Below are 112,861 nucleotides of genomic sequence, written 5' to 3' on the forward strand. Positions count from 1 at the left end.
TCATTGACCATCTTGCTCAGGCGGCGCCGGCTTACAAGGGAAATGCCGTGGCGGGTGTTCCAGGATGTCGGTACCAGTGTGGCTCCATCCTCGTTGCTTTTAATGTAAAAGCTGCGCCGCGCATTGACCGGGCGCGGTTCTGGCCCATACAGGGCGATCAGTTCAATCGTCAGGCAGGTGAACTCGATATCCGCGTCAGGCAGACTGCCATGCATCGGAATGCCCGCCTCGTAGGCCAGACGCAGCACCAGGTCTCTGAAGGTCCCGATATGCATGTACTCGCCTGACAGCAAGGGGCCCTGGCGGGTATTCTCGTGCAGCTCCTGATGGGGGATAGATACCTGCTTGCGACTGTTCTCGTGCTCCTCGGGTACCTCTTGCTCAAATTCCGTGACGTCCATGACAACGGTGCCGCGCGACGTTTCCAGCTTGGCCAGAACGTATTCCACATAGATGGCTTCCTGGCTCATGTTGCTGATAATGCACAGGGCATCCAGATCCTTTTTTCTGCCCCGGTTGATGAGCATTCTGGGTGTACGTTGTCGTCTAAATCCCAAGTACAGCAACTGCGCGTAGATGATCCATATCAGCAAGGTGGCGATGCTGACGCCTACGCTGACTACCGCTTGATTATCCTTGATCCATTCAATCATGAGTCTGACGGATCTCCTTTTTACAGGTGAAACCGATAACGCCGTTGCGCTGTGGACAACAGGTTCGACTATTTGATTCACACAAAGCGCCGCCGCTAGGCTGGCGGCGGTATTGCCCTGCACGCGATGATGTATTGACCGTCGAACGTTATTGGCTGCAGAGGGGCAGCGCCGGCGCGTGGGTCACGGCTCGGTGAGGTTGTTCAGCCCCCACGGCAACTCGGCGACTCTGGCCGGTTTTCCGCTGAGGTCGATCAGATCGCCGTTGGCCGGGATCAGCCCGCTCAGGCCCAGTTCACGGCCCAGCGCCATGTGTGCCTGCTGGTGATAAGGTTCGCCGTGTACCGGTAGCAGATGACGTGCCTTGAGCCAGCCGTAAAGCTGGCGCAGGTCATCCTGTGGCGGGTGACCCGAGGCGTGAACAGCGGGTTGCATATCATCGTCGATCAGCTCGACGCCCTGCTCTTTCAGGCCCTGCTTGATGCGCGCCAGAGCCTCCTCGTTGCCGGGAATCAGGCGCGAGGAGAACACCACGGTATCGCCGGGCTCCAGGCTCAGGTGTGGGTGGTTGCCGCTGGCTAGGCGGCCCAGGGCGGCGGCTGGTTCGCCCTGGCTGCCGGTGCAGATCCACAGCTGCTGCTCACGCGGCAGGTGGCCCAGCTCCCAGGGGCCGATAAAACCGGGTCGGCTGTTCAGGTAGCCTTGCGCCCGGCCAAAGCCATGCATGCTGACCAGGCTGCGCCCCAGCAGCGCGGCGTAGCGGCCGCAATCAAAGGCGATCTCGGCCAGGCTGTGCAGCCGTGCCAGATTGCTGGCAAAGCAGGTGACGATCACCCGCTGACGGCAGGGCCGAATGGCGTCCTGCAGCCCATTCTGCACCGCGGCCTCGGAGCGGCTGGCGCCGGCCACCGGCGCGTTAGTCGAGTCGCCGATGATCACATCCACGCCCTGGCGCCCGAGCGCCTGCAATCGCGCCTGCGCGGTCAGGCCGCCGACCAGCGGCTGCGGGTCGAGCTTCCAGTCGCCACTGTGATACAGGCGTTTGCCGGCCACCTCCAGCACAATAGCGTGCGACTCGGGAATCGAGTGGGTGACCGGAATCCACTCGGCCTGAAAGGCGCCGATGCCGACCGGCTCCAGCGGACGAATTTCCTGCAGGCGTGGCCAGCTCAGGCCCGGATCGAGCTTGGCGCGAATCAGTTGGGCGGCAAAGGGGCTGGCGTAAATCGGGCAGTCGAGCGCGCGCCATAGATGCGGGATGGCACCGATGTGGTCTTCGTGGCCGTGGGTAATCAGCAGAGCCGACAGCTTGATGTCGTGTCGCTCCAGAGCCGCCAGGCTAGGCACTGACACGCTGTTTCGCCCACTGGGCGTGGGGGTCAGCGCGAAGCCACAGTCCACCGCAATCCACTCGCCGCCCGAGCCGTAAAGGTAGAAATTGGCCCCGAACATGCCCGCGCCGCCGAGGGCCACAAACCAGGGGCCGGGCTGGCGGTGGAGTTGGTCGAAACGTGGGGCGGGCATGCGGATCTCTCTGCGGGTCAGGTCAGCGGGAACTCACAGCTTCAAGCCTCAAGCCGTAAGCTGCAAGTAAAACCCGTGTGGCGTTGAATCGTGCGGGTTTTACTTGCAGCAACAGGAGGCAGTAAAAGTGAGCAGAAAACAGTTGCTGTTTCTGCGACCGAGCGCACCCTGATTAAGCTTGCAGCTTGCAGCTTGCAGCTTGCAGCTTGCAGCTTGCAGCTTGCAGCTTGCAGCTTGCAGGGGGCGGCCATCCGCCTTGCAGCTTGCAGCCATCCGCCTTGCAGCTGTCAGCCAAAAAACCAGTAGCAGACGCCGATGGCCGTAAGCATGCCGGCCAGGTCGGCCAGCAGCGCGCAACCCAGCGCGTGGCGTACGCGGCTGATACCGATGGCACCGAAGTAGACGGCGAGCACGTAGAAGGTCGTCTCGGTACTGGCCTGGAAGGTCGCGGCCAGCTGGGCGGGGAAGCTGTCGACGCCGAAGGTGTTCATGGTTTCGATCATCATGGCGCGTGAGCCGCTGCCCGATAGCGGTTTGATGAAGGCGGTCGGTAGCGCATCGATAAAGCGGGTGTCCCAGCCGAGCCCGTCGGCGATCCAACGGATGCCATCGAGCAGGGCGTCGAGCACGCCGCTGGCGCGCAGCACGCCGACGGCGACCAGCATGGCAACCAGAAACGGCAGCAGCGAGATGGTGACTTCAAAACCCTGCTTGGCGCCTTCAATAAAGCTGTCGTAGACGTTGACCTTGCGCAGGGCTGCGATCAGCAAGAAGGCGATGACGATACCGAACAGGGTGAGGTTGCCGACCAGTGTGGAAGTGGCCGCCAGCGCCTCGGCCGACAGGCCGGCGAGGGTGGTCAGCAGCAGTCCGAGCGCGGCGGCGCCACCCGCCAGGTAGGCCAGCACAACCGGGTCCCAGAGCTTCAGGCGCTGCATCAGCGCAACGCTCAGCAGACCAACCAGACTGGAGGCGCTGGTGGCCAGCAGGATCGGCAGGAACACCTCGGTCGGGTCGCTGGCACCTTGCTGGGCGCGGTACATGAACACAGTGATCGGTAGCAACGTTAGCGACGAGGTGTTGAGCACCATAAACAGGATCTGCGCGTTGCTGGCGGTGTCCTTGCTCGGATTCAGGCTTTGCAGCGAATGCATCGCCTTGATGCCGATGGGCGTGGCGGCGTTGTCCAGACCGAGCACGTTGGCAGCAAAGTTCATGGTGATGTGGCCCAGCGCCGGGTGCCCTGCCGGCACCTCCGGCATCAGCCGGCGAAACAGCGGGGTGAGCAGGCGCGCCAGCTGACTGATCAGCCCGGCACGCTCGGCAATATTGAGAAACCCCAGCCACAGGGTCATGGTGCCGACCAGTACCAGAATGATATCCACGCTCAGCCGCGCCATATCGAACAGCGCTGTCACCAGGCGGCTGAACACCTCGGCGTCGCCCAACCCCAGCCACTGCCAGAGCGCGGCAGCAAAGGCACTGATGAAAAAGCCGAGCCAGATCCAGTTCAGCATGCCTGATCAGTCCGCCGCGGTGCAGGGTGGCAGCCGTGGACTGAGCTGAGGCTGATCGGGCTGATACCACTGGGGGGCGGGGTCATTGAGCAGCTCGCTGCCCTGCTGCGGCACCAGTGCAGCGAGCAACGCGGCGGTCTCGCTGTCGGGCAAGCCGTCAAAGCGCGCCGGGCGAAAGCGCATCTGGAAGGCGGCAATCACGTTGCGCGTGGCCTCATCCAGGCTGCCATGGGCCGGGACGGCGTAGCCCCAACGCTGCAGGCCCTGCTGGAACCAGGTCACCGAGGGAACGCGCCCCATCAGCCAGTGGCGCATGACCTCGGCGCGCTGCAGGTCAACGCGGGTGGCCAGGCCAGCCGCTTCGAGCTGCGCCCAGGGGAACAGCGGGCCAGGGTCGACCTTGCGCTGCGGCGCGACATCGCTGTGGCCGAGGATGGCTTCTGGCGGCAGCTGGTGGCGTTGCTGGATGCCCTTGAGCAGGCTGATCAATGCATCGATCTGCGGTTGCGCCCAGGGGTGCCACTGACGGCAGGTCGCGGTGTCGGTGTAGCCGGGTTGTACCATTTCGATGCCGATGGTGCTGGCGTTCAGCCAGGTGCGGCCTTGCCAGCTGCTGTCGCCGGCATGCCAAGCGCGGCGGTTTTCATCCACCAGTTGATAGATCACCGGTTCACCATCACTGATCAGGTAATGACTGCTGACGTCGCCCTGGGTCAGGCTGAACAGCGAGCGCGCGAAACCCGACGAGGTGTAGTGCAGCACCACGTACTGCACCCGGCTGTCCTGACTGCGGGCCTGGTAACGGGTGTCGATGGCGGGGCCGGTGGTGCAGCCTGTCAGCAGGGCTGCGGACAGAGCCAGCAGGGTGCGTAAACGAGGGAATAGCAGACTCATGACGTTGCGGCGTGCACCACTCGGTTGCGGCCCAATTCCTTGGCCTGGTACATCGCCTTGTCGGCGCGATCAAAGGCGCTGTCCAGCGAGTCGTCCCGGGTGAACTCGGTGAAGCCCAGGGAGATGGTGACCGGCACCGGCTCGCTCTTGAAGTGGAAGGGCGTGCCTTCGATACCGCTACGCAGCTCTTCCAGGGCGACGATGCCCTGTTCCGGGCTGACGCCGGGCATCAGGATGACAAATTCCTCGCCACCAAAGCGCCCGATAAAGTCGGTCTTGCGCAGGCGCCGAGACACTTGCTGGGCGATCAGGCGCAGCACCTTGTCGCCGGCCAGATGGCCAAAGCGATCGTTGATCGATTTGAAGTGGTCTACGTCCAGCACGACCAGCAGCAGGCGGCCGCCGTAGCGTTGCCAGCGTTCAAACTCTTCGTCCATACGTTGCTGCAGGCCGCTGCGGTTGGCCAGGCCGGTCAGGCTGTCGATCAGCGCCTGCTGGCGTTGCTCCTCAAGGTGGTGGCGGAAGGTCTGCGCCTCTACCTCCATGGCCTGAATACGCTCGACCATGGTGCTCAGGCGTTCGGCGACTTCGCTGTCGCGCGCCTCGCGCAGCTCACGGGCCTTGTCGATATTCTCCAGCAGCGAGTTCAGCCGGGCTTCAACGTTGGCCTTGAGTGAACTCAAATCGTCGGCATCGCGCACGCTGTCATTGAGCACCTGCACCTGGCCGCGAATGGTCCCGCTGAGTTCGCGCTCGGCGTCCAGCGAGCCGCTGTAGCTGTTCTGGGCTTCTTCCAGGTTGCCCTGGAACTGGCTCAGGCGCTCATTGAGTTGCAGCAGGTAGCGCTCAAAGTCGGCCTGGCGGCTCTGCTGGGCGCCCAGCACCAAGTCGCACAGGGCGTCGAGGGCGGCGGTCAGTTCATACCAGTTGAGGCCCTTGCTGACCTGCTCGCGCAGCCGGTCGCGGGCCGCTTGCTGGGTTTCCAGTACCTGCAGTTCGCTTAGCAGACGCAGCAGAATCGATTCGATATGGGCCGCCAGTTGGGAAAAGTGCTGCTCCTCGCCGCTGATATTGCTGGCGCTGTCGGCGGGCTGCTCTTGCTCTTGCTCTTGCTCTGGTGGCGGTGAGGCGACGGTGTTGTCCTGGGCCGCCTGCTCGGCGGCGGGGGCTGCTACCTCATCGTCGCTGAGCGGGCCTGCCTGGAGCTCTGCGCGCTGCTTGCGACGCAACAGGCGGGACCAGAGACCGCTGCTGCTTTGCTCTTCGCTGTGCTGCAGGGCTTGCTGTTGCAGTTGCTGCAACTCACCCAGCAGCGAGGGCAGTTTGCGTGGGAGTTCGGCAAGCTCACCGAGCTGACGCTCGAGCGCGCGCAGTGCGCGGGCCACCTCGCGCGGGGGCTCACACTCCTGCAGCTGTTCGATCAGTTTGTGCACTGCCTTGCTGGTGTCGCTGGAGGCTTGCTGACGGTTCTGGTCGGCAGCCAGCACGGCTCGCTCAAGGTCGGGCAGCAGCTCGCCCAGCAGGTGCGCAGGCGCGTCCGAGCGCAGGGCGCGACGTAGCTCATTCAGCCGTTTGTCCAGCAGCGGGTCGATGCCCGCAGCCGCGATACTGACGCGCACCAGGCCACGTTTCAGCAGCTCGGTCTGTTCCTCAGACTCGAAATAGCGGGAAGAGCCGTTGGTGTTAGGCTGGGTGTCCGACATGATGGCTCCGGGGTTGATTCCCAGAGATTATAGGGTATGTGGGGTGGCTGGCTAGCTTTGACAGAGGCTGGTTGGCAGTTTGATATGCATGGCGACGGGCAGATGGTCGGAGATGGCTTGCGGCAGCACGTCGACCCGATCGATCTCCAGGCTGGGGCTGATGAGGATATGATCCAGCACGCGTGCCGGCCGCCAGCTCGGGTAGGTGCCCGGCAGGTCTGGTGCCTGCAGGTTGGCGCCCTTGAGCGGCGAGTGTTCCAGCAAGTCCTCGGCGTGGGTATTCATATCGCCCATCAGCACCACATGACGGTGATCGGCGATGCGCTCGCGCACGTAGGCCAGCTGGTTGGCGCGCCCTTTGGTACTTAGTGCCAGGTGCATCATGACCACCAGCAGCGATTCCTCGCCCTGGCCGAATTGCGTCAGGATGGCGCCACGGCCCGGCAGGATGCCCGGCAGCTTATGGTCTTCCAGCAGGTCAGGCGCGTAGCGGCTGAGCAAGCCGTTGGAGTGCTGGGCAAAGCGCCCAAGGTTGCGGTTGAGCTGCTGATACCAGTAGGGGAAGGCCCCTTCGCGGGCCAGGTGCTCCACCTGATTGACGAAGCCGGAACGCAGACTGCCGCCATCGACTTCCTGCAGGGCGACCAGATCAAACTCGTTGAGCAACTGCGCTACGCGCCCCAGCTGCTGCTGGCGTCCGGCGTGGGGCAGCAGATGCTGCCAGCTGCGGGTCAGGTAGTGGTGATAGCGCTGGGTATTGATGCCGACCTGGATATTGAAGCTCAGCAGGCGCAGGACATCGGGCAGCGGCTGCCGGTCGTTGGTGCAGTGTTCATTGGTGCGCAGCTCTCCCGGGGCCATGTGACCCCGGGTGGTGCGGCGACCATTGATGTTGCCGACCGAAAGCATGGATCAGCCCTGGGTGGCCTGACGTTCCTGCTCGATCAGGTATTCGGCAATTTTCATCATGTTTTCGTAGCTGCCGGCCATCTGGCCTTCGATACGGTATTTGCCGTTGATGATCAGGCAGGGTACACCGGTTGCGCGGTACGAGCGGGCCAGGCGGGTGGCCTGATCGATGCGGCTCTTCACGCCGAAGGAGCTCCATGCCTTGCGGAACTCGTCTTCAGTGATGCCGTAGGCTTCAAGGAAGTCGATCATGGCGTCTTCATCTTCCAGGCGGTTGTTCTGCTTGTGAATCGCGTTGAAGACGGCGTCGTGGGTCTCTTCCAGCTTGCCCAGGCTGTCCAGGGTGTAGAACAGCTGGCCGTGGGTGTTCCAGGCGCCACCGAACATGGCCGGTACCGGGCGGAAGACCACGTCGTCGGGGAGGGTCTTGCTCCACTCGGTCACCATCGGGTTCAGCGTGTAGCAATGCGGACAGCCGTACCAGAACAGCTCTGCCACCTCGATCTTCTCCGGGTCGGCGGTCGCGGCTGGGGTCGGCAGGACGACGTAATGCACGCCAGCCTGGTAGGGGGCTTCCTGGGCTTGGGCCAGAGCAAAGCTGCCAAGCAGCCAGATCAGGGCAACGCTGAACAACGCACGCATGTAGAACTCCAAAACGGGGTGATGACGGATGTGAGACCCGACAGTAGAACAAAGATTCCGTGATTACCAGATACAAACCTTGCGGGCACAAAAAAGGGCAGCCGCTGGCTGCCCTTTATTTGTTACAAGCGCTTACGCTTAACGCAGGCCCTGGATATAGGCGGAAACTGCTTCGATATCCTTGTTGCTCAGGCGGCTGGCAACGGTGCGCATGATGGCGGCGTCACCGTCGTTGGTGCGGTTGCCTTCACGGAAGTCGGTCAGCTGCTTGGCAGTGTAGGTGGCGTGCTGGCCAGCCAGGCGCGGGTAGGACGCCGGCGGGTTACCCTTGCCAGTCGGAGAGTGGCAGCCAGTGCAGGACGGCAGACCGGTGTCCAGATTGCCGCCACGGAAGATGGCTTCGCCGCGCTCGGCCAGGGCCGGATCAGCAACGCCCAGCGTCATGCTCTGGGAAGCAAAGTAGGCAGCGATGTCTGCCAGGTCCTGCTCGTTCAGTCCGTCCAGCATGCCGGTCATTTCGACGACGACGCGACGACCTTCCTTGATATCAGTGATCTGCTTGAGCAGATACTGTTCACCCTGGCCAGCCAGCTTGGGGAAGTTGGGGGCTGGGCTGTTGCCGTCTGCACCGTGACAGGCGCCACAGACGGCGACCTTGCCCTGACCGGCTTCTGCGTTGCCCTCAAGAGCGTGCGCGCTCGTGGCGACACCCAGGGTCAACACCAGACTAACGAGTAATTTATTCATCGGCTAATCCAATAACGGCTAAAAGAAAACGTGTTGGCTTTGCCTGCTGTCCGGCCTTGATGACCGCGTTATCCAGCGCAGGCTACCTTGATTTTGTGCTCATGCTAGCGGCGCACTGGCCCCGGTGCAATGGCTGAAATGCCGCACCCTGGACCACAGCCTGACCGGCAGGCCTCTTTTGAGCCTGACACGAGCCGAGGCAATTGGTCAGTGCTTCCCAGAACCGCCGCATTATATACTAAGCGGGCCGCAAACGTGAACGTCATCAGTGTCCGGCCTGTTGCGCCGGCTTCAATGGGAATCCCATGTCCTCCAGCACCCCTCTCGTCTCCCTCTGTCAGCAGGCTACCTTCATCAAAAGCGCCAGCCTGGTGTCCCAGTGCCCGCCCGATCTGGGGCTGGAAGTGGCCTTTGCCGGCCGCTCCAATGCGGGTAAGTCCAGCGCCCTCAATACCCTGACCCACGCGCGTCTGGCACGCACGTCCAAGACGCCGGGGCGTACGCAGCTGATCAACTTTTTCCGGCTGGATGACGAACGTCGCCTGGTGGATCTGCCCGGTTACGGCTACGCCAAGGTACCGCTGGAGCTGAAGGCGCACTGGCAGCAGCATCTGGATGCCTATTTGACTGGACGTCAGAGTCTGGTCGGACTGGTGCTGGTGATGGATCTGCGTCATCCGCTGTCGGATTTTGACTGCATGATGCTCGAGTGGGCGCGCAAGAGCGACATCCCGGCGCATGTGCTGCTCAGCAAGGCCGACAAGATGGCCTTTGGCGCGGCCAAGAATGCGCTACTCAAGGTGCAGACACGGATGCGCAAGGAACTGGGTTCCAATGCCAGCGTACAGCTGTTTTCCTCGCCCAAGCGCATGGGCATTGATGAGGCCCACGGGCGGCTGGCGCAGTGGTTGTTCCCGGTTGAGCAGGAAGGTGGCGAGGGATAACCGAGCAGGCGGGTGAGCGAAACCGCAGCAGACCTGAATTGCAGGCAAAAAAAACCCCGAGCTTCTATGGGGAGGGAGGCTCGGGGTTAACTAACCGGGCTGTGCTAGGAAAGGGAGTGCCCGGTTTTTCTGCCAACACTAAATCACATCTAAGGAGCATGAATGGCTCTCAAGCCGTTCATAAGCTCTGACCGGGTGGGTTCGGCATAAGTTCAAAAAAAGTTTTAGATGGGTTGGTTATGAAAACGGCAGCGCTTAGGCGCTGCCGTTTTCAGCGGCACGCTTCAAGCTGCAAGCCGCAAGCTAAACCCGTGCAAGGTCGAATGTTGCGGGTTTTTCTTGCGGCTTGAAGCTTGCAGCTCGGCCCAAAGGGCCGCCGCTAGTGCGCCTCGTCCCAGTTGTCACCCACCCCTACCTCAACCACCAGCGGCACGTCGAGTTCGGCGGCCTGGGCCATGTGCTCCTTGAGGCCCTGGGTGACGGCGTCGATCTGGTCTTCACGTACTTCCAGAACCAGTTCGTCGTGTACCTGCATGATGACGCGGGCATCCAGGCTGCTGTCGTTCAGCCAGGCTTCTACCTTGATCATCGCGCGCTTGATGATGTCGGCGGCGGTGCCCTGCATCGGCGCGTTGATGGCGGTGCGTTCGGCGGCCTTGCGCATGGCCTGGTTCTTGGCGTGGATTTCCGGCAGGTACAGGCGGCGGCCGAACAGGGTTTCGACGTAACCCTGCTCGCTGGCTTGCTCGCGGGTCCGTTCCATATAGCTGAGTACGCCCGGATAACGCGTGAAGTAGCGGTCGATGTAGGCCTGGGCCTGTTTGCGGTCGACGCCGATCTGCTTGGCCAGGCCGAAGGCGCTCATGCCGTAGATCAGGCCGAAGTTGATCGCCTTGGCGCTGCGGCGCTGGTCGCCGGTGACCTCGTCCAGCTCGACGCCGAACACTTCGGCAGCGGTGGCGCGGTGGACGTCCAGATCGTGCTTGAAGGCATCCAGCAAGCCAGCGTCCTGAGCCAGGTGCGCCATGATGCGCAGTTCGATCTGCGAGTAGTCGGCCGCCAGCAGCTTGTAGCCCTTGGGGGCGACAAAGGCCTGGCGGATGCGCCGGCCTTCGGTGGTGCGGATCGGGATGTTCTGCAGGTTCGGGTCTGAGGACGACAGTCGGCCGGTGGCAGCTACCGCCTGATGATAGGAGGTGTGAATGCGTCCGGTGCGCGGGTTGATCTGCTCCGGCAAGCGGTCGGTGTAGGTGCTCTTGAGCTTGCTGACGCTGCGATACTGCATGATCACCTGCGGCAGCTCGAAGCCCTGTTCGGCCAGTTCGGCGAGCACCGCTTCGGCAGTCGAGGGCTGGCCCTTGGCGGTTTTCGACAGCACCGGCAGGCCCTGCTTTTCATACAGAATGGCACCCAGCTGCTTGGGTGAGCCGAGGTTGAACTCCTCGCCCGCCAGCTCGAACGCCTGGCGCTCCAGCGCCACCATCTTCTCGCCCAGCTCGATGCTCTGCTGGCCCAGCAGCTTGGCGTCGACCAGTGCGCCGTTGCGCTCAATACGCGCCAGCACCGGCATCAGCGGCATCTCGATCTCTTGCAGGACGCGCGCCAGCGAGGTCTGTGGCTGCAGCTTGGCCCACAGGGTCTGGTGCAGGCGCAGGGTCACATCGGCATCTTCTGCGGCGTAGGGGCCGGCCTGCTCCAGGGCGATCTGGTCAAAGGTCAGCTGCTTGCTGCCCTTGCCGGCGATCTCTTCGAACTTGATGGTGCCCTGGCCCAGGTACTTGAGCGACAGGCTGTCCATATCGTGACGGGTAGCGGTGGCGTCCAGCACGTAGGACTCGAGCATGGTATCGAAGGCCACGCCCTGCACGCGGATGTCGTAGTGGGCCAGTACGTTGATGTCGTACTTGGCGTGCTGGGCGACCTTGGCCTTGGCCGGGTCTTCCAGATAGGGCTTGAGCGCGGCGAGTACCTGATCGCGGTCGAGCTGCTCGGGTACGCCCATATAACTGTGGGCAACCGGGATATAGGCCGCCTCGTGAGGCTGGACCGCTAGCGACACGCCAACCAGCTCGGCGCGCTGGGCGTCGATGCTGGTGGTTTCGGTATCGAAGGCGAAAAGCTCGGCAGCCGCCAGCTTGCCGAGCCAGCGCTCGAAGTCGGCCTGCTCGGTAATGATTTCGTAGTGGTTCTGTTGCGTTTCGGCGGGTTCGTCGGCACTGCCGGCCTGACCCTCGGCCTTGGCTTCGCGCAGCAGGTCGTCGAGCCAGCTCTTGAACTCCATTTCCCGATACAGCTCGATCAGCGCTTCACGGTTGGCGGCGCTGGGCTGCAGCGCGTCGACCTGTACTTCCAGTGGCACGTCCAGCTTGATGGTGGCCAGCTGGTAGGAGAGGTAGGCCATCTCCTTGTGCTCTTCGAGCTTCTCGGGCAGCTTCTTGGCGCCGCGAATGGCCAGTTCCGGGACCTTGTCCAGGTTGTTGTAGATCACGTCCAGACCGCCGCCGACGCCGGTTAGCAGGCCCAGCGCGGTTTTCTCGCCCACGCCGGGAACACCGGGAATGTTGTCGACTTTGTCGCCCATCAGCGCCAGGTAGTCGATGATCAGTTCCGGGCCGATGCCGAACTTGTCGTGTACGCCCTGAATGTCCATCACCGTGTTGGTCATGGTGTTGACCAGGGTGATGTGGTCATCGACCAGCTGGGCCATGTCCTTGTCACCGGTGGAGATCACCACGGCGCGGCCGGCGTCGGCGCTCTGGCGCGCCAGGGTGCCAATCACGTCATCCGCTTCCACGCCATCGACGCACAGCAGTGGCAGACCCAGCGCGCGCACGGCGGCATGCAGCGGTTCAATCTGCGAGCGCAGATCATCCGGCATCGGCGGGCGGTGCGACTTGTACTGCTCGAACATCTCGTCGCGGAAGGTCGGCCCTTTGGCGTCGAACACGACCGCGATCGGGCTGTCGGGATACTGCTTGAGCAGGCTTTTCAGCATGTTCAGCACGCCTTTCACCGCGCCGGTCGGCTGCCCCTTGCTGGTGGTCAGTGGTGGCAGCGCGTGGAAGGCGCGATAAAGGTAGGACGAACCGTCCACCAGGACGAGGGGTGTGGAGTCTGTCATGCGTCAGGTCAACAATTCCGGAGCCAATGGGGCTAGAATGAGGGCATCATTCAGGCAAAGGACAAGACTACCATGATTCGTAGAACGGGCTTTGGATTGGCCGCCGCGCTGTTGTTGGGCAGTGCTTCGGTCATGGCGCAGGACGCGGTACCGGGCGACCCTGAGGTGACCATCCGTCAGGAAGGCGACCGCACTGTGGAAGAATACCGCGTCAACGGTTTTCTCTATGCCATCAAGGTTATCCCCACCAGCGGCGCGCCCTATTACCTGGTGGCGGTAGATGACGACGGCAACTACGTGCGCTCAGACCAGCCCGAGGGGCTGCGTATTCCCTCCTGGAAAATCTTCGAGTGGTGACCTGAGCCGTGTCTGTGTTTACCCCGCTGGCGCGGGCTGAGCTGGAAGACTTTATTGCCGGTTTCAGTTTGGGCCGGCTGGTTGACTACCAGGGCATCGACGGCGGCAGCGAGAACAGCAATTTCTTTGTCAGCTGCGAGGGCGGTGAGTTTGTGCTTACCCTGGTAGAGCGCGGCGATCCGGCGGCATTGCCGTTTCTGGTCGAGCTGCTGTCCTGTCTGCAGCAGGCCGGGCTGGCGGTGCCCTATGCAGTGGCTGATCGCAGCGGTCAGTGTCTGCATCAGCTCAAGGGGCGTCCGGCCCTGCTGCAGCCCCGGCTGGCCGGTGGGCATGTCGGTCAGCCGGACGCCAGCCACTGCGAAGCGGTTGGCGCCTGGCTGGCGCAACTGCACCAGGCGACTCGCGATACTGCGCTGGCGCGGCCGGACGAGCGCGGTGTGGACTGGATGCAGGATCAGGCGCGGCAGCAGTTGCCGCAGCAGGCTGGCCCGCTGGCCGAAGCGCTGGAAGAGCTGTTGCAGCAGCTGGTGCACTGGCGACGACAGGACCCCGGTCTGCCGCGGGCGGTACTGCACGCGGACCTGTTCCGTGACAACGTGCTGTTTGACGGCCACCATCTGAGTGGTGTGATCGATTTTTACAATGCAGCCAGTGGCTGGATGCTGTACGACGTGGCCATTGCCGTCAACGACTGGTGTCTGGGTGACGATGGTGCCCTGGTGCCCCGCCGGGTTCGCGCCCTGCTCGCCGGGTACGCGGCGCGACGTCCGTTCACCGCTGCTGAAGCCGATTGCTGGCCGGCCATGTTGCGTCTGGCGGCACTGCGCTTCTGGCTGTCGCGGCAGATTGCAGCCGAGGAGTTTGCCGGGCAGGACGGCGTGCTGGTGAAAGACCCGCAGCACTTTGCCCGCCTGCTGCTGCAGCATCGGGTAGTTGCTGTTGGGCTGCCGCTGGCGCTCTAGGTGATAGCAGCTAATCTGGTTAGGCATTAACCCAGCGGCGTCGTCAGGCAGTGCCGTTGCCTAACGGAGCTGCCACCATGATTCCCGTCGACGGAGCCTTTATCCTCGCTGTTTCTCCCCGTTTTTCCGGCGCCCGCGCGGACGCTCAGCGCCGCATCGTTGGCGACATATCCGCCGCGTTTGCCCCTACCCTTGCCCTTTACCGGATCGACAGCCGCCTGCGGATTGCGCACTTCATGGCGCAGGTGACCCATGAATGTGCCGGGTTTCGTACCACTGAGGAGTTTGCCAGCGGCGCGGCCTACGAGGGCCGGCGTGACCTGGGCAACACCGAGCGTGGCGATGGCCGGCGCTACAAGGGTCGCGGACTTATCCAGCTGACCGGGCGGGCCAACTACCGGCAGATGGGCGAGCGCCTGCGACTGCCGCTGGAGGCCGAGCCGGCGCTGGCCGCCGAGCCGCTGACCTCGCTGAAGATTGCCTGCGAGTACTGGCAGACCCGGCAGATCAACAACGCGGCTGATCGCGACGACCTGATCCGTGCCACCCGCCTGGTGAATGGTGGCCTCAACGGTCTGGACGACCGGCGTCAGTACCTGCAGAAGGCCAAGACCGCGCTGGCGGCTATGGAGGGATTGCGGGTGTCGCAGCTACAGGGCGGCACCTCGGTGGCCCTGCGCCGAGGCTCTTTTGGTGATGCCGTGCAGGTGCTGCAGGAGTTGCTGGTCGGCCGGGGTTATCGGTTGTCGATTGACCGCGACTTTGGCCCGGCGACCGAGCTGGCGGTCATGCAGTTCCAGCAGGCGGCTGACCTGCTGGTGGATGGCATCGTCGGCGAGAAAACCTGGGCGGCGCTGCGCAGCCGCTAGACGTCACAGTCCGGACGCATTGCTGGCCTATATTTCGCATTGGATTTTCTTTCCCAGCCCTGCACAGGACGCGTTCATGAGTACCATTCACTTCGTCGGTGGCGAGAAAGGCGGGGTCGGCAAGTCGGTCGTTTCGCGCTTGCTGTCCCAGTACTTCCTCGACAACGGTCTGCTGTATGCCGGCTTCGATGCTGACCAGTCCCACGCCACCCTCACCCATTACTATCCCGAGTTCACCCAGCCGATTGTGCTGGACGACTTCGAGAGCATTGATCAGTTGATCGAGATGGCCAGCGAGGACGATGAAAAGCAGCTGCTGGTGGACCTGCCCGCGCAGAGTCAGCGCTTTCTGGATCGTTGGCTGGAGGACAGCGGAGTACTGGATATGTGCGATGAGCTGGGGGTCAATACGCTGTTCTGGTACGTGGTCGATGGCGGACGGGACTCGGTCATGCTGTTGCGCACCTTCGCCCAGAAGTACGGCGCGCTCATGCCCTGTGTGGTGGTCAGAAACCATGGCTGCGGCAGTGACTTCAGCGACATTGATCAGGTGGTGGCGGAGGCGGCGGCGCCCCGGTTGCTGGCGGTGGTCGATATTCCCGAGCTGCACGTCGGCACCCTGCACCGCATCGACAAGCTGGCCCTGAGCTTCTGGTCGGCGATCAATCAGAAGAGCAGTACTGGTGCGCAGTTGAGCATGATGGAGCGTCAACGCACCAAGGTGTGGCTGCGCAAGGCCAGCCAGTCCATCGAGATGGCCCTGCAGCGTTTGTAGCCAGGCGCCGGGAGAACCCCGGCGCGGGTTCGGTCTAGCTCTGGCGCGGGGACGCCTGCAGCACGGGCGCATTGCGCATCAGCAGGTAATGCAGCACGGCGCCCATCAGCGCGCCCAGCAGCCAGGCGTAGCCGTGCAGCTGGCTGACCGCCGGCACCCAGACCGAGGCCACCGAAAATACCGAGGCCACGGCAAAGGCAATCAGCGCCTTGCGGTTCCAGCCGCCGTCAAAGTAGTAGGCGCCCTGCTCGCGCGCGCTGAACAGATCCTGCAGATCCAGCTGCTGTTTGCGGACCAGGTAGTAGTCGGCCACGATGATGCCATACAACGGTGCCAGGATGGCGCCCAGGGTGTCGACAAAGGCGGCGATGCCGACCTCACTGATGAAGGCAACCCAGAGCGCACCGATGAAGAACGCGATGGCCGCGGTGATGAAGCCGCCGGTGCGGGCGCTGATGCGTGACGGGGCCAGGTTGGCAATGTCGTAGGCGGGCGGAATGAAGTTGGCCACCAGGTTGATGCCCACGGTCGCGGCAAAGAAGGTCAGTGCGGCGATGATGGTCAGCGTCAGGCTGTCGACGCGGGCGACGATATCGGTCGGGTTGGTCAGGGTTTCGCCAAACACCACCACGGTGCCGGCGGTGATCACCAGCGCAATCAAGGAGAAGATCGCCAGGCTAACGGGCAGGCCCAGCAGGTTGCCCTTGGTCATCTGCTGCTCGTTTTTTACGAAGCGCGCGAAGTCACCGTAGTTGATCACCACGGCGGCGAAGTAGGCCACCATGGTGCCAACCACCGCAAAGAAGGCGGCGACCGGGCCTGCGGCGTACTCGCCACTGCCCGCAAAGATGCTGCCCAGCTCGTTCAGCAGACTGGGTCCTGCCTGATACCAGATGATCAGCATCAGCGCGATCATCACCACATACACCAGCGGGCCGGCCCAGTTGAGGAAGCGGGTAATCCACTCCATCCCGCGTACGAACAGCAGTACCTGAAAGGCGCAGACCAGGCAGTAGGAGACCCAGCCGATAGCGGTCATGCCAAGAAAGGTGCCGGCATCTGCCGGTGAGTCCAGTAGGGCGTTGAGCAGCAGCGCTACCGCGGTAGAGGCGAAGTAGGTCTGCACGCCATACCAGAAGATCGCCACGATGCCGCGCACCACCGCGGGGAAGTTGGCACCGCGAACCCCCATGCTGGAGCGCGCCATGACCGGAAACGGGATGCCGTACTTGACGCTCGGCTTGCCGGTCAGCTGCACCAGGCCCATGACGATAAAGCCCGCCAGTACGATACCGGCGAGCACCGCCCAGCCACTCAGACCATAGGAGATGAACAGGGTCGCAGCCAGGGTATAGCCGAACAGACTCTGAATATCGTTGGACCAGACGTTGAAAATCTCGAACCAGCCCCAGCTGCGCTTGCCCGGCGGCAGCGGTGCCAGGTCTTCGTTGTGGAGCGACGGATCGATGTCGCGGATCTGAAAGTCGTCGTTAGCCATGGGCCTTTCCTTGCGTCTTGTTGTGGGTACCGGGCAAGGCTGCTGAACCTGACAGCCCTCGCCGTTGCGCTTGCACGTTTTGTTCCGCCTTCGCAGCGCAGCCGACACCGGGCCGCCACGACCATCTGCGCTGAACGGTCGCATATTGTGTACAAAAACGTCGTCATTTTGTATTCAAAAATGTAGTGCATGGAAAAAAACGCTACAAATGCGGCTTTCAGAGCGGCAGGCATCTGGCTGCTGCCCAGCTTCGCCCGGGCAACTCAGGCTTGTTGCTATTGCTCCCCAAAGGCTAAGCTGCTGCCCCGAGGAAGTGGCAAGTCGCCGCGTGGTTCAAGGACGGAAAGGTAATCCTATGCAGTGTCCCAAGTGTCGAAATATCCGCCTGCAGGCGAGCAAGGTCGAAGAGGGTTTGCCCGCGATGGGCTGCCCCGCGTGCGCAGGGTCGTTGCTGTCGTTGCTCTATTACCGTGATTGGGTGGAGCGCAACGAGCCGCCGCTGGCGGATGGGGAGGTCGCCACCGAGGTGGTGGAGGAGGCAGACGCCAAGGCCGCGCTGACCTGCCCCAAGTGCAGCGGCCTGATGACCAAGTTCTCGGTCTCGGGGGCGCTGACCAGCCGGATTGATCTGTGTGGTCGCTGTGACGAAGCCTGGCTGGATGGCGGCGAATGGCAGTTGCTGAAGTCGCTGGAGCTGGCGCACAAGCTGCCGGCGGTATTTACCGAGCAATGGCAGCGGCGGGTGCGCAGCGAAAAAATGGCCCAGCTCAAGCGCGAGCGCCTGGAGCAGCAGGTCGGTGCCGCTGATGCGGCCCGGGTGGCGGAGATCAAGAGCTGGCTCGCTGGGCATGCGCAGCGCGCTACCTTGATGCAGTTTCTCGCCTCGGACTGAGAGCGTTCAGAACCGGCCGGCAGCTTCGTGGTCAGAGTGCTGTCCGGGCCCTCATACGGCCTGCCCTTTCACTGCCGAACAGGCGCTGGTCCATGCTGATTGCCCATCTGCCGTCTGGTTACATCCTTTCAAGCTATATGTTGTCGCCGCTGCGCCGTACGCCGGTGCGTCCCGTCTGGTTGCTGATTGCCGGTACCCTGGGCGGCATCTTCCCCGACTTTGACATGCTGTACTTCTTCTTCGTTGACCACAGCATGGTCCACCACCACCGCTATGCGACCCATTGGCCGCTGCTCTGGTTGTGTCTGCTGTCGGGCGCAATGGGCTGGTTGGCGCTGTGTCGACGCCTGGCTGCGCCCTGGTTGCTGCTGATGTTCAGTCTGGGCGGCCTGCTGCATGTGGTGCTGGACAGCCTGGCGGGAGACGTCTGGTGGTTCGCGCCATTTGTCGATCAGCGCTATTCGCTGGTCACGGTCACCGCGCGCTATCAGCCCTGGTGGCTCAATTTCATCGTCCACTGGGTGTTTTTGCTCGAGCTGGCAATCTGGGGGTGGGCGCTCTGGCGGTGGCGGCTACGCGGACGCTGGCTGCGTTGAGGTATCGGGCAGCTGGCCGACGTCCGCAGCGGGACGTCGGCCATGCAGGGTCAGAGGCTTTCCAGGCAGCCGCCGAGATTGTCGGTCAAGGTGCTGAGCATATGCACGTAGCCGTCGGCGCTGGCTGGCGTGTCCGCACCCAAGGGGTCCAGCTGAGCGCTTTCGACTGGCAGTCCGGCGGTCAGGCTATTGACCAGGCGCGGGGTGAACTGGGGCTCGCTGAAGACACAAGCGCGACCGGCGTCACGCAGCTTGGCGCGCAGTTCGTTGACGTGGCGTGCACCAGGCTGTACCTCGTGTGACAGGCTGAATACATCGCGATGCTTGATTCCCAGATACTCTTCCAGGTACGCATAGGCGTCGTGAAAAACGAAATAGGGCTTGTCCTTGAGTGGCAGAAAGCGCGCTTGCAAGGCCTGCTCCAGCTCGCCCACCTGCTGCTCGAAGTGCGCCAGGTTTGCGTCCAGCTGCGCTTGCTGTTCGGGGTACAGCGGCGCGAGGTCCTGCTTCATCCAGCGTGCCAGGACCAACGCGTTGTCCAGCGACAGCCAGATGTGGGGGTCCAGGCTGCCTTCGTCGTGGTGGTGGTCGTGATGGTCATGACCATGCTCGGCATGTTCTTCCGCATACTCGCGCAACGTCAGGCCGTGCACGTCCATCAGCTCGCGGGCATTGGCGGCGTCGTGCAGGACGTCCTCAAGGAAGCGCTCCAGATTGGGCCCGACCCAGTAAATACGCTCGGCATCCGCCAGTGCGCGGCGGTCTGACGGCCGTAAGGCGAAGGAGTGAGGTGAGGCGCCCGGCGGCAGCAGAACGGCTGGTTCATCGATGCCGTTGAGCAGCGCGGCACTGATCAGTTGTACCGGTTTGATGGTAGTGAGTACCCGACTGTCGGCGAAAGCCGAGCAGGACAGCAGCAAACCTGCGGCCAAAGCCGACAGCAAGCGTAGTAACATGGGGAATTCCTCGAAACGCAAAAGCGTTATATGATAACAGGTCATTGACCTCTGAACAGTCCCTGTCGCCAATTGGTGCCGGGGCGCAGCCAGCGAGGCAGCCCGATGAGCCACCCCCCCCACCTTTCCGACCCTCAAGCACCGCACAACCACGATCACTGCGTCAGCCATGCCCTGCAGGCTGCAGAACAGGTGTGTACCCGTGAGGGTGTGCGTTTTACCGCGTTGCGCAAGCGGGTGCTGGAGTTGGTCTGGCAAAGCCACAAACCGCTTGGCGCCTATGACATTCTGGACACCCTGTCCCGTGATGACGGCCGCCGCGCGGCACCGCCGACGGTCTATCGCGCGCTGGACTTTCTGCAGGAGCAGGGGCTTGTGCACCGTATTGCGTCGCTTAACGCCTTTATCGGTTGCCCCAGCCCGGAGCACCGCCATCAGGGGTATTTTCTGATCTGTCTGGGGTGCCACGTGGCCATCGAGCTGGAGGAGTCGGGCATCAGTGAGGCGATCGCCAGTGCGGCTGCGGCGCATGATTTTGTCGCCAGCAGTGAAACTGTTGAAGTGAGCGGGTTGTGCGCGCGTTGCCGGGCGGCGGCATGAGCGACGCGTTGTTGTCGCTGCGGCACGTCAGCCTGCGGTTGAACGAGACTGACGTGCTGGAAAACGTCAACCTGAGCGTTCAGCCCGGCGAAATTGTCACCCTGATCGGCCCCAACGGCGCAGGCAAGACCAGTCTGGTGCGGGTGGTGCTTGGCCTGCTCAAGGCAACCAGCGGCGAGGTGCGTCGGCGGCCGCGTCTGCGCATCGGCTACATGCCGCAGAAACTGCAGGTTGATCCGTCGCTGCCGTTGACGGTACTGCGCTTTTTGCTGCTGGTACCGGGTGTGCGGCGGCCGGCGGTGGAGGCGGCGCTGGTCGACGTGGGCGCCGAGCATTTGCTGGAACGGCCGCTGCAGCAAGTATCCGGTGGTGAGCTGCAACGTATCCTGCTGGCGCGTGCGCTGTTGCGCGAGCCCGACCTGCTGGTGCTGGACGAGCCGGTGCAGGGCGTCGATGTCAATGGCCAGATCGAGCTGTATCAACTGATTACCCGGCTGCGCGACCGCTATGGCTGTGGCGTGCTGATGGTTTCTCATGACCTGCATCTGGTGATGGCCACGACCAACACCGTGGTTTGCATCAACCGACACGTCTGCTGCTCCGGGCATCCGGAGCAGGTCAGCACCGACCCGGCCTTTGTCGCCATGTTTGGCGAGCAGGCCAGCGCCCTGGCTGTCTACAGCCATCACCACGACCACGGCCACGATCTGCATGGCGAAGTGGTGCCCCACGAACACGGACCTGGTTGCAAGCATGCCTGATTTTCTGCTGTACGCCCTGTTGGCCGGGCTGTCGCTGGCGCTGGTGGCCGGCCCGCTTGGCTCCTTCGTGGTCTGGCGGCGCATGGCCTATTTTGGCGACACCCTTTCGCATTCGGCACTACTCGGCGTGGCGCTGGGCATGTTGCTGGATATCAATCTGACGGTGGCGGTGACGGTGGGCTGCGTGCTGATCGCGGTGCTGCTGGTCGCCCTGCAGCACAAGGAGTGGCTGGCCAGCGACACCTTGCTGGGTATTCTTGCCCACAGCACCCTGTCGCTGGGGCTGGTGGTCCTGGCCCTGGCAGAAAACATGCGGGTTGACCTGATGGCCTACCTGTTCGGCGACTTGCTGGCCATCACCTCAAGCGAGCTGGCGTGGATGATCGGCGGCTTGCTGATTGTACTGGTGCTGATGGGGTGGCTCTGGCGCAGCCTGATGTCGATCACGGTGCATGAAGAGCTGGCGCGGGTTGAGGGGCTGCCGGTCACGGCTATCCGCCTGGCATTGATGTTGCTGATTGCGATTGTCATCGCGGTGGCGATGAAGGTGGTTGGCGTACTGCTGATCACCTCGCTGCTGATCATTCCGCCGGCGGCAGCGCAGCGCCACGCCCGTACGCCGGAGCAGATGGCGTTGGGGGCCAGCGTGCTGGGCATGCTGGCGGTACTCGGCGGGCTGGCATTGTCCTGGGAGCTGGATACGCCGGCGGGCCCCTCGGTGGTTGTCTGCGCGGCCGCCTTGTTCATGCTGGCGCTGGCGATTCCACGCCGCGCCTAGTCGAACAGGGGCTCTCGGCAGGCCGGTGAGCGGAGCGGCAACAGACCCTACTGCTCCGCCATGATGCGGGGCAGCCACTGGGCCAGCTGGTCGATGTTCAATGGCGGACGGATGAAGCCGGCATAGCGCCCCTGAGGGTCGACGATCACCACCTGACCACTGTGGTCGACCAGATAGTTTTCGTTGCTGGTGTCTGGCTCGATATAGGCGATCGACAGCGCCTTGGCCAGGGTGGCGAGCTGATCGCTGTCACCGGTGGCGCCAGCAAAGCCGGCGTTAAAGAAACTCAGATAGCTTGCCAGCTGCTCCGGTGTGTCGCGGTTGGGGTCCACGCTGACCAAGGTGACCTGCAGCTGGGTCTGGGTTTGTTCAGGCAGTTTTTGCATCAGCTGGCGCAGCTCGGCCAAGGTGGTCGGGCAAATGTCCGGGCAAAAGGTGTAGCCGAAGAACAGCAGATCCCACTGGCCGTTCAGGTCATCCAGCCCCCAGGGCTGATCGGCAGCAGAGCGCAGGCTGACCTCGGGCAGGGCGCGCGGGCTGTCGAACAGATAGACCCCGGCTTGCTGCAGGGCGTTGCGGTCCAGCGGCGCTGGACGGGTTACCTTGTTGACCACGGCGCCAACCACCAGCGCAATGCTTGCCACACATACCAGAACGGTTTTCTGTACCCCGGTCAAAGCCATCCAGCCACCTCGATATAGTGGTCCAGCAGCAGCGCCACAAATAGCCACAGCAGGTACCACAACGAATATTTGAAGGTCTTGATGGCCGCATGCGGGCGGCTGTTGCGCAACAGGGCAATCGCCCAGTCGATAAAGCGCAGGCCCAGCACCACCGCGGCCACCAGATAGAGCGGGCCGCTCATGTGGATCACAAAGGGCAGCAGGCTCACGGCCAAGAGCATAAAGGTATACAGCAGAATATGCAGCTTGGTGTAGTGCTCGCCGTGGGTGACGGGCAGCATCGGAATGTTGACCTTGGCGTACTCGGCCTTGCGGTGAATCGCCAGCGCCCAGAAGTGCGGCGGGGTCCAGGCGAAGATAATCAGCACCAGCAGCAGGCCGCCAGCGTCGATCTGGCCGCTCACGGCCGTCCAGCCGAGCAAGGGCGGCGCGGCACCGGCCAGCCCGCCGATGACAATATTCTGCGGCGTGGCACGTTTAAGAAAGGCGGTATAGACCAAAGCGTAGCCCAGCAGCGAGCCCAGGGTCAGCACCGCAGTCAGGGTATTGGTCCAGGACAGCAGCACGGCCAGCCCTGCGCTGCCCAGTAACATGGCAAAGAGCACGGCATTCAGTGGCTCGACGCGGCCCTGGGCCAGGGGGCGGCGCTGGGTGCGGGCCATCTGTACGTCGATACGCCGATCTACCACATGGTTGATGGCTGCCGCCGAGCCTGCGCACAGGGCAATCCCCAAGTTACCGAGCAGCAAGGTGCTCCAGGGTACCGCGCTGTCGCTGGCCAGCAGCATGCCGATGGCCGAGGTAATGATCATCAGCGCAACGACCTTGGGTTTGGTCAGTTCCAGATAATCACGCCAGCCGGCCTGTGCCGTTACTGCATGGGTGATGCTAGCCATGGTCCGTCCCCCCTGTCGGTGCGTTTAGCGCACCTGTGTTGTTGTTCTCGCAGTATGGTTGCCAAGTAGTGGGCTTGCCAGTTTGTGCGGTGGTTTGGCGACCAGCCGAACCCGCGCCGGCGTCGGTGCGCGCAGTCGGTACGCGACGGACACGGTACACAGCAGCAGCAACGCCGCCATGCCGTTGTGTGCGACGGCAATCGCCAGTGGCAGGGCCGCCAGCACGTTGGTGATGCCCAGGCTGACCTGTGCGATCAGGGCCAGACTCAGCAGCGCAGCGAGGCCGCGCAGGCGCGCCCGCCAGAGCTGCCAGCCCAGCAGCAGTACCACCAAGGTGGTGACCAGTGCGCCTAGGCGATGGGTGAAGTGGATCGCGGTGCGGCCGGGCCCTTCGAGCATGCCGCCGAGGTAGTTCGGGCCTATCTCCTGGTGCAGCAGATTAAAGCCGGTGTGAAAGTCCATCTCCGGCCACCATTCACCGTGGCAGGTGGGCAGGTCGATGCAGGCCACCGCTGCGTAATTGGTGCTGGTCCAGCCACCGAGCATGATCTGCACCATCACCACTGCCAGTGTGACCTTGGCCAGCGTGCGCAGGCGCGTCAGCGCGCGGCTGGGTGTCAGGGCGGGCAGGCGACCGGACAATCGCAACACCAACAGCAACAGCAGGCTCAGGGTCGCGAAGCCACCCAGCAGGTGCGCGGTTACCACCTGTGGCCAGAGTTTGAGTGTCACCGTCCACATGCCGAACAGAGCCTGACAGACCACCAGCGCCAGCAGGCCAAGGCCGAGGCCTGTGGGGTAGTCGGGGTTACGGCGCTGGCTGATGCCGATCACTGCCAAGGTCAGGATGACCAGGCCAAGCGTGCCGGCAGCATAGCGGTGAATCATCTCGGCCCAGGCTTTGAAGGCTTCCACCGGCTCATCCGGGAAGCGCAACTGCGCTGCCTGCAAGGCATGCTCGCTTTGTGGGACGCTGAGAAAGCCATAGCAACCTGGCCAGTCCGGGCAGCCCAGCCCGGCGTGTACCAGGCGGGTGTAGGCGCCGAGAATGACCACTACAAAGCAGAGCAGCAGCGCTGCCAGAGCGAGTGCGTAGCCGGGTTTGCGCATGGCTTAGCCCACCTTGGAGAGTTTCAGCAGACGCTTGAGGTCATCCAGCAGGTTCTTGCCGGGTTGGCTGGCACTGTGATGCAGCACCACGCGGCCCAGCGGGTCGACCAGCCACAGCTGTGGGCCGATCAGCCAGCTGTCGGGCTGGGTCTGCAGGCTGTGCAGGTAGGCGTTGCTGTCAAAGGTGGTGCGCTCCAGACGCGGAAACTGTGCCTCCAGCGCGGCAACCTCGTCGGCGCGTAGCGCCACCGGAGACGCCAGTACATGGGTCACGCGTTCGGCCTCGCGACCGACCGCCACGTTGATCTGCCTTGCTTCGTGGACCAGCGCCATGCACTGGCGCTCGCAGGCGCCGGTGTGGGTCACCAGCAGGCGCCATGGCGCGCCATAGCCGACCGGCTCCACCGCGAGCTGCCAGTCGCTGGTCTGAATCGCGGGTTCCACCAATGCGGACTTGTTGGCGTGGCCTTTAGGCATGCCAATATCCAGTTGCGCCATCAGCGCTGCCAGCGCAATAGGCCCTACCACGACGCCGATGATGGCCAGCAACTTGAGCTGGCCCCTTGGGCGTGACGGGCGTTGTTCGGATTCGGTCAGGCTCATCATTGTTATTCCCCCGAGATCAACGTGCTATTGAGGCCGAAAACCGGCCCAGAGAAATAGGGCGAGCAGTGCCGCTGCCAGGCTGAACCATTGCACCGCGTAGCCGGTGTGGCGGCTGGCGCTCATGGGTAGCGCCGGCCAGTCCAGCGTCAGTGCGGCGCTGCCGGCATTGCTCAGTCGGGCGCTCCAGCCCAGCAGCGGTAGCGCTGACTGCGCGCGCAGGGCATCCAGATCCAGCTGAGCGATCACGCAACTGCGCTGATCCGCGTCACAGGCGCGTCTGCCCGGCCGCCAGCCGGCGCTGCTGGCGGGCAGTTTTTCTGCCTGCAGCTGCAGCCTGCCCGGTGGTGTGCTGATGTGTGGCGGCTGGCGCCGGTCCGGCCAGGGTAGCCAGCCGCGATTGATCAGCAGCCAGTCCCCGCTATCTGCCTGAAAGGCCTGCAGTACCTCGACGCCGGCCTGTCCGTTGCGGGTGCGGTTGTCCAGCAACCAGATGTGCTGTGGGTCGAGCCGACCCTGCAGGCTGAGCGGCTGCCAGTCGGCAGGCGCTTGCCCGCCGAGCTGTGTCAGGGTTTTGGCCGGTGCGTGCTGCAGGGCATCGATGCTGGCCTGCAGTTGTTGTTTCTGATCGGCCCGTTGCAGCTGCCAGACGCCCAGCCCCAGCAGCACCGGCAGCAGACTCAGGGTGAACACCCAGAGTGGCCAGCCCGGCGCGAAACGTCGGTTGGTCACTGCGGCCTCAGACAGCACCATGAGCTGCTCCGGCTATACTCAGGCCGACCATAACAACAATCAGGGGAAGACCATGTGGCTCAAGCTGGTCATCGTGATCTTGCTGGCGCTGATACTGATCAGCCTGTTCAGCGGTTTGTTCTTTTTGATGAAAGACACTGATGGGCGCGGCCGGCTGGTAACGGCATTGAGCGTGCGTATCGGCCTGACAGTGCTGTTGATGGCGCTGATTGCCTGGGGCTTCTGGGCGGGCCGACTGACCTGGCACACGCCCTGGTTGCATTGACTTGGCAGGCATCATGGGTACCGCTCAGAAGATGTAGACGAAGATAAACAGCCCAACCCAGACCACGTCCACGAAGTGCCAGTACCAGCTGGCGGCTTCAAAACCGAAGTGCTGCTGTGGGGTGAAATGGCCCTTGGCGATGCGGATCAGCATGATGGCCAGAATCAGCGTGCCCATGGTGACGTGGGCGCCGTGGAAGCCGGTCAGCATGAAGAAGGTGGCGCCATAGATGCCCGAGTTCAATGTCAGCCCCAGGTCGTGATAGGCGTGCTGGTATTCCAGTGCCTGCAGCACCAGAAAGACCGTGCCCAGCGCGACGGTCAGGCCCAACCAGGCCTTGGTAGCGCCGCGATTGTCTTTGCGCAGGGCGTGATGGGCAAAGGTGACGGTCACGCTGGAGGAGATCAGCAGCAGGGTGTTGATCAGCGGCAGTTGCCAGGCGCTGATCACCTCGCTGGGACCGGGAAAGGTTTTGGGGTCCGGGTTGATCATCAGCGGCCATTGATAAGTGAAATCCGGCCAGAGCATGTTGGCCAGGCCCTTGTCGCCCTCACCACCGAGCCACGGGCCGGCAAAGGTACGCACGTAGAACAGGGCGCCGAAGAAGGCGGCAAAGAACATCACTTCCGAGAAGATGAACCAGCCCATGCCCATGCGGAAGGAGCGGTCCATCTGCGGGCTGTAGAGGCCCTCGCGGCTTTCCTTCACCACATTGCTGAACCAGCCGAACATCATCCAGGCGGTCAAGAGTGCACCGGCAAAGAACAGCCAGCGGCCCAGGCTGCTGCCGGCTCCGGCGCTGTCGCCGTTCATCATGCTGCCGCCGCCAAATACCAGCAGCAGCAGCGCTATCGAGGCAATGATCGGCCACTTGCTTTGGGCCGGCACATAGTAGGTCTGATGATTGGCCATCTGTTGTTCTCCTTGTACGGCAATCGTGCTCAGTGGGCCTGCGCCTGGGCGGCGGCCAGCTTGTCAGGCATTCGCTCCGATACATCAAACAGGGTGTAGGCCAGGGTCAGGTGCTTGACCTGTGCCGGCACCGCCGGATCAACAATAAAACGCACCGGCATCTCGACGCTTTCCCCCGGTTGCAGCACCTGCTGGGTAAAGCAGAAACACTCGGTCTTGTGGAAGTAGGCTGCGGCAATCGATGGTGAAACGCTGGGAATGGCCTGTGCCACCATCGGCCGGTCAGTCGGGTTATGCGCCAGAAACAGCATCTCGCGCGTTTCGCCCGGATGCAGGCTGAGCTGTTCGGCCTCGGGGCCAAAGTCCCAGCTCATGCCTTCGGCCCGGGTGGCGACAAACTGCACCCGCAGGGTGCGGCTGCTGTCGATCTGCTCGACTTCCTGCTGGTAGGCGGTGCCGCTGGTCTTGCCGTTGATGCCCAGCGCATCGCACATCACGTCATACAGCGGTACCATCAGGAATCCGAAGCCGAACATGCCGAATACCGTCAGTACCAGTTTGCCGACCAGGCGGCGATTGGACTGTGTCTCGCTCATTGCCGCGACCTCCGGTCACTTCACCTCGGGGGGCGTCGAGAAGGTGTGGTATGGCGCGGGTGAGGGTACGGTCCACTCCAGCCCCTCTGCACCTTCCCAGGGGTTGGCGGCCGCCTTCTTGCCGCCTTTGATGCACTTGATGACGATAAACAGGAACAGCAGCTGGGTAACCCCAAACATGAAGGCGCCGACCGAGGAGATCATGTTGAAGTTGGCGAACATCACGTTGTAGTCGGGAATGCGCCGCGGCATGCCAGCCAGCCCGACAAAGTGCATCGGGAAGAACGCCAGGTTCATGCCGATGAAGCTCATCCAGAAATGCGTCTTGGCCAGGGTTTCGTCGTACATGTGGCCGGTCCACTTGGGCAGCCAGTAGTAGGCCGAGGCGAAGATGCCGAAGATGGCGCCGGGCACCAGCACATAGTGGAAGTGCGCGACCACAAAATAGGTGTCGTGATACTGGAAGTCGGCCGGTGCAATCGCCAGCATCAGACCGGAAAAGCCGCCGATGGTGAACAGAATCACAAAGGCCACGGCGAACAGCATCGGCGCCTCGAAGGTCAGCGCACCGCGGAACATGGTGCTGACCCAGTTGAACACCTTCACCCCGGTCGGTACGGCGATCAGCATGGTGGCGTACATAAAGAACAGCTCACCGGTAATCGGAATGCCGACGGTAAACATGTGGTGCGCCCAGACGATGAACGACAGAAAGGCGATGGCGGCGGTGGCGTAGACCATCGAGGTGTAGCCGAACAGCGGCTTGCGGCTGAAGGCCGGAATGATCTGGCTGACCGCACCGAACGCCGGCAGGATCATGATGTAGACCTCGGGGTGACCGAAGAACCAGAAAATGTGCTGGAACATCACCGGGTCACCGCCGCCGGCCGCATTGAAGAAGCTGGTGCCGAAGTGGATGTCCATCAGCATCATGGTCACCACGCCAGCCAGCACCGGCATCACCGCGATCAGCAGGAAAGCGGTAATCAGCCAGGTCCAGACGAACAGCGGCATCTTCATCAGCGTCATGCCGGGGGCGCGCAAGTTGAGAATGGTGGCGATGATGTTGATCGCGCCCATGATCGAACTGATGCCCGCCAGGTGAATGGCGAAGATGAAGAAGGTGACGCTGGGCGGCGCGTAGGTGGTTGACAGCGGTGCGTAGAAGGTCCAGCCGAAGTTCGGGCCGCCTCCCTCCATGAACAGTGTCGAGACCAGCAGCCCGAAGGCCATCGGCAGCAGCCAGAAGCTGAAGTTGTTCATCCGTGGCAGCGCCATGTCCGGTGCGCCGATCATCAGCGGAATCATCCAGTTGGCCAGGCCGACAAAGGCCGGCATAACCGCCCCGAACACCATGATCAGGCCGTGGGTGGTGGTCATCTGGTTGAAAAATTCCGGTTGCACCAGTTGCAGGCCCGGCTGAAACAGCTCGGCACGGATGACCATGGCCATCGAGCCGCCGAGCAGGAACATGGCAAAGCTGAACCACAGGTACATCGAGCCGATGTCCTTGTGGTTGGTGGTGAGCACCCAGCGCATCAGGCCCTTGGCCGGACCGTGGGCATGGTCGTGGTGATGGGTATCGATCACAGCGCTCATGACAGGTCTCCTATTGGCCTTCTTTGGCGTTCAGCACGTCGACGGGCGCCAGCATTTCGCCGGTGTCGTTGCCCCATGCGTTACGCTCGAAGGTGATCACGGCCGCCACATCGACTTCCGACAGTTGCTTGCCGAACGCCGCCATCGCGGTACCCGGTACGCCGTTGAGGACGATATCCAGGTGCTGGGCCATATCTTCGGTGACAATGGCGCTGCCCTTGAGCGCCGGGAACATCGGCGGCAGGCCCTCGCCGGTGGGCTGGTGACAGGAGGCGCAGGCGGAGGCATAGACCTTTTCCCCACGCTCGACCAGCTCTTCCAGGGTCCAGTCCTTCTCGCGCAGCTCTGCTTCCTTGGCGGCGGCCTCTTTTTGCTCGGCCATCCAGGCGTCGTATTCATCCTGGGGCAGCACTTCGACCACCACGGGCATGAAGCCGTGGTCCTTGCCGCACAGTTCGGTACATTGGCCGCGGTAGATGCCGGGCTTTTCTACGCGGGTCCAGGCTTCGTTGATAAAGCCGGGGATGGCGTCTTTCTTGACCGCAAAGTCGGGTACCCACCAGGAGTGGATGACGTCGGCGGCGGTGACCAGGAAGCGGACCTTCTTGCCGACCGGAATGACCAGCGGGTTGTCCACTTCGAGCAGGTAATTGGGGTTCTTGTCGCTGACGTTGCCGATCTCGTCGCGTGGCGTCGACATGCTGCTGAAGAAGCTCACGCCTTCGCCGACGTACTGGTACTGCCAGCGCCATTGATAGCCGGTTACCAGAATGTCGATGTCCGCCTCGTCGGCGTCGTAGATATCGATCAGTGTTTTGGTGGCCGGAATGGCCATCACGATGAGAATCGCCAGCGGGATCACCGTCCAGAGAATCTCCACACCCAGGTGTTCGTGGAAGGTCGCCGGTTTGCTGTCCTCGGATTTGCGATGCATCAGCATCGACCAGAACATCACACCAAATACCACGATGCCGATGACCACGCAGATCCAGAAGATGGTCATGTGCAGATCGAACACGGATTGACTGACTTCGGTGACGCCCCGGCGCATGTTGACGCCCCACTCGGCACTCGCTTGGGCGCCGAGCACAGACAGGGACAGTCCAACCGGCCAGGTGATTGCTGCTCGCAACATTCCCGGTCCCCCTTTATTGTTTTTATCGCTACCGGTGCACGGAACGAAGGGGTATCACACTGCGCAGACACCCAGGCAGACTGCTGCAAATGTGGCGCTACTAGGACGCCAGATTCCTCAGCAACCCGCTTGCCGCAGGACATACAGCGCGTTGTTCGCGGCGTTTCATCCCCCGGCCAGCACTTCCCCCACAGGCCACCAGTCATCTGGAGTATAGACGGGGGTCATCGGCGCGCAATGTTGCGGCGGATAATTGTTGGCGGGACCGTCGGGTGGGCTTATTACAATTTGATCTCATGCCTCGTGGTGAGGCACTTTGACGCACTAGCACTCCTCTGCTAGGTTTTTCGCTTTACAATAATGTCAAAGTGATGCTGCTCGCTGGCAGCCTCCGTTTGCCGTTGTGGAGCTAGAGTATGAACATCGCTGGGCTGAAACACCGTATTGCCGAAGCAACGGCACAGAGTGATTCGCGTGAGGGAATGCAGGCCTGGTTGCAGACCCGGATCGCGGATCTACACCCCTCCATTCGCCTGCAGGAGGACCCGGTCGGGGCACTGCAGCGCTTTGCCACCGCTTACATCGAACAGGTGCCGGAGGTGCTGGAAGCCGCCGCAGCGGTGGCCGAGTCAGCTCAATTGAAGCCGCGCATGCTGCCGGTCCTCAAGGTGGCCGAGGCGTTCTTTTTGCAGCCGCCAGACTTGCCGGCCGAACATCGCGGGCTGGTAACGCTGCTGGATGAGGCCTACCTGGCCCATCGTTTGGTGGAAGACGTGAACGATCGCTACGTCGCCCACGGCGGCGAGTCGCTGATTCCGATGGACACCACCCGTGCCAACCTGATCGTGCATCATCTGCTGGGCGAGTCCTTTGCCAATCGGTTGGATGCGGCGGTCGAGGAGGCGGTCTCGGGGCTGTTGCCCGAGGACCTGTTTCAGTCAGCTGAATTTCAGGCCTACCGGGCGCAGCTGGATCCGGCCGAGGTACAGCGTCTGTGGGCGCAGTGGCCGTGTATGTCACAGCAACTGGGCGTGGATATCGAACTACGCAGCGTTGCCTGATCAGGCAACGCTGCGTAGCGCTTCAATCTTTCTTTTTCAGACGCGGATTGGGGAAGAACTGTACCGTCTGGCTGGTGGGTTTGCTTGGTGCCTTGCGCACTTCGTTGACCCGGGTACCCAGCTCCTTGGGTACCGAGTTGCCGCGGGCATCCAGCGTATCGGTGTAACCGCACTGCACGCATTCGCGGTGCGGCACGCCGTCTTCTTCGTACATCTTGATGGTGTCCATCGCGCTGCACGCCGGGCAGACCGCACCGGCGATAAAGCGCTTCACCGGGCCGTTGGTCATGCCGCTTCCCCGCTCAGGCCGCTGTGACGCAGCAGTGGATCAATCGATGGCTCGCGACCACGGAAGGCGACGAACAGCGCCATCGGTGCCTCGCTGCCGCCACGGGCAAGAATGTTGTCGCGGAAGGCGCGACCGGTCTCGGCGTTCAGTACACCCTCTTCCTCGAAGCGCGAGAAGGCATCAGCCGACAGCACTTCTGCCCACTTGTAGCTGTAGTAACCCGCCGCATAGCCGCCAGCGAAGATGTGGCTGAAGCCGTTTTGGAAACGGTTGAACGACGGCACCTTGATGACCGCGATTTCCTTGCGCACTTGATCCAGCACCTGTTGAGCGCTCAGCTCGGGGTGCTTGCGCACGTGCAGTTCAAAGTCGAACAGCGAGAATTCGATCTGGCGCAGCATGCCCAGGCCGGACTGGAAGTTCTTGGCCGCCAGCATCTTGTCCAGCAGGTCCTGCGGCAACGGCTCGCCGGTTTCATAGTGGCTGGAGATCAGCGCCAGGCCTTCCGGCTCCCAGCACCAGTTTTCCATGAACTGGCTGGGCAGCTCGACCGCGTCCCAGGCCACGCCGTTGATGCCGCTGGCAGAGGCGTAGTTCACCCGGGTCAGCAGGTGGTGCAGGCCGTGGCCGAACTCGTGGAACAGGGTGGTGACCTCGTCGTGGGTCAGCAATGCCGGCTTGCCGCCAACCGCCGGAGTGAAGTTGCAGACCAGATAGGCAATCGGGCGCTGCAGGGCGCCGTCGGGCAGCAGCCGGCGGTCGCGGCAGCCATCCATCCAGGCGCCGCCGCGCTTGTTGGCGCGGGCGTACAGATCGAGGAAGAAGCGGCCGATGACTTCGCCTTGCTCAATCACCTCGAACAGGCGTGCGTCCTTGTGCCAGCGCTCGAACTCGGCGACTTCGCGCAACTGGATGCCGTAGAGTTTCTGGACGATACCGAACATGCCGTTGATCACGGTATCGATCGGGAAGTAGGGGCGCAGCATTTCCTGCGAGATGGCGTAACGCTGCTGGCGCAGTTGCTCGCTGTAGAAGCCAACGTCCCAGGGCTGCAGGTCGTCGCAGCCCTGTTCTGCGGCAAAAGCCTTCAGAGCGGCCAGATCCTGTTTCGCGAACGGCTTGCTGCGCTCGCCCAGGTCACGCAAAAAGCCGAGCACCTGATCGGTGCTTTCGGCCATCTTGGTCGCCAGCGACAGTTCGGCGTAGTTGGCAAAGCCCAGCAGCTCGGCCAGCTCCTGACGCAGCAGCAGAATCTCGTCGATGATCGGGCCGTTGTCGAACTGACCGGCGTTCGGGCCTTGATCGGAGGCGCGGGTGCAGAAGGCGGTATAGACCTCCTGACGCAGGGCGCGGTCGGTGGCGTAGGTCATGACCGGGAAGTAGCTGGGGAATTCCAGTGTGATCAGCCAGCCGTCCAGCTCGCGGGCCTCGGCGGCCTGTTTGGCCTGCGCCAGCGCGGACTCGGGCAGCCCGTCCAGCTGGGCCGCGTCGGTGATGTGTTTGGTCCATGCCTGGGTGGCGTCGAGCACCTGGTTGGAGAAGCTGCTCTGCAGCTCGGACAGACGCATTTGCAGCTCGCCGTAGCGCTTCTGCTGCTCCGGCGGCAGGGCAATGCCGGACAGTTTGAAGTCGCGCAGGGCATGCTCAAGGATGGTTTGCTGGGCTTGGTCCAGTGTGGCGAACTCGTCGCTGGCGGCGAGCTGCTGGTAGGCCTCAAACAGCGCCTGATTCTGGCCCATCTCGGTGTAGTACTGGCTCAACAGCGGCAGGCAGCTTTCGTAGGCTTCGCGCAGCTCGGGGCTGTTCATCACCGCATTCAGGTGGCTGACTGGCGACCAGGCACGGCCAAGACGTTCGCCCATGTCATCCTGCGGCTCGATCAGGTTGGCCCAGGTCCATTGCGCTGGCGGGTTGGCCAGCAGGGCATCGAGCTGCGCGCGGTTGTCGGCCAGAATCTGCTCGACGGCCGGTTTGACATGTTCGGCACGGATCTCGGCAAAGGGTGGCAGATCGTAGGGTTGCAGCAGCGGATTGGGCATGGCGGGTATCCTGATTCGATCGATGACTTACAATGCGTCCATGGTAATCAACTCGGGCGCGCTTGGCATCGTGACTTCGTTAGAAGTTCTCAATGACGGCGATAGCCGCAAAATTCAAGGGTAAGACAATGAACGTACGTGGATTCAGGGACTGGCAGCCGGTGCTGGGTGACCGGGTGTTTGTTGACCCCTCGGCCGTGGTACTGGGCGATGTAGAGCTGGGTGACGACTGCTCGGTGTGGCCCGGCGCGATCATTCGCGGCGACATGCACCGCATCCGCATCGGCGACCGCACCAGCGTGCAGGATGGCAGCGTGCTGCATATTACCCACGCGGGCCCGTTCAACCCGGACGGTTATCCGCTGACCATCGGCGATGACGTGACCATTGGTCACAAGGTGCTGCTGCATGGCTGCAGCATCGGCAGCCGGGTGCTGGTCGGTATGGGCAGCATTGTCATGGATGGCGCGGTGGTCGAGGACGAGGTGATCATCGGTGCCGGCTCGTTGGTGCCGGCCAGCCGCACGCTGGAAAGCGGCTATCTGTATATGGGTAGCCCGGCCAAACAGGTGCGTGCGCTGACCGACAAGGAGCGTGAGTTCTTTACCTACTCGGCGGCCAACTATGTGCGCCTGAAGGACCAGCATCTGCTGGAGAACTACGCGGACTAGCTGACGGCGACTATACTCCGCCGTCAGCGGGTGCGAGCAAGGAGAGGCAAACGACGTGAACGGGAAGTTCCCAATGGACGAGGCGGCGGGTAACGGTCTGGGCGAACAGGCGCGCAGGTCGTTGTTGCAGCTGATCTTCGTGTCCACCGGCGTCCTGCTCTGGGGCTTCGCCTGGCTGCAGTTCGACAACAACAATGCCCTGCTGGCGAGCCTGGAAATCGCCGTGGGGGCGCTGCTGGTCTGGGCCGCCTGGCATATGCGTCAGGTACGTTGGTTGACGCCCTGGATTTACGCTTACCTGCTGCCCACCTTCTGCTTCCAGATCTACATCATGCTGATGCCGGCCGCCTCCATGACGGCCTTTGTCTGGATCTACATGGTGCCGATGCTGGCGTACCTGTTGCTGGGGCGCAAAGCCGGCCTGCTGCTGTCGTTACCCTTCATGTTGCTGGCGGTAGTGCTGTACGTGATCCGCTATGCCGATCTGCAGACAGCGCACGGGCTGATCGATCTGGGCAACGCGGTGATCTGCGGCTTGATGATCCTGTTGTTTGTGCACTTTTACGAAGTGCGCCGAGCCAACGCCCAGCAGACGCTGGAGCGGCTGGCGGAAACCGATGCGCTCACCGGGGTCTACAATCGAGGACGCTTCCAGCAATTATTCGAACAGTGCATTGAGCAGGGGCAGCGCAGTGGCGACGGTTTTGCCCTGGTGTTGCTGGATGTCGATCACTTCAAGCAGGTCAACGATGGCTGGGGGCATGAAGTCGGCGATCGTGCCCTGCGCCACTTGTGCAAAGTGCTGAAGCGCCGCCTGCGCAAGACCGATGTGATCGGACGGCTGGGCGGTGAGGAGTTTGGTCTGTTGTTGCGCAGCACCGATGCGCAGGCTGCCGAACAGCTGGTGCAGACTCTCTGCAGTCAGTTGCAGCAGACGCCGCTGACCTGGGGCGACAAACAGGAGCTGCGCATTACCGCGACCTTTGGCGTGGCGCACTGGCCGAGCGATGCGCTGGACGCCGAGAGCCTGTATCGTCGTGCCGACCAGCGTCTGTACCGGGGCAAGGCCTATGGCCGCAACCGGGTGATCAGCCAGGGTGGCCCATTGCAGATCAGCGAGCTTGGCTGAGCGCGTTTCGGCCTGCGGATTGGCGTCCGATCAAGTGCGTGAATAGTAGGTCGGTTCGCGCGGGTCCCTGGCGATGTTCGTTTATGATCCGGGAGTTCGCGGAGTTTTCCGCTCATTCATCCATTCAAACGAGAGGCATCCGATGTCTGCTTATAGCAACCGTAAAGTCGTGCTCAACAAGCGCCCGCAGGGTGAAATCCAGGATGGCGATCTGGTTCTCAAAGAAGAGACGGTACGTGATCTGAAAGACGGTGAAGTCCTGATCAAGACCCTGTGGCTGTCGCTGGACCCCTACATGCGTCCGCGTATGAACGACAGCAAGGGCTACATGGATCCGATCGAAATCGGTGCGCCGATTGTCGGCGAGAGCGTTGGTCGCGTTGTTGAGTCCAAGTCCGACAACTACCAGGTCGGTGATGTGGTTACCGTGTACTCCGGCTGGCAGGAGTACTGCATCATCCCAGGCAACGCCGAGATGGTCTACAAGATCAAGGACCAGGGCGTGCCGCTGCAGACCTATCTGGGTGTGGCCGGCATGCCGGGCCGCACCGGCTATTGCGGCCTGATGTACGTGGGCAAGCCCAAGTCGGGCGAGACCGTCGTTGTGGCTGCCGCGTCCGGCCCGGTCGGCACCGTGGTTGGCCAGACTGCCAAGCAGGAAGGTTGCCGCGTGGTCGGTATCGCCGGTGGCCCGGAAAAGTGCCGTTATGTGGTCGAGGAGCTGGGTTTTGATGCCTGCATCGATTACAAAGCCGGCAACCTGGACGCAGACCTGGCGGCAGCCTGCCCGAACGGCATTGACGTGTACTTCGAGAACGTCGGTGGCGAGGTGGCCAAGGCTGTGGCCAAGCTGATCAACCCGGGTGCCCGCGTGCCGATCTGTGGCTACGTATCGGCCTACAACGCGGAAGATCAGAGCAAGGTTGAAACCCCGTTCCACATCTTCGGCGCGCTGGATCCCAAGCCGGAGCATCGCTTCTTCCTGGTCACCGAGTGGCAGGACAAGCACCAGGAGATCACCGCGCTGCTGGCTGAGCAGGTAGCTTCCGGCAAGCTGAAGTACAGCGAGACCGTAGCCGAAGGCCTGGAGAACGCCGTTGAGGCATTCAAAGGCATGCTCAAGGGCAAGAACTTCGGCAAGCAACTGGTGCATATCGCCGACTGACCGTGAACTGCCTACCTGTTTCGGGCGCCCTGACGCGCCCGAAACAGGGCCTCGGCTGCTGTTCAGCGGTCGATCGTGACGCCCCCGCCTTTCGCCTTTCTGGCGACACATTCTGACCAGTTCGACGACTTTTGGTACAGAAACTGCATTGTTCTGCACTGTCCTGAGCCGGGCTGCCTATACCTGCTCAGTGGCTGCACTACTCTGGTGCGCAGGCTGTTTGGTCGCGCTATCAAAGTGCCAGTTTCCAAATGGAACAGGTATCACCTATGCCCATCTCGATGATCGATGTTCTGTGGTTGGTCTTGTGTGCTGGTCTGGTGTTCAACATGCAGATTGGCTTTCTCTGTCTTGAGTCGGGGCTGACCCGCAGCAAGAACGCGATCAATGTGGCCGTGAAGAACATGGCCGACCTCAGTCTTGCAGTGTTCTGCTACTGGTTGTTCGGTTTTGGGCTGATGTTCGGTGGCAGCGCGGGTGGCTGGTACGGCGAAGGGTTTGCCATGTTGCCGTTCACCGATACCTGGCATTCGGCCTTCTTTCTCTTTCAGGCGATGTTCTGCACCACGGCAGCGACCATCGTGTCCGGCGCCGCCGCCGAACGCATGCGCTTTGCTTCCTACCTGCTGGTGGCGTTGCTGATCGCCGGGCTGATCTACCCGCTGTTCGGCCATTGGGCCTGGGGTGGCGTATTCACTGATGGCCTGGGCTGGTTGGCGGCGCGCGGTTTCGTCGATTTTGCCGGCTCCACCGTGGTCCACGGTGTTGGCGGTTGGGTGGCGCTGGCGGTGATTCTGATTCTGGGCCCGCGTCAGGGCCGCTTTGATCAGGACCGCGACGGCCGCAGCATGCCCGGCTCCAACCTGCCGCTGGCCATGCTCGGCGCGCTGATGCTGATGTTTGGCTGGTTCGGCTTCAACGGGGGCAGCACCCTGAGCTTCGATGGTCGGGTGCCGGGTATCATCGCCAATACGGTGCTGGCGGCCATCGCCGGCACCCTGGGCGGGATGGTCATGTCCTGGTGGCGCTGGCGTCTGGTGGACCCGGTCTACCCGCTCAATGGCATGATTGCCGGGATGGTGGCCATTACCGCAGGCGCCCATGTGATGGATGCGCCGGCGGCGTTTTTCGTCGGCCTGGTTGGCGCTGTGGTGATGTATCTGGCCGACCGCCTGTTGAATCATCTGCGCATCGACGATGCCGTGGGCGCGGTCCCGGTGCACCTGGCCAGTGGCATCTGGGGCACCCTGGCGGTCGCGCTGTTTGCCAATCTGCAGACGCTGGGCACGGGGCTGAGCCGCACCCAGCAACTGGTGGCGCAACTCGAGGGTGTGGTGGTGGCCGGGCTCTGGGCTTTTGGTGTCACCTGGCTGCTGCTACGCCTGATCAATCGCTTCTGGCCGATGCGGGTCACGCCCGAGGACGAGCTGGCCGGCCTGAACGTATCCGAGCACGGCGCGCGCACCGAGTTGATCGAGTTGCTGGAGGCGATGGCCGCGCACCAGCGCGATGGCCGCTTTGAGCGTGATGTGCCGGTCGAACCCTTTACCGAGGTCGGCCAGATTGCTGCCCAGTACAATAAGGTAATCCATGCTCTGCGGCGGGCGGTGGGGGTCACCCAGAGCATCATCCGCGACATTCGCGACGGCGTGGTGACCTGCAACCGCGAGGGCGTGCTGGCCACCTGCAACCCGGGTGCCGAGCGTTTGTTTGGGCTACCGGCCGGGCTGCTGATTGGTCAGCCGCTGGGCCGGCTGGTGGCCGAGCGCAACTGGAGTGGCTTGCCTTTGCCGGAGGCGGGCAGCGAGACCAAACAGGAGGTGCTGTTCAGCCGTAACGAGCACGATCAGTTTGTGGCCGAGCTGACGGTCAGCCAGGGCGCGCTGGAGGATGAGCACTACACCTGTCTGATTCGCGATATCACCGAGCGGCGGCGCATCGAGCAGCAGCTGTTTCAGGAAAAGATGCTGGCGCAGGTGACCCTGGCCTCGATTGGCGATGGCGTGATTACCACCGGGCCGGACGCACGGGTGCGCTACCTTAATCCGGTCGCTGAACAGTTGACCGGCTGGACCGAGGAAGAGGCCAGCGATCGACCGCTGGATGAGATCTACTGCCTGTTTGACGAGGTTACCGGGGACAGTCTGCTGAACCCGGTCAGCGCCATGTTGCGGCGCTACCGGCAGGCGCTTAGCCGCCAGCCCGGCAGCATGTCGCAGTTGCGCCGGCGTGACGGCAGCGAAGTGTCGGTACAGGACGCGGTGGCGCCGATTCGTGATGCCGAGGGGCACATCATTGGTGCCGTGCTGACCTTTCGCGATGTGACCGCCAATCGCCGCTTGGCACGTGAGCTGTCCCATCAGGCGGCCCACGACACCCTGACCGGACTGGTCAACCGCAAGGAGTTCGAGCGCCGGGTTGCCCAGGCACTGCAGCGCCATGAGAACAGCGCCGGGGAGCAGGTGCTCTGCTACATGGATCTGGACCAGTTCAAGATCGTCAACGACACCTGCGGCCATGCCGCCGGCGACGAACTGCTGCGGCAGCTGGCTAAACTGTTTCAGTCGCACATTCGCAGCTCCGACGTGCTGGCGCGTCTGGGCGGCGATGAATTTGGCCTGCTACTCAGCGGCTGTACGCTGGAGGAGGCGGTGCCGATAGTCGAGGGTATTCGTACCCTGGTGGAGGAGTATCGCTTCAGCTGGGAGGGCAAGACCTTTGCCGTCGGGGTGAGCATCGGCCTGGTGCCGGTCGAATCGCAGCTGGCCAGTCTGGATGTGCTGCTCGGCGCCGCCGACAGCGCCTGTTACGCCGCCAAGGACGCGGGGCGCAACCGTATCCACCTGTACCAGGCCGATGATGCGCAGATGCAGGAGCGGCGGGGCGAGATGCAATGGGTCAACCGCCTACGCCAGGCGCTGGACGCCGACCTGCTGCGTTTGTACGTGCAACCCATCTACCCGATCAGCGAGCGCGACAGCCAGCCCGGTTATGAGGTGCTGGTACGGCTGCTGGGTAACGACGGTCAGGTGATTCCGCCTGGCGCCTTTATGCCGGCGGCCGAACGTTATGACCTGGCGTCGGCGATTGATCGCTGGGTGGTGGGCAACTTCCTGGCCTGGTTGGGCGATTACAACCGCCGCCGCAGCGGGCCGCTGGGCAATTACTCGATCAACTTATCGGCAGCGTCGCTGGGCGAGGAAGGCTTTCTCGACTTCGTACTGGAGGCGCTGGAGCGTCATCAAGTGCCCACCAGCCATGTCTGCTTTGAAATCACCGAAACCAGCGCAGTGTCCAACCTGGGCAAGGCGGTTGAGTTCATGCGCGGTTTGCGGGACATCGGCTGCCAGTTTGCGCTGGATGACTTTGGCTCCGGGTTGTCGTCCTTTGCCTACCTGAAATCGCTGCCGGTCGATTATCTGAAGATCGACGGAGTGTTCGTCAAGGACATCGCCAGCGACCCGATCGCCCGCGCCATGGTCGCCTCGATCAACACCATTGGCCACGAGATGGGACTGCAGACGGTGGCGGAGTTTGTCGAGAGCGAGGCCATTCTCGAACAGCTGCGCGAGCTGGGCGTGGATTACGCGCAGGGCTTCCATCTGGGGCGCCCGCAACCACTCAGCGAGCTGGACGGCGTGCGCATGATGCCGCGTTAGGTTTTTTTTACCTTGTCAGGGTTATAAATACCTATAATGATATGGGTAATAATAACCGTTAAGAGAAAATAGTTTTTATTTTTCAAAGGCTTATTTGTTGGCATGATGGCTGCTCTGTTTTGGTCTACTAGGCCAAAAGGAGTGCGTCATGCCCTCAGTTACAACCCACTTGCGTTCTGCGTCGGACGAGGTGGTTTTCTATCAGGCCGCTGGCAACGAAGTCGAGCTGTTTGAGCGTGCGGATCACTTTGGTCTGCCGCTCTTGATCAAAGGCCCGACCGGCTGCGGTAAGACCCGTTTTGTCCAGCACATGGCTGAGCGTCTGGGACGCAAGCTCTACACTGTGGCTTGCCATGACGACCTGACCAGCGCGGACCTGGTCGGTCGCCACTTGATCGGTGCCCAAGGCACCTACTGGCAGGATGGCCCCCTGACCCGGGCTGTGCGCGAGGGCGCCATCTGCTACCTCGATGAAATCATTGAGGCGCGTAAAGATATTACCGTCGTGGTGCATCCGCTGGCCGATGACCGGCGTCTGCTGCCGCTTGATGCGACCGGGGAGCTATTGCAGGCCGCTCCCGGCTTCATGTTGGTGGTGTCCTATAACCCTGGCTATCGCAACCTGCTCAAAGGGCTCAAGCCCAGTACGCGTCAGCGTTTCGTGGCGCTGTCCTTCGATTATCCGCACACCGAGCTGGAAACGCACATTGTCTGTCGCGAGTCCGGCCTTGCCCCGCCGCAGGCAGAGCAACTGGTGCGCCTGGCACAGGCGCTGCGCCAGCTCGGCGAGCACGATCTGGAAGAAGCCCCCTCGACCCGCCTGCTGATCCATGCCGCTCGCCTGATACAGGCTGGGCTAGCCCCCTTGGACGCCTGTCGGGTGGGTATATGCGAGGCGCTGACCGATGACGCCGTGGCACTGCAGGCGCTGCACGATATTGCTGCGCTGCACCTGGCAGTCACCCCCTGAAAACAACGCGCCTGCGCCGTTACCGGACGCCGGCCAGCCCACACCACCTGAGGAGATCACGATGTCGAAGCGCTTTACCAAGGGCATGGCCCGCAATATCTACTACGGAGGCGGCATGTTTTTCATGTTGCTGTTTGTTGGTCTCACCTTCGACACCGTGACGGCGGTGCCGGAGCGTGAGAACCGTGACCAGTTAACTCCGGCAGTGGCGCATGGGAAGGCACTGTGGGAGGAAAACAATTGTATCGGCTGCCATTCGCTGTTGGGGGAAGGGGCCTATTTTGCCCCGGAACTGGGAAACGTCTTTGAGCGCCGCGGCATGGAAAACGAAGAGGTATTCAAGCTGTACTTCAACGCCTGGATGAAAGCCATGCCGACCGGCGCCCCCGGACGCCGGCAGATGCCGCAATTCAACCTGTCCGACGAAGAGCTCAACGATCTGGCCCAGTTTCTCATCTGGACCTCCCGCATCGACACCAACGACTGGCCACCGAACAAGGAAGGCTAACGCCGACGTTGTTCTCCACCCACTCAAGGAGTTTGCATATGAAATACGCGTCACAGGCGGTGGCCAAGCCCTACTTTGTCTTTGCCATGCTGCTGTTTCTCGGCCAGATCGCGTTTGGTCTGGTGCTGGGCACCCAATACATCATTGGTGATTTTCTGTTTCCGGAAATTCCCTTCAACGTTGCCCGTATGGTGCACACCAACCTGCTGATTGTCTGGCTGCTGTTCGGATTCATGGGCGCCACCTATTACCTGGTTCCGGAGGAATGCCAGACCGAGCTGTTCAGTCCAAAACTGGCCTGGGTGTTGTTCTGGGTGTTCGCTGTAGCCGGAGTGTTGACGATTCTCGGCTATCTGCTGGTGCCCTACGCTCGGCTAGCCGAGCTGACCGGTAATGAGCTGCTGCCAACCATGGGGCGCGAGTTTCTGGAGCAGCCGACTATCACCAAGATCGGTATCGTGATTGTTTGTCTGGGCTTTATCTTCAACGTGGGTATGACCATCCTGCGTGGCCGCAAAACGGTGATCAACATGGTCTTGATTACCGGTCTGCTCGGTCTGGCGTTGTTCTTCCTGTTTGCGTTCTACAACCCGGTTTCGCTGGTGCTGGACAAGTACTTCTGGTGGTGGGTCGTGCATCTGTGGGTCGAGGGCGTGTGGGAACTGATCCTGGGCTCGATCCTGGCCTTCATCTTCATCAAGACCACAGGCGTAGACCGTGAGGTAGTGGAAAAATGGTTATATCTGATCATCGCCATGGCCCTGATCAGCGGGATTCTCGGCACAGGGCACCACTACTTCTTTATTGGTGCGCCGTCCTACTGGTTGTGGATTGGCTCGATATTCTCGGCCGTAGAGCCTTTGCCTTTCTTCATGATGGTGGTATTTGCCCTGAGTATGTTGCGTCAGCGTCGCCGTGTGCATCCGAACAAGGCTGCTATCACTTGGGCTACCGGTTGCACCATCATGGCGTTTTTGGGGGCTGGTGTATGGGGCTTTCTTCATACTTTGGCGCCGGTCAACTATTACACCCACGGATCGCAGCTGACCGCCGCGCATGGTCATCTGGCGTTCTTTGGCGCTTACGTGATGATTGTGCTGGCAATCATTTCCTATGCTTGGCCGCTGCTGCATGGCAAGGAGTGTAATAGCCCGGTTGCCCAGCGCTTGGAAATCGCGTCTTGCTGGACGATGTGCATCAGCATGTTGATGATTACCTTGCTGTTGACAGCTGCGGGTGTCGTGCAGGTCAAGCTGCAACGTTTGCCGGAGGCCGCTCAAGCGCTGCCCTTCATGGAAACCCAGGCAGCCATCGAGGGGATTTACTGGGGGCGCTTGGCGTTCGGAGTGCTGTTTGGTCTGGGACTGCTGATGTATCTGGCCAGCTTCTGGCTGGCGCGCCGCACGCGCGAGCAGGCGCCCGCCCGCGACGGCCAGGCCTGACGCTATGGAAGAGGCCGTTGGCATCCGCTGGCATCGACTGGTCACGCGTCTGGCCAGCCGGGGCTATCCCGCCGCCCGCGTCACGCTGGAGACCGAAGGGCCGCGTCTGGCGCTGATCTTGCGCGCACTGGGCAGTGATGCCGCTCTGAGCATCAAGGCTAGCAGCGAGCGCAGTCTGAGGGTGCGCCGACCGCTGCTGCAGCGGCTGGCTGGGACTGGGCGGCGGCATGCCTTGGCCTGGCGCGAGCCTGACAGCCTGCATCTGCCAGCGCAACTGCAAGTGTTTGCCGAGGCCCGGCTAAATCGCGAACTGTATTTGTGGCTGACTGTGCTGGCCAGCGAACCGCTGCCAACGGCCGACGACGCCTGGCGCGCGAGTCAGGCTCGGATACTGGCGACTCTGGCCCGCTTTCCTGGGCTCAGGGGGCTGTATCACCGTTTGGCGCAAGCGTTGATCGACGAGCGTGGCGACCCGGCGAGTCTGCCGCGGAATCAACGCGAGCGGGAAGTCTGCATCCAGACGGAATTGCTGCAGCCGGGTAGTCAATCGCAGTTGCCGCCAGCTCCTGGCGAACCATTGCCGGTGCCGCTGTGGTTGTACACCGCGGATGGCAACGTTGACGCCGTGCCGCCTGCTACGCAGGCGCAGGTTGAGTCGCCGCCAGCTGGAGGGCAAATACGGCAAGGCAAGGGGCGCAAGCAGGCGCGTTATGTAGATGATCCTGGTCGTGAAAATGGCCTGATGATCTTCCGTCTGGAAAGCCTGTTCAGCTGGTCTGAATTTGTGCCGGTTGATCGCTGTCAGGATGACCGCGAAGACTTGGACGCCGAATCCACCGCGGCGGATCTGGACTTTCTCAGCCTGGCCCGTAGTCGCAGCACCTCGGCCTCGCGCATCAAACTGGATCTGGACCTGCCGAGTGCCGCGGAGGACGATCTGCCCTTGGGTGAGGGCTGCCGCTACCCCGAGTGGGACTGGCGCAAGCGCCAGCTGCTGCCTGATCACTGCTCTGTGGTACCGCTGTTGCCGCGGGGCGCAGAAGCGGCGCCGTTGCCGCCGCGTTTGGCCAGTCTGGCCAGCAGCTTGCGCCGCCGATTTGAGGGGCTGCGCCCGCAGCGCGCCTGGCTGGGCCGGCAGGCATCGGGCAGCCAGCTCGACCTGCAGGCTTGCCTGGCCTATACCTGCCAGCGCCAGCGCGGAAACGCGGACAGCCAGCCGCTGTTGTGGCGCAGTCAGGTTGGGCGTCAGCGAGATCTTGCTTGTCTAATGCTGGCTGACTTGTCGCTGTCGACCGAGGCCTGGGCCGATGACCGCTATCAGGTGATTGATGTGATCCGTGACAGTCTTCATCTGTTTGGCGAAGCCTTGCACGCAGGGCAGGATAGTTTTGCCATGTACGGCTTCTCCTCGCGTCGGCGTAATCATGTGCGTTTCAGTTTGATCAAGAATTTTGATGAGGCTTGGGGCGATGCTATTCACGGCCGTATCCAGGCGCTCAAACCGGGGTACTACACGCGAATGGGGGCGGCCATCCGGCAGGCTACCGATATTTTGCGGGAGCGCCCGGCTGAGCAGCGGCTGCTGCTGCTGACCGACGGCAAACCGAATGATCTGGACATCTACGAAGGACGCTATGGCATGGAGGATACCCGCCATGCCTTGCGGGAGGCGCGTCAGGCGGGCGTACAGCCCTTCTGCGTCACCATCGACCAGCAGGCCTCCGACTATCTGCCGTACCTGTTTGGGCAGGGTCATTATCGGGTCATTCGGCGCGCCGCCGAGCTGCCCGAACTGCTGCCGCGGCTGTATCTGCTATTGACGGGAGGCGCCGGGAGGTGAGTGCCGCCGAGGGGCTGACTGACTTGCCGGACACAGAGTCCGCGGCGTTACCCGGCGATCTGGCGATGTGGTGTTTCATTCTCGCGGAGCTGCTGGTCTTTGCTCTGCTGCTGATTGCCCTCGCCTATGCGCGCAGTCGCTGGTCGATGGAATTCAGCGCTGGCGTGGCAACCTTGCATCCGCTGGCCGGGGTGAGCAATACCCTGCTGCTGCTGACGGCCAGCTATCTGGTGGCGCGCGGTCTGGAGTGCGGCACACGGCGCGCGCTGGTGCGCGGTTTTGCGCTCGGGCTGCTCTGCGGGCTGGGTTACCTGCTGATCAAGTTTGGCGAGTACGCCGTGCTGATTGGCGAGGGGTACAACCTGCGCACCAACACGTTCTACTTTTTCTATTTCTTCACCACCTTCTTTCATGCCATGCATGCGATGCTCGGCATGGTCATTCTGGCGGTGGTGGCTGTGCGTACCCGTGCTGGTTATTACCCGGATGCGGCGCGCCAGAAAATGGCTGGCGACTCGGCCGGCAGCTACTGGCACATGGTTGATCTGGTCTGGCTGGCGTTGTTCCCACTGCTTTATCTGTTGCCCTGAGGTTGGCCCATGCGACTGTCCCTGCGATTCTTCTGGCTGGCGCTGCTGGCATTGACGCTGTTGGGCGTGGCGCTGTCGCAGCGTCAGCCAGACTGGCTGATGGCTGCGGTCGTGCTGCTGACCTTGCTCAAGGGCCACTGGCTGATTGATCGTTTTATGGGGCTGGCTACCGGCCCGCTCTGGTTGCGAGCGACGGTGTCTGGCTGGCTGTTGCTGGTACTGTCGGCCCTGGCGCTGTTGTGAAGGGGATGCCGCGCTGCCGGGTCAGCGCGGCGACGCAGGTCAAAATTCGCCGCGCAGGGTCAGCGCAACATTGCGTCCGGGGGACTGGATCTCCCAACCGCTGATGCCTTCGGTCAGGTGCTCGTGATAACCCTTGTCGAGCAAGTTACGCAGCGTCAGGCCGAGATCCAGGTTCTGCATGCCAGCGATTGCGCTGAAGCCCCACCCCAGTGACGCATCTACGGTAACAAAGCCAGCAGTGTCGTTCTCGGTGCCATTGGAGAAGCGGGTTGCTACACGGTCCTGATTCTTGACTGCACGTACTTGCGAATGCCAGCTGAAACCGAGCGCCCGTGGCTGGCCGATACCCAGTGTCAGTTCTGGCGGCGGCATGCGATACAGCGGCTCGTCGTCCTGGCGATTGTCGCCCTCAAGCCAGGTGAAGCTACCGTCCAGGGTGACGACGCCAACGGGATGGGCAAACTGGCCTTCGGTGCCCTGGATGATAACCTTGTCAAGGTTCTCGGTACGCTTGATCGGTAGACCCTGAGCGTTCGTTTGTCCGGTTACCCGGCCGGCGATGTAGTCATCGATGCGGCTATAGTACGCGGCGAGTTGGTAGCTGCTGCGGCCGTCATTGCCCTTGAGACCCAGTTCCAGACTGGTTGCCTGTTCGGGTTTGAGTTGCGGGTTGCCCTGGTGGAAATAGCCGTCGCCACGGGTGGCGTCTTCAAAGCGCTCGCGCATGTCTGGTGCGCGATAGGCGCGGCCAAAGCTGAGGTAGGGGTTGAGCAGCGGCTGCAGGTTGTAGATCGCACCGAGGGACCAGGACAGGTTGGAGTCGCTGTTGCTCAGCCCTTTGGTGGTACGTGATGCACCGCTACCCTTGCTGTCGGCGTCACCCTTGACCCGATCCCAGCGGGCGCCGGCCTGGACGTTGAGGCGGCCAAACTGCATGTCATCCTGGATAAACACGCCTGCCGAGTCGATCTGGCCATCACTGAAAGGGTCGTTGCGCTGAATGTTCTGCGACGGGCCGGCGAACTGGTAGCGGGCCGGGTCACCGGTCATGCGCCACTGGTCCACGCCAACGCTGAGCAGGTGCGCTTCACCCAGGGGCAGACGGTAGGTGCTGCGCACGCCCCGGGTGGTGAAGGTGACGTCGTTCCACACCTGGTTGCGATCCAGGCCGCTGCTGTAGGCGCGAATCTCGCGATACACCTCCTGCTGGTAGAGGTCGACGCTGAGGGTGCCGGAGCCAACCTCGCCTTCGTAACCGGCGGCGTACAGGGTGCGCTCGGTGTTTGGCGAGTGGATGGTCAGATTGCCCAGTACCGCTGCAGGTGCGGGTTTTGTCGAGCCGGGGAACCAGACATCCTCATCTTTGTGCTGTTGCAGATTGAGGTGCAGGTGGCCGTACTCGCCCAGCGAGTAGGCATACTTGAACAGCATGGAGCGGCTCTCGTAGCCGGTATTGTCCACCTCGCCGTCGGCGCCCTCGTAGTCGTGTACGCGCTTGGCGGCACCGCCCAGCACCAGCCCATGGCGCTGGTTGCCGGTTTCGAGCAGGGCTGCGCCCTGTAGGCCCTCGTCAACGCTGGACAGGCCCAGGCCAACCCGGCCGTTGAGCTCGCCAGCGTGATCGAAGGTGGGCTCCGGGGTCAGCATGTTGACCACGCCACCCAGAGCACCACTGCCGTGCAGTACGGAGCTGGGCCCCTTGATGACTTCCACCCGCTCCAGCAGGCCGAGGTCAGCCAATGAAGCGATAGCGCCCTGCGGCTGAGCAGAGTTGAGGCGGTTGCCGTCCACTTGCAACACGATGCTTTCCAGGCGCTGGCCGCGCAGCACCGGGTTCTGGCCCCAGGCGCCGTCGCTTTGCACCGCCAGGCCGGGCTGGCCGCGCATCAACGCGCCGACGTTGTCGCCGGGAAGGCGCTGAGTCGGTTCCAGTACCACGGAGGCGCCTGCCGTTTCCAGCTTGCTAGCCTGATAACCCTTGGCGGTGACGGTCACTTCGGGCAGTTCCAGGGCGTCACCGGCGAACACCGGACTGACTGCCAGGGCGAGCAGGCTGAGATGAAACAGGGGCGTAATTCTGGGCATTGGTACGATCCTCATGAACAAGTAACTTATTGTTCGATATTGAGAATCGTTATTATTTGATTTTAGTCAACTTTGCGCGACGGCTCAGCCCGTGTCCATAACCAAGCTGCCACGCCGAGCAGAAACAGCGGCAGGCCGATACGCAGCCAGTGGGGTGCCGGCAGCAGCCAGATCATCGTTGCGCTGAGCAGCATCAATGCGCTGGCGGCCCACTTGGCGCGTCGTGGTACTGCGCGGCGCTGGCGCCAGTCGAGTATCAACGGCCCGTAGTGCGGGTGTTGCAACAGTCGCGCTTCCAGCGCTGGCCAGCCGCGGGCCCCAGCCCAGGCGGCGACCAGCAGAAACGGGGTGGTTGGCAACCCGGGCAAGATGATGCCCACGGCCCCCAGACCGATGCAGGTAGCAGCCAGAACCCGCCATAGCCAAACCATCAGTCGCTGCTGCTGGCAATCAGGTTGCCGCGCAGGGGGCTGGCCTGCTCCTGGGCAAAGGCCTCCAGCAGGCGGCTCAGGCTGGGAATACGAATGTGCCGGGCGCGCGTCTGGATCAGCCCCTGCTCGCGCAGCGTGCCGATCGCGCGGGACAGGGTTTCCGGCTTGATCGACAGGCGTGCAGCTATCAGGCCCTTGGGCAGAGCCAGGTCCAGTTCGGCGCTGTCGCCTTGCTGATCGCGCACCTGGCCGACCAGGTACAGCGCCAGCCGTTGGGTGGCGTTTTGCAGGGTGAGGTTTTCCAGTTCGTCGAGCCGCTGGTGCAAGCGAATGCTCAGATGGCCCAGCAAGTGCAGGCAAGTCTGAGGGTTGGTCTCCAGCAGCTGCAGCATCAGACGGTTGGGCAGGCTTAGCAGCTGCACGTTTTCCAGGCTTTCCACGCAGACTGGATAGACCGAATGGCGCATGAACATCACTGCTTCGGCAAAGGTCTGGCCGGCGTTGATGATCTCGACCACCTTTTCCTTGCCGTCGGCCGAAATGCGGAACAGCTTGACCTTGCCGCGCATGACCAGGAAGAAGCGTTTGGCTTCATCGCCCTGACGCAGGATCAGACTTTGTGCAGGATGCTCGCGCAGGTGCGCCTCGTTGAGCAGCAGTTTCTGGTTTTCCTCGCTGAAGTGGCCCAACAAGGGATGACGCAGGACCTGTTGTCGTTGCTCGGGAGTCAGTTGCATGGCTGCGTTCCAGTGGCCGGTAAGTGTGAGTGCATAGTGGTTCAGCGGCTGTCGCCAGCCTTGATGCCCAGTCGGGCAGCCAGCTTGTGCAGGTTGCTGGCGTCCAGCCCCAATGCGCGGGCGGCTGCGCTCCAATTCTGGTCGCTCTGTTCCAGAGCCAGACGAATCTGCTGGCGTTGCAAGGCCTCGACCGCCTGGCGCAAGGGCTGCACCTGTTGCTGCGGCTCAGCCTCCGCCGGGTCGGCACCGATCGGTGCCGCCATACTGGGAATGTCCAGCAGCGTTGCGTTCAGGCCAATCAGTGCCTGGCGAGAGCCCTCGCGGCCCAGTGCCTTGATGGCCGCGCGACTGATGACATGCTCAAGTTCCCGCACATTGCCGGGCCAGTGGTAGCCCAGCAACGCCTGCTCGGCATCGGCGGTCAGGTGTAAGCCGCGCAGCCCCAGCCGGGTGCGATTCTGTTCAAGAAAGTGGCCGGCCAGCAGCAGCACGTCGTTGCCACGTTCACGAAGAGGGGGGATGGGGACGGGGTAGACTGACAGGCGATGGTACAGGTCGGCGCGAAAATCGCCCTTGGCGACCGAGTCGGCCAGGTTGCGATTGCTGGCGGCGATGATCCGCACATCGACGCGCAGAGGCTGATCGGCCCCCAGACGCTGGATCTCGCCATTTTGCAGCGCGCGCAGCAGCTTGGCCTGCAATGCCAGCGGTAGCTCGCCGATCTCGTCGAGGAACAGGGTTCCGCCGTCGGCAGCGTCGAATCGGCCACCGCGGTCGCCGGTGGCGCCGGAGAAGGCGCCGCGTACATGACCAAAAAGCTCGCTCTCGGCCAGGGTTTCCGGCAGTGCTGCGCAGTTTACCTGCACCAGCGGTTGGCTGGCGCGAGCGGAATGGCGGTGCAGCCAGTGGGCGAACAGCTCCTTGCCCACGCCAGTTTCGCCGCTGAGCAGCACCGGCAGATCGGAATCTGCAACCACTCGGAGCTCATCCAGCAAACGGCTGATCGCTGGGCTGGCGCCAATGATGTTGTGACTCTGCTGGCTGGGCTGTGCTTGCACTTCCTGGCCGCGATGCAGACGCAGGGCGCGATTGTCCTGTTCCAGTCGGGTGATGCGCAGGGTGGTTTCAATCAAGGGCAGCAACTGTTGCAGGCGCTGGCGTGCTCGCTCGTCAAAGGTGCCTGCCTGCAAGGCGTCGAACGTCAATGCGCCCCACAGTTCGCCCTCCATGTAGAGGCTGACGCCCATGCAGTCGTGAACCGGAAGTGGATCATCAGGTGCGCTGTCGAGCAAGCCGTCATAGGGGTCGGGCAGCGGGCTGTCCGGCTCGAACCAGGTCGGTTCGCGGCGAGACAGCAGGGCCGCCAGGCGTGGGTGGCGAGCAATCTCGAAACGTCGACCCAAGGCTTCCTGAACCAGGCCGGTGGCGGCGATTGGGCGCAGGCATTCGCCCTCTCGCTGCAGCAGCACGACAGCGCCACAGGCGAAGGCCTCGCGCAGGACGTGCACCAGGCGCTGCAGACGCACGGCCGCTGGGAGGTCGGCGATCAGGTCCGGCAGTAGCATTTGTACAATCATGGTCAATGTAACCCTGGGGTGGTGTTAATAACCGTACTCGCGTTGGGTTTCTTTGACCATAAAAAATAATTTTATCTATATATCAATAATTTGTGTGATGGCATGACGGTTGCTTTGGAGGAGTGAACAGCACATCAATGCAGGAGTCAGCAATGCACGACGATTACCTTCAGCGCAGTATGGGGGATCTGGCACAAGACATTCCCGGTGCCACCGCACTGTTTCATCAGGCGCGTCTGGACTTTTGCTGTCATGGCCAGCGCAGCCTTTTGGCGGCCTGTGAGCTCAAGGGGCTCGATCCAGCGACTCTGGCTGCAGCCCTGGAGCGTCTGGACGGTGACGGCCGTCCGGGCCGGCGAGACTGGCGACAGGTGACGGCCTCAGAGTTGATTGAACATATCTTGCAGCGTTACCACGCCCGCCACCGGGAGCAGTTGCCGGAGCTGATGCGGCTGGCGCGGCGGGTCGAGCAGGTGCATGGCACACATGAACATTGCCCGCTCGGCTTGGCGGATCTGTTGGGCGAGCTGCTGCAGGAGCTGGAAAGTCATATGCTCAAGGAGGAACAAATCCTGTTTCCGCTGTTGCGGCGGGGGCAAACTGCAATGGCGGGTGGGCCGATTGCGGTCATGCGCTTTGAGCATGAGCAGCACGGTGAAGCGCTGGACGAGATCGCACGTCTGACGCAGGACCTGCAGCTGCCGCCAAACGCATGCAATACCTGGACGGCGCTGTATCGTGGTCTGGAGCAGTTGATGCTGGATCTGAACCAGCATATCCACCTCGAGAACACTATTTTGTTTGCTGGTGCCAACCGGCCGGCTAATCCCGTCTGACAAGGAGTTATACATGTCCCACTCGGTGGCGCTCTTTCGCCTGGGCTTTCGACCGTTCTTTCTCGCCGCTGGCGTGTTTGCCGTGTTGGCAATTCCGCTGTGGGTGGCAGCCTGGTTTGGTGCTCTGGAATGGCAACCGGCCGGTGGCTGGCTGGCCTGGCACCGGCATGAAATGGTGTTTGGTTTTGCCGCGGCGGTGGTCGTGGGGTTTCTGTTGACGGCGGTGCAGAACTGGACCGGTATTGCCGGCCTGTCCGGCTGGCCGCTGGCGGGGCTGGCAGCGCTTTGGCTGGCGGCCCGGATAGGCTGGTTACTGGGGCTTCCGGGCTGGCTGCTGCTGCCGCTGGACTTGGCGTTTCTGCCCGCTGCGGCGCTGGCTCTTGGACGCCGATTGTTCAAGGTCAAACAGCGGCGTAATTACCCGACCGTGCTGGTCTTGCTGCTGCTCAGCCTGTGCAATCTGGTGGCGTTAGCGGGGTTGTTGCAAGGCGATCACAGCCTGCAGCGGCAGGGCGTGCTGGGTGCTATCTGGCTGATCGCCAGCCTGATGACGCTGATTGGTGGGCGAGTGATTCCGTTCTTCACTCGCAATGGCTTGGGGCTGACCTCTGCGCCAGAGCCGCTGGCCTGGCTGGACAACGCCCTGCTGGTGGGCAGCATTGCAGCAGCGCTGCTGGTGCTCTCTGGCGCGGGCCTGAGGCCGCATCCGTTTCAGGCGCTGCTGTTTGCCGCCCTGGCTGCTGGTCATTTGCTGCGCCTGGCGCGCTGGTATAAACCGGCCATCTGGCGGGTGCCGCTGCTGTGGTCATTGCAGCTGTCGTATCTGTGGATGGCGCTGGCTTGTCTGATGATGGCGGGCTGGCATGCTGGCTGGGGGGTGGGGTTTAGCCAGGCGGTGCACCTTCTGGTCATTGGAGGTGTGGCGGGCATGATTTTGGCGATGATCGCCCGGGTGACCCTGGGTCACACCGGCCGTGCCCTGCAGCCTCCGGCGCTGATCAGTGTGGCGTTTGCTGCGCTGAACCTGGCGGTACCGGCCCGTGTCTGGTTGAGCATCTGGTCACCACAGGTAGGTTATTGGCTGGCCGCAGCACTCTGGGCGCTTGCGTTTTTGCTGTTTGTCGGCTGTTACGGACCGATGCTTCTTAGCCCGCGAGTTGACGGAAAACCGGGCTGAGTGTCGCTGCTCAGGGCAGCCAGATACGGAATTCGCCACCACCGAGCGCGCCCTGATTGCTCAGGGCAATGCGTCCGGTAACGCCGTTGCGGCGATGCAGGTGCGCGATGCGCTGACCAAAATACAGCCCCAGGCCGGTACTGCCGGTGCTCATATTGATGCCCAGGGCGTAGTCCGACTGTCCGTCGAGCATGGCTTGTGGATAGCCGTCGCCGTCGTCGCTGATGCTGATCAGTAACTGATCGTGATCCATGCGCGCAGCCAGATGGATGGCTGAGCGGGTGTAACGGATGGCGTTGTTGATGACGTTGCCGACCACGGAGCCGACCAGCTCACCATCGAAAAAGCCCATCAGCCCGTCCTCGGCGACCTCGAAGCTGCCCTGAATAGCGCGAGCGCGCAGGATGTCGTCGTGGCGCGCCAGCTGCGCCTGCAGGAAGTCGTCCAGCTCCAGATAGCTGGGGCGCAGCGGCAGCTGGTTGACCTCCAGCTTGTACAGCCCGAGCATCTGTACCAGCATGCCGTTCAGGCGCATGGATTCGTATTCGATGACGCCGCGTTCATCGGCATTGCCGGCGGACGGTGGCAGACGCTCAAGCAGCTGCCCGTAGGACTGCATCAGCAGGCCAAGGGAGTTTTTCATGTCATGCACGGTGGAGGCGATGACGGTAGAAAAGTCCAGCTGCTCGTCGTCCCGGTGCTCGCTCACAGCGAATCGACCCGTTCCAGCAATTTGCGGTAGCGCTCGTGGCGCGGGTCGCTGGCGGGCAGGCTGCGGACCTGCGCGAGGCAGGCCCGACACTCGGTCAGCAGCGCCTCATCGGGTGTGGCGAGCAGCAGGCGTAGCAGCGATTGGGCGGTGTTGAGCGCGTAACTGATGTTGCGTGGCTGCAGTGACAGCGCTTCGCGGAATGCCTCCAGCGCGGCCGGATACTGTTGCTGTTGGTAGCAGCGCATGCCTTCGCGGTTGCGCGCTGCGGCTTCCTCGCCACCATGCAGGATACCGGGGTTGCTGGTTTGCGCCGCAATGCCGGCCATCACCGCCGGGTCATCGCCGTACATTTCGGCGCAGGTGCCGAGCAACTGGTCAGACTGCTCAGCACAGCCCAGCTCGCGCAGTTGTTCGGCAACGGCGAGGGCGGTGTCTGCACTGAAGAAGGTCTCCAGGTTGGCCAGCTTGTCGGTGGCGCTGCGCAGCATCTGGTCTGCTTCGGCGCTCTTGCCGCTGCGGCGCAGGACGTCGGCCTGCAGCAGGTCGGCACGGGCGCCCAGGCCTTGATCGTCCTTCCAGCCTCGCGTCAGGTCTTCCAGGGTCTGGCGAATCTCCAGCTGAACGCGGGGGTTGGGCGCGGTATCGCCACTTTGTACCTTGAGGCTGTCGGCCAGGCTGAGATGGTGTTCGGGGTTGCGAAAGGCGGAGTGGCGGCCCAGGGTCACGGCCTGACGGTAGGCGCGCACGGCGCGCTCCGGGTCTTCGTTGCTGCGCGCCACGCGCCCGAGCTCGGCCTGGCGTTGCGGGTTGTTGGGCGAGATTTTTACCGCCTGTTCCAAAAATACCTGCGCCTTGAGGGTTTCGCCGCGGGCCAGCTTGACCCGAGCCAGCCCGTCAAAGGCCGCCGGCAGCATTGGGAACTGCTCGATGCCCTGCTCGTAGAGTGCTTCGGCCTGATCCAGCTGGCCGCGTTGCAGCAGGTGGTCGGCGAGTTTCATCAATGCCCAGGGCAGAGGCCGCTGGGCAAGGATGCCCTGCAGTAACTGCTCCAGCGCCTCGTGCTGCTGGAGGGCCGCCAGCGCGTTGGCCTTGTAGCGCTGGCACAGCGGTGCCAGGCGAGGATCGCGTTGCAGCAGGGCATCGCAAGCGCTGGCGACGGCGCGGTGATCGTCGCGCGCCAGCGCGTCGAGAATCGGTGCCAGCAGGCGTTTGCGCTCGACCAGCTTGTCCAGCCGCTGCTGCAGGCTGGCGCGGTTGAAGGGTTTGGTCAGATAGGCGTCGGGCTCGAACTCCAGTGCGGCCATGACCATGGCCTGGCTGCTCTCGGCAGTGACCATGATGAAGATGCAGTGGGGGCTGATCAGCTTTTCGTGGTGCAGCTCTTCGAGCACCTGCTGCCCGTTCTTGCCCTGACCGAGGTTGTAGTCGTGCAGGATGACGTCATATCGGGTTTTGCGGCAGAGGCTGAGAGCTTCCTCGCCGTTGGCGGCAATATCGATGTGCTGGGCGGCCATTTGCCCGAGCATGCCCTTGACCGATGAGCGGAAGTCGCTGAAGTCATCCACTACCAGAAAGCGCATGTTGCTGTAGACGATCATGATTGTTCTGTTTTCCGCTGGACCTGTGTGCATTCTAGACGGTTTGGAACGCCTGCCCGTTCCCGCGGCCAAGACGATGGCGCGAGTAGACACAGTATACAGTGAAATCAAAAGGCCATTATTGATGCGATCGGCAGAACGGCAAGCGGGTTGGTCTGCCCGCCCGGCAGCCGGGCGAGCGCAGTGGCATCAGCCCCTTAGCGACGACGCGCGATGGCGTCGGACTCTATCACATGCTGTCCGACCGGAGCGATAAGCGCGGCCTGCAGCATGGCGGCGGCGACATCGGTGGCTTTGACCGCGCGCAGGCGCTTGGGAATCAGCGGCTTGAAGGTGCGCGATACCAGCAGCCCGACCAGCTCACCCGGCCGGTCTTCGGGGCGGGCGCCATCGAGCAGCGACGGGCGCAGCAGGCTGAGCGAGCGAAAGTCCATGGCGGCCAGATCCTGCTCTACCTCACCTTTGACGCGCAGATAGAACGAGCCCGAGCGTGGGCTGGCGCCCAGCGAGGAGTTGAGTACGAAGGTGCGGGTGCCGGCGTGCCGGGCCAGCCGGGCGCAGGTGCTGACATAGCCCCGGTCCACTGCGCGGAAGGCCTCGCGCGAGCCGGCGTGTTTGCGGGTGGTGCCCAGGGCGCAGAGCGCTGCATCGCAACGCCACCAGTCGGCGTCCTCGGGCAGGTTGTCGAAGTCGACTTGCGGGTTGTCCAGGTGGGCGTAGTGATTCACCGCTGTGGGCAGTGGGCGCCGCGTGGGGGCGACCACCCGGCTGACCTGCGGATCAGCCAGCGCCTGGCGCAGAATTTCCATGCCTACCAGCCCGCTGCCGCCGAGCACCAGCAGGGTCTTGCCTGTGTTGTTGTTGTGCATGTTGTCACTCCGATCCGTGGGGGTTGCGGGGCTGGGCATGTGCCTTTGTGCCGCGGCGTATACTCAGTTAAGCGCTCTGGGACGCCGTTGGCGAGTCGCTGAAAAATATCGCAACAGCTTGCCGTGGAGTGATCGCCTGCAAATCGTGGTCCAAGCAGACAACGCGCAGACGTCGAGGTGTCTGCGTTCTGTCTGCATAAGGAGTCTTGAATGAACACCCAAGGGTTGCTCGATCAGTTGTTGAAGTCCGCCAGTGGTGCACTGTCTGGTGGCAGCAGCACCAATAAGAGCCAAAGCACTGGCGGAGGGAGCCAGCTGGGCAGTCTGTTGTCCGGCGCGGGTGGCGGTGCGCTGGCGGCCGGTGCCGTGGGTCTGCTGCTGGGCAACAAGAAGGCGCGCAAGATGGGCGGCAAGGCGGTGAAGTACAGCGGTATGGCCGCGCTTGGAGTGGTCGCCTTCAAGGCCTGGCAGCAATGGCAGAAGAACAGCGCCAGCGCGCCGCAGGGAGAGCCTCAGACGGTAGACCGCCTGCCCGCACCGCAACAGCAACAGCACAGTCACGCCATCCTGCGCGCGTTGATCGGCGCAGCCAAGGCCGACGGGCATATCGATGACCGCGAGCGGGAGCTGATCGATGCCGAGGTGGCGAAGCTGACCAACGATCCGCAGACCCTGCAGTGGTTTGATGCCGAGCTACGCAAACCGCTGGACCCGGCCGAGGTCGCCAGCGCGGCGCAAACGCCGGAGATGGCGGCGGAGATGTATCTGGCCAGCCTGCTGGTGGTGGATGAGCAGAGCTTTATGGAGAAGGCCTATCTGCAGGAGCTGTCCAGCCAGCTGAAGCTCGATCCGCAGTTGCTGACTGAGCTGGATAATCAGGCTCGGCAGGCCTGAAGCACGGCTGCCGGAGCCTCGTGCGACGGTCAATGGCTGTGACCGACATGCGAGTCCTCCACCGGTGGCTGCACGCTGCCGCTGGTGCCCAGTTGCTGGATGATGCCGCAGGCGTCCATCGGGTGCGGCGCCTGGCACTGGCGGCGTAGTTCGACCAGCTGCTGTTGCAGGTGGGTCAGGGCGGCGATGCGCTGGCCAACGTGCTCGATATGTTCATCGATCAACCCGTTCACGCTGCCGCAGGTTGCCTCGGGTTGCTCGCGCAGGCTGAGCAACTGGCGGATTTCCTCCAGGGTCATGTCCAGTAGCCGACAGTTGCGGATAAACACCAGGCGGTCCAGGTGGGCTTCACTGTACTGGCGATAGTTGCCGGCGCTGCGTCTGGGCGCCGGCAACAGGCCCTCGCGTTCGTAGTAACGAATCGTCTCCACTGCACAGTCGGTGCGTGCTGCCAGCTCTCCGATTTTCATCTGTGTTCTCCCGTTGCTTGACTCTATAGTGGCTACAGGGTTTTTACTTGGCAACAGACCTTAGGGAAGCACTGATCAATTCCACACGCACTCTGCGAGTGCTCAAGCGTGTAGATGCAAGGCGCGATGTGTAGCCAATAGTGGTTCCATTGGCAAGCAGCGCAACGCAGTCAGATGCTTGCTTGAGGGCTCGCCCTGCGGGGCGCTCAGGCCGGGCCGCACTCTGCGTTGTGATTTCTCGACAGGTCCCGACATGCCTTCGAAACCACGCCTTGATTGCAGCCCAGCCGGATGCGGCCCAGCCTGAACGCCAGAGGGCATGTGGAATTAATCAGTGTTTCCCTTGAGAGAACAGCCATGCCTGCCGATCGATCCTGCCACGCCGAACACAGCTGCTGCGCCGCTGCCAGCGCAGCGCCAACCGCCGACCTGCAGCCCCATGAGGGCAGTATGCTCAGTCGTATTCGTATCCTGCAGATGGACTGTCCGACCGAGGAGCGCCTGCTGCGCGCTCGACTGGAGCGGCGCCCGGAGGTGCTGGAGCTGCACTTCAACCTGCTGCAGCGGGTCATGACTGTACGCCATTCGCCGCAAGGCTTGGACGCTGTGCTGGCGGCCATCGACAGCCTGGGCTTTACCCCGCAGCTGCTCGGTGATGAGCCGGCGCCTGCCGCGCCCATGCGGCCCTGGTGGCCGCTGGCCGTAGCCGGCGTGCTGGCACTGGGCGCGGAGGTCAGCCACTGGCTGGACCAGCCCGGCTGGATCAGCGCCTTGCTGGCGTTGGTAGCCATTGCGCTGGGTGGGTTGGACACCTACCGCAAGGGCTGGGTGGCGGTGCGCCAGCGGACCTTGAATATCAACGCTCTGATGAGCATCGCGGTGACGGGGGCGGTGCTGATTGGTCAGTGGCCCGAGGCGGCCATGGTGATGGTGTTGTTCAGTCTGGCCGAACTGATTGAGGCGCGTTCTTTGGCGCGCGCCCGCGATGCCATCGGGGGCCTGCTGACGCTGGCGCCGGAGCAGGCTAGCGTGCGCCAGGCTGACGGCAGCTGGGTATTGCAGCCGGTCGGCGAGGTGCTGCTTGGCGCCGAGGTGCGGGTGGGCCCCGGCGAGCGCATCGCGCTGGATGGCGAGGTGCTGGAGGGGCGCTCCAGCGTTGACCAGGCGCCGATCACCGGGGAGAGCATGCCGGTCGACAAGCAGCCGGGCGCGACGCTCTACGCCGGTACTATCAACCAGTACGGCAGTCTGGTTTACCGCACCACGGCGCTGGCCGGCGGCACCACCCTGGCACGCATTATCCAGGCGGTGGAGCAGGCCCAGGCGCAGCGCGCGCCGACCCAGCGACTGGTCGATCGCTTTGCGGCGCGCTACACCCCGGCCGTCTGTCTGCTTGCCCTGCTGGTGGCAGTGCTGCCGCCGCTGCTGCTCGATGGCCAGTGGCTGGACTGGGTCTACCGCGCGCTGGTGCTGCTGGTGGTGGCCTGCCCCTGCGCGTTGGTTATCTCGACCCCGGTGACCATCGTCAGTGCGCTGGCGGCCGGTGCCCGGCGCGGCATGCTGATCAAGGGCGGGGCTTATCTGGAGCTGGGCGGCAAGCTGGATCTGGTCGCCCTCGACAAGACCGGCACCCTAACTGAAGGGCGTCCGCAGCAGACCGACTTTGAGCTGCTGGCCGGGGACTCGCCCGAGCAGGTCCAGCAGCTGGCTACCAGTCTGGCGGCGCGTTCTGACCACCCGGTCTCGCGCGCGCTGGCCAACGCCTGTGAGCTGCCCCGGCAGGAGGTGACGGACTTTGCCGCGCAGCCCGGTCAGGGCGTCAGCGGGGTGATTGGCGGCCAGCACTATTACCTGGGCAACAGCCGTTTGCTGAAGCAACTGGCCCTGCGTGACGATGCGCTGGGCTGGCGGGTGCAGCTGTTGCAGCGTGAAGGCAAGTCGGTGGTGCTGCTGTGTACCGACGAGCAGGTGCTGGCGCTGTTTGCCGTGGCCGATACGCTCAAGGCCGGTAGCCGCGATGCGGTGCGCGAGCTGCATGCGCTGGGCGTCGAAACCCTGATGCTCAGTGGCGACAATGCGCCAACGGTGCAGGCCATGGCGACCCAGGTGGGTATTGAACAGGCGCGGGGCAACCTGCTGCCCGAGGACAAGCTGGCGGCGGTGCGCGCCGAACGTGAGCGCGGCCGCTGTGTGGCCATGGTCGGCGACGGTATCAACGATACGCCGGCTCTGGCGGCGGCCGACATGGGCTTTGCCATGGCAGCAGCCGGGACCGATACGGCGATCGAGACCGCCGATGTGGCGTTGATGGATGATGATCTTCGCAAGCTGCCGGCGTTCATACGGCTGTCGCGGCAGACCGTGCGTGTGCTTCATCAGAACATCTGGCTGGCGCTGGGCTGCAAGGCGGTGTTTCTGGCGCTGACGGTGGCCGGCACCGCGACACTGTGGATGGCGGTGTTTGCGGACTTGGGCGTCAGCCTGCTGGTGGTGGCAAACGGTTTGCGGATGCTGCGCACCGCCCAGGGGTGACGCGAAAGCGACACACAATTTTCACTGGACGAAGGGCGTTTTATGCAACAGACTGTTGTGACTGAATGCTGCCACGCGTCCATGAGCATCTGGAACGGGGCAGTGCTTCGCTAATAAAAACAACATCTGCGTGCCACACCGATGGTATGCAAGGAGCACATCATGACCCGCCGCTACTCCGTGTGGCTGTTGCCCGGCGCCCTTGCCGTTGTTCTCTGTGCCGCCAGTCTGCTGGCATCGGCCCAATCCGAGCTGGCCGTGCAAACCATTGCCGGTATTCCGGTCGCCCCCTTTGCCGATATCTTCAATCGTTTCTGACCCGGTGCCCGCGGCCAGCAGGACGCTGCGACCTTTGGTCGCGTAACCGCGCCAGGTTTCAGTGCTGCTAAACTGCGTGCCATGACGCTGAGTCCTACCCGCCGCTCCTTCACTGCCTGGCTGCTCTATGCCAGCCTGTTGCTCAATGTGCCGACCTGTGGTCTGGCGCACGGGCAGCTGTTGGGGCTGGATCTGAGTGGCGCAGGCATCGTGTTCTGCTCCATGAGCAGCGGCATGATCAGCCTCGGCGACGACGACGCCTCCGGCGCCGGCATGCTGGCGGTCAAGTGTCCGGTGTGCGCCGTGGTGCTGGGCATGGGGCTGTTGTTTGCGCTGGCCTGGCTCGGCCTGCTGCGCCGCCCGCAACGCCTGCGCCCACCGGCGCGCAGCTATCCTCCCCATCCCCGTTATCTCTGGCCGTCTGCCAACCCCCGCGCCTCGCCGGCGTTCTGACCTGTACCGCGTTTTCCATTCGCAGCGCTGCCTGACCGCCAAGGTCGGTTGCGCGCGCGAGCCTGTGTACCTGTCAGGAATGACCTTGCATGAAATCGACTTACCCGCTGTACGTTGGCGCACTGCTGTGTGCGCCTTTTACCCTGGCTGCCGCCGAGCAGGCCACGGAACTGCCGACCCTGCTGATTACCGGTCAGCAAGACCATAACAATGCGCTGCAACTGGATACCCCTGCCGAGTCAGGCTCGCGCCTGGGGCTGACGGTGCGGGAAACGCCCGCCTCGGTCAGCGTGGTGGGCCGCGAGCAAATCGAACAGCGTGATGCGCTGGATACCCAGGATATTCTCTCCGGGGTGCCGGGTGTCACCGCTGCATCGCCGCCCGGCCAGGCCGGTTTTGTGTCCTGGCGCGGCTTTACCGGCGCGCAGGTGACGCAGATGTTCAACGGCATCACCGTGCAGTACGACAGCATTGCCGCCCGCCCGGTCGACAGCTGGATCTTTGACCGCGTTGAGGCCATTGGCGGCGCTTCCAGCTTTCTTAATGGTGCCGGCGGGGTTGGCGGCTCGATCAACTACATCACCAAACTGGCCGACCCGAGCGAGTCGTTTCGCGAGGCGCGCATCCGCTATGGCAGCTTTGACAGCCGTGAGCTGGCGCTGGGCGTCAACCAGCTGCTGACCGAGGGGCCGGTACGCAATACCCTGCGGCTGGATATCAGCCAGACCGACAGCAACGGTTGGGCTGACCGCGAAGAGCGCAGCGCCTTTACCGGCGCGCTGTCGCTGCGCACCGATTTCAACGAACGGCTGTCGCATACCCTGGCGCTGGAGTATCAGAACGAGCAGGTGGACAGCCCCTACTGGGGCACTCCGGCGCTGCAGCCACTGGGTGGCGAGATGAAGATCGATGACAGCCGCCGCTTCGAGAACTACAACGTCGAGGACGGGCGTTACGAGCAGCGGGTGCGCTGGCTGCGCTCGATCACCGAGTATCAGCTCAGCGACCAGACCCGCCTGCGCAATACCTACTATCACTACAACACCCAGCGCGATTACCGCAATCTGGAGCGCTACACCTATACCGCCGACAACAGCCAGATCAGCCGCTCGGCTGCGCTGCTGCAGCGCCACGATCAGGAGCTGAACGGCAACCGCGTCGACCTGCTGCATGAAGGCATGCTCTGGTCACGGCGCAGCGACTGGTCGCTGGGGCTGGACTACAGCCACAACGTGCAGACCCGCTACCCGCGCTCGATCTCGGCGGTGTTTGATGTGGTGGACCCGGATCACTTCAATCCGGGCCGGTTCTACGATATTCCCGGCATGACCCCCGGCCACGACCCGCAGCGCACCAACGAGGTCGACACCTGGGCACTGTATCTGGAAAACCGCACCGAGCTGACCGACCGGCTGGCGCTGATCAGCGCCCTGCGTCACGACTGGATCGACCTGGAGGTCACCAACCATCAGACGCCGTCGGCGACCAATCCGGCGTTCTTCAGCCAGACCTACGAGCCGACCACCGGCCGTCTGGGCCTGGTTTACCAACTCACGCCGGCAGCCAACGTCTACGTGCAGTACAGCACGGCGGCGGATCCGCCGTCCGGCATCCTCACCACCGCCAGTTTCAATCAGGTGCAAGACTTTGACTTGACCACCGGCGAGCAGTGGGAAATCGGCAGCAAGCTGGATTTCCTCGACGGACGCGGCTCGGCCACCCTGTCGCTGTACCAGCTGGAGCGTGAAGACCTTTCCACCGCGGACCCGAACAACCCGGGTCAGACCCTGCCGGTTGGCAAGCAGTCAGCCCGTGGCATCGAGCTGGCAGCGGCGCTGCAGGTGACCGACAGCGTGCGCGCCGAGGGCAACATGGCCTGGGTCGATGCCGAGTACGACGAGTTTAATGCCAACGTCGGCGGCAGCGCGGTGTCCTACGCGGGCAACCGGCCGAGCAATGTGCCCAAGCGGGTCGCCAACCTCTGGCTGACCTGGGCGCCGCTTAGCGACTGGCAGCTGGGCCTGGATACCCGCTATGTGTCCTCGGTCTATGCCGATTCGGCCAACACCCTGTGGGTGCCGTCCTACACCCTGTTTGGGGCGCATGTGCGTTACCAGCTCAGCGCCGAGACCGAGCTGACCCTGCGTGGGCGCAACCTGACTGACGAGATATACGCCCGGCAGGCCGGGAGCAGCATGCTGTATCTCGGCGCACCGCGTAGCGTCGAGCTGAGCCTGCAGACGCGTTTCTGATGCAGTCGTGCCGCCGGCCTTGCTGGCCGGCGGTCAGGAGATATCGATGAAACGCCATCTTTATTTATGGCACCGCTGGTTGGGTATTGGCCTGTGCCTGTTTATGGCCATGTGGTTTTTTTCGGGCATGGTGATGCTCTATGTCGGCTATCCCAAGCTGACCCCGCGTGAGCATCTGGCGCACCTGCCGGCGCTGCCGCTTGAGGGCTGCTGCGCTGTACCGATGAGGGCTGGCGCCGACTGGGCCGAAGGGCTGACCCTGAGCAGCATCGGCGGCGAGCCGGTGTATCTGCTGCCACGCCCAGGTCAGGCTGCGCAGGTGCTCGACGCGCGAACAGGAACGCCTGTCGGGCCGGTGGATGCGGCGCGGGCGATGGCAGCCGCAGCCCAGTTCGCGCCGGGGGCAGCGGCCGAGCTGCAAGCGCTGATCGACGAGGACGCCTGGACGCACTCGCGCGGGCTGGATGCCCACCGACCGCTCTACCGTATCGCCCTGCACGACGCAGAGCATCGACTGATCTATGTCTCCAGCCAGACCGGTGCGGTCGTGCGTGATGCTACTGGCACCGAGCGGGTATGGAACTGGGTCGGTACCTGGATTCACTGGTTGTATCCGCTGCGCGGCAATGCGCTGCAGCCGATCTGGACGGACACCGTAATCTGGCTGTCGCTGATCGCTACCCTGATGGCCGTGTTGGGCATGGTGCTGGGCGTGCTGCGTTGGCGGCGCAGGCCCTATCGCAGTGGCAGCCACTCGCCCTACAGCGGCTGGGCGCGCTGGCACCATGTGACCGGTCTGGTGGCCGGGGTATTGCTGGTGAGCTGGATTTTCAGCGGGCTGATGTCGATGAACCCCTGGGGCATCTTCAGTCATCGCCCATCGCTGAATCTAGCGGCTTTCAGTGGCGCACCGGCAGCACCGCAGACCGACACCGCGTCGCTATTGCGCCGGTTCCAGGCCGACGGCTGGCGCCCGGTCGAGCTGCAATGGCGCCCGGTCGCTGGCCGCTATTGGGTTACCGCGCGCAGCGCCGACGGTGAGCAGCGGGTACTCGATGGGCGCAGCGGCCAGCCGGTGGCGCAGCTGCCCGTTGAGCTGTTGCACGGAGCCATTGCCGCCATGGCGCCGCACCGCCAGGTGCAGTTTGAGTGGCTCACCGATTACGACTTCTACTATTACCCGCGTACCGAGCACAGCATGCTGGGGCATCTGCCCAAACCGCTGCCAATGCTGCGGGCGCGCTTCGATGATGGTAGCTGGGTAGAGGTCGACCCGGCCACCGGAGCGTTATTGGGGCAGAGCACGCCGGCGCGGCGGGTGTCGCGGGTGCTGTTTGCTCTGCTGCATAGCTGGGACTGGCTGCCGCTGCTGGAGCGCAGGCCTTTGTGGGATATCTGGATGGTCGGTTTCAGCCTGGGCGGGCTGCTGATCAGTGTCAGTGGCGTGGTGATCGGCTGGCGGCGGTTACGCCTGCGTCGGCGCCGCCGGGTCCGCCAGGGGCTGCAGGGGAGACGCGTGATCGAAGGGCAACAGTGACAACAACGCGCCCTGCCTGGCAGGGCGCGGCGGGCCTAGCGCTCTATCACCTGTTTGACACTGGTAGCGGGGATCGCCTGCTCACGCCCTTCGGTGTCCTCAAAGATGTACATGTCGGAGTCCGGGTCCAACTTTGGTCTGCCGTCTGTGGCGATCAGTTGGCCGTCGTTGGTGCTGATGAGGTATTCGCTTGAGCAACCGGCTAAAGCGGTTGCGCAGAGCAAGGCGATAAGCAGCTGTTTCATAGATAACGCTCCTTGTACTCAGAGCGCGCATCACACCCGTGATGCGCTGCTTGATTCACCTTAGACGTGCCCCGCGGAGCCTGCCACGCCTACTGGTTCACAGCACTGGGATCTACCGACGCGCCCGCGCCTCGTTCTGCGCGCTGCTTGGCGAGTCGGGTGCCTTCGGCGGCGGTAAAGGCGAAGGTGCGCTCCGGGTCGCTGGCGCGCAACTGCAGGGCCAGCAGTTCCTGCCCCTCGGCCACCACGATGTCGTGCTGGCGCTGTGCCAGACCGTCGAGAATGGTTTTAGCTGCATCGTTCGGGTCAATGCCGTTATCGATGTTGGCGTCGGAGCGACCGCGTGCGGCGCCGCTACCTTCCAACGCATTGCTGGCGATGGCGGTGCGCACCGAGCCCGGCAGAATCACGCTCACGCCAATCCCGTAGGCCTCTTCCACCTCGGCGCGCAGGGCTTCGAAGTAGCCGACAACGGCGTGCTTGGCGCCGCAGTAGCCGGTGCGCATCGGTGCCCCTAGCTTGCCGGCAACCGAGCTGACCACGGCCAACTGACCGCTGCCTTGTTCGACCAGGCGCGGCAGTAACAGTTGGGTCAATGCGACAGGGGCCAGATAGTCGATGTCGATCAACTTGCGATAGACGTCAAAGCTAGTGTCCAGCGCCAGGCTGCGTTGGCTGACACCGGCGTTGTTGATCAGCAGGTCAATGCGTCCCTGCCACGCCCAGGCCTGCTCAACCAGCGCTGGCAGACGGTCGTAGTCGGTGGTTTCGAAGGGCAGTACCAGGGTGCGTTCAGGTGCCAGCGCAGCCAGTTGCTGCAGCGCCTCGACCCGGCGGCCGGAGAGAATGACGGCGGCACCGTCTGCCAGTAGCGCCCGGGACAGGGCCTCACCGATACCCGACGAGGCGCCGGTACGCGCGAAGCAAAGCTCATGGTTGTTGTTCTCCGTTGTTGAGCGGGCAGCAGTGGCCCTGGGAGGCCCACCTTATGCTCTGCCTTGCTACGGAGACTGTCATGCGCATGACAGTTGGCCGAGGCGCAGGGCTGGCTGCGCCTCGGGACAGGCTCAGTTGGTGTTCAGCGCGGTTTGCAGAGTGCTGACATCCAGCTGGTTGGCGCTGGCGTAGGACATGAACGATTGCGAAGTACCAGACCAGGCCGACAGCAGCGCCGGCAGGTTGCGGGCGATGGTGGTGGCGTCGCCCAGGCTGCTGGTCAGCTGTGCAGCGGCCATCGGGTTGGACAGCAGCGAGCCGGCGGCGCCCTGCGCGTTGTTGATCCACTGGCTGAAGGCGCCGCTCAGTTTGGCGCCTTCTTGGATACCGGCGGTGTAGTACGGGATTGCCTCGATCAGGGCGGCGCGGTTCTCGCCGCTCATGGCTACGGCCTGGCTCAGGGCATTCTGAATCAGCTGCTGGTTGGTGCTGGTCAGCTGGGTATCGCGCAGAATGACGTCGGAGTCGGTTACACCGCCGACGGCGTACTGCTGGGCCGCGTTCATGGTTTGGGTTGCCGCATCGGCATTGCCAGTGGCCTGCAGGGTCTTGGCCTGGGCAATCAGCATGTTGTTCATGCTGGCGTTGAAACGCAGCATCAGGTCGCTGTGTTGTTGCTCCAGTGCGCTGTTGTCGCTGGCATTGCCGTTACCCTGGGTGGCGGTATTCAGCGCCGCGCCGGCGACCGATTTGATCGCGTCCAGCCCAAAGGCCTGGGCCTGGCCGGAGGCCAGCAGGCCGGCTGCAACAAGGCCAATCAGGCCGGTGTGGAAGCGTTTAGTGTTCATATCCGTTGCTCCTGGAAAAGTGCATCATGCTAGGTGTGATTGCCCGCCCCGTTGGCTAGTCTGTATTGCTGAAACAACCGATGTAGAGCTGCGCAGTCTTGTCTGTTCTGACGGGCTTGGCGAATGTACAGCAAATGCAGGCGAGGGCGTACCCCGCGTTCTGGGGGTGTGAAGGGCGTCAATCAAAAACATGCTCGAGGATGCGAACCCGCTTGATGAAAGTGTTCTGTGTTGTTTGTCTGATACTACTGCTTGTCGCTGGTAGCTTTTTGCTTGGTCTCCAACAGCAGTGGTGGACAGTGCCGCGCCAGTGGAACCCCTTTGCGCCGCTGCACCTGGCAGACCCGGTCACCCCGCTGACGCGCTGGAAGTTGCAGCGCCTGGGCGATGACCCCGAGGCTTGCCTGACTGTCCTGCAAACCGCGCCGGCCGGCACGCTGACCTATCAGCCACTGGCCGACTACACGCCGGTCGCCAATTGTCCATTGAGCAATGTTGTGCGTCTGCGCGGCACCACGCTGCAGCTCAGCAGCAGCTTTGTCGCCCGTTGTCCGCTGGTCGCCGCCTGGGCGCTGTACGAACAGCATCGTCTGCAGCCATTGGCACAAACGCACTTTGGCCAGCCGGTCGCGCGGCTGACCCACTACGGCAGCTTCGCCTGTCGCAACATCTACCACCGTGAGAATGCCCGGCGCAGTGATCACGCCACGGCCTCGGCGCTGGATGTCGCGTCCCTGTCGCTGGCGGACGGCACGGACATTTCGGTACTGCGGGACTGGGATGACGGGGGCGAGAAAGGTGCTTTTCTGCGAGCCGCCTTTGCGGATGCCTGCTCGTTTTTTGGCACCAGCCTCGAGCCGGATTACAACGCCGCGCACGCCAACCACTTCCACTTTGGCCTGCGCGGCTTTGGCATTTGCCGTTAACGCACCGTTGCGGTGACGCGTTGACCGCTGTAGCTCAGATCTACCGCGACGTCAGACTCGACGCTGCTGAAGGTGCCGCTCAACCGGTTGGCTGACAGCAGCACAAACTGGCTGCCACTGGCCGGTGCCAGCTCGGAGAAGTCCAGCTTCAGGGTAGCGCCGTCGATATAGGCAATCTCGCCAACGGTAACCTGGGTGCCATCGTCTGCCATGCGCAGCTCCAGGGTGCCGGCGTCTAGCGTGAGGTTGCCAGCAAGCGCTAGTGCGCCCTCAACATCGACAGCGACGCGGCCATCCTCAAGATAGAGGTCACCGTCGCCGAAGGCACTGGTCGATTCGGCGCGCAAGGTGCCGGCGCTTACCAGGGTGCCGCCGGTGTAGCTGTTGTCGCCGCTCAAAACCAGCTCGCCGCTACCTGACTTGCTCAGGCGTCCGCTGCCGCTGATATCGTTTCTCCACCAGTCACGGGCGTGGAAGCCACCCTGGCTGGCATCCATATCGACCGCCACGTCGGCGAGAAAGGCGCCGTAACCGTCAGCGGCAGTCACCAGGTCAATACGTCCCCAGCCGTTGGTGGCATCCAGCAGCGGATAGCCGGAGTCGATGGACGTGGTGTAGAGCACGGCGCGGCGTTGTTCGTCGCTCAGGTAAGGTTGGCGTGTGAGCAGCAGCGCTTCGGCGCCGTCCGGCACTATCGGGTCCTGCCCGGCGCTGGCCTCGTCGTGCCCCAGCTCATAGGTCATGCGGAAGCGATACAGCGCTTTGTTGGCCTCGTGATCGTCGTACTGGCTGGTATTGAAGACCTCGGTGTTGACCAGATTGCCGCTGATGCGCCCGGCCTCGTTTGTAATCGGCTGGTGGGCGAGCTCATACAGGCTCAGGTCCTGTTCGGCGGCAAGTTGGCCGAAGAAACCCTGAGCGCTGTCATAGGCGGCGGTGGCGTCGGCCAGGATGTCCGGCTGAGCCAGTGCATGGGCGGCCACCATCATGGCGTGAATGCGCCCGCCAATGACATCGACCGGCGAATGCATGCCGGCAACGATACGGTTCTCGCCGAGCTGCGAGCCGCGCGTCAGCATCTCCGCGTAGCGCTGCGGTAACGCGTAGGCGTATGCCATGGCCGCCAGATAGCCGGCGTTGGTGTGGCCGCTGGGGTAGCCCCCGTCCTTGCGGCGGTTCTCGGTGTTTTCGCTGTAGAGGCCTTTGTCGTGATCGCTGCTTTTATGCGGGCGCTGCGCGCAGGTCAGACCGGGGACCAGCTTCACGCTGGTGGTGTACTGATCAGTCAGCTGGACCGTCAGGTTGCCGTCCACGTCGTAGCAGTTGTGATTGGCGGTACCGAGAAAATCGATGGCGCCGGTGTCGGTCATGCGCCAGGGGCGCGGAGTGGAGAAAATGTACTTGGACGCGTTGGTGGAGGCGGGTGCACGTTGGCGGAAGGCATCGACCAGCGTCACGACGGCACCGAGTTCAGATGTCTTGCTGCCAGCCCAGGCAATACCATCGTTGTTGCCGGAGCCAAAGTTGACGTCCTGCAGCACCTGATCAACCGTGGGTACCGGCACATCGACGTAGGCACCTGAATGGGCCACATAGGCCTCGGTGAGCGGGCCGTAGCCGTCGATCACGCTGTAGTTCTTGGAGCGTACATCATCCAGGAAGGCATGGATGGCCTGGTCGTCAGTCCGCTCGGTGGTGACATCGATCACGTACTGGATGTTGGCCTGCCAGACTGGCGCGTCAACAATGGGATCGTCCAGATAGTCGCTCGGACCATCGCCTGAAGCCCCTTGCTGGTAGGCGTCGGAGGTGCCCTTCCAGACCTGGTTGATATCGCGCAGCAGGTAAGCAATCGGGTTGTCGTCCAGCACCCAGCGCAGTGTGCCGTCGGCGTTGTTGCCGGCATACAGGGTGGCCGGTGTGGGGTACAGACTGTCAGGTACCGGCACCGCAAACTCGCTACCGGTGCCTGCTGGTTTGGCAGGTTTGCTGATGCTGGCGTTGTCGTCGCTGTCCGAGCTGTCGCTGTTGCAACCACTCAGGGTGAAGGCAATCGCTGCGGCCAGGGCAATGCGGACGGACAGGGTGCCCGTCCCTTCAGAATAAGGCAGTTGATTCTCGCTTGGCTGGTGGTGGTCGCCTCGCGTGCGAGGCGGTCGGACCGGCGCCCTGGGGCGCTGGCGTGGAGAGCCGAGCTTAGGTGAGAATGATGACTTTTCTGTTTCACGCCAACGCTGAATGGATGCGTGTAATGGCCGTTCTAGAGCGCTTCCTGGGGGCGGCTGTCACAACTGCGGGTAGCGCGGTTCCGGCCGGCTGCACAGCCACAGCAGCACCAGACACATGCTGCTGGGCACCAGCCATTGCACCCAGGGGCTGGGCGCGCTCAGGCAGATCAGCGGCATGCTGATAAACATGCTCACGCCGGCCAGCCATTTGGCCCTGCGCGGAATGGCACGCTCGCTCTGCCACTGACGCAGCGGCGGGCCGAAGCGCGGGTGGTTGAGCAACCACTCGGCCAGCGGTGGCCAGCCCTTGCCCGCAGCCCACACGGCCAGCAGCATGAACACCGTGGTGGGCATACCGGGCAGCACCGCGCCAATCAATCCCAGACCGACAAAAGCCAGTGCCAGCAGGCGCCAGCAAAGCCGCAGCAGCATGGCGCTTAGACGGCGGCGGCGGGCTGTTGGCCGGCCAGCAGTTCTTCTACCGAGGCGCGGACAAAGGCAAAGGCATCACGCGCGCCCTTGACCGCCTCGGCCCGCTGCTCAGCTGACAGCGGCAGCGCATCCAGCGCGGCCTTGAACTGGCGCCAATGCAGCCCGCGGCCATCGGTGTGGCCGACCAGATGGCGCGCGCCAAAGGTCTCCGACAGGCCCAGTTGCTCGCGGGCATGCTTGAGCAGGAAGGCGGCGCCCAGGGTCGAACCCTCGTGGGTATACAGCCAGCCCAGCGCCTCGGCAGTGCTGCCCGGGTGCACGCCATTGCCCACCTCGGCATCGGCCTGCTGCTGCGCCTGGCTGATATCAAAGTCGGCGCAGTCCAGCTGGATCGCCTCCAGACGGTTGCGTTCGGCCAGATCGGGCAGCAGCGCCTGCAGCTCGGGGTTCTGGTACAGCGGCGCGGTGGCATGATGCAGACGCAGCTGCATGCGCAGGAAGCAGGCAAAACGTTCACGACTGGAGAACGGCGCCAGCGCCATGATGCGCTGATCCAGGCTCTCGTGGGTCGAGGTGGTTTGTTCTTTCAGGTAGCTGCTCAGGGGCAATGCGCTGCTGTCTGCCGTGGTCATGGCGGGTCCTTGCTTGGGGAGTCTGATCGGGTTGGGGCGGGGCGCGATAAAAAGCGCACGCCAATATCTACTTAACGAATGAGCACCCCCAATCCCGTAATGCTCGAGGTAAAAAAAACCAGCTGAGGCTAAAACAGCTTCTCCATGCGCAGGCTGAGCTGCGTGCGTTGATAGGAGTAGAGCCAGTCGACGTTGCTGCGCACGCGCGTGTGTTTCAGCGTCAGGTTGGGGGTAAAGCCCAGCAGTGCCCAACGGGGTGCACTGACAATCAGCGTGTGGCTGGACTCGTCATCGCGGCGGCGGCTGCCGAGCAGCGCGTTGAAGTCGTTGTATTCGCGGTGGCGCAAGCTGCTAAACAGGCTGGTACGCAGGCCGCTCTGCAGGGTCATTGAGGCGCCCAGCCTGACACCGCTTTGCAGATAGCCGTAGGCGCTTTCTGCGGTACGCCGCTCACTCAGGTCCAGCCCGCCAAACAGCGTCCAGCGTGGCGAAAGCTGGTGCCAGGCGGTGAAGTAAAGCGCGCTGTTGCCGCCGTTATTGTAGCGATACACCTGCTCGCGGTAGCGCAGGTCGCGGTAGTTGGCCTCCAGCTTGAACGCGCTGCGCTGGCTCAGGGTGTGCAGCCACTCGGCCCGGGCACCCCAGGCTGAGTACATGGCCTCGTTGCCGACCCGGTTGGCCTCGAAGCTCGGCGCCAGGCTGTAGTGATTACGCGCGTCGCGGTAGCTGTAGCCCAGGTTGGTGATCAGCGTGCTCTCGTTGTACTCGCTGTGGTTCTGATAGCTGTAGCCGTACAGCAAAGCGCGGGCGTAAACGCCGTGATGGCCGCTGAGGGCGACGCGGCGATTAAGCGTGGCCTCGTAATCCAGGCCGCTGGCGCTGATCGCTTCGGGCAGGGTGCGGCGCACGATGCAGGTGCCGCTGCCGGCACTGAGCAGGCAGGTGTCGCTCTCGGAGCTTTGGTTGAGGTTGTCGCTCCAGGTCGCGCCGAGGTTGATGGAGCCCTGCCAACGTTGGCGCTGATCCAGTGCGGCAAGAAAACGGCCGACGCTGGTGCGCACGCCCTCTGCGCGCGGATCATCAGTTGGAAGCCGTGCTCGTATCTGCTGAAACAGGGCCTGGGCTGCGCGGTCCTGCTGATCTTCGAACAGCACCCTCGCCAGTTCCAGCTGGCCGGGCAGAAACTCGGGCTGCAGTGTCAGCAATTGGCGAAAGTGCGCCTCGGCCTGGGTAAACTCGCCGCGCACGCGGGCCAGCATGCCGTCGGCGTAGGCGAGCAGCATGGGGTCGGCGTCGGGCAGGGCGCGGTAGCGCTGCAAAAAAGCGCTGGCGGCCTGCCATTGTTGATGGCCGAGCGACAGGTAGAGCGCGCGGCCGAGATCGTTGGCGTTGTTGCCGATGGCGAGGGTTTCGCCATTGAGGGTAATGCTGGGCTGCTCATCCAACTCGCCCTCCAGCAGCTGTTGCTCCTTAACGCTGGCGTTGCCTTCAATGCGCTGGTTGAGCCGCAGGTTGGTGTCTTCATCGGCGGCCTGCAGCGCAGCGCTGGCGAGCAGCAGGAGCAGGGCGGGAATTACAAGAAAATAGTGGCGGAGCATAGAAACTCTTGCGTAGCTGGCCGTGTTGCGCGGCCGGAACGGGCAAGGCCGAAGCCACCTCTGCAGCGGTGACTCCGGCCCGGATCAGCATCTGCCATGGCCGTGGCAGGCAAGCGCGATTAGTCTTTGGTGCCGCCGAAGGCGGTGTCGTAGTCGCGGTTGCTGAAGGTGGCGATACCGGCCAGGGCGGCGGCGTTGCTGCCGAAGAAGTGGCCGGTCAAGGTGCCGCCAGTCTCCAGCTCGCCGACGGCGTCATAGGCTACAGCGCTGCCGGAAATGGCTGCGCCGCTGATGCTGCCGTCTACTTCAATGCCGAAGTTGGCGTTCTCGACATAGCCGTCCAGTTCATTGGTGCCGAAGTTAACGTCAAAGCTGCCGCTCATCAGGTTGCTGCCGGAATAATCGTTGACGCCGGTCACGCTGTAGCTGGCGGTGCCGCTGGTGGGCACGCTGGTGCCGGTGTCGTCGCCGACGTAGTAGACGGTGCGGCTGCTGTCGCCAGTGGTACCGGTTTGTGACCACTCGCCAAAGTAGACATTGGCGTTGCTGACCTTGGCAAAGTTGAAGACGCCCATGCCGCTGTGGTCAGGCTCGTCCACGTCAATCGGTGCACTCAGGGTGTATACCCCGTTGCTTTGGCTGCTGTAGGCGCTCAGGCCGGCAAAGTCGACTGTATTGGTCACGCCGGTGGTGTAAATACCAATCCCCGGGAGGCCCGCGGTATGGGGCCCGGCACCGACGATGGACTCATCAACTTCTACGTAGGTATCGTCGCTTTCTGCACCGATAACGGCAGCCTGCGACAGGGCGCTGACACTCAACAGGCTGGTGGCCAGAACAGACAGATAAATCGCTTTCATGTGAATCACCTTATGTTTGATGTGTGAGTTGTACTGCGCTTGCTTGGGTGTTGCGGTTACGGGTCTATGGGGTGGTGCACCTCCTGGTTGTGGGGTGAATCAGAACTGCGCCGTGAGGCTCAGTTTCAGCGCGCGGCCGGGGGCCGCGACGGCGGAACGGGTGGTTGGGTCGATGTAGTACTCGTCGGTCAGGTTGCTGCCGACCAGCTCCAGGGTGATGTCGTCTCTGGGCCGAAAGCTGACGTAGGCGTCGTAGGTGGTCACGCTGCCCCAGGACAGTGGCAGGTTGTAAATGGCGAGCTTGTTGGTCTCTGCGTTGGCCTTGTAATCGTCCAGGTCGCTGTTTTCGTGTTTGCTGTAGTAGGTGACGCGGCTGCCGAGTTCGAGCTTGTCGTTGAATAGCCGGCCGCCAATATTGAGGTTGGCCGAATAACGCGGAATGGCGTGGGAGATCAGATAGCCACCCATAAAACCGTTCTCCACGCAGTCGGGTACCGAGCCAAAGCGTGGGTCGGCCAGCACCGCGGAGTTCTTGTCGCAGACTTCGTTTTCCAGGTTCCAGGCCAGGCTGAAGTCGCCAAACAGGCCGCCGTTGTCGTAGCGGGTTTGCAGCTCGATGCCACGCAGGGTTTGCTGATCAATGTTGTAGAACATGAAGTTGGTGCTGCGCTCGATCACGTCTTTGGTGCGGTGCTGGTAGTAGGCCAGCTTGAAGTCGGCGTAGCGTTCGGCGTTGAGCAGACCGGTGAGGTTGTGTACGTAGCCGATCTCGTAGTTGAACGCGTGCTCGGGTTTGAGGGTGTAAAACGGGTTGAGCGAGGCAGAAAAGCCTATGGTGCTCTCGAACATGCTGGGATAACGCACAGCCTCGCTGTAGCGCAGGTAGACGCGGCTGTCATCGGTCAGGCGCAGGGCGGCCGAGGCGACCGGGGTCCAGTCGTGTCCGCGGCGGGTTTTGACGGGGGTGGCGATGGTGCTGACGGTGCCGGTGCTGATGGTGCAGTTGCCGGTCAGGTTGTCGATGTCGTCAAGGCTGCCGTTCAGGCAGGCATTGTTCTCGCGGCTGTAGCGGCCCTCACTATCCGGTAACCATTCCTGAGTGTGAGTCTCGGTGTAGGTGGTGTTGGCTCGCGCCGAGGCTTCCGATTGCGCGATGCCAGCAGCAAGCTGCTCGGGCGTACACCCCCGGCGTTCACAACGGCTAATGGTTCTAGCGATGCTTGATTGCACATTGGCTTCAATTTGCTCGGTGGTGTAGTTATGAATGGTTCGATAGGTGGCGGTGCGGCTGGTGATGGCCGTGCCGGTAAGCATATTGCCCGCCGCCTGCTGCTCGGCCAGAAAGTCATCCTTGGCCCAGTGGGATGAGTAGCGGGCGCCCAGATCCAGGGTAAGAAAATCGGTGGGGCGCCAGTCGAAGTTGAAGTTGAACTCGCTCTCGGCGCGCCGACCGGCACGCGGGAACATCCGCCAGCCATCTTCCACGCCGCCGTACTCATCACCGGAGCGCAGCTTCTCGTGCTGGTAGCTGCCGCCCAGGGTCAGGTCCAGGCTGTTGGCCAACGCCAGCTGGTTGCTCATGGTAATGCCCACGCGGTTCTGATCGGCATTGGCCACGGCGGTATTGCGCAGCACCGGGTCTGCCCAGGTGGCGTAGTTGGGAAAGCCGCCGGCGCTGTAGGTGTCGCTCTCGGTACGCGTGGTCCAGAGGTTGGCGTACAGGTCGATCCAGCGGTTGTCCGGGTTGAACTCGTATTCGAGGTTGTAGGCTTTGGCATCCACATGGCTGAGCGGCCATTGCACGGCGCCCTTGTCGTCGGCGTTGGCCAGCCGGGTAGGCAGGATTTCGCCATAGAGCATGTCGGTGTCGCGGTAACCGAAGGTCAGGCTGTGGTCGTCGTCGAACTTCCAGCGCGCTTTGAACAGCCAGGATTCCATCTTGCTGGAGGTGTTGGGCACTTCGTCACCGGGGTGAAAGTCCAGCGCCAGGCTTTGCGAGTATTCCTGGGTGCGCTCACCGGTATCCGGCTGTGAGTAGAAGCCGGCGCCGTTCTTGCCGGAGAAGTAGTTGCCGTGCTCGCGAAAGGCGTACGCGCCGAGCAGCTCGAAGCGTTCCTGCCGGGTGCCGAGCGCCAGCCGGTAGGCGTGATCGTTGCCCGACAGCAGTTTGTCGTCGCTGCTGGTCTTGAGGTTGACGCGCAGGGTCGGGTCGCTGCTGGGCACGCTCGGGTTCGCCGGGAAGCCTGGAACGTCGTAGTAATTTTCACCGGTGTGCAGCTGCGGGATGCGCGGGTTGACGGTGTTGTTGCCGGCCTCCAGTTTCAGCTCACCGCCAAAACGCTCGCCCTCGGCCAGGATGTCATCCACGTCGATGGTGCTGGCGACCACGGCGCCGCCCACCGAGCTGTTGACGTTGCGCTCGATGTTCGGGCCCTTGATCACCTTGATACCGCCGATCAGGTTGGGGTCGATGTAGCTGCGGTTGGAGGCACCGTTGTAACCGCGCCAGACCGACATCGCCTGTTCGGTGCCGTCGATGGTCAGCGGCACCCGGCCCGGGCCCTGAATGCCACGAATGTTCGGGTCCAGGCCGCCGCTGTTGCGGGCGTCGCCGGTGTAGACGTTGAGCATGCCCTTGAACAGGTCAGCCGGGTTGGCGCCCTTGTAGCGCTCGATCTGTTCCTTGCCGGAGTAAACGCTGGAGATGTTGTCGTCGTAGACGCTGTCGTGGCCGGCTTCATCGCGGCCGTATAGCTGATCGGCGTTGGTCTGGATGGTCAGCGGCGCGAGCGACAGGCTGTCCGGCTCGCTGCCCAGCGGGTACAGCTGCCAGGCGCCGTCGCTCTGCTGGCGGGCGCTCAGGCCACTGTTGGCGAGCAACTGCTGCAAGCCCTGGTCGACGCTGAAACTGCCCTGCAGACCGGCACTCTGGCGGCTTTGGGTGAGGGCGGCATCCAGGTACAGCTCGATGCCGGCGTCTAGCGCAAAGCGGTTGAGCACCTGATCGAGGCTGCCGGCGGGAATATCGAAATACTGCGTGGCCTCGCTTTGCGCCGCGCTCGGCAGGCTGAGGGTCAGGGCGCTTAAACCCAGGCCCAGGTGCAGGGCGAGGGCGAGTGGGGCGTGGCGAAAGGCGAAACCGCGTGGCATGACTATTCCTGTCTCGTGTTATCGGTGTTGGCTGTATTGCCCTGTACACCGAGCGAGCAGGTCAAAGCCTCAATGCAAATGCGAAATATTTTTATTTGATGGGTGTTGGGGGCTGTTTCTGCGGCCAGGCAAGCGCTCAGGCCGGCTCGACACTCACCCAGTAGCGGCTGATGTAGCGCAGCTTGACCGGCAGTATTGTCGGCAGGCGGGCCAGGGTTGCGTGGGTGTCCTTGAGGGAGAACACGCCGGTCAGGTGCAGGTCGGCGAGCCCGGGAGCAACGCGCAGCACGCCCGGGTGATAGCGCGCCAGCTCGCTGACAAACTGCGGCAGGCTCTGTCGCTCGGCGACCAGGCGCCCGGTGGTCCAGGCCAACTGATTCGGGTTGGCCGCTTGGGTGGGCGCAATGCCCTGCCCTGAGAAGCGCACTGCTTTGCCGGCGCTCAGGGTGACGCTGCTTTGTTGCTGCTGCAGTTGCAGATCCGCGCTGCCGGCGAGCACCGTCAGCAGGCTGTCTTCGGCATCTTGGCGCAGGCACAGGCGACTGTTACGCGCGGTTATGCGCGCATCACGGCAATCCAGCTGCAGCGGCCATGCGTGCGCTGGGCTGTCGATCAGCAACTCACCCAGCAGCAGTTGCACCTGGTGGCCGCTGGCGTTGCTGTGCAGGTTGAGGCTGGTGGCGGTGTTGAGTTGCAGCCGGGTGCCGTCGTCCAGGCGCAGGCTGCGCATCTCGCCGGTGCCGGTGCGCTGATCGGCCAACAGCGGTTGCCACTGCCGGCGCGTGCCAACGCCCGCCAGGCTGGCGCTGCCGCCGAGCAGGCCAGCCAAAGCGAGCAACTGGCGACGGGACAGCCCACGTCGAACGCCGAGAATGCGCCGGCCTGATGCTGCCGGCACCGCGTCGAACTGATTCTGCAGCTGCTGCAGTTGTTGCCAGGCGTACTCGTGTGCCGGATCGCCCTGACGCCAACGGGCGCAGGCGGCGATGTCTTCCTCGGTGGCGTCGTCAGACCACAGCCGCGCCTGCCATTGAGTTGCCTCACGGATCTGCTCGGGTGAGAGCATCGGCACGCTCACAGGGTCTGCTCCAGGGCCACCATCAGGCAGTGCTGCAGTGCCCGGGCGATGTACTTCTCGACCGATGACACCGAGACCCCAAGCTGCTCGGCAATCTCGCGGTAGCCCATGCCGTCGAGCCGGTGCATCAGCAGGGCCCGGCTGACGTTGATCGGCAGGCCGCGCAGCAGGCGGTCAATCAGCGCCAGTGCTTCGACGGCCTGGGCTTGCGCCTCTGGTGAGGGGTGGCTCGCCTCGGGCTGGCTGGCCAGCTCGTCCAGGTAGGCCTGCTCCACTCGCCGCCGCCGGTACAGGTCGATCACCAGCCCTTTGGCGATGCGCGTAAGGTAGCCGCGTGAGTGCGCATGCTCCGGCAGACGCCCGCGGGTGAGCAGTCGCAGGTAGGTGTCCTGCAGCAGGTCCGCAGCGCTGTGCGAGCAGCCCAGACGGCGCTGCAAAAAACCGGAGAGCCAGCTGTGATGGTCGCGGTAGAGCTGCTCCAATTGCTGCTGCTGGGCGGGAGAACGCGTGGTCATGGCGTCAGTCCTTGGCATTAGACATGCGCTTAATGAGAATCGTTATTATTTATGCTGCGACAGCAGGCCGATCATGTCAATCCTGCGGTGAAGCAATCGAGAGTTGACAGCAGGCCTGCGCAGATTGAGATAATGATAATAATTCCCATATAAGGATCATTCTGATCCTGGGCGCCGTGCGCGATCTGTCGCGCGTTGTCAGAGGCTGTTGCCGTGCTGTTCCCTTCCCTGTCCCTGGCATTGCGCCATGGATGACCTTTCCAGATTGCCAGGTGCCGCGCAGCTCAGTGGCTTGCGCCTTGAGGTGCGGCGTTTTCTCGGCAAGCGACTGCACAGCAGTGCCGATGCCGATGACCTGGCGCAGGACGCCTTTGTGCGCTGGCTGGGCAGCGCCGAAGCGGATCAGCCGATGCCGCCGCGGCCGCTGCTGTTCAGTATCGCCCGCAACCTGCTGACCGATCACTGGCGGCGCCAGCAGGTGCGCAGTGGCAGCGGTCTGGTTGAACTGGACGAGGCCGCAGCCGAGGCCGACGACGCCCTGCAAACGGAGGGTCCCTTGCAGCAGATTGAACAGCAGCAACGCTTGCACTTGTTGGCCAGCGCGTTGGAAGATCTGCCCCCAAAACGCAAGCAGGCCTTTGTCCTGCACAAGTTCGACGGCCTGTCGCAGGCCGCTGTGGCCGAGCGCATGGGGATATCCTTGAGCATGGTAGAAAAGCACATTGCCAGCGCCATGCTGCACTGCCGCCGCCATGCTCTGGCGCGCCGCAAGGGAGGCAGTGATGACCATTGAGCAGGGAATGGCCGAGATTGATGAGCAGGCTGCGCTCTGGTTTAGCCGACGCAACAGTGGCCGCCTGAACGCGGTGGACGAGGCCGAGTTTGCCGCCTGGCTGGCGCGCAGTGAACAGCATGCCCAGGCCTATGCCGACATGCAGCTGTTGTGGGATGACTGCGACCAGCTGGCGCGCCCGCACGTACCGGCGGCTGAGCCGGCGCCAGTAACGCCGCTGGCGCCGCGCCGGCGCGCGCCCACAGCCTGGCTGGCGCTGGCCGCCACCGTGCTGTTGGCGGTGGGTGGGCTGATGGGCTATCAGTGGCGCCAGTTGCCGCAGCTGGAACTTAGCGCCAGCGCCGGCCAGCATGAGCTACGCCAGCTGCAACTGGCGGACGGCAGCGAGCTGACGCTGAACCTGGGCTCCACGGTGCAGGTGCGTTACTACCGCGACCGGCGCGAGGTCAGCCTGATTGCTGGCGAGGCCTACTTCTCGGTGGCGCCAGATGCCGAGAGGCCGTTTCGGGTTGATGCCGGCGCTGGCCAGGTTGAGGTGGTTGGCACGCGGTTCACCGTGCGCCGCAGCCTGGCAACGCTGGCGGTGGCCGTCGAGCAGGGCTACGTTGCAGTGCAGCCGGGGCGCGACGGGCTGGCCTTGCAGCAACTGCAACCGGGCGACAGTCTGGAGATCGACTATCAGCAGGGTGCGCTGCGGCGCAGTCAGGTTCCGACTGCTGAGGTGGGTAGCTGGCGCTATGGGTTGCTGGTCTTTCGCGACCGCCCGTTGGGTGAACTGGCGCAGGAGCTGAGCCGCTACCGTGGGCGCCCTGTGCAGCTGGACGGCGCCGGGCTGGCCGCGCGCCGGTTGTCCGGGAGCCTGGATATTCACCAGCCCGAGCGCTTTGTGCAGGCGTTGCCGCAGTTGCTGCCGGTGGAGCTGATCGAGCAGGCGGATGGCGTCATGCTGTTGCGCGAACGTAAATGAAAATTTTTTTCATTTGAGAGGTGGGGGTTTGCCCGACTGCTGCGTTCTCTGGGGTGTTACCACTCGGCGTACAGCCCAAGGAGAGCGCAATGAAGCCCCGCCACCCCCGTTCCGCCCTGTCCCGTCTGACCCTGTCCTTGCTGGCCGCCGCCAGTTTGCAGGCGCAGGCTGCCAGCCTTGACCTGAACCTGCCAGCGCAGCCACTGGCTGCCTCGCTGACCAGCCTGGCGCAGGCCGGGCAGCTGCAGATTCTGTTCGATGAGGCGCAGATGCGAGGCTTGAGCGCGCCGGCGGTGGATGGCCGCTATGAGCCCGAGGCGGCGTTGCAGCTGTTGCTGCAAGGCTCCAACCTGGAGCTGGTGCCGGTTGATCAGGGCTTTGTCATTCGCCCGCGCCCGCGGACATCGGGCAGTGACAACGGCATCACCCTGCAAACCCTGACCGTGGTGGGCGATGGCCTGGAGGTCAACTCCGCCAACATCGGTCGCTCAACCCTGGGCCGGCGCGAGATCGAGCGCCAGCAGGCCAACAACATTCCCAGCCTGCTGCAGACCCTGCCGGGTGTGACCATGGGTGGCTCGGCCAAGCCGGGTGGGCAGACGGTGAATATCTGGGGTCTGGGCGACGCCGAGGACGTACCCTTCACCCTGGATGGTGCCAGCAAGAGCGGCTTTGAGCGCTATCAGCAGGGCACCATCTTTATCGAGCCCGAGCTGATCGAACGCGTTGAAGTGGAGAAGGGCCCCTACTCGGCGTTCACCGGTAACGGCGGCTTTGGCGGTACCGTGCACATGGAAACCCGCGATGCCACCGACATGCTCAAGCCGGGCCGCAACAGCGGCGCCTTTGTGAAGTACGGCTATCAGAGCAACGACCAGCAGCGCAGCTATACCGGCGCCCTGTTCGGCCGCACCGACGATGGCCTGTTCGACGGCCTGCTGTACCTCAATCACCGCGACAGTGATGACATCAAACTGGCCGGACACATCGATCAGGGCGAAGGCTACTTGTACCCCGAGCGCTACCCCTACACCGCGCAAAATCAGGATGCGGTGCTGTTCAAGGGCAACTTCAACCCGAGCCCCGAACACAGCTTTGGCCTGACCTACAGCCGCAGCAAGCTGGACCTGCGCAGCCCCTTTAGCGCCGTAACCTTTCTGGTGCCGAGCAAGTGGTCGATTGATCGCTACGGCAGCCTGGAGGCGGCCATGCACCGGCTGCTGTCCAACCGCGAGCTGATCGACACCACCTGGTCCGGCAAGTACCACTACCAGCCGCTGAACAACCCGCTGGTGGACCTGGAGATCAGCTACTCGCTGTCGGACACCGACCAGACCGACACCCGTGATGATGACGCCAGCTACAGCTCTTCCACCGGCGGCAAATACATCAACACCCAGTACCGCGACAAGGTGTTTGAGGTGCGTAACACCAGTCTGTTCGACAGCGGCGCGCTGGCCCACGAGCTGACCGCCGGTATCCAGTGGCGGCTGCACACCCGTGACGTGCTGATGTACCTGCCGACCTTTGCCAGCAACCCGGATTACAACTTTGGCTGGTATCAGCCGCAGTTCATGCCGGCCGGTGAACAGGAGGCCCGCAGCCTGTTCCTGCAGGATGCGATTACCCTCGGCGATGTCACCATCACCCCGTCGCTGCGCTATGACCATGTCACCAATCGCGGCAAGCGCAACCTGGCCGTGCGCTACAACAACCCGGACATGAACCACGATTACCGCTCGGTCACCTACACCGGTTGGTCACCACGTTTGTCGGTGTTCTGGCGGGTCAACCCGACCCTGGGCCTGTTCGTCGATTACGCCAAAACCTGGCGTGCGCCGGTGCTGGATGAGCAGTACGAAGTGCAGAGCAGCTCCACGCTCAGCGGCAGCAGCCGTGATCTGGATGCCGAACAGATGCGTGGTGTGCGCGGCGGGGCGGTGGTCAGCCTGCCGGACCTGATCAGCCAGGGCGACAACCTGCAGGTGCGTGCAACGCTGTTCCGTCACCGCATCAGCGACGAGATCTTCAAATTTCGCTCCATCGCCTGCCAGGCGCAGGCCGAGAATGGCGGCAGCATCAGCGATAACTGTGGCGACCTGCTGCCCCTGTCCAACTACCGCAACCTGGACGGCCTGACCATTCGCGGCGCAGAGATCGAGAGCTACTACGACAGCCAGCGGGTGTTTGCCAGCCTGTCCTACTCCTGGACCGAGGGCCGTCACGACGGCGCCTACAGCAACCCCTGGGGCCCCAATGTCTGGGCGCGCGATATTCCGCCGGTCAAATGGGTCGCCATGTTGGGTGTCAAGGTGCCGGAAATCGACGTGCAGCTGGGCTGGCAGGGTGAGTTTGTGCGCAAGAGCGATCGCCAGCCCTCGGATCGCTACGACGGCAGTGGCGAGCGCTACTGGGATAGCTTTGATAACGGCAGTTACGACGTCCACCGCGTGTTTGCCGATTGGTCACCTCGCACTGGTCAGCTGGCCGACCTCAGCGTCAAGCTGACCGTGGACAACATCTTCAACCGCTTCTACCGTCCGGCGATGTCCGGTGACAACGCCTACTCACAAGGCCGTAACGCCAAGTTCAGCGTCAGCTACGCGTTCTAGCCACGGCACGCCGCTGGCAGAAACTCGCGGTCCAGATCCGTCTTGTTGGCGCCGCGGGTTTCCATGCCGGTAACCGGTTCGTCATAGCCGCACAGCCAGGCAATCGGGCTGGTCGGGCTGCCGGTCACCACCGCCGGGCGAAAGGTCAGCGTTTTACCCTGCAGCGGCTGGGAGGCCTTGTTGCCCAGGGTGACGTGAATGGCGCCCGACTCGACGACCACACCGGTGATGCGGTTGCCGATCAGCTGCTGCGGCGCAGGCATACCCGCCGCGGCGTTGTCGGCAGGAAAGGCCAGGCGCTGCTCGTAGTAGTCGTTGATACGGCTTTTGAGCGAGCCGGCCATGCTCACGGCCTCGGTAATCTCGCTGCGCTGGATGTAGGTCTGGTAGGAGGGCAGAGCGATGGACGCCAAAATGCCGATGATGGCGCACACCACCATCAGCTCGATCAGGGTAAAACCTCGGTTGTGCTTCATATCGCCTCTCCCAGGCTGAAGATGGGTGCATAGGCACTGGTCAGGAACATCATCACCGCCACGATCACGACCACCGCGACCAGCGTTGTCAGGGCTTTGAGCTGTTTTTCGCAGGCCTGCAAAAAGCCCTGCATCTGCACCTCGGTCAGGGCCTGTATCTCAATGGCCAGGTCCATTCCGCGGTCTTCAACCTGCTGCAGGTGACGCAGCACCGGGCTGTGCTCTGGCACGGCGTGGCGGTCAAGCGTCGGGTATTGCAGGGCGTCGACCATCTGGCGGTAGGCGTGGCGGCAACTGGGCAACACCAGCAGGCGGCAGGCCAGGCTGTCCTGCGCGCTGACCTTGAACTGGAACAGCCTACGCATTTGCAGCGCACTCAGCAGCGCCAGCAAAATCAGCAGTGAGATGGCCAGAATGAACAGGCTCCAGTAGGTCTGGTACAGCGACAGGTAGGCGGGGGGTGTTACCCCGAGATTGTCCAGTACGTTGCTGAACGTGGGGGTGACCTTGAGCTGGTAGATGCCAGCGACCAGATAGAACACAAAGGTAACGTAGGCGAGGTAGGCCAGCGCGCGCTTGAACTTCACCGGGGCTTCCAGCTGCCGGCCCAGGTTGAGTCGCTGGTAGGTTTTCAGCGCGCATTCGGCGCGCTCGGAGTCGGTCATGCCGGCAAGCCGCGTCAGCAGCTGCGCGGGCCAGCTGTCGGCCTTTGGCGCCGGCCCGTAGAGCGAGCAGGCCTGTTCGGACTGCGCCTGCTCAAGCCGCGCCGCGAGGCTGGCGCCGCTACTGTCGTTGCCTGCCTGGCGGCAGATATAGCCAAATCTGTCCCACGTCATGTGCGCTGTGCTCTCCCTGCTCCGACTGACCAGCCCGCGGGGTCAGCGGGCTGCGGCGCAACAATCGCACACTCGGGTCAGCGCCACAAGCGCCTGATGGGGGCTCTTTACAGGCGGAAGCGGGCAACCAGATCCCGCAGTTGCACGGCCAGTTTCGACAGCTCCTGACTGGCGCTGTTGGTCTGCTCGGCGCCGGCAGCGCTTTGCGTCGACAGGTCACGGATATTGACCAGATTGCGGTCCACTTCCCGCGCTACCTGCACCTGCTCCTCCGATGCACTGGCAATCACCAGGTTGCGCTCGTTGATCGAGCTGACCGCGCGGGTAACGCCCTCCAGCGCCTCGCCGGCGGCCTGTGCCAGACGCAGGGTGGTCGCCGCCATGCTGGTGCTGCCCTGCATGGCCTGCACGGCGTTGCCGGCGCCTTTCTGCACGCTGCCGATCATCTGTTCGATCTCGGTGGTCGACTGCTGGGTACGGTGCGCCAGTGCTCTTACCTCGTCGGCAACCACGGCAAAACCGCGCCCCTGTTCACCGGCGCGCGCGGCCTCGATGGCGGCGTTGAGCGCCAGCAGGTTGGTTTGTTCGGCAACCGCGCGGATGACATCCAGCATCTGGGTGATGCTGTTGACCTCGGCAGCCAGCGATTCAACGTTCTCGGCGGTTTCGGTCAGGTCATTGGTCAGGGCATTGATCGAGGACACCGTCTGGCGCACCTGATCCTGGCCATTGCGCGAGTGTTCATCGGTCTCACGCGACGCGTCGGAGGTGCTCGCGGCGTTGCGGGCAACCTCTTCGACCGCGGCGGTCATTTCGTTGACCGCGGTGGCGGCTTGCTCAAGTTCGTTGTTCTGCTGGCGCAGGCCACGGGCGGAATCTTCGGTGACCGCATTCAGCTCTTCCGAGGCGGACGCCAGTTGCGAGGACGCATTGCTGATGCCTTCAATGGTGTCGCTCAGGCTGTCACGCATGGCGGCCAGCGCCTTGAGCAGCTCGGCGGGTTCGTCGTTGCCCTCGGCCTGCACGCGCTGGGACAGATCACCCGAGGCGATGGTGCGCGCCACCTGCAATGCCTGGTTGATCGGCCCGACAATGCTCCGGGTCAGCATCAGCGCCAGCACAATGGTGGCAATGACCGAGGCAATGGCCAGGGCGAGCACCATCTTCACGCTGTCACCGTACACATCAGACGTCTTACCGGCGGCAGCGGAAGCGCCCTGCTGATTCAGGCGGGTCAGCTCGGCCAGCTTTGCCACCATGTCGTCGGCGTAGCCGTTCAGTTTGCTGGATACGGCGTCTTCAGCGGCCTGCCTGCGCCCTGACTTGACCAGGTCGGTAACGATCTCTTGCTGCGCCATGTAACGGTCACGGGCGGCAACAAACTGGCCGTAGGCTGCGCGCTCCTGCTCGGAAGAGATCAGCGCCTCGTAACGGCCATCCGCCGCGTCCAGCGCTGCCTTGCCTTCCTGCATGCGGGCCAGGGTGTCGTTGATGTCGGCCGTGGACTCCTGGGTCAGCAGGCGCAGGGTCAGGGCGCGCACCCGCGAGGTGGCCAGGCCAATGTCGTTGCTGGCGAGAATGGCCGGCAGCCAGTTCTTGTCGACCTCATCCGAGTAGGAGTGCATGCGCTGCATCTGCAACAACGCAAAGCCGCCCAACGCCACCATGAGCAGAGTCATCAGTGCAAAAAATAGGCTGGCGCGTAGGCCGATGGTGAGGTTTCTGAGTGACATGGAGTCTCCAGGTGGCAGTGGCCTAAAGATAAGGGGCTGTTGCTGTGCTTCGACTGACAATCAAGCAGATGAACGACTTTGGCCAGTCAATCGCCTGGCTCGGTGTGGGCAGCGTTCTCTACTGAGTATATCGGAGGTTTCAGGTATTTCTTGATGGTGCAAAACGAAGGATTTTCTGGGGTAAGAGTAGCCAATAACATGGCCTGATGCCATAAACCTTGGTGCTAAACGCGGCCAGTGGTTGTGCGATGCGTGCTTGTAGGTGAGCGCAAGGTATCGCTGCATAGAGGGCTGCAGAGCTGCAGGTTGAGCCGCGTGATGGCTCCCCCGGCTGAGGCGCTATGCATCAGCGCCGCCCCGTGCCTCAAGGTAGGCCGGGTAGGCCGGGTAGGCCGACACGCGCCAGGCCAGCAACGCTGCCGGAACGGTGATAACCCCGTATATCCAGGAGATGTCGGCGATTGTGCTCTCAAACAGATACAGCTCAACCCCGATAGCAATGGCCTGAATCGTCAGCACAAACAGCAGCAGTGACGCCCATGGCTTCAACCGCAGCAGTGCCGTAACACCGAGCAGAACCGCACCGCCCGGCAGCGCAAGCACCAATGTCACCACAAAGCTGAGCCCGCCAATGAGCAACAACTCCGACCCCACAGAACGCGCCGCCACGGCCACTGCCATGGCGTGAGCCACTGCGGCGAAGCAGGCCGTGATTAGGGTGGCCGGTAGCAGGTGGGCTAGGTGTTGCCGCAATAGGGGCATGGGGTTCTGTCCGTGGTGGGGGGGTGTTGTTTTGAGGCAAGCGTGCATCGGTGGGTGGGCGGGGGAAAGGTTTGGGCGATGGTTGGTGGTTTGGGGGGAGTGCTTGGTTGGGGGCTTGGTAGTTGGCTGGCGGGGGCTGCTTTCGGCCAGGAGCGGACGTCAAGAATCGCCTGCGAAATCAGGGGCGATTCAGCTGCGTGGCAGTAATAAAAAACAATATCTTCGGCGCTGCCGCGTCACCTATATCGAGAGGTTGTTTGGACTTCCTGCAGGCGGAAGTAGCGGCCTCCAGATTTGAGTGCAGGAAAGACGTCGCACGTAGCATAAGCCTGGCTGTAAAAGACGTTTTTCCCCTGAATGTTGAAAATGATAGCTCCTTCTCCGTAACCGGGCTCGTACTTGAGTCCATCAAGCTCACCAGTTTCCCCATGCTCCTCAGCTACCTTGATAACTAGATCGCGTACCGTCTCTATTTCCGCATCTTCTGCTTCAGCGAACACTACGCGCGAATTACTGGAGCTAAAGGCGCCACCTGCCCCCTGCGCTGTTCCGATTCGGTTCAAGCTGACTTCAACGAGGGTTACGATCTCCATACCGTTCTCCTTCTTGATGGTGTGAGGTGGCAGCGGCTTGGCTTCGCTGACCTGAATTTTAGACCTTAGGTACTAGGTGTGTTCATGAAGCTTTGTACTGAGCGCAAAACAGGTCGTAAGATTGGGAAAGCCCTATCACCTCGGAGTGCTCATCTTGCCAAATGTGTTTTTCTCATATTGTCACGCTGACGAGGCGCTGAGAGATCAGCTTGAGAAGCAGCTTGCGATGCTCAGGCGGCAAGGAGTCATCAACACTTGGCATGATCGACGCATCAATGCCGGCCAGGAGATCGATGTTTCCATCGACGCACATATCAATAGTGATGAGATCATCCTGCTGTTGGTCAGTCCCGATTTCATTGCTTCGGATTATTGCTACAACATCGAGATGACGCGGGCTATGGAGCGCCACCAAGCTGGAGATGCGATCGTCATCCCGGTAATTCTGCGTGCATGCGATTGGCACTACGCGCCATTCGGCAAACTCCTTGGTACTCCTCGGGACGGAAAGCCAGTTACGTTGTGGCCTGATAGGGATGAGGCCTTTCTGCAGGTGGCGAAAGAGGTGCGTAAGGCGGCCGAGAAGTTGCGCAGCAACGATATCTGCGTTAGTCCACAAACAAATCGCGCCGACCTGACCGCTCCCCAGCTGGTCGTGCCTAATGTCCCAAGATCCAGCAATCTACGTCTCGCAAAGACCTTTAGTCAGCTGGACAAAGATCGGTTCCAGCTGGACACATTCGAGTATATCGCGCGCTATTTCGAAAACTCGCTGAAAGAACTCCAGGCACGAAACCCCGGTTTCGAAGGGGTTTTTCGTCGAGTCGACGCTAATCGGTTCTCAGCGACCATCTACAAGCATGGTCAAGACGTTGCCAGAGCGACGGTCTTTGTTGAAGGCCAGATGGGAGCGGGGATTTACTACAGTCAAGGCGCCTCGTTCAGTGGTAACTCCTACAACGAGATGCTTACGGTACAGGCAGATGACCAATTTCTCTATTTAACGAGCCTGGGAATGACTTTCCGTAAAGGGCATGACCAGAAACTATCCCAAGAAGGTGCTGCGGAGCTCCTGTGGGAGACTGTCATCGATCCTTTGCAGCGTTGAGTGGGTATCTGCCAGTTATCGGTGGACTGGGGTTCTCGTCAAAAGTCGTCTTAGGCCCCATGCTTCGCCACCGGTAGCGGAGCCGGAAGCTGCCTTTGGCGACCGGCAGCTGTTGAAAGGCTGCTACGGTATAGGAGCAGCTACTAACGCAAGGCTATGGAGTCATCCATTTTTTACCCTGCTGGATAGCTTTTGCTCAAAACCAATCAGCTCATGAATCTGGCTGCTGTGTGGGTCATAGACCCATTCATGATCAAAAAGGCTGGTTAGACGCTGAGTCATAAAGCAATCGCCTACGACCAGGGAATAGAAGCGGTTGCCATGAGTACGCTGCTGCTCAATTTGCTGGCGTAAGTGCTCTGGCAAGCTAGCCATGATGAAGTCTGAAATCATCAACAGGTCTGCTCGTTCATAGGCTTCGCTTTTCATTACACCCAACGCATGATCCAATGCCGGGATCGCATCCGTACCGCCGTGAAAGGACATACCTAGAAACTTTATCAACACCTCCATGCCAAAGTCGTCGCCAAGATCCAGCGTCTCGACGCCGGTGGAAAAATTAATCAAATAGCATGCTCGCTTTTGCTGCCTGGCCTTGCTTGCAATGAAGAGCGCCACGGCTTTGGCAACCGTCTCAGGCATGCCGCTCATAGAGCCGCTGGTGTCGACACAGATCACCATTGGCCCTTGTTTAGCTGGCTCTTCAACGCTACGCAGCTCTTCCTTTTGGTGATGTTGCTGCACGCGCTGAATGCCTTGCATGTCAAAACACATAAGCCGTGACTCGACGTACTTGAGGTCGAAAAGAATGGACGTTTCGGGGTCAGCCAAAAGCGCCAACTCACTCGGCAGCACATGCTCGATATCACGTCCCAAGCGAATGCCGATGATCTCTTCCCGCGAATTGATATCAGGTAACTCGATGTCTTGCGAATAACGCACCTGAGCCCGCTCGATGCGCTCTGACAACTCCAACTGGCGCAGCTTGCCTAGCAAATCACATAGCGACCGAACACCCGGATCATTGGCCAAGTAGGCAGCCCACCGCTTAAAGCGCTCGATCTCTTGTGCAGACAAACTGCCTTTGGACAGGTCAAGGAATATACCTGGGTCCAACCCCAGCATTTCCAACTGCTGTTGAAGCTGTTGAAGTAACTGCAGAAATGCCTCGAGCTCCTCCATGAACTGCCGGCGCAGCATGGATATGCGCTCAAGCTCCCACTCGGCCCGCGCTTTATCTAGCGCTTTTTGCCATTCATCTCGCAAGAGGCGGGCACTTACAGTGCTATCGGCCTGACGTTTTTTCTCACCCTTTTCAGAAGCCGTCGCCGTTGCCAGTTCACGCTGCCAAAAAGACTGATTGTCCGGAAGTTTGGCTGCATGGCAGAGCGCAACATACTCCGCAACAGCTGCTGTCAGTTCTGCACTCGAAACAGGGGGAGACTGGCTCCGGGTTTGCCAGTCCGATAGCTGTTGCTCATGCAACGCAAAAGGAAAATCTGCTTTCAGCTCAGCAGCCGAGGCCGATTGCCATAGCCGAATTCTCTCTGCTACGTGGGCTGCAATCGAATCAGAGCCCCTTAGTAATCGCGGAAATATGTGCTGAACGTTATTGGCAACATCCTTAGCTGCGCTGGACAGTTGATCTAGCAGCATAGCTCTTCTAGCCGCTCGCAGTCCTTGATGCGAAGCTGTAGATCCTCGATTTGTTTCGCTATACCAAAGATTGCTAGATTGACTTTGTCGGTCGGAACAAATGGAGAAGCAAGTCTTGATTTGTAGCTTTTAAATTCAGACTCAACCTGCTTGAGTGCGCCTTGCAACATCTCTCTCATCTCCATGACTGACTGCGAGAGCGAAGAGATAAGGCGTGAATTTATATCTTTCTTTTTGTCGCCTTTGTGGAACAAGACAGAAGGCGTAATATTGATTTTCCTGTATTTTATGCCGCCGCTTTTATACTCAAGCTGGCAGGTGCCCTGTCCATCAAATTTGCAGTATATTTCCTCCTCTTCATTTCCTTTTGCGTCTACTGGATGAAAGAGATCTGCTGACTTTAATTTGTTACTGTGGATATATATATCAAAATCCTCCGAGTGTCGGTAATAGGTGTCCTCGGGAAGAAAGCTTACTTTGTGTTGAAAGAACTCTTTGCCTCTAATAGTAACTGTCTTGTAGATATTTTCCGAATGATAAAGCTCAGAGTGAATCTCCTTGTCGAGCTTATCCTTTTGCCTATCCGCTTCAGCGAGATCTATCCCACTATCAATCCCCGACGCCTTCACTGCATCTGCAACGATATCCCATATAGCCTGGCGATTTTCTTCATGCGTCCACAAGCAATGCTGCAGCAGCAAAGCGTCACTGTGGTTGGTTTCCTTGCGGTCATTAAATAAGGCTGCTGCCTTCATAAGCATCGCGGCACGCTGCCAGCGTCGGTCAGATACATAAACCTTGAGCGTTTCGTATTGCTGCTCCAACTGTTCGCGGATCAAGTGAATGATAGTTAGCGTCTCAGCAGACAGCTTTACCTGATACGATTGCGCCACCCATTCAGCCCATTCGCTGGACTTCACCTGTAGAGCCGAGGGGATCTCGATTTTGTCTACTGTCGGTTTGCTATTAAGTAGCTGATCGAAGTGCTGGGCTTCACGAATGGGCCCCACCATCAGCCTCACAATAAAGCGGTCGTATAAGGCTTCTAGACCTTGATTGTCATCGGGTGTCTCGTTGGATGCAGCAATCAGAGCCTTGAGTGGGGTTTTTTCAATGGCTTCGCCATTACGGAACACACGTTCGTTAATCAAAGTCAGCAAGGTATTCAAAATTGCGGGGCTGGATTTCCAGATTTCATCGAGGAAGGCGAACTCGGCTTTGGGCAGGTAATTATTTGTCTTACGAATATAGTGATCTTCTTTTAGCGCCTTGATGGATACAGGGCCAAATACCTCTTCAGGTGTGCTGAAGCGGTTCATCAGGTACTCGAAATAGGTCGGCTGCTCAAAGGCGCAGGCTATACGGCGAGAAATCAAACTCTTGGCCGTGCCGGGTGGCCCGTACAAAAAAGTATTCTGTCCGCAGAGCGCTCCCAGCAGAGATACTGCAATGATCTCTTCGCGCTCAAACATGTCCTCGCTTACGCTGGCGACCAAGTTCCTTATACGCTTTTGCAAACCCACACTTAGCTCCTTGAATCCATTCGGTTGTTGATGCTGAGACTATCTGGATTTGTGGCGAATGGCCACTTCCTGGCTGCGTTCTTTCTCCAACGGATTTCGGTAACTTGCTTAGCTGCCAACATTCGTAGTCTTTGAATCGCGTTGCGATGTGTCAGGCAGAAGTTTGTATTGGTTATCGGTAGGCCCTACACAGCTGAAGGCGCGCTGTGGCCCTGGCGCGGTCTAAGCGAGACAGGATTGGCTGCGAATCGCTCTGGCGATTCTTGGGGCGTTGCCCCGTCGCTTTGCTCCGCCCAAATCGCGCTGCGATTTGTCGAACGACAGGTCCGAATCGGCCATCCAGCACACCACACAAAGCAAAAGGCCCAGCGGTTGCTGGGCCTTTTGCTTTGTGTGGCGCACCCGACAGGATTCGAACCTGTGACCCCCGCCTTCGGAGGGCGGTACTCTATCCAGCTGAGCTACGGGTGCGTGATGTGGCTGCGCTCAATGCGACCAATGGCCGCAGCCCGTTAGCCAGTGGCTGGAATGGGCTGCGCTGCAGCGCGGCAATGATACGCACTGCGGGCTGTGGCGTCCATGCCTGTGAGGGGATTCGTTGGTCTGCCGCGACCGCTTGGCACTTTGTCGGGTGTGGGTTTATCGGTATACTCGCGCTCATTGTCCGGGCAATGCACTTGGGCGCAAAACATATAGCCATGATGAGGATGCACAAGGTGATGACTTTGAAGAAGATTCTGCTGGCCTCGGCGGCCATGCTGGCGGTGGTTGCCGGTAATGCTTTCGCGGCAACAGCGAACGAAGAGGCCATCGCGGAGCGTCTGAAACCTGTTGGTACCGTTTGCCTGGTTGGCGATCCTTGCGCCGACGAAGTAGCCGGTGGCGGCGGTGCAGCGTCCGGTCCGCGTTCCGGCGCCGATATTGTCGGCAAGTTCTGCTCTGCCTGTCACAGCGCGGGCATTCTGGGCGCACCCAAGGCCGGTGATACCGCTGCCTGGAGCGCGCGCCACGGTGGTGACCTGGACGAGCTGCTGAAAAACGCCATCGCCGGTCTGAACGCCATGCCGCCGAAAGGCACCTGTGCTGACTGCTCCGACGAAGAGCTGATGGCCGCGATCAAGGAAATGTCCGGTCTCTGATCCGACGTTTCGCGCTGTACTAAACGCCCCGCCTTGTGCGGGGCGTTTTGCTTTGTGGCCTTCGGCAGGCGGGTGAACGAAGCGTCAACAGACCCTAGCTGCCTTTGAGCATATCCCGCAGGTTGGACAGCGCGGCCTTGCCGCGGGCCTGTTTCTGTTCCACCGGGGCTTCTTCGCTGCCCTCCCACTCCAGATCCTCCGGCGGGATTTCATCCAGGAAGCGGCTGGGGGCACAGTCGATGACTTCGCCAAACTGGCGACGCTTGGCGGCAAAGGTAAAGGCCAGGGTCTTGCGCGCGCGGGTGATGCCCACGTAGGCGAGGCGGCGTTCTTCTTCGACGCTGTCGGCCTCGATGCTGGAGCGGTGGGGCAGGATCTCCTCTTCCATGCCCATGATGAATACGTGCGGATATTCCAGACCCTTGGAGGCGTGCAGGGTCATCAGCTGGACGCGGTCTGCGTCTTCTTCCTCTTCCTGGCGTTCGAGCATGTCGCGCAGCACCAGCTTGGCAATGGCATCCTCGATATTGCTCTCGCCGCTGTCGTCCTTTTCCAGGATGCTTTTGATCGAGTCGAGCAGGAACCAGACGTTGCCCATGCGCTTGGCAGCGATCTCGTCGTTGGAGCAGTTCTGGCGAATCCAGTTTTCGTAGTCCAGGTCCAGCACCATGCGCCGCAGTGTCTCAATCGGGTCGCCTTCGTAGCACTGCTTGCGGATACCGTCGAGCCAGGTGATGAAACGCTGCAGCTTTTCGGTGTAGCGGGCATCCAGCCGCTCGCCCAGGCCCATTTCGGTGCAGGCCTGGTACATGGTGATCTGGCGTTCGTTGGCGTAGGTGCCGAGTTTTTCCAGCGTGGCCGGGCCTATCTCGCGGCGCGGTACGTTGATCACCCGCAGCAGCGCGTTGTCGTCGTCCTGGTTGACCAGCAGGCGCAGGTAGGACATCAGGTCCTTGACCTCCTGCCGGCTGAAGAAGCTGGTGCCGCCAGACAGGTGATAGGGGATCTGGTGGTGCTGCAGTTTGAGTTCGATCAGCCGCGCCTGGTGGTTGCCGCGGTAAAGGATGGCAAAGTCGCGCCAGGCACGCTTGTGCTGGTGGTGCTGATTCTGGATCTCGACCGCTACGCGCTCGGCCTCGGCCTCTTCATTGCGGCAGCGGATCACGCGTAGCGGCTCGCCGTAACCCAGCTCACTCCACAGTTGCTTCTCGAACACATGCGGGTTGTTGGCGATCAGGGTGTTGGCGGCGCGCAGGATGCGGCTGGTGGAGCGATAGTTCTGCTCCAGCATGACCACCTTCAAGTGCGGGAAGTCTTCCTTGAGCAGCGCCAGGTTTTCCGGGCGGGCGCCGCGCCAGGCGTAGATCGACTGGTCGTCGTCGCCCACCACGGTAAAGCGTGCCTGTGTGCCGACCAGCATTTTGACCAGCAGGTACTGGCTGGCGTTGGTGTCCTGGTATTCGTCTACCAGCATGTAGCGGATGCGAAACTGCCATTTCTCCAGCACGTCGGGGTTGTCGCGAAACAACACCACCGGGATCAGGATCAGGTCGTCAAAGTCCACCGCGTTGTAGGCCTTGAGCGTGCGCTGGTAGTGCATGTAGACGCTGGCGGCGGTCTGCTCCTGCGGGGTCTTGGCCTGGGCCAGTGCTTCATCCGGCAGGATCAGGTCGTTTTTCCAGTTGGAGATTTGCGCCTGAATGCCTTCGATGCCGTCTTCGGCGCCGTAGTCCTTGTGCATCAAATCGGTAATCAGCGCTGTGGCATCCTGTTGATCGAAGATCGAGAAGCCGGGCTTGTAGCCGAGGCGCTGATGTTCCTTGCGGATGATGTTCAGCCCCAGGTTGTGGAAGGTCGAGACGGTCAGGCCGCGGGCGTCCGGGCCGCGCAGCAGTTGGCCGACCCGTTCTTTCATCTCGCGCGCCGCCTTGTTGGTGAAGGTCACGGCGATGATGTGTTGCGCGCGGATGCCGCACTCTTTGACCAGATAGGCAATCTTGCGGGTGATCACGCTGGTCTTGCCGCTGCCGGCCCCGGCCAGAACCAGCAGCGGCCCGCTGATGTACTCGACGGCTTCCTGTTGGCGGGGGTTGAGGCGTGACACGGGGTATCTCCGGAGGCTGAGGGCGGCAAATGGTAGCAGCTTCGGGGTGGCATCGGGTGCCGGCCATCGGCCAGGCTTGGTTATTGGCGCGATATTCGCTATAACTTGCTTCACAAAAGTGCTGTAGATACTTAAATTTTAAAGATTCTTTTATCGGAGACCACTCGCAGTCGACTGAATTTATCCCTGACTTGATGCCAGCCAGGCAAAAGACCCCGGTAAATCAAGCAGATAGCGGCATGAGCCGTGCATGGATACGACTGAGAGCCTTGTTCCACCCCAGGGGAGATCGCCGCTTGAGCGATGACAGTCCAACACAGCGAGTTGTTTTGCTGGATACCGACCACGGTGCCTACGTGCAATTGTGTCGTCGGCTTGCTGTGGTTGGCGCTCTACCGTTCACCCTGGAGCGCGTCGAAGACTGGCATCATCTGCAAACCGGTATCGACCGGGGCGAGGTGCAGGCGGTGCTGGCGCGTTCCGACAGCCTGTCACTGCTGCACGATTGCGGCGTGCCGGTGATTCATCTGGCCAGCGAGCCCGACTTTTCCCGCATCGGTAATGGCCTCAATGACGTCCTCTGGGATCAATCCTCGGCCAGCGAAATCATTCGCTGCTGCCAGTACGCGATGGAGCGTCATCGCCTGCGCGGCGCGCTGGACCGGGCTGCCAGCTACGACCCGCTGACCGGCAGCTGCAATCGGCAGATGCTGCAGGATCGTCTCAAGCAGGGGATGCGCCGGGCGCTGCGCAGCAATCAGCCGCTGGCGGTGTTCTGCGTCGATCTGGATAACTTTCGTCACGTCAACGACAGCCTCGGGCACAGCGCCGGCGACGCCATCATCTGCGAGGTGGTAGACCGGCTGCGCGCGGTGCTGCGCAACACCGATACCATCGGGCGCATGGGCAGCGACGAGTTTGCGCTGGTGATCGAGGACTACACCTCATCCAGCAACCTGTTGCAGATCGCCCAGAAGATCATCAACGAGCTGGCCGAGCCCTTTACCGTCAGCAACGAAGGGCTGCTGATGGGCTGCAGCGTGGGCATCGCGACCTATCCGGAGGGCGGCCAGACCGTCGACAGCCTGTTGCTGCACGCCAACCTGGCGATGCTGCAGGCCAAGGGGCAACGCGGCTGCAGCTTCCACTTCTACGATGAGCGCATCAACCTGCAGGCGCACAGCCTGATCGAGTTTGAGTCTTCCCTGCGTCAGGCGCTGCGGCGCAACGAGTTTGAGCTGCATTACCAGCCGCGGGTAGATCTGGGCACTGGCCGGATTGTCGGCCTCGAGGGGCTGATCCGCTGGCGCCATCCGGAGCGCGGCCTGCTGGGCCCCGGTGAATTTATCCCGCTGGCTGAGGAAACCGGTCTGATCGTGCCGATGGGCTACTGGGTGATTGCCCGCGCCTGTCACGATCTGGCGCGTATGCAAAAGCGCGGCATGCCGCCGGTGCATGTGGCGGTCAACATGTCGTTCCGCCAGTTCCAGGACAGCCGGCTGCTGTCGACCGTGCGCCGCCTGCTGGAACGCACCGGTATCGACCCGCACTGGCTGGAGTTTGAGCTGACTGAAACGGCGGTCATGCAGCAGCCAGAGCAGGTGCTGATGACCATGGACGGCATGACCGGCCTGGGCCTGCGCTTCTCGCTGGATGACTTTGGCACCGGTTTCTCTTCTTTTGTCCACCTGCACAGCCTGCCGATCAATCTGCTGAAAATTGACCGTGGCTTCGTCAAGGCGATCGCCGAACGCTCAGCCGACCGGCAGCTGGTTGGCGCGATGATCGAAATGGGACACAGCCTGGGGCTGGAAGTGGTGGCCGAGGGTGTGGAGCAGCGTGAGCAGCTGGATATCCTGCGCAGTCTGGGCTGCGATCAGGTGCAGGGGTTCTTCATCAGCCCGGCGCTACCCTTTGACGAACTCTGCTACTTCATGGATGCCTATCAGATGGGCCGTGAGGCGTCGCCAAAAGAGAGCGGCGTGGTGCGGCTGCTGTCCTGAGCGGCTTACAGCTCAATGGATACAAGGCGACCACCGGCGCCGCTGGCGCCAGCTCGTCGGCACCGGCGCCGCCCTGTCTGTTTACTCTAGTCGTCTTTCCCGTTATTGCCCGTTTTTTCAGCGCTGTTTGCCGATTATTCACCTCGGCGGCTGGCGGTCCAGCTGCCGATACTGCAATGCCTCCGCCAGGTGCGCGCGCTCAAGGTTCGGGCTGCCTGCCAGGTCGGCCAGGGTGCGCGCCACCTTGAGTACCCGGTGACTGGCCCGTCGCGATAACCCCAAACGCTCTACTGCCTGCTCCAGCCATTGCCCGTCCGCGTCGCTGAGCGCGCAATGCTGCTGAATCCCGGCCAGGTCCAGGTGGGCATTCAGGCATTGCTGGCGCTGCTGCTGGGCGTGCCTTGCCGCGGCTACCTGAGCGGCGGCGGTGGCGGTGTCCGGTTTGCTGCGGCCGGTCTCGCCGGTCAACTTGAAGGGTTCATTGTGCATGGCCAGGTGCAGGTCGATGCGGTCGAGCAGGGGGCCAGAGAGTTTGCCGCGATAGCGTTGTATCTGTTCTGGCGTGCAGCGGCAGCGGCCCGAGGGGTCTCCCTGATAGCCGCAGCAGCACGGGCATCATTTCGGGTATGGACATACCGGTTAACCCGCTGCCTACTTGGGGTTGGCATGCTACGGTATTGTCCATAGGTGAATCCATTAATCATGGACATGAGGACTGGATATGTCCATGCCCTGAATTGGAAAAAGTGTACCTGACTTGGCCAAGCGTTTGTATTCGACTTGACCAGCCATTTGCATCGGATGTGCCCCGCGCACGGGTACGTCTTGACCGGCAGGAGTCGACCAAAAGCGGACGGATCAAACCTGGTCTGAGTTCGCCGACATTTCAGGTCTGTGGCTCTCTAGGAAAGCCGGGGCGATTCAGAGGGGCCAATACCGTTCGGCCGTATAAGCTGGGGAGGGGGAGTCGGACGCGAGGGCGGAGAGAATTCCAACGAGTCTAAGAGCGGGGTGAACTGCTCTGAAAGAAACGTTCTCCGCTCGGAGTACGTTTGGTATTTCCCCTTTATCCAAGTCCAAAAAGTATCAAGGGAGCCATGTTGTCTCACGAATGCTGGGAGTGCTGCGCTCATTGCAGGATCACTCAGCAGTTCACGTCGAAGATGGAGATACTCATTCGGATCCGCAGCATTGCCAGTAGCTCGGGCCACCAAGAGGTTTTGTAGGTAGCTGACCTTGTCGAATGTGCTAACCAGGAATTCTATGGACACGGGGAAGCCTCTTTATCTTACAGAGTGTCATGAGGAAAGACGGATTTAGGCTGAGATTATTCAGCCCATAACCTTGTTCCAGTCGATTGCATAGCCCGCCTGTTTCAACTCGCGTGCCAGTGCGGTTTTCCACTCGCCGGACATCTCTGTCCAAACTACCCCGGCAAAGTCGGTAGGTATTTCCACTTCTCCAGATCTCAGCGCGCAGACCTTGTCACGACCCAGCGCACCCATAAAGTAACCAAGCTCCAGTAGCACATTCTGCCTCACGCGAGGTTCCACCTGGCCGCCCGCTTTGCAGCCAACATCGTCGGGCGTTAGCAGCACCACGGCCATTCCCACATCAGAATTGTGCTCGATTTTCTCAATGATCGTGCGCCCACTATTGGCCTGCTCGTGGAGGATGATCACCTTGAGGCCGAGCTTCTCTAGGAAGCGTGCAACGGTTTCACGGACAGCTTCATCGTGCCCATGGACGAGAAAAACTCGAGAGGAGTCCGCTGATGAACTAGCTTTCGTTGCTGGCGCAAGAAGGCTAGGCCCAAGGTCTTCAAGGTCCGCTTTTAAGGCATTTATCGCTTGGCCTAGCAGCGCTTTCGCCGCTTCTATATTTGTTTTTGTGTGTGCTTTGTAGTTGGGCTCTGGCATTCCAGATACCCAAATCATCTGATGGTAATGCAGCTCCTGCGCCGCTTTATAACGATTGGCTGCGGTAGTGTTTACTCCGAAATAGCGCTCCAACGTATCTTCAATACTGCGCTCTAGAGCCTGGAGTTCGGGAGATGTCCCATTCTTCAATGTGTTGAGATCAAACGCATCAAGATCCGCAATTCTTTGCTCAAGCCGGTCAATTCCTTTCTGCAGCTGATCTGTCGTCAAGTGAACCTTTGGTTGAACAACCGGGGATGGGGGTGACTTCCGAGCCATAGCTACTCCTTGGTATGTGGCTATGTCCGATCATGCCATTACGCGGGGTGGAGCAAAACTGCAAAAGGTCAATAGCCACGATTTTGTTGTCCGTCAGCACGAATTCAAGCGTCTTCGGCGTTGGCATCTCCAAATCGTAGCCCGCATTCAGTGGCAGACTCTGCACCGTTCCGGAAATAGCGCGTGTTAGCTTCTGGCCGGAAGGCGCCTATCGCAACAGGCAGGATCCGGCCAAAAGACCGTGACAGATTAATGGGGCTCGGGACGGCCAGAGCTGCTAGCGCAGCTCCCCATGGCTCTCGGCCAGACTATGGTAACAATCTACGGCCAAACTATGGGTTCATGCACAGTCAGCACGGAGGGCGCGGGGAAAGGTGCAGGTAACGCTGCTTTGAATGAGTGCCGATCTTAGGCGTTCAAGCCTGCCCATCCGTGCCAACCGACGTAAACACCCACGCCAATAATCAGCAAGCTTGAGAGATATGGGGCGCGCCGCGCCACAGCGCCCATCCAAGGCCAGCGATTGGACGCATGGCGTGTTCCGATTGCAGCCGCAACACCGACCGTGACCAGCGTCAACGCCAAACCAATGCTGAAACCGAGGACCAAGACAGCACCTAACGTAACTTCCTTAACCTGCAGACAGAGCAGCAGCACCGTGATTGCAGCGGGGCAGGGAATCAGCCCACCGGTCAGGCCGAACAAAATGACCTGGCCGGTGGTTACGTTACGACTGGCAAAGCGCTGACGAATGTCGTTTGCGTGCGCCCGCTCATGGGCATCCTGATACCCCTCCAGCGATAACTCCAGACCTTCCAACTCGTCATGAGCGTGATCATGCTCGCAAAACGACAGATCGTAGTCATGTGAATGCCCGGCGTGCCCGAGGCTGAGCCGTGCGTCAAAGGCATGAGGTTCGGGAATATCGTCCACCGATTCCAGGTAGCCATCGCGCTCAACAAAGGTGAAGAGCCCAACAGTCCCGTTCTCACGAGTGATCTGCAGTCGCACATCTGCCGCCTTCCACGGGTGTCCGCTGAGCGTTCGCAGACGCCACCGTGGCGGCACCTCTTCTTCAAAAATGGCCAGTTCAATACGCCCATGCCCGGTGTCGATGTGACGGGTTTCAGCGTGCACATGGTCATGTGAATGGTGGTGATCGTCGCCCTGCTCAAAGCGCCACATCTGCTCGCCACGCCAAGTACGCCAGAGCATCCAAAGCGCGATGATGATGATCAGCGCTGCCGAGGCAAGCTGGAAATAGGGCTCAGTGGTTTCAGCGTCAAGGTTCTGCCCCAGATACATGCCGCCAATGGCGACCAGCCAGACCACCACTGTATGCGAAGCCGTCGCCGCCAACCCGAGCAATATGGCCTGACCGACCGTGCCCCGAATCGCCACGATGAACGCCGCCATCATGGTCTTCGAGTGTCCCGGCTCAAGACCGTGTAACGCACCCAGTACGATAGCTGTCGGGACATACAGCCAAGCCTGCGAAGCGCCCTGCTGCAGAAGTTCTGCGAAAGAAGACATGGCTCAGTTCTCAGAGATACTTGGTAATTTGCTTGAACTCTTCCAGCGGTGCCCGCTCACCATTGGTGAGTGCCCCGACGGTATGCTCCAGGCAATGGTCGATATGATCCTGAATTAGCGTGCGCTTGGCCTGGCATACAGCCTTTTCAACGGCGTGCAACTGCTGGGCAATATCCACGCAGGCTCGCTGGTCTTCGATCATGCCGACTATGCTGCGCAGGTGACCCTCAGCACGCTTCAACCTTTTGATGATTTCCGTATGACTTTGGTGCTTATGTTCGCCTTGGAGCTTGCTCATCGCGGAGTCTCATGCAACGATATTGAGACCAGCATCCTATCCCCCTGGGGGGGATGCAGCAACACAAACTTTTCTGATGCTGAGTCTGAGTATCGTCGTCAATGCTGATACATCTCACCGCTTCCCGCTCATTGCCCATTCTGGCGCTTCTGTCGATGCTGCTATGGGCCGGGCATGCGCTGGCAGGCTATACAGACGGTAACGGGCAAGGTGCTCAAGCAACTTACGACAGCCACCCGCACAGCGGCGACGACGACTTAAGCAGCCAAAGCCTGCAACCGGGTGATGACCACCAGCACTCATCGCTGGTCGCAGACCATCTGCATGAAACCCCTCACCTGACAGCTTGGCCGCGAGCGCCCCGCACGCAGGCAGAGGCACCCGCTTTCGGCTATGCCAAGAGGCTGGTCATCAGCCCACCCACCCGCATTGAGCGACCACCACGCACCTGATCGGCATTCTGACACCGGCCTAAGAGCCCAGATCTCCACAACTCAGGATTTTTTTATGCAATCACTATCTCTGCGCGGATATGGCGCGATGCGGCGACCGTTACTCTTGCTGCTGGTATTAGCGTTAATGCTGGTCGGCATGCCCGAGGCACTCGCTCACGGCGTGCCGGAAGGCGACAAAGGCTTCATACAGGAAAGCACCGGCGTGCTGTTTGTTCCGTTCATGTACATGGGCGCAAAGCACATGATTACCGGCTATGACCATTTGCTGTTCCTGTTCGGAGTGATCTTCTTTCTGTACCGCCTGAAAGATGTTGGCCTCTACGTCACGCTGTTTGCGGTGGGGCATTCGATCACGCTGCTGTTTGGGGTGCTGAGCAGCATCAGCATCAGCCCCTACGTGATCGATGCCATCATCGGTTTTTCAGTGGTGTACAAAGCACTCGACAACCTTGGAGCCTTTCAACGCTGGTTTGGAGTCCAGCCTGATACACGTGCCGCCACGTTGATCTTCGGCTTACTGCACGGCTTCGGTCTGGCGACCAAGATTCAGGAGTTTGAAATTTCACCGGATGGCCTGATCGTCAATCTGATCGCCTTCAACGTCGGCGTAGAAATCGGCCAGCTACTCGCCCTTGGCGCGATTCTCATTCTGATGGGGTACTGGCGACGCACAGCCAGCTTTTGGCGTCATGCCTACACAGCCAACGTCGCCATGATGAGCGCCGGTTTCCTGTTGATGGGTTACCAGCTCACCGGCCTGATCGTTTCTCAGTAAGGAATTTTCATATGTTCAATAGCAAAGCTCCAACCCTTAATGAGCTGCCGAGCAGTCTCCAGCTGCTGCGCTCGACTGTCATCGCCCTGCTGGTGGCCATCGCCCTGCTGGTTACTGTGGTCATGCCATCTGAATACGCAATTGACCCAACTGGCGCAGGTCGTCTGCTTGGCCTTACCCAGATGGGTGAGATTAAACAACAGCTTGCCGAGGAAGCCGCTGCAGAAGTTACCGCACCCGTTGCACAGGTAGCGGTCGCCGCACCTCCAGTGGTTCAGCCAGCGCCTGAACCCGTAGCCGCTGAGCCGGTCGTAGCGCAAACGCCTGCTGTTGACGAAGTAGCAGCAGAGCCAGAAGTAGCCCGCCTGCAACACGAAATGAGCATATCCCTTGCCCCTGGTCAGGGTGCGGAGATCAAACTGGAAATGCTCAAAGGCACCAAGGTGAGTTACTTCTGGACGGCCAACGGCGGTCAGGTGAACTACGACACCCATGGTGATCCCTACGGCGCACCACGTGACTTTTACCATGGCTACGGCAAGGGTCGCTTTACGCCAGAGGACAGCGGTGTACTGGAGGCAGCTTTCGACGGTATGCACGGCTGGTTCTGGCGTAATCGGACTGACAAGCCAGTGACTTTGACGCTGCGCACCGAGGGTGATTACATCGCCATCAAGCGCGTTATCTAGATAATGACGAGGGCTGCGCCGAAAATGCGCAGCTCTTTTAAGCGCTGTGGGGTTTTCCGCAAAGCGGGACGACAAGGACTCCTACGGATTTAACTGGATTCAAGCGTCATGTTTCTTCAAGTTGACCATGACTGCTGCTGGCCGGCAGCTGCCTGTCATCGATGACCGCCTCCGGCCAAAACCTGCCCGTGGTGACAGTCGCAGTCGAACCTGGATTTCCTGCGTCTTTAGTGATGTAAGTCAATCATAATCGTGCCGGCGGGAATATCGCGGAACAGCCATCGCCCATCGGATAGCTTTTGCATGGCGCTGCCAGAGACCGGCCGCAGGCCAGTTGGCAACTCAAATACCAGATCTTTAATAGGCTCTTGCGCTTGGACGTTGAGCACAATTTGACCGCGTTGCGCCAGCACATCGACCTCGACTTTATCGCGTGCAGCCCACCAGCTGCCGTACTGGCTCATGGTTCCAAACCAGGCGAATGGTTTGAGTCGAGGAAGGATCTGCTCCAAGAAGCGGTACTTATGGTCAACTTCATTCGGGTGAAGCAGCATCACGTAACTTGCGCCATATCGGGCAAGCTTCTCGGCCAGCTCAACCGCCTCCTCGACTCGCTGATCCATAATCGGCGGTATCTCATCTTCAATCGCAATTGGAAACTCAAACACTGTCGTTTCATCGCTATACATCCGTTGCGTGTTTGTGCAAAACGGTAAGTGTGTGGTGAGGTTCCCTGCAGTTGCTGAACTCGAAAAGCGATAGCCCGATGCGGCCAGAGCCTCAGGGAGGCGAGGCGGTGTTGCTAGATAGCCGGGACGGAACGAGACCACCGAGCGACCGGTCAGTTGCTCCAACAAAAAGCGGCTCACCCTAAGCTCGCCCATCACCGTCGCACCTTGCGTATCGCCGAGAGCCTTAACCCTCGGCTGGTAGGTCGGATATTGCTCGCTCCCATCACCAAGCGGAAGCGAGGCGTACATGTCGGAATGGCTAACTGAGTGGCTGGCTATCTCCATACCAGCCGCCACCAAGGCATCCATCGCAGCAAGCGTACGGTCGTTGAAAAAACCTTCGTCCTGAAAGTCGCGGTAGTATTTTGTTTGTAGGAAAAAGGTTGCCGGTATTCCTTCCCGCACGAGCAAGTCCCGATAGGCAAGTAGATTGCCCATCGACTTGACGTAATCCACATCAAACGTCACGACCGCAGCCAGGCGTTGGCCTTGTGGCACAGAGCCAATCGTGACGGCTAGCGGTTCGTGCTGGCGATAGACAGCCCTGAGCCAGCGCAGCCATACGTCGACGGAGGGCTCATAACCATTGGCATAGGCCCGGTAGCCTTGGTCATTACGATCGTTGTGCGCTCGCATGATGAAAAAGCCGAGGTCAAAACCCAACGCATATGCGCTGCCGCCTGCCTTGTTGTCTCCTCTGACCAAAGCGGCGGATCCGTCTTCGAACCTGGCCAAAACCTGCTGCGCATTCACATACGTTTGCGTGCCGATCCAACTTGTCGGCAGATCAGGCTGGCCAAGCAGTACTGTCTTTTCATGGGGATCGCTGATCCAGCCAAGGGCTGGCGCTTGTTCGAAGGTGATACTGTGGTGAGCTCGCGATTCCAAAGTCGATTCGAAGCCAAACAGATCGTGTAGTCCGCCACCCAGCACTTGTGTGGCTATTAGAGTCCGTCCTGCTTCCACGTGGCGGCGCAGCGCTGTGCGCCCAGCATCGTCAAGGGTGCGTCCCGAAAGCAACGGATACACGAGGACGACGTTATGACGAGTAGCCTCGGCGACGTCATCGGTAATAGTGAACGGCACGCCGATACTTTTGAGGCCATGAGACAGGCCGAGCCAAGCGGAATCCTTATCAGTCAACAAGATTGCAAGACGAGAAGGCTCTCCGCTGGCGAAGCGATTCCAGTCGGAACGCCCCTGGTCAGAGATATGGCTCACTTCAGTAGGCCCGTTTAGATCATCTAAGCGATCAAATGTGTTTCGCTCGATAAAAGCGGTAACGGCAACTATCAGCAAACTGACAAGAACTATAATGGCGATGGCACGTGCCAAGATGGCAGGCTTGTTTACGAACGGCACGAAGACCTCGTCGGTGCAAGTAGAAAATTAGCATCTTGGAGCAATGCGAGGCAGGAAACGTTAGAGCGGCAACCGGCTCCTGCTGCTTCCGGATCGTAGCTGTTTCGTTTATTAGCAATAGATTTTCATAGTTGTTGGCCGGTTGGATAATATTCCCACTCTTGCCAGTCGATACCCCCTACAGCCAAAGGCTGCAGCCTAGCCCGCCAAAAGCTGTCCTGCTCTTGAAGTAGAGCCTGTGCTGCGCCGCCCCAGGTTTCTTCAGGCGCAAGCTGAGGCTCTATGCTCTGCGCGAGTCGAAAGCGCACGGCCGGCCAGCGCTGAGCGATTTTCTCCGTGAGCTGGGCGCTGCGTTCAGCACTGCGGGTGTAGATCATCAAACTCACCTTACTTACACCGATGGAAGGTAGCTCACACGGAGCGCAAGGAAAGCCACCCATCTCCTCAGTAAACCAGCGGTAATGGCTCGATATTTCGACAGGCCAAGGACTAGCGGCTGCCACATGCTTTAGCGTGTCCAGCCATTCACGCACATGTTTCGCCGGAACCGGCCAGCCACGCTGCTCAACTTCCAGATCCAGATGAAGTGCTGAGAACGACACAGACTTCAATTTCGAAATGATGGCGATCAGCGAAGCGCGGTTCTCAGGCGCCATCCAGTCTGGATCACCCAAAAGCAGCACAGGCTCGAAGCCACGTTTTCTGAGCGTTATGGCAACCGCATCGAGCGTCCGCACAACTTCCGGTTGCGCTAATTGCTCGGCGCTCAGCCCGATATATAGACGTTGGATGCCCGTGCGGTCCAGGCGAGACAGCTCGTCGGTTCGAGTAGCAGGATTGAGCAACGCACGGCTATCCCAAATGTACACGCCCCGCCTCCAGGCCTGGGTAGCCTCGGGTTCAGCAGCGTTTACTTCCAGAAAGTGCAATTGCGCCGGTGACATAACCTCTGCCGGCGCAGCGAAAGCCAGGCAACTTAGCAAGCCGCACACTAGAAGCTGGCGCATTTGAAACTTCTTCGCTTTAAGGAGAACCCACCACGGTGCCATGGCTGATGATTCACGATCACGTCGCAGCATTTCATTGAGCATCGCAACCGCGCTCCAGCATCGAATGACAATATGAGCCACGGAAGATCTGGACGCCCCGCCACAGGCGTAGGTATCCGCGTAGCGATAGTTTTGCACCATGCGAATCTAACCGAGTGGCGGTTTCACGTTATCAACCAAAACCGTCACTAGTGACTAGGAAGTCTCAGGGGTACGAGTCGTCAAGAAGCCAGCGGACATTGAGGGCAAGTCCAATGTGCCGAGACGAGGTTTCCAATCCCCGCCCCGCTAAACGGTATGTTGCATACAGCCAGCGCTGCAAGCGAACTGCATAGGTCAGCCCGTCCAGCTACACGGGTGGACACCATCTGCTTCGGGTCGATCGCTCTCAAGGACTGCTTTTGGCCGGTTAGCAACCACTTCTCTGGCTAGCCATGCTTGTCCTCCCACATGTGGAGGACTTGCCATGAACATCACTGCTACCTGCACCCGCCGGCCCTGGAACAAAGGAAAGTTGGTCGGACAGAAAACCCCGCTCCGGCTGAGAGATATCTGGGCCATCCGAGTAAGGCTTCAGCTTGCAGAACGAACCCGGGATCTGGCTTTGTTCGATCTGGCCATCGACAGCAAGCTTCGAGCCTGCGACTTAACCAAGCTCCGTGTATGCGACGTTGCTCATGGCGAGCATGTGTCATCACGAGCAATGGTTATGCAGCAGAAAACGAAGCGACCAGTGCAGTTCGAAATTACTGAGCAAACACGGGCTGCTCTCGCGGCCTGGATACACCAAGCCCAGCTCCGTAGCCAGGACTGCCTTTTCCCGAGCAGGCTGCACACCTCAGACCATCTATCCACTCGTCAATACGCTCGTATCGTCAAAGGCTGGGTGCAAACCATTGGCCTTGATCCGGCCATGTATGGCACTCACACAATGAGACGTACAAAGGCATCACTGATCTATCGCAGGACAAAGAACTTGCGGGCCGTTCAACTTCTGCTTGGCCATACGAAGCTGGAGAGCACCGTTCGATATCTTGGGATTGAGGTCGACGACGCCTTGGAAATGGCAGAGCAGACCGAGGTTTGACCATGTATAGCGACGGTCGAAGTCAGGCCGTCGCTAACCGGCCAATAAGTGCCGCACAAATCCCGGCGGGTGCAGATTTCCGGGCGGTTTGCGCCAGATCAGTTGGAGACGCTTTTCAAGCCCCGGGATGGGAAGAGCTACCAGCGCGCCACTGCGAACTTCGTCTTGTACTGCGGAAGCCATCACCAACGACACGCCGAGTCCCGCCCTCACTGCTTGTTTGACTGCCTCGGTGCTGCCTAGCTGCATACCGCTGCGAGGCACGCCCAGTTCGCCAAAGTATTCGGTCAGAAGCCGTCCGGTACCGCTACCCGGTTCACCTCCCAGCATCGGCAGGTCCACCAGACGATCACGTTCTATGCACCCTGCTTCAGCCAGCGCATGGTCGGGGCTGACGATAAGCACCAGCGGCTCGACCCGCCAGAGGCGGTGTTCGAAGTCGGGGTGAGGTAGCCACCATTCCATGATCGCGGCGTCGAGCTGGCCCGCCAGTAGCTGGTCGGCCACATCCGGGTTGGCGGCGATGCGCAGATCCACCTCGCCCCTCTCATTTGCGGTCGTCAGATAGTTGCGCACGAATGGCTGGAGAAGGTAGGTGCCGATGTTGGAGCTGGCCCCGACGCGCTCACGATTGCCATGCAGGGCTTCTAGCGCCCGGGCGTGCATGTCGAGCAAGGCGGTCGCATGCGGCATGAAGGCCAGCGCCCGTGTGGTAGGCTGGCAGCCGCTACGACTGCGCTGCACCAGCGTTACGCCGACCTGCTCTTCAAGCTTCTGCAAGTGCTGCGACACCGTCGGCTGGGCCAGCCCCAACGCCCTCGCCGCGCTCTGAAAACTGCCTGTTTGAACGATCGCTACCAGGCTCTTCAGCCAGACCGGATTCAACATGCGGCAGGCTCGGCCTTGGGCAGACGGTTCGCAGCGTTGATTGGGCGCGCACCTGCCAATACCTGGATGATGTTCTGCGCTGCACAACGTTCAATCTCCAGGCGCACCGCGCGCACTGCCGACCCTATGTGCGGAGTGAACAGCGTATTCGGATGCGCGAGCAGCGCAGGATCGATCAGCCGCGGCCGGTCCGCGCGAGCCCAGTCTTCCATTTCGAATACATCCGCCGCATACCCGCCGAGCTGGCCTCGCTCAAGCGCCGCGAGCACGGCGGCTTCATCCACTACCGAACCACGACAGGGGTTTACAAGCAGAGCGCCCGGCCGTACGAGGGCAAGCAGCTCGGCGTTGACCAGATGCTGGGTATCGGCATTCAAGGGAAGCGCCAGCAGGATGAAGTCCGAGCTGGCGAAGAGTTCGCTGCACGCCACCCGGCGCAGGCCGAGCCGTTGCTCGGTTTGTGTATCCAGAGCCTTCGCCTCGTGGTACTGCAGGGTCGCGCCCCATCCCTGCAAGCGATCAGCCATGGCCAGTCCGATGGCGCCCATGCCAAGGATGCCGACCGTAGCGTTATCCAGCCCCGTGCCGTAGAACTGTGGTTGCCAGCCCTGGAACTCGCCAGAGCGGACGAACGCATCTGCTGCCCGCAGATGCCGCCCCAGCCCCACCGCCAGTCCGATCGCCAGCTCGGCAGTCGGGACCGTCAACAGATCAGGCACGAAGGTCAGCCAGACCCCGCGGGCAGTACAGGCGTCCACATCGAAATTGTCGAAGCCCTTGAGCGCGCAGCCGACTACACGCAGCTCAGGGCAGGCTTGAAGAAAGTCTGCATCGACCCGATCGGGCATGAACGCCATCATCGCCTGAGCATCGCGGCAGCGGCGCAGAATTTCCTCGCGCGGCAGCGTGCTGTCGGTCTGGTTGGTCATCAGCTCGCAATGTGGCGCCAGCAGTTGCAGGATCTCATCGTGTACTCGGTGAGTTATAACGAGTTTCGGCAGCATGGTTTGTCCTATTTGAAACGTTTGCGCAGCACGCCACTGAAGGCGTCTACTAGCGTGACCATGGCCAGGATGACCAGCAGGATTGCTGCAACCTCCTGGTACTGCATGATGCGCAGCGAGCCCATGAGTTCGAAGCCGATACCGCCGGCGCCAACCATGCCCATCACGGTGGAGGCGCGAAAGTTGTATTCCCAGCGGTAGATCGCCACGTCGGCGAACTGCGGCGTCACCTGTGGCAAAACCGCGTGCAGCAGCACTTGCATCGGCGTAGCCCCCGCCGCCCGAGCGGCTTCCACCGGCGCTTCGTCGACGTGCTCGATGGCCTCGGCGAAGAACTTGCCGACCATGCCGACCGAATGCAGACCCAGGGCAAGCACGCCCGGCAAGGCGCCGAACCCTACGGCTGCAACGAAGATGATGCCCATGATCAGCTCCGGCACCGACCGCAGGGCATTGAGCAGCACCCGGGCAACACCGAACACAAGGGGGTGCGGCGCCGTATTGCGCGCTGCAACGAAGGCCACCACCAGCGAGAACACCACTGCGATGGCCGTACCGGCGATGCTCATCGCCAAGGTGTCGATCAAGGGGCGAATCCAGCTTCGATAGCCCGAAAAGTCTGGCGGCATGGCCTCGCCTGCCAGGGTCGCGATGGAGGGCAGCCCGTTCAGCAGCGTGGTGGCATCGAGCAGCCCCACGTACCAGCAGGCCAACAGCACCACTCCGAATACAATCGCCACCTGCCCCAGCTGGCGCCACCAACCGAGGCCGAAGCCTCGAAGGATGTGCTCGCGTTGCTCTGCAGGCAGCGCCTGCACGTCGTAATGAGTAGACATATCGGTGCTCACATCGTGGCGAAGTCGAGGCCGAGCAGCGATCCCATGTTGCGGATCACATCGTAGTCGGCGTCGGTGATTGGCGCGAAGGCCTCGGCCTTGAAGTTGCGCAGCACTTCGGGATCGTCGATACCGACGAATACATCCCGCACCTTGGTTTTCAGCTCGGGGCTCAGGTTCGAGCGCATCGCCCAGGGGTACTGGGGGTATTCGCCGCTGTAACCAAGTACTTTCACCTTGCTCGGATCGATTAGGCCACGTTCGACTGCGTGATTGAAAATTACCTCCGACAGCCCACCCGCATCGGCGTTGCCGTTCGCCACGTTGACGGCAACGGCGTCATGCGTGCCCACAAAATGTTGTTCGTAGTCCTGCCCACCCGTCAAATCGGCCGTCTCAAGAAGCACGGTTTTGGGAATCAAATGGCTGGACGTCGATGCCCGGTCACCATAGGCCATCTTCTTGCCCTTAAGGTCGGCATACTCATTCACGCCTGACGCCACATTGGCGATAATCACCGAGCGATAGGTCGGCTTGCCGTCGATGACCATGGCAGCGAAGGGCTCGATGTCGCTTTTGCTTTTGGCCATGACGTAGGACAGCGGACCGAAATACGCCAGGTCGATACGGCCAAAGCGCATCGCCTCAATCATCGAGGAATAGTCGGTGGTTACGATCAGCTGCACCTTCTTGTCCAGATGCTCTTCCAGATAATCCTTCAGCGGCTGGTTACGCTTGATCAGCTCGGAGGCGTTTTCGTCCGGCAGCAGGGCAACCTTTAGCACATCCGGATCGGCATCGGCCGCTAGGGCGGACAAACTTGAAACAGCGGACAGCAAGCAAGTCAATAAGAGCGCGGATAAGCGTTTCATCGGGACATCTCCAGTGAAGGTTCGAGCATGACAGGTGGTTCAGCCGGAGCATTCGCTGGCTGAGTCGTAGAGCGGCCTGCATAGATGCGCTCAAGCTGCGCATCGGTGAGTTCCGAGGGCGCGGCATCGAAAACGATCTGAGAATCGGCCAGCCCGACGACGCGATCGGCGAAGCGGCGGGCATATTCGAGTTGATGCAGCGAAACGATGGCGGTGATGCCGTCTTCCTTGCAGATGTCGCGCAGCAATCCGAGAACACGGACCGAAGTGGCCGGGTCGAGACTGGCTACCGGCTCATCGGCCAGAATGATCGCCGGCTGTTGCGCTAGCGCACGCGCGATGCCTACCCGCTGCTGCTGGCCACCGGACAGTTTGTCCACCCGGCTTAGCGCCTTGTCTGCCAGACCGACCCGAGCGAGGCAACTGAGCGCAATCTCCTGATCGGCACGCGGCAGAGGAAACAGCGAGCGGAGCGTGTTGTGAAAGGCCAGCCGACCGGTAAGCACATTAGCCAGTGCGCTTTGACGTTCGATTAGCTGGTGGTGCTGAAAGATCATGGCGGTACGCCGACGATGCTGACGCAAGGCCGAGCCGCTGCCGAGTTCACCGAGTTCGCTGGTGACACTGCCGCCAGTGGGCGTGACGAGTCGATTGAGACTACGGAGCAAGGTCGACTTGCCTGCGCCCGAGAGACCAAGCAGCACGGTGAACTCACCACGCCGAAATGCAATCGAGGTATCGCGTAGGGCTGTCACGCCGCCTGGATAGACGACGCTCAACCGGTCGACCCGCAGCACGGCGTCCTGTATCGGATGGGGCTTCATTTGATCACCTTTCGCAATATTGCTGGCCGCACAATTGCGGTTCGCGATGCAAAGGGTAGAAATTCCTTGTTACCGCACTGCTTCTAAAGGATGACATTTCGATGAATACTTCGAATCTGCCGTAGCGGGGCGGCAAGCGAAGCCGTGGAAGAACGGGCGCAACGTAGCGTCTTTCTTCACGCGGGATACAGGAGGCTTTGATTGATACTGCTGCGGATTCGCTACAGTAACGTTGGGCCAGAACGTAATGCCATCCAAGCAAGAGAGCGCACACTAGCGGCCAGAAGCGGTCTTTGGGTACCTATGAAATTAGGGCTATTCAGAGCAATGACTGCAGCGGCGGGACTATCTTGTCCCGCCAGTAATTATCGTATCTCCGTTTGGCACGATAGCCTTGTCACCAAGGTGAATTAGCTTGAATTGCACATTGTGAGTGGCCTCATTGTAGGCTGCGTCACTGTCATCGAACGACGCGGCAACGATGCTCTGCAGGTTCTTTGAGGCGGATAGCTTTTGAAGCAAAGCGAGCTGACTTTTGGTGGCCATCGAGTGTTGGCCTGGCTCATCGAGCAGGATGAACCCTGGGTGATTCCCTCTGACAGCGACGTGCTCGGAAGTTTCATACAACGTGAGGATATAGCTCCAGATTAGCCGCACGAAGTCACTGGCGCTTGACTCGCGTGCGATGTTGGAGCTGGTCTTGGAGGTGCTGGAGGCAGAGGCTGCTTTGCGCTCACTAAAGTCTTTATTGTAGATTTCCCTAAGCTCGATTTTGTCGAGCTCCGGCAGAAGGTTGTCCACATTGAATTTGATGTCTGAGACCGGGGCGCTGTGATAGTCGAACGATGCGACATTAGAGCGGAAGATCTTTCCAAACAAATCGTACTTCGCCAGGTCGACATCAGAGTAGTGATCTTTCGGCAATGCGGCCCTGTCTTGCTGATTCTTCTTGAAGCGTGTTGAGAGCTCGACCAACATTTCCAGCTGCGCTTCATTACGCTGAAGAAACAGGGAAGCTTCCTCAATGCTCATCTCTATCTGTAACTGCTGGCGCAGACTGGCCTTCGATACTACGGCATTTGTCGTGAGATCAGCCTTAAGCGCACGGAGTTTGTCTTTGGATTGAGCAATCCGCCTGGTGAGCTCTTCGCAGACCACCATGGTTTCTTTGACGGACTGCTCGATCCCGGCGGCGTCTCGCTCCAGCATTTTAATCTGGGACCTCAGATAATCGATATTGGTCGCAATATCCATGTGCGGAGTGCTTCCATGGAGGTCAGTCAAGGAGTGGCCAATATTCTGCTGGCATGCCGGGCAGACGTCGCTGGCAACATCCAGTTTGAGTGACGCACCGTATCGAATGAGCTTCTGGGCTGCCTGATTCTTCGACAGCTCTTCCTCGGCTTGGCGTTGGTGAAGGGCGTTGGAATTTCTAGCTGATCGGTGCAGCGTCAGTTCACCCACACAACTCTCGTATGCAACCGTCAGCTCTTGAAGCCTGGCAGTCTCCTGCTCAATGAGCTGGAGCGTGTCTTTAGGAGTAGAGTCTTTCCAATTGAGCTCTTCTTCAGCCAGCTTCTTCAAGGCTTGAATCTGATTGCTCTTGTACGTGTCCAGGTCCACGAGGCCCTGCAGAGTGGACTTCATATAAGTCACGCTCGCTGGGTGGAAATCTACCACTGGATTTTTCGGAAGTTTCTGCACCTTCATCGAGCTTTTTAAGGCGTCGGAGGTAATTGCTCGATATATGTCTTGCCAGGACGTATTCAGCTCGAGCGACTCATGGTCGAGGCGTGCACGAATAGAGTCCATCTCGAACACATTGGTGCCAACCAGGAAGTCAACAATCTTGATTCGAGCTTCTTTGACACCGAAGTAGGGGAGGTTGGCAATATAGTCAGTCCATCCTCGCTTTTGCTCAATGACCATGGCGGCGAAGATATACTGAAGATACAGCTTGACCTGCTTACCGTTCGTGTGGGGCACCGTAGGCAATTTCAGCCCTAGAAAGTTTTCCAGGTAGGTGTAGAACCCCTCGCGCAGTTGTGCGCTTCCGGCATCGTGCAGGAACCGATACAGGATAGGAGCTGTTTCTCCTTTGCTTAGAGCCGCACATTCTTGGATCTCGACCAGCTTCGGGTTCACACCATCTTCTTTAATTTTCCGCGTAATG

At 61.6% G+C, this 112,861-nt stretch carries 100 protein-coding genes, 1 tRNA gene and 2 pseudogenes (2 of these 103 only partly in view); 40 read left to right on the top strand and 63 right to left on the bottom strand.

Annotation, left to right across the window (positions count from 1 at the left end; all coding sequences use genetic code 11):
* From CNQ84_RS12715 to CNQ84_RS12750, 8 genes are all read right to left on the bottom strand, one after another.
* On the bottom strand, nt 1-653 hold the 5' portion of the coding sequence (locus tag CNQ84_RS12715) for a hypothetical protein (protein ID WP_096005234.1). Its footprint begins 55 nt before the window's first position; only the first 653 of its 708 coding nucleotides appear in the window; the start codon lies at nt 651-653; its stop codon lies beyond the left edge, outside the window.
* Nucleotides 654-836: 183 nt separating this feature from the next.
* Nucleotides 837-2,177 (bottom strand): ribonuclease J, encoded by a 1,341-nt coding sequence (locus CNQ84_RS12720; RefSeq protein ID WP_096005235.1) that lies wholly within the window; start codon nt 2,175-2,177, stop codon nt 837-839.
* Between the two features lie 287 nt (nt 2,178-2,464).
* Nucleotides 2,465-3,694 carry a nucleoside recognition domain-containing protein gene (locus tag CNQ84_RS12725; protein WP_096005236.1) on the bottom strand — a complete coding sequence of 410 codons (1,230 nt, stop codon included), beginning with the start codon at nt 3,692-3,694 and terminating at the stop codon, nt 2,465-2,467.
* A gap of 6 nt (nt 3,695-3,700) precedes the next feature.
* Nucleotides 3,701-4,588, bottom strand: coding sequence for an N-acetylmuramoyl-L-alanine amidase (locus tag CNQ84_RS12730; RefSeq protein ID WP_096005237.1), 888 nt, complete (start codon nt 4,586-4,588; stop codon nt 3,701-3,703).
* Nucleotides 4,585-6,291 carry a GGDEF domain-containing protein gene (locus CNQ84_RS12735; protein ID WP_096005238.1) on the bottom strand — a complete coding sequence of 569 codons (1,707 nt, stop codon included), beginning with the start codon at nt 6,289-6,291 and terminating at the stop codon, nt 4,585-4,587. Before CNQ84_RS12735 ends, CNQ84_RS12730 begins: the two co-directional genes overlap by 4 nt.
* A gap of 51 nt (nt 6,292-6,342) precedes the next feature.
* On the bottom strand, nt 6,343-7,152 hold the full coding sequence (locus tag CNQ84_RS12740; RefSeq protein WP_096005336.1) for an endonuclease/exonuclease/phosphatase family protein: 810 nt from the start codon (nt 7,150-7,152) through the stop codon (nt 6,343-6,345).
* A 51-nt stretch (nt 7,153-7,203) separates the two neighbouring features.
* Nucleotides 7,204-7,842, bottom strand: a complete 639-nt coding sequence (locus CNQ84_RS12745) for a thiol:disulfide interchange protein DsbA/DsbL (protein WP_096005239.1) — start codon at nt 7,840-7,842, stop codon at nt 7,204-7,206.
* Nucleotides 7,843-7,980: 138 nt separating this feature from the next.
* Entirely contained in the window at nt 7,981-8,589 is a 609-nt protein-coding gene (locus CNQ84_RS12750) for a c-type cytochrome (RefSeq protein WP_096005240.1), read from the bottom strand.
* Between the two features lie 305 nt (nt 8,590-8,894).
* Here CNQ84_RS12750 and yihA point away from each other — a divergent pair, with 305 nt between their 5' ends.
* Nucleotides 8,895-9,533, top strand: a complete 639-nt coding sequence (gene yihA / locus CNQ84_RS12755) for a ribosome biogenesis GTP-binding protein YihA/YsxC (protein ID WP_096005241.1) — start codon at nt 8,895-8,897, stop codon at nt 9,531-9,533.
* Nucleotides 9,534-9,912: 379 nt separating this feature from the next.
* Here yihA and polA read toward each other — a convergent pair whose 3' ends face one another.
* On the bottom strand, nt 9,913-12,654 hold the full coding sequence (polA, locus tag CNQ84_RS12760) for a DNA polymerase I (RefSeq protein ID WP_096005242.1): 2,742 nt from the start codon (nt 12,652-12,654) through the stop codon (nt 9,913-9,915).
* Nucleotides 12,655-12,786: 132 nt separating this feature from the next.
* On the opposite strand from polA, the gene CNQ84_RS12765 reads away from it, so the two are divergent.
* The 4 genes from CNQ84_RS12765 (at nt 12,787) to CNQ84_RS12780 (ending at nt 15,617) form a co-directional block, all read left to right on the top strand.
* Entirely contained in the window at nt 12,787-13,011 is a 225-nt protein-coding gene (locus CNQ84_RS12765; protein WP_235827309.1) for a DUF2782 domain-containing protein, read from the top strand.
* Between the two features lie 8 nt (nt 13,012-13,019).
* A complete protein-coding gene (locus CNQ84_RS12770; protein WP_096005244.1) occupies nt 13,020-13,973 on the top strand; it encodes a homoserine kinase in 954 nt (317 codons plus the stop codon).
* Nucleotides 13,974-14,050: 77 nt separating this feature from the next.
* Entirely contained in the window at nt 14,051-14,842 is a 792-nt protein-coding gene (locus CNQ84_RS12775; RefSeq protein WP_096005245.1) for a peptidoglycan-binding protein, read from the top strand.
* Nucleotides 14,843-14,918: 76 nt separating this feature from the next.
* Entirely contained in the window at nt 14,919-15,617 is a 699-nt protein-coding gene (locus CNQ84_RS12780) for a P-loop NTPase family protein (protein WP_096005246.1), read from the top strand.
* Nucleotides 15,618-15,651: 34 nt separating this feature from the next.
* Here CNQ84_RS12780 and CNQ84_RS12785 read toward each other — a convergent pair whose 3' ends face one another.
* Nucleotides 15,652-17,115, bottom strand: a complete 1,464-nt coding sequence (locus CNQ84_RS12785; RefSeq protein WP_096005247.1) for an NCS1 family nucleobase:cation symporter-1 — start codon at nt 17,113-17,115, stop codon at nt 15,652-15,654.
* Nucleotides 17,116-17,470: 355 nt separating this feature from the next.
* On the opposite strand from CNQ84_RS12785, the gene CNQ84_RS12790 reads away from it, so the two are divergent.
* Nucleotides 17,471-18,007 (top strand): TFIIB-type zinc ribbon-containing protein, encoded by a 537-nt coding sequence (locus CNQ84_RS12790; RefSeq protein ID WP_096005248.1) that lies wholly within the window; start codon nt 17,471-17,473, stop codon nt 18,005-18,007.
* A 92-nt stretch (nt 18,008-18,099) separates the two neighbouring features.
* Nucleotides 18,100-18,603: a metal-dependent hydrolase gene (locus CNQ84_RS12795; RefSeq protein ID WP_096005249.1), complete on the top strand. Its 504-nt coding sequence runs from the start codon at nt 18,100-18,102 to the stop codon at nt 18,601-18,603.
* Between the two features lie 50 nt (nt 18,604-18,653).
* On the opposite strand, the gene CNQ84_RS12800 is transcribed toward CNQ84_RS12795, so the two are convergent.
* The gene (locus tag CNQ84_RS12800; protein ID WP_096005250.1) at nt 18,654-19,559 is read right to left on the bottom strand and encodes a zinc ABC transporter substrate-binding protein; all 906 of its coding nucleotides are present in this window, start codon (nt 19,557-19,559) and stop codon (nt 18,654-18,656) included.
* 105 nt (nt 19,560-19,664) lie between these two features.
* Between CNQ84_RS12800 and CNQ84_RS12805 the strand changes: the two genes are divergently transcribed.
* From CNQ84_RS12805 to znuB, 3 genes are read left to right on the top strand one after another with little or no spacing between them, the layout of a single operon-like run.
* On the top strand, nt 19,665-20,159 hold the full coding sequence (locus CNQ84_RS12805) for a Fur family transcriptional regulator (RefSeq protein WP_096005251.1): 495 nt from the start codon (nt 19,665-19,667) through the stop codon (nt 20,157-20,159).
* Nucleotides 20,156-20,920 (top strand): zinc ABC transporter ATP-binding protein ZnuC, encoded by a 765-nt coding sequence (gene znuC, locus CNQ84_RS12810; RefSeq protein WP_096005337.1) that lies wholly within the window; start codon nt 20,156-20,158, stop codon nt 20,918-20,920. The genes CNQ84_RS12805 and znuC overlap by 4 nt, the downstream gene beginning before the upstream one ends.
* The gene (znuB, locus tag CNQ84_RS12815) at nt 20,913-21,698 is read left to right on the top strand and encodes a zinc ABC transporter permease subunit ZnuB (RefSeq protein ID WP_096005252.1); all 786 of its coding nucleotides are present in this window, start codon (nt 20,913-20,915) and stop codon (nt 21,696-21,698) included. The genes znuC and znuB overlap by 8 nt, the downstream gene beginning before the upstream one ends.
* A 47-nt stretch (nt 21,699-21,745) precedes the next feature.
* Here znuB and CNQ84_RS12820 read toward each other — a convergent pair whose 3' ends face one another.
* Genes CNQ84_RS12820 through CNQ84_RS12840 form a run of 5 tightly spaced genes read right to left on the bottom strand, consistent with a single transcriptional unit; the run spans nt 21,746 to nt 25,743 of the window.
* Nucleotides 21,746-22,375, bottom strand: a complete 630-nt coding sequence (locus CNQ84_RS12820) for an SCO family protein (protein ID WP_096005338.1) — start codon at nt 22,373-22,375, stop codon at nt 21,746-21,748.
* Entirely contained in the window at nt 22,372-23,277 is a 906-nt protein-coding gene (cyoE, locus tag CNQ84_RS12825) for a heme o synthase (protein ID WP_096005253.1), read from the bottom strand. Before cyoE ends, CNQ84_RS12820 begins: the two co-directional genes overlap by 4 nt.
* Before the next feature lie 24 nt (nt 23,278-23,301).
* On the bottom strand, nt 23,302-24,387 hold the full coding sequence (locus CNQ84_RS12830) for a COX15/CtaA family protein (protein WP_096005254.1): 1,086 nt from the start codon (nt 24,385-24,387) through the stop codon (nt 23,302-23,304).
* 3 nt (nt 24,388-24,390) lie between these two features.
* Nucleotides 24,391-24,993: a hypothetical protein gene (locus CNQ84_RS12835; protein ID WP_096005255.1), complete on the bottom strand. Its 603-nt coding sequence runs from the start codon at nt 24,991-24,993 to the stop codon at nt 24,391-24,393.
* Between the two features lie 24 nt (nt 24,994-25,017).
* Nucleotides 25,018-25,743, bottom strand: a complete 726-nt coding sequence (locus tag CNQ84_RS12840; protein WP_096005256.1) for an SURF1 family protein — start codon at nt 25,741-25,743, stop codon at nt 25,018-25,020.
* Between the two features lie 52 nt (nt 25,744-25,795).
* On the opposite strand from CNQ84_RS12840, the gene CNQ84_RS12845 reads away from it, so the two are divergent.
* Complete coding sequence (locus CNQ84_RS12845; protein WP_096005339.1) at nt 25,796-26,008, top strand: twin transmembrane helix small protein; 213 nt, start codon at nt 25,796-25,798, stop codon at nt 26,006-26,008.
* A gap of 24 nt (nt 26,009-26,032) precedes the next feature.
* Here the strand turns inward: CNQ84_RS12845 and CNQ84_RS12850 are convergent, their stop codons facing one another.
* Genes CNQ84_RS12850 through coxB form a run of 4 tightly spaced genes read right to left on the bottom strand, consistent with a single transcriptional unit; the run spans nt 26,033 to nt 30,250 of the window.
* Nucleotides 26,033-26,920 (bottom strand): cytochrome c oxidase subunit 3, encoded by an 888-nt coding sequence (locus CNQ84_RS12850; RefSeq protein ID WP_096005257.1) that lies wholly within the window; start codon nt 26,918-26,920, stop codon nt 26,033-26,035.
* 29 nt (nt 26,921-26,949) lie between these two features.
* The gene (locus tag CNQ84_RS12855) at nt 26,950-27,516 is read right to left on the bottom strand and encodes a cytochrome c oxidase assembly protein (RefSeq protein ID WP_096005258.1); all 567 of its coding nucleotides are present in this window, start codon (nt 27,514-27,516) and stop codon (nt 26,950-26,952) included.
* 15 nt (nt 27,517-27,531) lie between these two features.
* Nucleotides 27,532-29,115, bottom strand: a complete 1,584-nt coding sequence (gene ctaD / locus CNQ84_RS12860; protein WP_096005259.1) for a cytochrome c oxidase subunit I — start codon at nt 29,113-29,115, stop codon at nt 27,532-27,534.
* A gap of 10 nt (nt 29,116-29,125) precedes the next feature.
* Nucleotides 29,126-30,250, bottom strand: coding sequence for a cytochrome c oxidase subunit II (coxB, locus tag CNQ84_RS12865; protein WP_096005260.1), 1,125 nt, complete (start codon nt 30,248-30,250; stop codon nt 29,126-29,128).
* 416 nt (nt 30,251-30,666) lie between these two features.
* Between coxB and CNQ84_RS12870 the strand changes: the two genes are divergently transcribed.
* Complete coding sequence (locus tag CNQ84_RS12870; RefSeq protein WP_096005261.1) at nt 30,667-31,311, top strand: hypothetical protein; 645 nt, start codon at nt 30,667-30,669, stop codon at nt 31,309-31,311.
* A 22-nt stretch (nt 31,312-31,333) separates the two neighbouring features.
* Here CNQ84_RS12870 and CNQ84_RS12875 read toward each other — a convergent pair whose 3' ends face one another.
* Together CNQ84_RS12875 and prlC are read right to left on the bottom strand one after the other, a co-directional pair.
* Complete coding sequence (locus CNQ84_RS12875) at nt 31,334-31,600, bottom strand: YheV family putative zinc ribbon protein (protein WP_096005262.1); 267 nt, start codon at nt 31,598-31,600, stop codon at nt 31,334-31,336.
* Entirely contained in the window at nt 31,597-33,639 is a 2,043-nt protein-coding gene (gene prlC, locus CNQ84_RS12880; RefSeq protein WP_096005263.1) for an oligopeptidase A, read from the bottom strand. Before prlC ends, CNQ84_RS12875 begins: the two co-directional genes overlap by 4 nt.
* A 128-nt stretch (nt 33,640-33,767) precedes the next feature.
* Here prlC and CNQ84_RS12885 point away from each other — a divergent pair, with 128 nt between their 5' ends.
* From CNQ84_RS12885 to CNQ84_RS12930, 10 genes are all read left to right on the top strand, one after another.
* Nucleotides 33,768-34,310, top strand: a complete 543-nt coding sequence (locus CNQ84_RS12885) for a gamma carbonic anhydrase family protein (protein ID WP_096005264.1) — start codon at nt 33,768-33,770, stop codon at nt 34,308-34,310.
* A 55-nt stretch (nt 34,311-34,365) separates the two neighbouring features.
* On the top strand, nt 34,366-35,439 hold the full coding sequence (locus CNQ84_RS12890) for a GGDEF domain-containing protein (protein ID WP_245841379.1): 1,074 nt from the start codon (nt 34,366-34,368) through the stop codon (nt 35,437-35,439).
* A 142-nt stretch (nt 35,440-35,581) separates the two neighbouring features.
* Nucleotides 35,582-36,604 (top strand): NADP-dependent oxidoreductase, encoded by a 1,023-nt coding sequence (locus CNQ84_RS12895; protein ID WP_096005266.1) that lies wholly within the window; start codon nt 35,582-35,584, stop codon nt 36,602-36,604.
* 269 nt (nt 36,605-36,873) lie between these two features.
* Nucleotides 36,874-40,263, top strand: a complete 3,390-nt coding sequence (gene amt / locus CNQ84_RS12900; protein WP_096005267.1) for an ammonium transporter — start codon at nt 36,874-36,876, stop codon at nt 40,261-40,263.
* Between the two features lie 148 nt (nt 40,264-40,411).
* A complete protein-coding gene (locus CNQ84_RS12905) occupies nt 40,412-41,233 on the top strand; it encodes a CbbQ/NirQ/NorQ/GpvN family protein (protein ID WP_096005268.1) in 822 nt (273 codons plus the stop codon).
* A 61-nt stretch (nt 41,234-41,294) separates the two neighbouring features.
* Nucleotides 41,295-41,741, top strand: coding sequence for a c-type cytochrome (locus tag CNQ84_RS12910; RefSeq protein WP_096005269.1), 447 nt, complete (start codon nt 41,295-41,297; stop codon nt 41,739-41,741).
* A gap of 38 nt (nt 41,742-41,779) precedes the next feature.
* Nucleotides 41,780-43,183 (top strand): cbb3-type cytochrome c oxidase subunit I, encoded by a 1,404-nt coding sequence (locus tag CNQ84_RS12915; RefSeq protein ID WP_096005270.1) that lies wholly within the window; start codon nt 41,780-41,782, stop codon nt 43,181-43,183.
* Between the two features lie 4 nt (nt 43,184-43,187).
* Nucleotides 43,188-45,023, top strand: a complete 1,836-nt coding sequence (locus CNQ84_RS12920; RefSeq protein ID WP_096005271.1) for a nitric oxide reductase activation protein NorD — start codon at nt 43,188-43,190, stop codon at nt 45,021-45,023.
* The gene (locus tag CNQ84_RS12925; protein WP_217350097.1) at nt 45,020-45,613 is read left to right on the top strand and encodes a cytochrome c oxidase subunit 3; all 594 of its coding nucleotides are present in this window, start codon (nt 45,020-45,022) and stop codon (nt 45,611-45,613) included. Before CNQ84_RS12920 ends, CNQ84_RS12925 begins: the two co-directional genes overlap by 4 nt.
* Before the next feature lie 9 nt (nt 45,614-45,622).
* On the top strand, nt 45,623-45,856 hold the full coding sequence (locus CNQ84_RS12930) for a cytochrome C oxidase subunit IV family protein (RefSeq protein ID WP_096005272.1): 234 nt from the start codon (nt 45,623-45,625) through the stop codon (nt 45,854-45,856).
* Nucleotides 45,857-45,895: 39 nt separating this feature from the next.
* Here the strand turns inward: CNQ84_RS12930 and CNQ84_RS12935 are convergent, their stop codons facing one another.
* The 4 genes from CNQ84_RS12935 to norR all read right to left on the bottom strand — a co-directional run bounded on the left by CNQ84_RS12935 (nt 45,896) and on the right by norR (nt 50,686).
* Nucleotides 45,896-47,941 carry a TonB-dependent receptor gene (locus tag CNQ84_RS12935; protein WP_096005273.1) on the bottom strand — a complete coding sequence of 682 codons (2,046 nt, stop codon included), beginning with the start codon at nt 47,939-47,941 and terminating at the stop codon, nt 45,896-45,898.
* Between the two features lie 62 nt (nt 47,942-48,003).
* A complete protein-coding gene (locus CNQ84_RS12940) occupies nt 48,004-48,372 on the bottom strand; it encodes a YbaN family protein (RefSeq protein ID WP_096005274.1) in 369 nt (122 codons plus the stop codon).
* Nucleotides 48,372-49,109: a Crp/Fnr family transcriptional regulator gene (locus CNQ84_RS12945; protein WP_096005275.1), complete on the bottom strand. Its 738-nt coding sequence runs from the start codon at nt 49,107-49,109 to the stop codon at nt 48,372-48,374. The genes CNQ84_RS12940 and CNQ84_RS12945 overlap by 1 nt, the downstream gene beginning before the upstream one ends.
* 41 nt (nt 49,110-49,150) lie before the next feature.
* Nucleotides 49,151-50,686 (bottom strand): nitric oxide reductase transcriptional regulator NorR, encoded by a 1,536-nt coding sequence (gene norR, locus CNQ84_RS12950; protein ID WP_096005276.1) that lies wholly within the window; start codon nt 50,684-50,686, stop codon nt 49,151-49,153.
* 152 nt (nt 50,687-50,838) lie between these two features.
* On the opposite strand from norR, the gene ytfE reads away from it, so the two are divergent.
* Both ytfE and CNQ84_RS12960 read left to right on the top strand, forming a co-directional pair.
* Nucleotides 50,839-51,522: an iron-sulfur cluster repair protein YtfE gene (gene ytfE, locus CNQ84_RS12955; protein WP_096005277.1), complete on the top strand. Its 684-nt coding sequence runs from the start codon at nt 50,839-50,841 to the stop codon at nt 51,520-51,522.
* A 13-nt stretch (nt 51,523-51,535) separates the two neighbouring features.
* A complete protein-coding gene (locus tag CNQ84_RS12960) occupies nt 51,536-52,699 on the top strand; it encodes an NnrS family protein (RefSeq protein WP_096005278.1) in 1,164 nt (387 codons plus the stop codon).
* A gap of 10 nt (nt 52,700-52,709) precedes the next feature.
* Here the strand turns inward: CNQ84_RS12960 and CNQ84_RS12965 are convergent, their stop codons facing one another.
* The 3 genes from CNQ84_RS12965 to CNQ84_RS12975 all read right to left on the bottom strand — a co-directional run bounded on the left by CNQ84_RS12965 (nt 52,710) and on the right by CNQ84_RS12975 (nt 55,878).
* The gene (locus CNQ84_RS12965; protein ID WP_096005341.1) at nt 52,710-53,342 is read right to left on the bottom strand and encodes a sensor histidine kinase; all 633 of its coding nucleotides are present in this window, start codon (nt 53,340-53,342) and stop codon (nt 52,710-52,712) included.
* A gap of 62 nt (nt 53,343-53,404) precedes the next feature.
* The gene (locus CNQ84_RS12970) at nt 53,405-55,009 is read right to left on the bottom strand and encodes a response regulator (protein ID WP_096005279.1); all 1,605 of its coding nucleotides are present in this window, start codon (nt 55,007-55,009) and stop codon (nt 53,405-53,407) included.
* A 197-nt stretch (nt 55,010-55,206) separates the two neighbouring features.
* Nucleotides 55,207-55,878: a Rossmann-fold NAD(P)-binding domain-containing protein gene (locus CNQ84_RS12975; RefSeq protein ID WP_096005280.1), complete on the bottom strand. Its 672-nt coding sequence runs from the start codon at nt 55,876-55,878 to the stop codon at nt 55,207-55,209.
* 210 nt (nt 55,879-56,088) lie between these two features.
* On the opposite strand from CNQ84_RS12975, the gene CNQ84_RS12980 reads away from it, so the two are divergent.
* Nucleotides 56,089-56,772, top strand: a complete 684-nt coding sequence (locus CNQ84_RS12980) for a tellurite resistance TerB family protein (protein ID WP_096005281.1) — start codon at nt 56,089-56,091, stop codon at nt 56,770-56,772.
* Between the two features lie 29 nt (nt 56,773-56,801).
* Here CNQ84_RS12980 and cadR read toward each other — a convergent pair whose 3' ends face one another.
* On the bottom strand, nt 56,802-57,242 hold the full coding sequence (cadR, locus tag CNQ84_RS12985) for a Cd(II)/Pb(II)-responsive transcriptional regulator (RefSeq protein WP_096005282.1): 441 nt from the start codon (nt 57,240-57,242) through the stop codon (nt 56,802-56,804).
* A 357-nt stretch (nt 57,243-57,599) separates the two neighbouring features.
* Here cadR and CNQ84_RS12990 point away from each other — a divergent pair, with 357 nt between their 5' ends.
* From CNQ84_RS12990 to CNQ84_RS13005, 5 genes are all read left to right on the top strand, one after another.
* Nucleotides 57,600-59,774 (top strand): heavy metal translocating P-type ATPase, encoded by a 2,175-nt coding sequence (locus CNQ84_RS12990; protein ID WP_096005283.1) that lies wholly within the window; start codon nt 57,600-57,602, stop codon nt 59,772-59,774.
* Between the two features lie 162 nt (nt 59,775-59,936).
* Complete coding sequence (locus CNQ84_RS20505; RefSeq protein ID WP_165771290.1) at nt 59,937-60,092, top strand: hypothetical protein; 156 nt, start codon at nt 59,937-59,939, stop codon at nt 60,090-60,092.
* A gap of 81 nt (nt 60,093-60,173) precedes the next feature.
* Nucleotides 60,174-60,545 carry a DUF2946 family protein gene (locus CNQ84_RS12995; RefSeq protein WP_096005284.1) on the top strand — a complete coding sequence of 124 codons (372 nt, stop codon included), beginning with the start codon at nt 60,174-60,176 and terminating at the stop codon, nt 60,543-60,545.
* 89 nt (nt 60,546-60,634) lie between these two features.
* Nucleotides 60,635-62,797, top strand: a complete 2,163-nt coding sequence (locus CNQ84_RS13000; RefSeq protein ID WP_096005285.1) for a TonB-dependent receptor — start codon at nt 60,635-60,637, stop codon at nt 62,795-62,797.
* A gap of 46 nt (nt 62,798-62,843) precedes the next feature.
* Nucleotides 62,844-64,334, top strand: coding sequence for a PepSY domain-containing protein (locus CNQ84_RS13005; protein WP_096005286.1), 1,491 nt, complete (start codon nt 62,844-62,846; stop codon nt 64,332-64,334).
* Nucleotides 64,335-64,369: 35 nt separating this feature from the next.
* On the opposite strand, the gene CNQ84_RS13010 is transcribed toward CNQ84_RS13005, so the two are convergent.
* The 3 genes from CNQ84_RS13010 to CNQ84_RS13020 all read right to left on the bottom strand — a co-directional run bounded on the left by CNQ84_RS13010 (nt 64,370) and on the right by CNQ84_RS13020 (nt 66,363).
* Nucleotides 64,370-64,579 (bottom strand): YgdI/YgdR family lipoprotein, encoded by a 210-nt coding sequence (locus CNQ84_RS13010; RefSeq protein ID WP_096005287.1) that lies wholly within the window; start codon nt 64,577-64,579, stop codon nt 64,370-64,372.
* 89 nt (nt 64,580-64,668) lie between these two features.
* The gene (locus tag CNQ84_RS13015) at nt 64,669-65,475 is read right to left on the bottom strand and encodes an SDR family NAD(P)-dependent oxidoreductase (RefSeq protein WP_096005288.1); all 807 of its coding nucleotides are present in this window, start codon (nt 65,473-65,475) and stop codon (nt 64,669-64,671) included.
* Nucleotides 65,476-65,646: 171 nt separating this feature from the next.
* Nucleotides 65,647-66,363, bottom strand: coding sequence for a hypothetical protein (locus CNQ84_RS13020; protein ID WP_096005289.1), 717 nt, complete (start codon nt 66,361-66,363; stop codon nt 65,647-65,649).
* A gap of 215 nt (nt 66,364-66,578) precedes the next feature.
* Here CNQ84_RS13020 and CNQ84_RS13025 point away from each other — a divergent pair, with 215 nt between their 5' ends.
* A complete protein-coding gene (locus CNQ84_RS13025) occupies nt 66,579-67,289 on the top strand; it encodes an extensin-like domain-containing protein (RefSeq protein WP_217350098.1) in 711 nt (236 codons plus the stop codon).
* Here CNQ84_RS13025 and CNQ84_RS20925 read toward each other — a convergent pair.
* From CNQ84_RS20925 to CNQ84_RS13065, 8 genes are all read right to left on the bottom strand, one after another.
* Entirely contained in the window at nt 67,286-69,238 is a 1,953-nt protein-coding gene (locus CNQ84_RS20925) for a phosphatase PAP2 family protein (protein WP_096005291.1), read from the bottom strand. The two genes, CNQ84_RS13025 and CNQ84_RS20925, sit on opposite strands and share 4 nt — an antisense overlap.
* A gap of 336 nt (nt 69,239-69,574) precedes the next feature.
* Nucleotides 69,575-69,949 (bottom strand): YbaN family protein, encoded by a 375-nt coding sequence (locus tag CNQ84_RS13035; RefSeq protein WP_245841381.1) that lies wholly within the window; start codon nt 69,947-69,949, stop codon nt 69,575-69,577.
* A gap of 5 nt (nt 69,950-69,954) precedes the next feature.
* Entirely contained in the window at nt 69,955-70,581 is a 627-nt protein-coding gene (locus tag CNQ84_RS13040; RefSeq protein WP_096005292.1) for a biliverdin-producing heme oxygenase, read from the bottom strand.
* Between the two features lie 128 nt (nt 70,582-70,709).
* On the bottom strand, nt 70,710-72,179 hold the full coding sequence (locus tag CNQ84_RS13045; protein ID WP_096005293.1) for a surface lipoprotein assembly modifier: 1,470 nt from the start codon (nt 72,177-72,179) through the stop codon (nt 70,710-70,712).
* 119 nt (nt 72,180-72,298) lie between these two features.
* Complete coding sequence (locus CNQ84_RS13050) at nt 72,299-73,039, bottom strand: Slam-dependent surface lipoprotein (protein WP_096005294.1); 741 nt, start codon at nt 73,037-73,039, stop codon at nt 72,299-72,301.
* A 99-nt stretch (nt 73,040-73,138) separates the two neighbouring features.
* Nucleotides 73,139-76,189 carry a TonB-dependent receptor gene (locus tag CNQ84_RS13055; RefSeq protein WP_096005295.1) on the bottom strand — a complete coding sequence of 1,017 codons (3,051 nt, stop codon included), beginning with the start codon at nt 76,187-76,189 and terminating at the stop codon, nt 73,139-73,141.
* A gap of 136 nt (nt 76,190-76,325) precedes the next feature.
* Nucleotides 76,326-77,267, bottom strand: coding sequence for a FecR domain-containing protein (locus CNQ84_RS13060; RefSeq protein ID WP_096005296.1), 942 nt, complete (start codon nt 77,265-77,267; stop codon nt 76,326-76,328).
* Nucleotides 77,264-77,782, bottom strand: coding sequence for a sigma-70 family RNA polymerase sigma factor (locus tag CNQ84_RS13065; protein WP_096005297.1), 519 nt, complete (start codon nt 77,780-77,782; stop codon nt 77,264-77,266). The genes CNQ84_RS13060 and CNQ84_RS13065 overlap by 4 nt, the downstream gene beginning before the upstream one ends.
* Before the next feature lie 247 nt (nt 77,783-78,029).
* On the opposite strand from CNQ84_RS13065, the gene CNQ84_RS13070 reads away from it, so the two are divergent.
* The 3 genes from CNQ84_RS13070 (at nt 78,030) to CNQ84_RS13080 (ending at nt 82,154) form a co-directional block, all read left to right on the top strand.
* Nucleotides 78,030-78,575: an RNA polymerase sigma factor gene (locus CNQ84_RS13070; RefSeq protein WP_096005298.1), complete on the top strand. Its 546-nt coding sequence runs from the start codon at nt 78,030-78,032 to the stop codon at nt 78,573-78,575.
* Nucleotides 78,565-79,542 carry a FecR family protein gene (locus CNQ84_RS13075; protein WP_165771291.1) on the top strand — a complete coding sequence of 326 codons (978 nt, stop codon included), beginning with the start codon at nt 78,565-78,567 and terminating at the stop codon, nt 79,540-79,542. The genes CNQ84_RS13070 and CNQ84_RS13075 overlap by 11 nt, the downstream gene beginning before the upstream one ends.
* Before the next feature lie 89 nt (nt 79,543-79,631).
* Nucleotides 79,632-82,154: a TonB-dependent receptor gene (locus tag CNQ84_RS13080; protein WP_096005300.1), complete on the top strand. Its 2,523-nt coding sequence runs from the start codon at nt 79,632-79,634 to the stop codon at nt 82,152-82,154.
* Here CNQ84_RS13080 and CNQ84_RS13085 read toward each other — a convergent pair.
* The 6 genes and pseudogenes from CNQ84_RS13085 to CNQ84_RS13105 form a co-directional block, all read right to left on the bottom strand.
* On the bottom strand, nt 82,151-82,630 hold the full coding sequence (locus CNQ84_RS13085; protein WP_096005301.1) for a pilin: 480 nt from the start codon (nt 82,628-82,630) through the stop codon (nt 82,151-82,153). The two genes, CNQ84_RS13080 and CNQ84_RS13085, sit on opposite strands and share 4 nt — an antisense overlap.
* Nucleotides 82,627-83,466: a hypothetical protein gene (locus CNQ84_RS13090; RefSeq protein ID WP_096005302.1), complete on the bottom strand. Its 840-nt coding sequence runs from the start codon at nt 83,464-83,466 to the stop codon at nt 82,627-82,629. The genes CNQ84_RS13085 and CNQ84_RS13090 overlap by 4 nt, the downstream gene beginning before the upstream one ends.
* A 107-nt stretch (nt 83,467-83,573) precedes the next feature.
* Nucleotides 83,574-84,437, bottom strand: a complete 864-nt coding sequence (locus CNQ84_RS21110) for a methyl-accepting chemotaxis protein (RefSeq protein ID WP_425439969.1) — start codon at nt 84,435-84,437, stop codon at nt 83,574-83,576.
* Nucleotides 84,432-85,199: pseudogene (locus tag CNQ84_RS21115) on the bottom strand (MCP four helix bundle domain-containing protein); the annotation flags it as partial. The gene CNQ84_RS21110 and the pseudogene CNQ84_RS21115, both read right to left, overlap by 6 nt.
* Nucleotides 85,200-85,538: 339 nt before the next feature.
* The gene (locus tag CNQ84_RS13100) at nt 85,539-85,961 is read right to left on the bottom strand and encodes a hypothetical protein (RefSeq protein WP_133065898.1); all 423 of its coding nucleotides are present in this window, start codon (nt 85,959-85,961) and stop codon (nt 85,539-85,541) included.
* A 236-nt stretch (nt 85,962-86,197) separates the two neighbouring features.
* The gene (locus CNQ84_RS13105; protein ID WP_096005305.1) at nt 86,198-86,554 is read right to left on the bottom strand and encodes a hypothetical protein; all 357 of its coding nucleotides are present in this window, start codon (nt 86,552-86,554) and stop codon (nt 86,198-86,200) included.
* A 154-nt stretch (nt 86,555-86,708) separates the two neighbouring features.
* Here CNQ84_RS13105 and CNQ84_RS13110 point away from each other — a divergent pair, with 154 nt between their 5' ends.
* On the top strand, nt 86,709-87,662 hold the full coding sequence (locus tag CNQ84_RS13110) for a toll/interleukin-1 receptor domain-containing protein (RefSeq protein ID WP_096005343.1): 954 nt from the start codon (nt 86,709-86,711) through the stop codon (nt 87,660-87,662).
* A gap of 162 nt (nt 87,663-87,824) precedes the next feature.
* Here CNQ84_RS13110 and CNQ84_RS13115 read toward each other — a convergent pair whose 3' ends face one another.
* The 3 genes from CNQ84_RS13115 to CNQ84_RS13125 form a co-directional block, all read right to left on the bottom strand.
* A complete protein-coding gene (locus CNQ84_RS13115; protein WP_096005306.1) occupies nt 87,825-89,318 on the bottom strand; it encodes a VWA domain-containing protein in 1,494 nt (497 codons plus the stop codon).
* On the bottom strand, nt 89,309-90,841 hold the full coding sequence (locus CNQ84_RS13120) for an AAA family ATPase (protein WP_096005307.1): 1,533 nt from the start codon (nt 90,839-90,841) through the stop codon (nt 89,309-89,311). The genes CNQ84_RS13115 and CNQ84_RS13120 overlap by 10 nt, the downstream gene beginning before the upstream one ends.
* Before the next feature lie 394 nt (nt 90,842-91,235).
* A tRNA-Arg gene (locus CNQ84_RS13125) sits at nt 91,236-91,312 on the bottom strand.
* A 248-nt stretch (nt 91,313-91,560) separates the two neighbouring features.
* On the opposite strand from CNQ84_RS13125, the gene CNQ84_RS13130 reads away from it, so the two are divergent.
* Nucleotides 91,561-91,980 (top strand): c-type cytochrome, encoded by a 420-nt coding sequence (locus tag CNQ84_RS13130; RefSeq protein WP_245841398.1) that lies wholly within the window; start codon nt 91,561-91,563, stop codon nt 91,978-91,980.
* Between the two features lie 94 nt (nt 91,981-92,074).
* On the opposite strand, the gene rep is transcribed toward CNQ84_RS13130, so the two are convergent.
* On the bottom strand, nt 92,075-94,084 hold the full coding sequence (rep, locus tag CNQ84_RS13135; protein WP_096005309.1) for a DNA helicase Rep: 2,010 nt from the start codon (nt 94,082-94,084) through the stop codon (nt 92,075-92,077).
* Nucleotides 94,085-94,323: 239 nt separating this feature from the next.
* Between rep and CNQ84_RS13140 the strand changes: the two genes are divergently transcribed.
* Complete coding sequence (locus tag CNQ84_RS13140) at nt 94,324-96,087, top strand: putative bifunctional diguanylate cyclase/phosphodiesterase (protein ID WP_096005310.1); 1,764 nt, start codon at nt 94,324-94,326, stop codon at nt 96,085-96,087.
* A gap of 138 nt (nt 96,088-96,225) precedes the next feature.
* Here the strand turns inward: CNQ84_RS13140 and CNQ84_RS13145 are convergent.
* The 4 genes and pseudogenes from CNQ84_RS13145 to CNQ84_RS13165 all read right to left on the bottom strand — a co-directional run.
* Nucleotides 96,226-96,699: pseudogene (locus tag CNQ84_RS13145) on the bottom strand (magnesium chelatase subunit ChlI family protein); the annotation flags it as partial.
* 719 nt (nt 96,700-97,418) lie between these two features.
* Entirely contained in the window at nt 97,419-98,285 is an 867-nt protein-coding gene (locus tag CNQ84_RS13155; protein ID WP_096005311.1) for a TIR domain-containing protein, read from the bottom strand.
* 408 nt (nt 98,286-98,693) lie between these two features.
* Entirely contained in the window at nt 98,694-99,818 is a 1,125-nt protein-coding gene (locus tag CNQ84_RS13160) for a nickel/cobalt efflux transporter (RefSeq protein ID WP_096005312.1), read from the bottom strand.
* Between the two features lie 10 nt (nt 99,819-99,828).
* Nucleotides 99,829-100,116: a metal-sensing transcriptional repressor gene (locus CNQ84_RS13165; protein WP_096005313.1), complete on the bottom strand. Its 288-nt coding sequence runs from the start codon at nt 100,114-100,116 to the stop codon at nt 99,829-99,831.
* A 507-nt stretch (nt 100,117-100,623) separates the two neighbouring features.
* Between CNQ84_RS13165 and CNQ84_RS13175 the strand changes: the two genes are divergently transcribed.
* Nucleotides 100,624-101,346 carry a HupE/UreJ family protein gene (locus CNQ84_RS13175; RefSeq protein ID WP_096005315.1) on the top strand — a complete coding sequence of 241 codons (723 nt, stop codon included), beginning with the start codon at nt 100,624-100,626 and terminating at the stop codon, nt 101,344-101,346.
* An 11-nt stretch (nt 101,347-101,357) separates the two neighbouring features.
* Nucleotides 101,358-102,035, top strand: a complete 678-nt coding sequence (locus CNQ84_RS13180; protein WP_096005316.1) for a transmembrane anchor protein — start codon at nt 101,358-101,360, stop codon at nt 102,033-102,035.
* A 227-nt stretch (nt 102,036-102,262) separates the two neighbouring features.
* Here the strand turns inward: CNQ84_RS13180 and CNQ84_RS13185 are convergent, their stop codons facing one another.
* Nucleotides 102,263-104,128, bottom strand: coding sequence for a polysaccharide deacetylase family protein (locus CNQ84_RS13185; protein WP_096005317.1), 1,866 nt, complete (start codon nt 104,126-104,128; stop codon nt 102,263-102,265).
* A gap of 125 nt (nt 104,129-104,253) precedes the next feature.
* On the bottom strand, nt 104,254-105,219 hold the full coding sequence (locus tag CNQ84_RS13190; RefSeq protein WP_165771289.1) for a hypothetical protein: 966 nt from the start codon (nt 105,217-105,219) through the stop codon (nt 104,254-104,256).
* 424 nt (nt 105,220-105,643) lie between these two features.
* Between CNQ84_RS13190 and CNQ84_RS13195 the strand changes: the two genes are divergently transcribed.
* Nucleotides 105,644-106,264 carry a tyrosine-type recombinase/integrase gene (locus CNQ84_RS13195; protein WP_096005319.1) on the top strand — a complete coding sequence of 207 codons (621 nt, stop codon included), beginning with the start codon at nt 105,644-105,646 and terminating at the stop codon, nt 106,262-106,264.
* A 33-nt stretch (nt 106,265-106,297) separates the two neighbouring features.
* Here CNQ84_RS13195 and CNQ84_RS13200 read toward each other — a convergent pair whose 3' ends face one another.
* From CNQ84_RS13200 to CNQ84_RS13225, 6 genes are all read right to left on the bottom strand, one after another.
* Entirely contained in the window at nt 106,298-107,152 is an 855-nt protein-coding gene (locus CNQ84_RS13200) for a LysR family transcriptional regulator (RefSeq protein ID WP_096005320.1), read from the bottom strand.
* Nucleotides 107,146-108,156: a phosphonate dehydrogenase PtxD gene (ptxD, locus tag CNQ84_RS13205; RefSeq protein ID WP_063142062.1), complete on the bottom strand. Its 1,011-nt coding sequence runs from the start codon at nt 108,154-108,156 to the stop codon at nt 107,146-107,148. The genes CNQ84_RS13200 and ptxD overlap by 7 nt, the downstream gene beginning before the upstream one ends.
* An 8-nt stretch (nt 108,157-108,164) precedes the next feature.
* The gene (gene phnE / locus CNQ84_RS13210) at nt 108,165-108,992 is read right to left on the bottom strand and encodes a phosphonate ABC transporter, permease protein PhnE (protein WP_010466252.1); all 828 of its coding nucleotides are present in this window, start codon (nt 108,990-108,992) and stop codon (nt 108,165-108,167) included.
* An 8-nt stretch (nt 108,993-109,000) separates the two neighbouring features.
* Nucleotides 109,001-109,864, bottom strand: a complete 864-nt coding sequence (gene phnD / locus CNQ84_RS13215) for a phosphate/phosphite/phosphonate ABC transporter substrate-binding protein (RefSeq protein WP_083728746.1) — start codon at nt 109,862-109,864, stop codon at nt 109,001-109,003.
* Nucleotides 109,861-110,688, bottom strand: coding sequence for a phosphonate ABC transporter ATP-binding protein (gene phnC / locus CNQ84_RS13220; protein WP_083728748.1), 828 nt, complete (start codon nt 110,686-110,688; stop codon nt 109,861-109,863). The genes phnD and phnC overlap by 4 nt, the downstream gene beginning before the upstream one ends.
* A gap of 345 nt (nt 110,689-111,033) precedes the next feature.
* Nucleotides 111,034-112,861, bottom strand: the 3' portion of a protein-coding gene (locus CNQ84_RS13225; RefSeq protein ID WP_342745763.1) for an AAA family ATPase. It continues 290 nt past the right edge of the window; the window shows 1,828 of its 2,118 coding nt (coding positions 291-2,118); its start codon lies off the right edge, out of view — the gene reads right to left on this strand; its stop codon occupies nt 111,034-111,036.

Origin of the sequence: Pseudomonas abyssi (assembly GCF_002307495.1) — a bacterium.
GTDB lineage: Bacteria > Pseudomonadota > Gammaproteobacteria > Pseudomonadales > Pseudomonadaceae > Halopseudomonas > Halopseudomonas abyssi.

Excerpts from the sequence above, each read along its gene's own strand:
- CNQ84_RS12780 (WP_096005246.1), top strand. The coding sequence starts at position 14,919 with ATGAGTACCATTCACTTCGTCGGTGGCGAGAAAGGCGGGGTCGGCAAG.
- CNQ84_RS13075 (WP_165771291.1), top strand. The coding sequence starts at position 78,565 with ATGACCATTGAGCAGGGAATGGCCGAGATTGATGAGCAGGCTGCGCTC.
- ctaD (WP_096005259.1), bottom strand. The coding sequence starts at position 29,115 with ATGAGCGCTGTGATCGATACCCATCACCACGACCATGCCCACGGTCCG.
- CNQ84_RS13010 (WP_096005287.1), bottom strand. The coding sequence starts at position 64,579 with ATGAAACAGCTGCTTATCGCCTTGCTCTGCGCAACCGCTTTAGCCGGT.
- CNQ84_RS12905 (WP_096005268.1), top strand. The coding sequence starts at position 40,412 with ATGCCCTCAGTTACAACCCACTTGCGTTCTGCGTCGGACGAGGTGGTT.
- CNQ84_RS12935 (WP_096005273.1), bottom strand. The coding sequence starts at position 47,941 with ATGCCCAGAATTACGCCCCTGTTTCATCTCAGCCTGCTCGCCCTGGCA.
- CNQ84_RS12945 (WP_096005275.1), bottom strand. The coding sequence starts at position 49,109 with ATGCAACTGACTCCCGAGCAACGACAACAGGTCCTGCGTCATCCCTTG.
- CNQ84_RS12870 (WP_096005261.1), top strand. The coding sequence starts at position 30,667 with ATGAACATCGCTGGGCTGAAACACCGTATTGCCGAAGCAACGGCACAG.
- cadR (WP_096005282.1), bottom strand. The coding sequence starts at position 57,242 with ATGAAAATCGGAGAGCTGGCAGCACGCACCGACTGTGCAGTGGAGACG.
- CNQ84_RS13140 (WP_096005310.1), top strand. The coding sequence starts at position 94,324 with ATGAGCCGTGCATGGATACGACTGAGAGCCTTGTTCCACCCCAGGGGA.
- CNQ84_RS12970 (WP_096005279.1), bottom strand. The coding sequence starts at position 55,009 with ATGATCGTCTACAGCAACATGCGCTTTCTGGTAGTGGATGACTTCAGC.
- CNQ84_RS12915 (WP_096005270.1), top strand. The coding sequence starts at position 41,780 with ATGAAATACGCGTCACAGGCGGTGGCCAAGCCCTACTTTGTCTTTGCC.
- CNQ84_RS13065 (WP_096005297.1), bottom strand. The coding sequence starts at position 77,782 with ATGACCACGCGTTCTCCCGCCCAGCAGCAGCAATTGGAGCAGCTCTAC.
- CNQ84_RS12750 (WP_096005240.1), bottom strand. The coding sequence starts at position 8,589 with ATGAATAAATTACTCGTTAGTCTGGTGTTGACCCTGGGTGTCGCCACG.
- CNQ84_RS12805 (WP_096005251.1), top strand. The coding sequence starts at position 19,665 with ATGAGCCACCCCCCCCACCTTTCCGACCCTCAAGCACCGCACAACCAC.
- CNQ84_RS13000 (WP_096005285.1), top strand. The coding sequence starts at position 60,635 with ATGAAATCGACTTACCCGCTGTACGTTGGCGCACTGCTGTGTGCGCCT.
- CNQ84_RS12990 (WP_096005283.1), top strand. The coding sequence starts at position 57,600 with ATGCCTGCCGATCGATCCTGCCACGCCGAACACAGCTGCTGCGCCGCT.
- CNQ84_RS12850 (WP_096005257.1), bottom strand. The coding sequence starts at position 26,920 with ATGGCCAATCATCAGACCTACTATGTGCCGGCCCAAAGCAAGTGGCCG.
- ptxD (WP_063142062.1), bottom strand. The coding sequence starts at position 108,156 with ATGCTGCCGAAACTCGTTATAACTCACCGAGTACACGATGAGATCCTG.
- CNQ84_RS13050 (WP_096005294.1), bottom strand. The coding sequence starts at position 73,039 with ATGAAAGCGATTTATCTGTCTGTTCTGGCCACCAGCCTGTTGAGTGTC.
- CNQ84_RS13085 (WP_096005301.1), bottom strand. The coding sequence starts at position 82,630 with ATGAAGCACAACCGAGGTTTTACCCTGATCGAGCTGATGGTGGTGTGC.
- CNQ84_RS13175 (WP_096005315.1), top strand. The coding sequence starts at position 100,624 with ATGCAATCACTATCTCTGCGCGGATATGGCGCGATGCGGCGACCGTTA.
- CNQ84_RS12835 (WP_096005255.1), bottom strand. The coding sequence starts at position 24,993 with ATGATGAGCCTGACCGAATCCGAACAACGCCCGTCACGCCCAAGGGGC.
- CNQ84_RS12800 (WP_096005250.1), bottom strand. The coding sequence starts at position 19,559 with ATGTTACTACGCTTGCTGTCGGCTTTGGCCGCAGGTTTGCTGCTGTCC.
- CNQ84_RS12895 (WP_096005266.1), top strand. The coding sequence starts at position 35,582 with ATGTCTGCTTATAGCAACCGTAAAGTCGTGCTCAACAAGCGCCCGCAG.
- CNQ84_RS12930 (WP_096005272.1), top strand. The coding sequence starts at position 45,623 with ATGCGACTGTCCCTGCGATTCTTCTGGCTGGCGCTGCTGGCATTGACG.
- CNQ84_RS12920 (WP_096005271.1), top strand. The coding sequence starts at position 43,188 with ATGGAAGAGGCCGTTGGCATCCGCTGGCATCGACTGGTCACGCGTCTG.
- CNQ84_RS13055 (WP_096005295.1), bottom strand. The coding sequence starts at position 76,189 with ATGCCACGCGGTTTCGCCTTTCGCCACGCCCCACTCGCCCTCGCCCTG.
- CNQ84_RS13035 (WP_245841381.1), bottom strand. The coding sequence starts at position 69,949 with ATGCTGCTGCGGCTTTGCTGGCGCCTGCTGGCACTGGCTTTTGTCGGT.
- CNQ84_RS12790 (WP_096005248.1), top strand. The coding sequence starts at position 17,471 with ATGCAGTGTCCCAAGTGTCGAAATATCCGCCTGCAGGCGAGCAAGGTC.
- CNQ84_RS13160 (WP_096005312.1), bottom strand. The coding sequence starts at position 99,818 with ATGTCTTCTTTCGCAGAACTTCTGCAGCAGGGCGCTTCGCAGGCTTGG.
- CNQ84_RS12765 (WP_235827309.1), top strand. The coding sequence starts at position 12,787 with ATGGCGCAGGACGCGGTACCGGGCGACCCTGAGGTGACCATCCGTCAG.
- norR (WP_096005276.1), bottom strand. The coding sequence starts at position 50,686 with ATGATTGTACAAATGCTACTGCCGGACCTGATCGCCGACCTCCCAGCG.
- CNQ84_RS13195 (WP_096005319.1), top strand. The coding sequence starts at position 105,644 with ATGAACATCACTGCTACCTGCACCCGCCGGCCCTGGAACAAAGGAAAG.
- prlC (WP_096005263.1), bottom strand. The coding sequence starts at position 33,639 with ATGCCCAATCCGCTGCTGCAACCCTACGATCTGCCACCCTTTGCCGAG.
- CNQ84_RS12940 (WP_096005274.1), bottom strand. The coding sequence starts at position 48,372 with ATGGTTTGGCTATGGCGGGTTCTGGCTGCTACCTGCATCGGTCTGGGG.
- coxB (WP_096005260.1), bottom strand. The coding sequence starts at position 30,250 with ATGTTGCGAGCAGCAATCACCTGGCCGGTTGGACTGTCCCTGTCTGTG.
- CNQ84_RS13115 (WP_096005306.1), bottom strand. The coding sequence starts at position 89,318 with ATGCTGCTAGATCAACTGTCCAGCGCAGCTAAGGATGTTGCCAATAAC.
- CNQ84_RS12840 (WP_096005256.1), bottom strand. The coding sequence starts at position 25,743 with ATGGTGCTGTCTGAGGCCGCAGTGACCAACCGACGTTTCGCGCCGGGC.
- polA (WP_096005242.1), bottom strand. The coding sequence starts at position 12,654 with ATGACAGACTCCACACCCCTCGTCCTGGTGGACGGTTCGTCCTACCTT.
- CNQ84_RS13130 (WP_245841398.1), top strand. The coding sequence starts at position 91,561 with ATGACTTTGAAGAAGATTCTGCTGGCCTCGGCGGCCATGCTGGCGGTG.
- CNQ84_RS12875 (WP_096005262.1), bottom strand. The coding sequence starts at position 31,600 with ATGACCAACGGCCCGGTGAAGCGCTTTATCGCCGGTGCGGTCTGCCCG.
- CNQ84_RS12720 (WP_096005235.1), bottom strand. The coding sequence starts at position 2,177 with ATGCCCGCCCCACGTTTCGACCAACTCCACCGCCAGCCCGGCCCCTGG.
- amt (WP_096005267.1), top strand. The coding sequence starts at position 36,874 with ATGCCCATCTCGATGATCGATGTTCTGTGGTTGGTCTTGTGTGCTGGT.
- CNQ84_RS13080 (WP_096005300.1), top strand. The coding sequence starts at position 79,632 with ATGAAGCCCCGCCACCCCCGTTCCGCCCTGTCCCGTCTGACCCTGTCC.
- CNQ84_RS13070 (WP_096005298.1), top strand. The coding sequence starts at position 78,030 with ATGGATGACCTTTCCAGATTGCCAGGTGCCGCGCAGCTCAGTGGCTTG.
- CNQ84_RS13040 (WP_096005292.1), bottom strand. The coding sequence starts at position 70,581 with ATGACCACGGCAGACAGCAGCGCATTGCCCCTGAGCAGCTACCTGAAA.
- CNQ84_RS12730 (WP_096005237.1), bottom strand. The coding sequence starts at position 4,588 with ATGAGTCTGCTATTCCCTCGTTTACGCACCCTGCTGGCTCTGTCCGCA.
- CNQ84_RS13190 (WP_165771289.1), bottom strand. The coding sequence starts at position 105,219 with ATGCTCAATGAAATGCTGCGACGTGATCGTGAATCATCAGCCATGGCA.
- CNQ84_RS12845 (WP_096005339.1), top strand. The coding sequence starts at position 25,796 with ATGTGGCTCAAGCTGGTCATCGTGATCTTGCTGGCGCTGATACTGATC.
- CNQ84_RS13100 (WP_133065898.1), bottom strand. The coding sequence starts at position 85,961 with ATGCCCCTATTGCGGCAACACCTAGCCCACCTGCTACCGGCCACCCTA.
- ytfE (WP_096005277.1), top strand. The coding sequence starts at position 50,839 with ATGCACGACGATTACCTTCAGCGCAGTATGGGGGATCTGGCACAAGAC.
- CNQ84_RS12995 (WP_096005284.1), top strand. The coding sequence starts at position 60,174 with ATGACGCTGAGTCCTACCCGCCGCTCCTTCACTGCCTGGCTGCTCTAT.
- CNQ84_RS21110 (WP_425439969.1), bottom strand. The coding sequence starts at position 84,437 with ATGCGTGACAGCCTGAGCGACACCATTGAAGGCATCAGCAATGCGTCC.
- CNQ84_RS13025 (WP_217350098.1), top strand. The coding sequence starts at position 66,579 with ATGAAAGTGTTCTGTGTTGTTTGTCTGATACTACTGCTTGTCGCTGGT.
- phnC (WP_083728748.1), bottom strand. The coding sequence starts at position 110,688 with ATGAAGCCCCATCCGATACAGGACGCCGTGCTGCGGGTCGACCGGTTG.
- CNQ84_RS13180 (WP_096005316.1), top strand. The coding sequence starts at position 101,358 with ATGTTCAATAGCAAAGCTCCAACCCTTAATGAGCTGCCGAGCAGTCTC.
- yihA (WP_096005241.1), top strand. The coding sequence starts at position 8,895 with ATGTCCTCCAGCACCCCTCTCGTCTCCCTCTGTCAGCAGGCTACCTTC.
- CNQ84_RS12965 (WP_096005341.1), bottom strand. The coding sequence starts at position 53,342 with ATGAAAAACTCCCTTGGCCTGCTGATGCAGTCCTACGGGCAGCTGCTT.
- CNQ84_RS13005 (WP_096005286.1), top strand. The coding sequence starts at position 62,844 with ATGAAACGCCATCTTTATTTATGGCACCGCTGGTTGGGTATTGGCCTG.
- CNQ84_RS13155 (WP_096005311.1), bottom strand. The coding sequence starts at position 98,285 with ATGGCTCGGAAGTCACCCCCATCCCCGGTTGTTCAACCAAAGGTTCAC.
- CNQ84_RS12855 (WP_096005258.1), bottom strand. The coding sequence starts at position 27,516 with ATGAGCGAGACACAGTCCAATCGCCGCCTGGTCGGCAAACTGGTACTG.
- CNQ84_RS12795 (WP_096005249.1), top strand. The coding sequence starts at position 18,100 with ATGCTGATTGCCCATCTGCCGTCTGGTTACATCCTTTCAAGCTATATG.
- CNQ84_RS12745 (WP_096005239.1), bottom strand. The coding sequence starts at position 7,842 with ATGCGTGCGTTGTTCAGCGTTGCCCTGATCTGGCTGCTTGGCAGCTTT.
- CNQ84_RS12775 (WP_096005245.1), top strand. The coding sequence starts at position 14,051 with ATGATTCCCGTCGACGGAGCCTTTATCCTCGCTGTTTCTCCCCGTTTT.
- znuB (WP_096005252.1), top strand. The coding sequence starts at position 20,913 with ATGCCTGATTTTCTGCTGTACGCCCTGTTGGCCGGGCTGTCGCTGGCG.
- CNQ84_RS12885 (WP_096005264.1), top strand. The coding sequence starts at position 33,768 with ATGAACGTACGTGGATTCAGGGACTGGCAGCCGGTGCTGGGTGACCGG.
- CNQ84_RS13165 (WP_096005313.1), bottom strand. The coding sequence starts at position 100,116 with ATGAGCAAGCTCCAAGGCGAACATAAGCACCAAAGTCATACGGAAATC.
- CNQ84_RS12725 (WP_096005236.1), bottom strand. The coding sequence starts at position 3,694 with ATGCTGAACTGGATCTGGCTCGGCTTTTTCATCAGTGCCTTTGCTGCC.
- CNQ84_RS13045 (WP_096005293.1), bottom strand. The coding sequence starts at position 72,179 with ATGCTCCGCCACTATTTTCTTGTAATTCCCGCCCTGCTCCTGCTGCTC.
- znuC (WP_096005337.1), top strand. The coding sequence starts at position 20,156 with ATGAGCGACGCGTTGTTGTCGCTGCGGCACGTCAGCCTGCGGTTGAAC.
- CNQ84_RS13105 (WP_096005305.1), bottom strand. The coding sequence starts at position 86,554 with ATGGAGATCGTAACCCTCGTTGAAGTCAGCTTGAACCGAATCGGAACA.
- cyoE (WP_096005253.1), bottom strand. The coding sequence starts at position 23,277 with ATGGCTAGCATCACCCATGCAGTAACGGCACAGGCCGGCTGGCGTGAT.
- CNQ84_RS12830 (WP_096005254.1), bottom strand. The coding sequence starts at position 24,387 with ATGCGCAAACCCGGCTACGCACTCGCTCTGGCAGCGCTGCTGCTCTGC.
- phnE (WP_010466252.1), bottom strand. The coding sequence starts at position 108,992 with ATGTCTACTCATTACGACGTGCAGGCGCTGCCTGCAGAGCAACGCGAG.
- CNQ84_RS12735 (WP_096005238.1), bottom strand. The coding sequence starts at position 6,291 with ATGTCGGACACCCAGCCTAACACCAACGGCTCTTCCCGCTATTTCGAG.
- CNQ84_RS12975 (WP_096005280.1), bottom strand. The coding sequence starts at position 55,878 with ATGCACAACAACAACACAGGCAAGACCCTGCTGGTGCTCGGCGGCAGC.
- CNQ84_RS12980 (WP_096005281.1), top strand. The coding sequence starts at position 56,089 with ATGAACACCCAAGGGTTGCTCGATCAGTTGTTGAAGTCCGCCAGTGGT.
- CNQ84_RS20505 (WP_165771290.1), top strand. The coding sequence starts at position 59,937 with ATGACCCGCCGCTACTCCGTGTGGCTGTTGCCCGGCGCCCTTGCCGTT.
- phnD (WP_083728746.1), bottom strand. The coding sequence starts at position 109,864 with ATGAAACGCTTATCCGCGCTCTTATTGACTTGCTTGCTGTCCGCTGTT.
- CNQ84_RS12740 (WP_096005336.1), bottom strand. The coding sequence starts at position 7,152 with ATGGCCCCGGGAGAGCTGCGCACCAATGAACACTGCACCAACGACCGG.
- CNQ84_RS13090 (WP_096005302.1), bottom strand. The coding sequence starts at position 83,466 with ATGACGTGGGACAGATTTGGCTATATCTGCCGCCAGGCAGGCAACGAC.
- CNQ84_RS13200 (WP_096005320.1), bottom strand. The coding sequence starts at position 107,152 with ATGTTGAATCCGGTCTGGCTGAAGAGCCTGGTAGCGATCGTTCAAACA.
- CNQ84_RS12960 (WP_096005278.1), top strand. The coding sequence starts at position 51,536 with ATGTCCCACTCGGTGGCGCTCTTTCGCCTGGGCTTTCGACCGTTCTTT.
- CNQ84_RS13020 (WP_096005289.1), bottom strand. The coding sequence starts at position 66,363 with ATGAACACTAAACGCTTCCACACCGGCCTGATTGGCCTTGTTGCAGCC.
- CNQ84_RS12910 (WP_096005269.1), top strand. The coding sequence starts at position 41,295 with ATGTCGAAGCGCTTTACCAAGGGCATGGCCCGCAATATCTACTACGGA.
- CNQ84_RS12785 (WP_096005247.1), bottom strand. The coding sequence starts at position 17,115 with ATGGCTAACGACGACTTTCAGATCCGCGACATCGATCCGTCGCTCCAC.